Genomic DNA, 115,343 nt, shown 5'->3' with positions numbered 1-115,343 from the left:
CGATGGCTGTGTCGAACAGTTCGCGCAGGAGTTTTTGTGGATCGACCGACATGGCAGGCTCCCAGATTCTTGTTGTTCTGCAAAATCGAAAACGCCCCTGGAACTGCCTCCGTGCAGGCCGAACCAGGGGCGGGTGTTGCTCGGGGTCACCGCTGGACCTGTGGTTGCAGGTTCAGCGGTGTTGGATCTGGAATCGTGGGGGCGCTTTGCGCCCCTTTCGCTACACAAGGCCGCTCCTACAGGGGATTGCGTACCGCCTGTAGGAGCGGCCTTGTGTCGCGAAAGGGCTGCGCAGCAGCCCCCGGATTCAAATCACTTGTCGTCGCGGATCGAGAAGTTGGCCATGTGCTCCAGGCCCTTGATCAGCGCCGAGTGGTCCCAGTTGCCGCCGCCCAGCGCCACGCAGGTGCTGAACACTTGCTGGGCGTTGGAGGTGTTGGGCAGGTTGATGCCCAGCTCCTTGGCGCCTTGCAGGGCCAGGTTCAGGTCCTTCTGGTGCAGGTTGATGCGGAAGCCCGGATCGAAGGTGCCCTTGATCATGCGCTCGGCGTGCACTTCGAGGATCTTCGACGAGGCGAAGCCGCCCATCAGCGCTTCACGCACCTTGGCTGGGTCCGCGCCGTTCTTGGCGGCGAACAGCAGGGCTTCGCCGACGGCCTGGATGTTCAGGGCGACGATGATCTGGTTGGCGACCTTGGCGGTCTGGCCGTCACCGTTGCCACCGACGCGGGTGATGTTCTTGCCCATGGCCTCGAACAGCGGCAGGGTGCGCTCGAAGGCTTTCGGGCAGCCACCGACCATGATGCTCAGGGTGCCGGCCTTGGCGCCGACTTCGCCGCCGGACACCGGGGCGTCCAGGTAGGCGGCGCCGGTGGCCTTGATCTTCTCGGCGAAGGCCTTGGTGGCGGTAGGGGAGATCGAGCTCATGTCGATCACCACCTTGTTCGGGCCGACGCCTTCGGCGACGCCGTTCTCACCGAACAGCACGCTTTCGACCTGCGGGGTGTCCGGGACCATGACGATGATGAACTCGGCTTCCTGGGCAACCTCTTTCGGGTTGGCCAGGGCCACGGCGCCGGCGGCGATCAGGTCGGCCGGAGCGGCGTCGTGGTGGGTGGAAACGAAGATGCTGTGACCTGCTTTTTGCAGGTTCTGGGCCATGGGCTTGCCCATGATGCCGGTGCCGAGGAAACCGATTTTAGCCATGAGAGTTCTGCCTCTTTGTATTTGTATGAACAGGCGACCAGGTCCTTGTAGGAGCGGCCTTGTGTCGCGATTGGGGCGCGAAGCGGCCCCACGATTTCGGCCATTTCAGCGATTGCCGGGGGCTGCTGCGCAGCCCATCGCGACACAAGGCCGCTCCTACAGGGACCGTGTGCATCCTTAAATTGCGTTATGGGTCTTGAGCCAGCCCAGGCCCGCCTCGGTGGTGGTCTTGGGCTTGTACTCCGCGCCCACCCAGCCCTGGTAGCCGATGCGGTCCAGGTGCTCGAACAGGAAGCGGTAGTTGATCTCGCCGGTGCCCGGCTCGTGGCGACCTGGGTTGTCGGCCAGCTGCACGTGGTTGATCAGCTTCAGGTTGGTTTCCAGGGTGCGCGCCAGGTCACCTTCCATGATCTGCATGTGATAGATGTCGTACTGCAGGAACAGGTTGTCGCTGCCCACCTCGGCCTGGATTTCCAGGGCCTGTTTCGTGGTGTTCAGGTAGAAGCCGGGGATGTCGCGGGTGTTGATCATTTCCATGACCAGGCGGATCCCGGCGGCCTTGAGCTTGTCGGCGGCATAGCGCAGGTTTTCCACGAAGGTCTTGCGCACGGTGGCGCAGTCCAGGCCCTCGGGGCGGATGCCGGCCAGGGCGTTGACCTGGGTGTTGCCCAGCACCTTGGCGTACTCGATGGCCTTGTCGACGCCGGCGCGGAACTCTTCGATGCGCTCGGGATGGCAGGTGATGCCGCGCTCACCTTTCGACCAGTCGCCGGCAGGCAGGTTGAACAGCACCTGGGTCAGGCCGTGGGCGTCGAGCTGCTGCTTGATTTCGGCGGCGCTGAAATCGTACGGGAAGAGATATTCGACGCCGCTGAAACCGGCGTCGGCGGCGGCCTTGAAGCGGGCCAGGAAGTCCTGTTCGGTGAACAGCATGGACAGGTTGGCGGCGAAGCGAGGCATAAGTCGTCTCCTTGCGTTGAGTACCCCCGCGCGAGGCACGGGGGCGTCAGGCGATCAGTCCAGCAGCGAGATGGCGGTCGGCGCGTCGTTGCCGACCAGGGCGAGGTCTTCGAATTCGTTGACCGCGTTGATCTCGGTGCCCATGGAAATGTTGGTCACGCGCTCGAGAATCACTTCGACCACCACCGGCACGCGGAACTCTTCGGCCATCTTCTGCGCCTTGAGCAGGGCAGGGGCGATGTCGGCCGGTTCGAATACGCGGATGGCCTTGCAGCCCAGGCCCTCGACCACGGCGACGTGATCGACACCGTAGGTGGCGGCGTCGGTGGAATTGATGTTCTCGAACGCCAGTTGTACACAGTAATCCATGTCGAAACCACGCTGGGCCTGGCGGATCAGGCCGAGGTAGGCGTTGTTCACCAGCACGTGGACGTACGGCAGGTTGAACTGCGCGCCGACTGCCAGCTCTTCGATCATGAACTGGAAGTCGTAGTCACCGGACAGCGCGACGACCTTGCGCTTCGGATCGGCCTTGACCACGCCGAGGGCGGCAGGGATGGTCCAGCCCAGCGGGCCGGCCTGGCCGCAGTTGATCCAGTGGCGTGGCTTGTACACGTGCAGGAACTGCGCGCCGGCGATCTGCGAAAGACCAATGGTGCTGACGTAGCAGGTGTCCTTGCCGAACACCTGGTTCATCTCTTCGTACACGCGCTGCGGCTTGACCGGCACGTTGTCGAAGTGGGTCTTGCGCTGCAGGCTCGACTTGCGTTGCTGGCAGTCTTCCAGCCAGGCGCTGCGATCCTTGAGCTTGCCGGCGGCTTTCCATTCGCGGGCCACCTCGAGGAACACGTCCAGCGCTTTGCCGGCATCCGAGACGATACCCAGGTCAGGGGTGAACACGCGGCCGATCTGGGTCGGCTCGATGTCGACATGCACGAACTTGCGGCCTTCGGTGTAGACGTCGACCGAGCCGGTGTGGCGGTTGGCCCAGCGGTTGCCGATGCCGAATACCAGGTCGGACTTGAGCAGGGTGGCGTTGCCGTAGCGGTGCGAGGTCTGCAGGCCAACCATGCCGACCATCAGTGGGTGGTCGTCCGGGATGGAGCCCCAGCCCATCAGGGTCGGGATGACCGGCACGCCGGTCAGCTCGGCGAACTCGACCAGCTTGTCGCTGGCGTCGGCGTTGATGATGCCGCCACCGGCGACCAGCAGCGGGCGCTCGGCGTCATTGAGCAGGGTCAGGGCTTTTTCGGCCTGTACGCGGCTGGCTTGTGGCTTGTGTACTGGCAGCGGCTCGTAGGCATCGATGTCGAATTCGATCTCGGCCATCTGCACGTCGAACGGCAGATCGATCAGCACCGGGCCAGGGCGACCGGTGCGCATTTCGTAGAAGGCCTTCTGGAAGGCATAGGGCACCTGGCCCGGCTCCAGTACAGTAGTTGCCCACTTGGTCACCGGTTTGACGATGCTGGTGATGTCGACGGCCTGGAAGTCTTCCTTGTGCAGGCGCGCACGCGGGGCCTGGCCAGTGATGCAGAGAATCGGGATGGAGTCGGCCGAGGCGCTGTACAGGCCGGTGACCATGTCGGTGCCGGCGGGGCCGGAGGTGCCGATGCACACACCGATGTTGCCCGGGTTGGCGCGGGTGTAGCCCTCGGCCATGTGCGAGGCACCTTCGACGTGGCGAGCGAGGACGTGATCGATGCCACCGACTTTCTTCAGGGCCGAGTACAGCGGATTGATGGCAGCCCCTGGAATGCCGAACGCGGTATCTACACCTTCACGGCGCATGACCAGAACGGCTGCATCGATTGCTCTCATTTTGCTCATGGGTTGTGCCTCATCGATTTTGTAATTGTATACAACTTGCGTTGCGACAGAGTGTATTCATGCTCTGCGCAAAAGGTCAATCCATTTTCGTCGGCGGCGTTGACTGGGCAGTCATTGGGCGATGGGGCGGCATTTCGTCGCATCTGGCGAAACTGATCCAGATAATTGTATACAAATGGTGTCTTTGTTGTGTTCTATGCTGTCTACTGGTTTTCAACTGCCCTCAGGGCTTCTCACAACAAGAAGAGGACCTTTCCATGAACGCATTGACCCTCAAAGACGCTGTCGGTGTGGTAAACGCCGCGTTGGCCGCAGGGCGCAAGATCAACGCCGCGCCGCTGACCGTCGCGGTACTGGATGCCGGCGGGCACCTGCTGACGTTGCAGCGCGAGGATGGCGCCACCTTGCTGCGCCCGCAGGTGGCCATAGGCAAGGCCTGGGGGGCGGTGGCGCTGGGCAAGGGATCGCGCCTGCTGGCGCTGGATTCACAGCAGCGGCCGGCGTTCTATGCCGCGCTGAACGGGCTGGGTGAGCGACCGGTGGTGCCGGTGCCGGGTGGGGTGCTGATCCGTGATCAGGATGGCAAGGTGCTGGGGGCTGTCGGGATCAGCGGGGATACGTCGGATATCGACGAGCAGTGCGCGATCAGCGCGATCGAAGAGGTGGGGCTGACGGCGGATGCGGGGGTTGCTGCGTAAGGCTCGTCATTTTGGGGCCGCTCTGCGGCCCATCGCGACACAAGGCCGCTCCTACAGGGAAATGCGTAACCTCTGTAGGAGCGGCCTTGTGTCGCGAACGGGCTGCACAGCAGCCCCATTGGCCCTATCAGGCCGCCTCGGGCTCGCAGCCCTTCAACACCAGGCGGATGATCGTCTCCGCCGCCGCGTCATAGTCGCTGTCGGCCAGCTTGGTCTTGCCAGTCACCACGGCGATCTGCCAGTCGAAATCCGCATAGGTCTGCGTCGCCGCCCAGATGCTGAACATCAGGTGGTGCGCGTCGACGTTGGCGATCTGCCCACGCTCGATCCAGCGCTGGATGCATTCGATGTTGTGCCGCGCCTGCTCGTTGAGTTGCTCGACCTGGCGTGGTGAAAGGTGCGGCGCGCCGTGCATGATCTCGCTGGCGAACACCTTCGAGGCGTGGGGCAGGTCGCGGGAGATGCGGATCTTCGAGCGGATGTACGAACTCAGCACCTCCTTGGGGTCGCCGTCGGCGTTGAACGGCGTCGAGGCCTGCATGATCGGCGCGATGATGCTCTCGAGTACTTCGCGGTAGAGGTTTTCCTTCGACTTGAAGTAGTAGTAGACGTTCGGCTTGGGCAGCCCGGCCTTGGCCGCGATGTCGCTGGTCTTGGTGGCGGCGAAGCCCTTGTCGGCGAATTCTTCACTGGCCGCGCGCAGGATCAGTTCCTTGTTGCGCTCGCGAATGGTGCTCATTGTCGGGGATCTTCCTCGTGGTCTGACCGCCTCTGAGAGGGATCGGGCATGGTAGCACCGGCCCCGATGAGCGCTCAAGGCAGCCGCTTTCGGCTAGAATCGGTGCTTTGGACCCTTTGGATCGAAGAACATGGCAGGAAGCAGTCTGTTGGTGCTGATCGATGACATCGCCACGGTGCTGGACGATGTGTCGCTGATGACCAAGGTCGCGGCGAAGAAGACCGCCGGGGTGCTGGGCGATGACCTGGCGCTCAACGCTCAGCAGGTGACGGGCGTGCGCGCCGAGCGTGAACTCCCGGTGGTGTGGGCGGTGGCCAAGGGCTCGCTGCTGAACAAGGCGATTCTGGTGCCGGCGGCGCTGCTGATCAGCGCGTTCATTCCCTGGGCGGTGACGCCGTTGTTGATGGTCGGTGGTGCCTACCTGTGCTTCGAGGGCTTCGAGAAGCTGGCGCACAAGTTCCTGCACAGCAAGGCAGAGGACCAGGTTCAGCACGAGGCGCGCAAGGAAGCCGTGGCCGATGCCAACATCGACCTGGTGGCTTACGAGAAGACCAAGATCAAGGGCGCGGTGCGCACCGACTTCATTCTTTCCGCCGAGATCATCGCCATCACCCTGGGCACGGTGGCCGATGCGCCGCTGAGCCAGCAGATCATCGTGCTGTCGGGCATCGCGCTGGTCATGACCATTGGCGTCTATGGCCTGGTGGCGGGCATCGTCAAGCTCGACGACCTGGGGCTGTGGATGACGCAAAAGGCTTCGAGCCTGGCTCGGGCGGTGGGTAACGGCATCCTGCGCGCCGCGCCGTACATGATGAAGAGCCTGTCGGTGATCGGCACCGCGGCGATGTTCCTGGTCGGTGGCGGCATCTTGGTGCATGGCATCGCGCCGCTGCATCACGCCATCGAGGCGTTCAGCGCAGGGCGTGGCGGGGCGTTGACCGGGGCGTTGCTCAATGGTGTCGCGGGGATGATCGCCGGGGCGGTGGTGCTGGCGGTGGTTGCTGTCGCGGGCAAGGTGTGGCGGGCGGTTAAACCGGCAAGCTGAGGTGCCCGGCCGGGGCTTGCCTCGGATCTCCTGTAGGAGCGGCCTTGTGTCGCGAAAGGGCCGCGAAGCGGCCCCAGGATCTCGGCATCATGCAAAATCGTCGGGGCTGCTGCGCAGCCCTTTCGCGACGCAAGGCCGCTCCTACAGGCTTTACACTGGCATCAGATCAGAAGTGCACCTTGACCAGGAAGCTCATGGTGTTCTGATCGGTGGTGAAGGTGTCGCTGTCCTTGATGCCGTATTTGTTCTTCCAGTAGTCGTACTCGATACCCACGTACAACTGCTTCTCGCCCAGGTGCAGCGCCTTGCCCAGGTCGTACTTGACCTGCGGGTTGAAGTGCAGGTTCGCCTGGTAGGTGCCGCGACGGTTCTCGTCGTTGTCCACCACCCAGTCCATGAAACCGTCGATGAGAATGTCGGAGGAGCCCACCGGGATGGTGTACGACCACACCGGGGTGATCTGCCAGACATTGTCACCCGGGCGGCTGCCGTCGGTGGTGCGCTGGTAGAAGTTCAGCTGGAAGTAGTCGAAGCCTGGGATGTTCAGGTCGAAGCCGGGACCGATCAGGTAGGACTCGGTGTCACCCTCGCCGAACTCGTAGGTCATGGCCAGCAGCACGTCCTTCACCGGGCCGAACTCGAGCTTCTGGTCGAAGATCTTGCCGAACGACAGGCGCGGGCTGATTTCGCCGTAGTAGGTGTTCGGGCCGTTGCTGGCGTCTTTCTTGCCCTGGTAGAAGATCTTGTCGAAGAAGATGAAGTTGTCGCCGTACTTCCAGGCATCGGCGTGCTCGAAGGTCACGGTCTGCTGGATCTCGGGGTTGACCTTGAAGTTCTTGCCCCACAGGTAGGTGAGGCTGTTGTTCTGCCATTGCAGCAGGTCGCCGGCTTGGCTGGCGCCGCAGGCCAGCAGGCCACCGGCGAGGATCAGGCTATTGATGGTACGCATTGCGAGTGTCGCTCCCTTTATTGGATCTGTTGTCAGCGCTCGGGCGCTGTTCTTGTCTTTTGGGTCAGCTTTTTTCAATTGGCCACAGCTGTTTGGCAAGAGCTGCGCCAACTTTTCCGCGTTGGGCACAACCGTCCTGCTCGACGTCTTTCTGAACAGATGAAATGGGTATTTCTGGCTGGCAACACGTTGGCCAACCGCCCGAAATCATTGACTGAGCGGTCAGTAAACGCGGGCAGGGATCCTTCCTGCCCTGATCGAGGGGGCGCGCAGATTACTGGCTTGCGCGCCTGGCCTCAAGTGCTCCGTCCTGGAGCACGGTGCTACACGCTTGAGCGTTCGGTCAGATCTTCAGAAATGCACCTTGACCAGGGCGCTGGCGACGCTCTGGTTGCTGTCGACGTTGCCACGGCTGTCGATGCCGTACTTGTCCTTCCAGTAGCTGTATTCGAACCCGACGTAGAGCTGTTTGGCGCCCAGGTTCAGGGCCTTGCCGAGGTCGTACTTGACCTGCGGGTTGAACTGCAGGTTGGCGTGGTAGGTGCCGCGGCGGGTCTGGTCGTTGTCGACCACCCAGTCCATGTAGCCGTCGATCAGAATGTCGGATCTGCCCACGGGAATGGTGTAGGACCAGGCCGGGGTGATCTGCCAGACGTTGTCGCCGGGGCGGCTGCCTTCGGTGTTGCGCACGTAGAAGTTCAGGGTGAAGTAGTTGAAGCCGGGAACATTCAGGTCGAAGCCGGGGCCGATCAGGTAGGCCTCATTGTCGCCTTCGCCGCGTTCGTAGGTCATGGCCAGCAACACGTCCTTGACGGGACCGAAGGCGAACGAGCGGTCGAAGATCTTGCCGAGCGACAGGCGCGGGCTGAATTCGCCGTAGTAGGTGGTCACGCCTTTGCCGGGGTCGGCCTTGCCGTTGTAGAAGATCTTGTCGACGAACAGGAAGGTGTCGCCGTACTTCCACTTGTTGGCGTGCTCGAAGGTGATGGTCTGCTGGATGTCGGGATTGACCTTGAAATCCTTGCCATACAGGTACGTCAGGCTTTCGCCATGCCACTGCAGCCATTCGCCGGCCTGGACGGGGAGGGTGGCCAGCAGGCTGCTGCCCAGCAGAACGGACGTGGTGATGCGCTTCATGTTGTATTTCCCGGACTTATTGTTTTTGTTAGGGCTTTTTCGGCGCGCAAGCGCCCCGGACGGCCCATTCCGGCGGGCCGACGGTGCAACGGTTACTGCTTGGGTCGAGCAGGGCGGCAAGTGCTGCCGCCCCTCATCACTCAATGCTGGTGGCAGGCGTCGTTGTGCGCGGCGCGGTCGGCGCCACCGAGAATGTTGAACAGCAGGTTCAGCACCAGCGCGCTGAGCGTGGCCATGGCAATGCCACTGTGGGTGATCGGTTCCATCCACTGCGGCATCTGCGCGAAGAACTCCGGCCGCACCACCGGGATCAGGCCGAAGCCGACGCTGACCGCGACCAGCAGCTGGTTGCGCCGGTCGGCGATGTCCGCTTCCTGGAGAATCTTGATCCCGGTGGCGGTGACCATGCCGAACATGGCGATGGACGCGCCGCCCAGTACCGCGGGCGGGATCGAGGCGATCAGGAAGGCGGCCTTGGGCAGCAGGCTGAGCAGGATCAGTAGCACGCCGGCCATCACCGTGACATAGCGGCAGCGCACCCCGGTCATCTGCACCAGGCCGATGTTCTGGGCGAACGAGGAGTGGGTGAAGGTGTTGAAGAAGCCGGCGATGAACGACGCGCCGGCGTCGCACAGCAGGCCGCGCCGCAGCATGCCCGGCGTGACTTCACGGTCGGTCACCTTGCCCAGGGCGAGGAACATGCCCGTGGACTCGACGAAGATGATCACCACCACCAGGCACATCGACAGGATCGGCGCCAGGCTGAAGGTCGGCATGCCGAAGTGCAGGGGGGTGACCACCTGCAGCCACGGCGCCTCGCTCAGGCCCGACAGGTCGACCATGCCGATGGAGCCGGCGAGCACGTAGCCCAGGCCCATGCCGACCAGTACCGACACATTGACCCAGAAACCACGCATGAAGCGGTTGATCAGCAGGATCACCGCCAGCACCAGGCCGGCGACCATGAGGTAGATCGGTGCGCCGAAGGCTTGCGCCTCATGTCCCCCTCCGGCCCAGTTGACCGCCACCGGGAACAGTGACAGGCCGATGGAGGTGATGACCGTGCCGGTCACCAGCGGTGGGAAGAAGCGCACGACCTTGGACATGAACGGCGCGATCAGCATGCCGAAGAACCCGGCGGCGATGGTCGCGCCGAAGATCCCCTGCAGGCCGACGCCAGGCATGCCGGCCATGGCCACCATGCTGCCGACCGCGGCGAAGCTGGCGCCCATCATGACGGGCATGCGGATGCCCACGGGGCCGATGCCGAAGGATTGGATGATGGTGGCGACGCCGGCGACCAGCAGGTCGGCGTTGATCAGGAAGGCGACTTCTTCGCGGGACAGGCCCGCCGCCTGGCCGATGATCAGCGGCACGGCGATGGCGCCTCCGTACATCAGCAGAACGTGTTGCAGACCCACCAGGATCAGCTGGAACAAGGGCAGGGGCTGTCGTGGCGGCGCAACAGGGATGTACGCCTTGGGTGACTCGGACATGCAGCACCTCGAGTTTTGTTTTTATTCTCGGATCCAAGCCACAAGCTTCAAGCGGCAAGCTTCAAGTAGAAGCTTGTGGTATCCGCTCGAAGCCTGAGGCTCGATGCTTGCTTGTTGCCTGACGACTTACAGCTTGAGGCTTGCAGCTTGCGGCTGCTCTTTAGTTGACCTGCGCGCCTTTGGCGATCCAGTCGCCGACCAGCTTGCGCTCTTCGACGGTCATCTGGGTGATGTTGCCCAACGGCATGATCTGGCTGGCGACGGCCTGCGCCTGGATGCGCGCGGCTTGGGCCTGGATCTGCTGCGGGGTGTCGAACATCACGCCGCCAGGGGCAGCGCTGAACAGCGGGCTGGTCGGCTTGGCCGAGTGGCACACGGTGCAGCGTTCCTGGATGACGGTGTGGATCTTGTCGAAGTTGCCGGTGGCCGCCTGGGCCGTGGCCTGGGCAGGTTCCGCGGCCGGTGCCTGGGCAGGCTTGGCGGCCTCCTCCGCGCGCAGCTCAGCGGCGGTCTTGCCACCGACGGCAGTGGCCGGCAGCGGCTGGTATTCGACCTTGGCGGCAGCCTGCTCGGGGGCGGTCGGCAGCGGCTTGGGACCGGTCACGTAGGCCAGGCAGATCATCGCCAGGGCACCGGCGGGCAGGGTCCAGGCGTACTTGTTGCTGTCGTGGCGGGTGTTGAAGTAGTGACGGATCAGTACCGCGGCCACCGCGATCCCTGCCAGGATCAACCAGTTGTACTGGCTGCCGTAGGTGCTCGGGAAGTGGTTGCTGATCATGATGAACAGCACCGGCAGGGTGAAGTAGTTGTTGTGGCGTGAACGCAGCAGGCCCTTGGCCGGCAGCACCGGGTCGGGAGTCTCGTTCTTCTCGATCGCCGCCACCAGCTGGCGCTGGGCCGGCATGATGATGCGGAACACGTTGCCGACCATGATGGTGCCGATGATCGCGCCGGTGTGCAGGTAGGCGCCACGGCCGCTGAACACCAGGCTGAAGCCCCAGCAGGCGGCGATGATCAGCACGAACAGCACGGCGCCGAGCAGGGCCGGTTTCTTGCCCAGGGGCGAATCGCACAGGAAGTCGTAGATGAACCAGCCGGCGACCAGCGAACCGATACCGATGGCGACGCCCTCGGGACCGCTCAGGGTGCTGCCGGGGGCCAGCAGGTACAGGGTCGGGTTCCAGTAGAACACCACGCACAGCAGGGCGATACCGGACATCCAGGTGAAGTAGGCTTCCCATTTGAACCAGTGCAGGTTCTCGGGCATTTTCGGCGGCGCCAGCTTGTACTTCTCGAGGTGGTAGATACCACCGCCGTGGATGGCCCACAGGTCACCCGACAGCCCGTCGCGCGGATTGCTCCGGTTCAGGTTGTTTTCCAGCCAGACGAAGTAGAACGATGCACCGATCCAGGCCACGCCGGTGATCATGTGAACCCAGCGAATGCTCAGGTTCAGCCATTCGTGAAGGTGTGCTTCCACAGTATGTACCTCTTGCCAGTCACCTTTTAGATGACCGACCCTTTCTTATTGGTGGGGATTGAGGATCAACATCTGTTCCTCGGGGAAGTAATGCTCATCGCAGTTGTTGCCGGAACCACTGCGATCAACCACCAGGAAGTCATCCCGCTTTTCGATCGTCAGCACCGGGTGGTGCCAGACGCCGCGATGGTAATTGATGCCCTGCCTGCCATTGCTGCGGAAGGCTCGGACCAAGCCTGATACAGGTGCATCGCCAACGGGCGCGACCACGATCAGAAAGGGGTTGCCGAGCAGCGGGATGAAAGCCTGGCTGCCCAGCGGATGGCGTTCCAGCATGCGCACGGTCAGCGGCATCTCCAGTGCGTCGGCGCGGAAGATGCTGATGATCGCCTTGTCTTCGGGCTCGGCGGTTTCCACCGTGGCGAGCTTGTGGAAGCGCATGGTCGAGCCGTTGTTGATCATGAAGTGGTCGCTGCCGTCGGTTTCGATCACGTCACCGAAGGGGGCGAAGGCTTCTTTGGTCAGGGGCTCGATCATCAGGGTGCGCATGCGGTTATCTCTTCTATGTTCGTTGTTCTGAAATAAGGCTCAAGCGGCAGCGGTCACAGCTGCAGCAGGCGGAACAGGGCGATCAGGTTGATCTGCGCCAGGGCTTCCTTGAACTCGGCATCCGGCTCGTTGTGGATGCGCTTTTCGAAGGAGGCGAGGATCTGGTGCCGGTTGCTGCCCTTGACCGCCATGATGAACGGGAACTGGAACTTGGCCTTGTAGGCGTCGTTGAGTTCGGTGAAGCGGGCGAACTCTTCGGCGGTGCACTGGTGGATGCCGGCGCCGGCCTGTTCGTTGGTGCTCGATTCGGTCAGCTCGCCCTGGATGGCGGCCTTGCCGGCCAGGTCCGGGTGGGCGTTGATCAGCGCCAGTTGCTCGGCGTGGCTGGCGCTGAGCAGGATGTCGCTCATGCGCTGGTGCAGCGCCTCGATCTCGTCCAGCTCGGCCAGCTGGCCCAGGTCGTAGGCTTTCTCGGCGACCCACGGCGAGTGCTCGTAGATGTCGGCGAAGGCCTTGACGAAGGCGTCACGCTCCAGGGAGGAGGGTTTGAGGGTCTGGAAGGCGGTCATCAGGCGTTCTCTTTCTTGTACGGGTGGGTGGCGTGCCAGTGGCGGGCGATGTCCGCGCGACGGGCGAACCAGACCTGGTCGTGGCTCTTGGCGTAGTCGACGAAGCGCTTGAGCGCGGCCAGGCGCGCCGGACGGCCGACCAGGCGGCAGTGCAGGCCGATCGACAGCATCTTCGGTGCCTCGGCACCCTCGGCGTAGAGCACGTCGAAGGCGTCTTTCAAGTACTGGAAGAACTGCTCGCCGCAGTTGAAGCCCTGGACCTGGGTGAAGCGCATGTCGTTGGTGTCCAGGGTGTAGGGGATCACCAGGTGCGGCTTGTCGGTCGGGTTGTTCGGCTCCCAGTAGGGCAGGTCGTCGTCATAGGTGTCGCTGTCGTAGAGGAAGCCGCCTTCCTCCATCACCAGGCGCCGGGTGTTCGGGCCAGTGCGGCCGGTGTACCAGCCCACTGGGCGCTCGCCGGTGATCTCGGTGAGGATGCGGATGGCCTCGAGCATGTGCTCGCGCTCTTGCGCTTCATCCATGTACTGGTAGTCGATCCAGCGGTAGCCGTGGCTGCAGATCTCGTGGCCGGCTTCGGCCATGGCGCGGATCACGTCGGGGTGGCGCTGGGCGGCCATGGCCACGGCGAAGATGGTCAGCGGCACGCCGCTGTCCTTGAACAGCTTGAGCAGGCGCCACACGCCGGCGCGGCTGCCGTATTCGTACAGCGACTCCATGCTCATGTTGCGCACGCCCTGCAGTGGCTGGGCGGCGACCATTTCGGAAAGGAACGCTTCGGACTCCTTGTCGCCGTGCAGGATGTTGCGCTCGCCACCTTCTTCGTAGTTGAGCACGAAGGACAGCGCAATGCGGGCATTGCCCGGCCACTGCGGATGAGGTGGGTTGTTGCCGTAACCGATCAGGTCGCGAGGATAGTCAGCGCTCACTGCAGTCTTCCTTCTTGTTCGTTAATGCGGTGGGTGGGCGGGCCGCGTCGGGGTGTCGCACCACCGGATGGGCTGATTGTATACAAGTTCTTAATTCTTTTGTAAGCCTGTTTTTCCGCATTTCTTCCCATTTGTCGCTTGAGAATGGCTTGCAAGAAACCTGCCCGATTGGTCAGTTAATGCTGTGGGGTGCGTGATGGCGCGAGTCTTTGCGACTGGTGGCTTGTTCTGTGGGGATTGCGCGGGAGGGGATAAAAAATTGTGTACAATTTGTCGCCGAACTGTCTTAATGGCGTCATTCCCGCACGCCGAAGGCCTCGCGCCCGGTGCTTGCCGAGTATTTTTTGCCCACGCATACGACAAGAGGCGACAAGCAAATGGGACGTTTGACCACACACGTACTGGACGCCGCGCATGGCTGCCCGGGCAGCTCGATCAAGGTCGAGCTGTACCGCGTCGAAGGCCAGCAGCTGGAACTGGTGAACACTGCCCTGACCAACAGCGATGGTCGCGTCGACGCGCCGTTGCTGCAGGGTGACGACTACCGCACTGGCGTCTATCAATTGCAGTTCAGCGCCGGCGACTACTACCGTGGCAAAGGCGTCAAGCTGCCGGACACCGCGTTCCTCGACGTGGTCGTGCTGCGCTTTGGTATCGACGAGAAGCAGGAGCACTATCACGTGCCGCTGCTGATCTCGCCGTACAGCTATTCGACCTATCGTGGAAGCTAGTTGGTCGCTAGAAGAATCTTCGTAGGTCCTTGGCCCGCTCTCACACTGGCGGGCTTTTTTTCGTCTGTTGTTTTTACACCTTGGGTGCGACCTGCACTGTAGGAGCGGCCTTGTGTCGCGAAAGGGCCGCGCAGCGGCCCCGACAATATTGCATGATGCCGAGATCCTGGGGCCGCTGCGCAGCCCTTTCGCGACACAAGGCCGCTCCTACAGGGGATCGTCATTAGCAGGCAAAAAGATAGGGCGCCGAGGCGCCCTTGGTTGTTGCAGCGTGATCAGAGGAACACAAACTTGGCAATGAAGATCAGGCACAGCACCCACAGGCTCGCCGAGATCTCCTTGTACTTGCCGGTCCCGGCCTTGAGCGCCACATAGCTGATGAAGCCCAGGGCGATGCCATCGGCCACCGAGAAGGTCAGCGGCATCATGATCACCGTGACGATCGCCGGAATGCTGTCGGTGGCTTCGTCCCACTCGATATGCGCCATGCTGCCCATCATCAGCATCGCCACATAGATCAGCGCGCCGGCAGTGGCATAGGCCGGAATCATCCCGGCCAGTGGGGCGAAGAACATCGCTGCGACGAACAGCAGGCCAACCACCACAGCCGTCAGGCCGGTACGCCCACCCGCCGCCACGCCCGCGGCACTTTCCACATAGCTGGTCACCGGCGGCACGCCGACCACGGCGCCGAACACGCTGGAGGTACTGTCGGCCTTGAGCGCCCGCGACAGGTTCTCGATGCGCCCGTCCGGCGCCACCAGGTTGGCGCGCTGCGCCACGCCCATCAGCGTGCCGGCGGTGTCGAACATGTGCACGAACAGGAAGGCCAGCACCACGCTGATCATGCTGACGTTGAACACGCCGGCCACGTCCATGGCCATCCAGGTCGGCGCCAGGCTCGGAGGCATCGACATCACCCCGCCGAACTTCACCAGGCCCAGGCCCCAGCCGGCCATGGTGACGCCGATGATGCTGATCAAAATCGCGCCGAACACCCGCTTGTAGCTGAGGATGGCGATCAGCAGGAAGCACAGCGCCGCCAGCAGCGGGCCAGGCTCATGCAGTGAGCCCAGCTTGACCAGGGTGGCCGGGCTGTCGACGATGATGCCGGCGGTCTTCAGGCCGATCAGCCCGAGGAACAATCCGACGCCGGCCCCCATGGCATGGCGCAGGCTCACCGGGATGCTGTTGAGCAGCCACTCGCGCACGCGCGACACGGTCAGGAACATGAACAGCACGCCCGAGACGAACACCGCCCCCAGCGCGGTTTCCCAGCTGTAGCCCATGGTTCCGACCACGGTGTAGGTGAAGAAGGCATTGAGCCCCATGCCCGGTGCCAGTCCCACCGGCCAGTTGGCGTACAGGCCCATCAGCAGGCAGCCGAGCGCGGCGGCGATGCAGGTGGCGACGAATGCCGCGCCGTGGTCGATGCCGGCGTCGGCCATGATGTTGGGGTTGACGAAGATGATGTAGGCCATGGTGATGAAGGTAGTCACCCCGGCGATCAGTTCGGTCCTGACGGTAGTGCCGTGTCGCTTGAGTTTGAAAATCCGCTCCAGCCAGCCCGTTTCGAGCGGTGGGGCGAGATCCAGCGTAGGTGCTTCGGATTTGCGGCTTTCCACAGCGAGTACTCCTCAAGTCTTTCTTGTTGTTCGAAGCCTGGTCCTGAGCCTGCGCACTTGGGGGCTTCGCGAGGGAGGGTGTGGCAGACGTCCGACCATTTTGTTGACTTCTGGGTCAGGAAGTTGCTCGCAGGATTATGCGTTTGTGTACAAATAATGCAAATAATGTTTTATCTTTTGTGCGCGCAAACCGCCGTACAACGGCTATATAGGTAAAAGGCTATCTGCAGAAACGGGTCAGCCTGTGTACAATGGCGCCATACCTTGGCCCATCATCTTCTTCCCGGACTTGCCATCCCCCCGCTGACAGGTATTACAGTCACGGTCCGACTGGCAGATCCTTCGTGCTCGAGAGCCCATGAACGAACAGCTGCAACCCCTGAAAAAACCTGCGCGCACCGGCAAGGCCGGCCGCAGCGGTACCCAGGACGACATCGTCTACGCGCATATCTTCGAGGCGATCCTCGAGCAGCGCCTGGCTCCGGGCACCAAGTTGAGCGAGGAAGCGCTGGGCGAGATCTTCGGCGTCAGCCGTACCATCATTCGTCGTGCGCTGTCGCGCCTGGCCCACGAAAGCGTGGTGCTGCTGCGACCCAACCGCGGCGCCGTGGTGGCCAGCCCGACCGTCGAAGAGGCGCGCCAGGTGTTCTTCTCCCGGCGCATGGTCGAGCGCGCCATCACCGAACTGGCCGTGCAGCACGCCACCCTCGATCAACTCAACGAACTGCGCCAGATGGTCCGCGAGGAGCGCGACAGCTTCTCGCGCGGTGACCGGGGCGCCGGCATCCGCCTGTCCGGTGAGTTCCACCTCAAGCTGGCCGAAGCCGCAGGCAATGCGCCGCTGGTGAGCTTCCAGCGCAGCCTGGTATCACAGACCTCGCTAATCATCGCCCAGTACGAGAGCGGCAATCGCTCGCACTGCTCGTACGACGAGCACATGCAACTGATCGATGCCATCGAGGCGCGCGATGCCGAACAAGCGGTGAGCCTGATGATGCATCACATGGACCATATCGACAGCAAGCTCAACCTCGACGAGGAAAGCGCGTCGGACGACCTGCATGCGGTGTTCTCGCATTTGCTGAAAAAGCCCAAGGCCGCCGCCAAGGGTTGAACGTTTGCCTGAATGATCAAGGGGCTGCTTTGCAGCCCCTTGTCGTTTCTGGCCATTTGCCGGGTCCCTGATAGATTTACTAGTTGCAAACCCCTGTTCAATGTAGTTGGGCTTGCGCAGTCGTTGCGTCCAATTACTTGAGGAGAGGTCCATGACCATGTCTCTGGGTGTGCGCATGGGTGCCGAGCTGGTCGGCACCTTCTGGTTGGTTCTGGGGGGGTGTGGCAGCGCCGTGCTGGCCGCCAGCTCACCCGTCGGTATCGGTGTGCTCGGTGTCGCCTTTGCCTTTGGCCTGACGGTCCTGACCATGGCCTTCGCCATCGGCCATATCTCCGGTTGCCATCTCAATCCTGCCGTATCGTTCGGCCTAGTGGTGGGTGGGCGCTTTCCAGCCAGGGAGTTGTTGCCCTACGTCATCGCCCAAGTGATCGGTGCCATCCTTGCGGCTGGCGTGATCTACCTCATCGCCAGTGGCAAGGCGGGTTTCGAAGTGGCCAACGGCATGGCGTCCAATGGCTATGGCGAGCACTCGCCGGGGGGCTACACCCTGGCGGCTGGTTTCGTCAGCGAAGTGGTGATGACGGCGATGTTCCTGGTGATCATCATGGGCGCCACGGATACCCGGGCGCCGGCGGGGTTCGCGCCGATCGCCATCGGCCTGGGGCTGACCTTGATCCACCTGATCTCGATCCCGGTGACCAACACCTCGGTGAACCCGGCGCGTAGCACCGGGCCTGCGCTGTTCGTTGGCGGTTGGGCCTTGCAGCAGCTGTGGCTGTTCTGGCTGGCGCCGCTGATCGGGGCTGCGATCGGCGGCGCGCTGTACCGTGGCCTGGCGAAACAGCCTTAGCGCTGGTGCACGCAACGCCCGGCGGCGTAGGTCTCGCGCACGGTGCGGTCGTCGCCCAGGGTGGTGAGCACGAACAGGGTCTCCTCGATGTTCCTCGACTGCTGCAGGCGGTAGTCCAGCAGCGGGGTGGCCTTGTAGTCGAGCACCACGAAGTCGGCGTCGTTGCCGGGGCGCAGGCTGCCGATGCGATCGTCCAGGCGCAAGGCGCGGGCGCCGCCGAGGGTGGCCAGGTACAGCGACTTGTACGGGTGCAGGCGCGCGCCCTGCAGCTGCATCACCTTGTACGCCTCGTTCAGGGTATTGAGCAGCGAGAAGCTGGTGCCGGCGCCGACGTCGGTGCCCAGGCCGACGTTGACCTTGAAGCGCTCGGCCTGGGGCAGGTTGAACAGGCCGCTGCCGAGGAACAGGTTGGACGTCGGGCAGAAAGCGATGGCCGAACCGGTCTCGGCCAGGCGCTGGCACTCGTCGTCGCACAGGTGCACGCCGTGGGCGAACACCGAGCGCTCGCCGAGCAGCTCGAAGTGGTCGTAGACGTCGAGGTAGCCTTTTTGCTCGGGGAACAGCGACTTGACCCAGTCGATTTCCTTGAGGTTCTCCGACAGGTGGGTGTGCATGTACACGCCCGGGTGCTCCTTGAGCAACTGGCCGGCCACGCTCAACTGCTCCGGCGTGCTGGTCGGCGCGAAACGCGGGGTGACCGCGTAGTGCAGGCGGCCCTTGCCGTGCCAGCGCTCGATCAGCGCCTTGCTGTCGCGGTAGCTGGATTCGGCGGTGTCGGTCAGGTAGTCGGGGGCGTTGCGGTCCATCATCACCTTGCCGGCGATCATACGCAGGTCCAGGCGCTCGGCCTCCTCGAACAGGGCGTTGACCGACTCCGGGTGCACGCTGCCGAACACCAGCGCGGTGGTGGTGCCGTTGCGCAGCAGCTCCTTGAGGAAGATTTTCGCCACTTGGTCGGCATGAGCCTTGTCGGCGAATTGCTTCTCGCAGGGGAAGGTGTAGGTGTTGAGCCAGTCCAGCAGCTGCTCGCCGTACGAACCGATCATGCCGGTCTGCGGGAAGTGGATATGGGTGTCGATGAAGCCCGGGGTGATCAGGGCATCCTGGTAGTGTTCGACCGGGATGTCGGCAGCGAGGGTCGGCAGCAGCTCGCTGGCATGGCCCAGGGCGCTGATGCGACCGTCGTCGACCACCAGCAGGCCGTCTTCATAGTATTCGCAGGACGCCTCCAGGCCGACCTCGGCGGGGTCGGCGATGCTGTGCAGGATGGCGGCTCGGTAGGCTTTGCGGGTTGCGCTCATAGGGCTCTCGTCAAAGGGTCTGGCTGCGTCGCGAGGACGGCAGCAACTGGGCGATGGGGCCTGAATTGGCGGCAGCGTCGTGCTGGCCGAAGCAGGCGTTGTAGGTGGCAATGATCTCGGCGGCGATGGACACGGCGATCTCGATTGGCAGCTTGCCCTTGACCTCGGCCAGGCCCATCGGGCAGCGCATGCGCGCCATCAGCGCGTCGTCGAAACCGCGCTCGCGCAGGCGGTGCTCGAACTTGACCCGCTTGGTCTTCGAACCGATCAGGCCGAACCAGGTGAAATCGTTGCGCTTGAGGATCGCGGCGGTCAGTTCCAGGTCCAGCTGGTGGTTGTGGGTCATGACGATGCAGTAGCTGCCGGCGGGCAGGTCGGCGACTTCGTCGACCGGCTCTTCGCTGACGATCTTGCTCACCCCGTTGGCGATGACGTCGGGGAACTCCTGCTCGCGCGAATCGATCCAGCGCACCCGGCAGGGTAGCGCGGCGAGCAAGGGTACCAGAGCGCGGCCGACATGGCCCGCGCCGAACACGGCGATCTCGGCCTGCACGCCGGTCATCGGCTCGAACAGCAGCACGGTGGCGCCGCCGCAGCACTGGCCGAGGCTGGCGCCGAGACTGAAGCGCTCCAGGTGCGGGGTGCTGCGGTGTTGCTCGAGCATCTGCCGGGCGATGTGCAGGGCCTTGAACTCCAGGTGGCCACCGCCGATGGTGTCGTACAGCGCACTGGCGCTGACCACCATCTTCGAGCCGGCGTTGCGTGGCGTGGAGCCGCGTTCCTCGATGATGGTCACCAGGACGCAGGGTTCGCCGCGGGCTTGATGGTCGGCGAGGGCGTTGATCCATTGGTGCATGTCTTCAATCCTCCTCGTGCCCCTGTAGGAGCGGCCTTGTGTCGCGAAAGGGCTGCGTAGCAGCCCCAGAAATCTTGATTGCGGCACAGATCGTGGGGCCGCTGCGCGCCCCTTTCCGACCGGTCCGACGCCTCGGCAAGGCCGCTCCTACAGGGTCCCGCGTTGTCAGTGGGTGACGGTTTCCAATGCGGGCTCCACAGGCTGCGTAGCAGCCATCGCCTTGCGCATCTGCTCGCAGCCCCACAGCACTCGCTCCGGCGTCGACGGCGCGTCGATCTCGGGCTGCACGCGGTAGTCGGCGATGCTCGCCACGGCGTCCTTGATCGCGCACCAGGCGGCGATGCCGAGCATGAACGGTGGCTCGCCCACGGCCTTGGAATGGAACACCGTGTCCTCGGGGTTCTTGCGGTTCTCCACCAGCTTGACGCGCATGTCGATCGGCATGTCGGCCACCGCCGGGATCTTGTAGCTGGCCGGGCCGTTGGTCATCAGCTTGCCCTTGGCGTTCCACACCAGCTCCTCGGTGGTCAGCCAGCCCATGCCCTGGACGAAGCCGCCCTCGACCTGGCCAATATCGATGGCCGGGTTCAGCGAGTCGCCAACGTCGTGCAGGATATCGGCGCGCAGCATCTTGTACTCGCCGGTCAGGGTGTCGACGATCACTTCCACGCAGGCGGCGCCGAAGGCGTAGTAATAGAACGGCCGGCCACGGGCCTGGGCGCGGTCGTAGAAGATCTTCGGCGTGCGATAGAAGCCGGTGGTCGACAGCGACACCTGGGCGAAGTACGCCTGCTGCACCAGTTGCTCGAAGCTGACGATCTGGTCGCGCATGCGCACATGGCCATTGCGAAATTCGACGTCTTCCTCGGTCACGTTGTAATGCCGGGCGGCGAACTCGGTCAGGCGCTTCTTGAGGATTTCGGCGGCGTTCTGCGCGGCTTTGCCGTTCAGGTCGGCGCCGCTGGAGGCCGCGGTCGGAGAGGTGTTGGGTACTTTGTCGGTGTTGGTGGCGGTGATCTGGATGCGGTTGAAATCGACCTGGAACACCTGCGCCACCACCTGGGCGACCTTGGTGTTCAGGCCCTGGCCCATCTCGGTGCCGCCGTGGTTGAGGTGGATGCTGCCGTCGGTGTAGATGTGGATCAGGGCACCGGCCTGGTTGAGGAAGGTGGCGGTGAACGAGATGCCGAACTTCACCGGGGTCAGCGCCAGGCCTTTCTTCAGTACCGGACTGTTGGCGTTGAAGCGGCGGATCGACTCGCGGCGTTCATGGTAGTCGCTGCTCGCCTCGATCTCGGCGGTCATCTCCTCGAGCATGTTGTGCTCGACGGTCTGGTAGTAGTGGGTGACGTTGCGCTCGGTCTTGCCGTAGTAGTTGGCCTTGCGCACGGCCAGCGGGTCGAGGGCCAGGTGGCGGGCGATATGGTCCATCACCTGCTCGATGGCGACCATGCCCTGTGGTCCGCCGAAACCGCGGTAGGCGGTATTGGAGGCGGTGTTGGTCTTGCAGCGGTGGCCGTGCACCGTGGCGTCGCCCAGGTAGTAGGCGTTGTCGGAGTGGAACATGGCGCGGTCGACGATCGAGCCGGACAGGTCGGGTGAGTAGCCGCAGTTGCCGGCCAGGTCGAAGTTGATCCCGTGCAGGCGGCCAGTGTCGTCGAAGCCGACGTCGTACTCGACGTAGAACGGGTGGCGCTTGCCGGTCATCATCATGTCTTCGACGCGGGGCAGGCGCATCTTGGTCGGCTGGCCGGTCAGGCGCGCGATCACCGCGCACAGACAGGCGGGGCTTGCGGCCTGGGTCTCCTTGCCGCCGAAGCCACCGCCCATGCGGCGCATGTCGACGACGATCTTGTGCATCGGCACGTCGAGCACCTCGGCGACCAACTTCTGCACCTCGGTGGGGTTCTGCGTGGAGCAGTAGACGATCATGCCGCCGTCTTCGCCGGGCATCACCGAGCTGATCTGGGTTTCCAGGTAGAAGTGCTCCTGGCCGCCGATGTGCAGGCTGCCCTGGATACGGTGCGGGGCGCTGGCCAGGGCGGCGGCCGAGTCGCCGCGCTGGTGGGTGTGGCTGTCGAGCACGAAGTGCTTCTTGCGCAGGGCTTCGACCACGTCCAGCACCGGTTCCAGGTCCTCGTACTCGACGATGGCGGCCATGGCGGCGCGACGGGCGGTGTCGAGGTCGGCGGCGGCCACGGCGAGCACCGGCTGGCCGAAGAACTCGACCTTGTCGATGGCCAGCAGCGGGTCGCCGGCCACCACCGGGCCGATGTCCTTGAGCCCCGGGATGTCCTCGTGGGTGATGGCGATGCGCACCCCCTCGAACTGGTAGCAGGGCGTGGTGTCGATGCGCAGGATGCGCGCATGGGCGCGGTCCGCAGTGCGGGCATAGACGTGCAGCTGGTTGGGGAATTCCAGGCGGTCGTCGATGTACACCGCCTCGCCCGCCACATGCTTGTCGGCGCTGTCGTGCTTGAGGCTGCGACCGACCCCGGTGGTCAGGTCCTGGCTGAACAGTGCGGCCATCTCGGCCTGGCTCTTGACGGCGTGATGGTTAGACATAGGCGGTCACCCGGGTTTCGATGTGCGGCGATTGCAGTTCGATGAAGTACTTGCGCAGCAAATTCTGCGCGGTCAGCAGGCGGTACTCGCGGCTGGCGCGGAAGTCGCTGAGCGGGGTGAAGTCCTCGGCCAGGGCCTGGCAGGCACGCTCGATGCTGGCCTGGTTCCAGGCCTTGCCGCGTAGCGCGGCTTCGCAGGCGCGGGCGCGCTTGGGGATCGCCGCCATGCCGCCGAAGGCGATGCGCACGCCGCTGACCACGCCGTTCTCGATGCTCAGGTTGAAGGCCGCGCACACGGCGGAGATATCGTCGTCCAGGCGCTTGGACACCTTGTAGGCACGGAACGCCCAGTCGCTGCTGGCGCGCGGCACGATGATCTTCTCGATGAACTCGCTGTCCTGGCGCGCGGTGATGCGATAGTCGATGAAGTAGTCTTCCAGGGCCAGGGTACGCTGGCGCTCGCCCTGGCGCAGGACGATCTGCGCATCGAGGGCGATCAGCAGGGGGGGCGAGTCGCCGATCGGCGAGGCGTTGCCGATGTTGCCGCCCAGGGTGCCCTGGTTGCGGATCTGCAGCGAGGCGAAGCGGTGCAGCAGGTCGCCGAAGTCGGGGTAGTCCTCGTTGAGCGCGGTGTAGCAGTCGGTCAGCGGGGTGGCGGCGCCGATTTCCAGATGGGTGGCGGTTTTGTCGATACGCTTGAGCTCGGCGACATGGCCGACGTAGATCATCACCGGCAGGGTGCGGTGGAACTGGGTGACCTCCAGCGCCAGGTCGGTGCCGCCGGCCAGCAGGCGCGCCTCGGGGTGCGAGCTGTACAGGTCGGCCAGGTCGGCCACGGTCAGCGGCACCAGGCAGCGCTTGTCGCCGCTGTTGAGCTCGCCGGTCTGTTGCGGGGCGATGGCCTTGAGGCGAGCGATGGTCTGCGCCTGCTGGGCGTCGAACTGGTCGCGACAGGGTTGGGCGCAGCTCTGCTCGGCGGCGGCCAGGATCGGTCGGTAGCCGGTGCAGCGGCACAGGTTGCCGGCCAGGGCCTCCTGGGCCTGGTGCAGGTCGTGGCCCTGGCTGTTCTTCTGCAGGGCGAACAGCGACATGACGAAACCGGGGGTACAGAAACCGCACTGCGAACCATGGCAGTCGGCCATGGCTTTCTGCACGCTGTGCAGCTCGCCCTGGTGCTTGAGGCCCTCGACGCTGATCAGCTGCTTGCCGTGCAGCGAAGACACGAACGTCAGGCACGAATTGAGGCTTCGGTAGCGGATACCGTCGCCGCCGTTATCGTCCTGGACGAGTTCGCCGACGACCACGGTGCAGGCGCCGCAGTCGCCGCTGGCGCAGCCTTCCTTGGTGCCGGGTTTGCCCAGGTGCTCGCGCAGGTATTGCAGCACCGTCATGTTCGGGTCCAGGGCGTGCTCGCTGCGCAGCTCCTGGTTGACGAGAAACTGGATCACGGGGGAGGGCCTCGCAATGGTTTTATTGTTGTTCGGGCGGACTCTAAGCAACGCCTGACCTCGTGGTCAATAAATTTCTGACTCAAAGGTCAAGATTTTGCTCGAGCCCCTTCCGAACTGCCTCAAGGAGCCTTTTCAAAGCATAGTTCGCGCCGCGTGGGAAAGTTGACCCGGCAGTCGCACAAAGCACGTCGTCCTGCTGCGCGAGGGCCTGGCAAGTGCGCTACAATCGCGCCCTTGTGCACTGCCATCCAGATTTCGAAGGAAAACCATGACGTTCAAGGCGCCGGACAGCCTCTCCGAGCAAATTGCCCACTACCTGGCCGAGCGGATCATTCGCGGCGAACTCGCGCCCGGCGAGCGCATCCAGGAGCAGAAGGTCACCCAGGCCCTCAACGTCAGCCGCGGCTCGGTGCGCGAGGCGCTGCTCATCCTCGAACGTCGTCACCTGGTGGCGATTTTGCCGCGACGTGGCGCCCATGTGACCGAACTCGACGAGAACAGCGTGCGCAGCCTGTGCACGCTGATGGGCGAGTTCTATATCCTGCTGGGCAATTCCGTCGCCCAGCATTGGCGCACTGAAAGCGACCTGCGCCCGTTCCTGGACATCCAGCATCGCCTGGAACAGGCGCACGCCAGGCAGGACATCAAGACCTTCGTCGCCGACAGCTTCGCGGTGATGCGCGCGGCTTACCCGTTCGCGAACAATCCCTACTTGCAGGAAACCGTCGAGAACCTGCAGCCGGCCATGAGTCGTGCCTATTACCTCGCCCTCGATCAGCGCCAGGCCAACATGATCGATTACCTGGAGCTGTTCGCCCGCCTGCTCGAAGCCGTGGTCGCCCGTGACCTGCCGCGCATCCGCGAGGTGCTCGCCGCCTATTGCCAGCGCAGCTGCGAACTGGTGCTGGCGGCGCTGGCGCGGACCTGACCGATGCGCCTCAAGTGCATTCGCCTGGCTGGGTTCAAGTCGTTCGTCGACCCGACCACGGTCAATTTCCCCAGCAACATGGCCGCCGTGGTCGGCCCCAACGGCTGTGGCAAGTCCAATATCATCGATGCGGTGCGCTGGGTGATGGGCGAGAGTTCGGCGAAGAACCTGCGGGGCGAGTCGATGACCGATGTCATCTTCAACGGCTCCACCAGTCGCAAGCCGGTCAGCCAGGCCAGCATCGAACTGGTGTTCGACAACAGCGACAACTCCCTGGTCGGCGAGTACGCCGCCTACGCCGAGATCTCGATCCGGCGCAAGGTCACCCGCGACGGTCAGAACACTTACTACCTCAACGGCACCAAGTGCAGGCGCCGCGATATCACCGACATTTTCCTCGGGACCGGCCTGGGGCCGCGCAGTTATTCGATCATCGAGCAGGGCATGATCAGCAAGCTGATCGAGGCCAAGCCCGAGGAGTTGCGCAACTTCATCGAAGAGGCGGCGGGCATTTCCAAGTACAAGGAGCGCCGCCGCGAGACCGAGAACCGTATCCGTCGCACCCAGGAGAACCTGGCGCGCCTGACCGACCTGCGCGAAGAGCTGGAGCGCCAGCTCGAGCGCCTGCACCGCCAGGCCCAGGCCGCCGAGAAGTATCGCGAATACAAGGCCGAGGAGCGCCAGCTCAAGGCGCGTCTGGCAGCCTTGCGCTGGCGCGACCTGGATGAGCGCGTGCGCCAGCGCGAGACGGTGATCGGCGATCAGGAGATCGCCTTCGAGGCGCTGGTGGCCGAGCAGCGCAATGCCGACGCCAGCATCGAGCGGCTGCGCGATGGCCACCATGAACTGTCCGAGCGCTTCAACCAGGTGCAGGGCCGCTTCTACTCCGTGGCCGGTGATATCGCTCGGGTCGAGCAGAGCATTCAGCATGGCCAGCAGCGTCTGCGCCAGTTGCAAGATGATCTGAAAGAGGCCGAGCGCACCCGGCTGGAGACCGAGTCGCATCTGGGGCACGACCGCACCTTGCTGGCGACCCTCGGCGAAGAGCTGGCCATGCTCGAGCCGGAACAGGGCATGACCCTGGCGGCGGCCGAAGAGGCCGCGGCGACCCTGGAGGAAGCCGAGCAGGGCATGCACGCCTGGCAGGAGCAGTGGGACAGCTTCAACACTCGCTCCGCCGAGCCGCGCCGCCAGGCCGAAGTGCAGCAGGCGCGACTGGCGCAGCTCGAATCCAGCCTGGAGCGCCTGGCCGAGCGCCAGCGCAAGCTCGGCGAGGAGAGCGAGCAGCTAGGTGCCGATCCGCAGGACGTCGAGCTGCTCGACCTGGCCGAGCAGGTGGCCAGCAGCGAGCTGTCGCTCGAAGATTTGCAGGTGCAAGAGCAGCAGGTGGTCGAACGCCTCGAGGCCGTGCGCGAGCAGTTGCAGCACGCGACCCAGGCGCAGCAGCAACAGCAGGGGGACCTGCAGCGTCTGGGCGGTCGGCTGGCGTCGCTGGAGGCCCTGCAGCAAGCGGCCCTCGAACCCGGCGTTGGCGCCGCCCAATGGCTGCGCGCGCAAGGCCTGGAGCAGCGCCCGCGCCTGGCGCAAGGCCTGCGAGTCGAGCCGGGCTGGGAGTTGGCGGTGGAAACGGTGCTTGGCGCCGATCTGCAAGCGGTACTGCTCGAGGACTTCGACTCGCTCGACTTCGGCACGCTGGAGCAGGGCGAATTGCGCCTGCTGCTGGGTGGCGGTGACGGTGTCCGGATTGCCGGCAGCCTGCTCGACAAGGTCGAGGGGCATACCGATCTCTCGCCCTGGCTGGGGCAGGTCAAGCCGGTGGAAACCCTGGAACAGGCGCTGGCCCTGCGCTCGACACTGAGCGGCGGGCACAGCCTGGTCAGCCGCGACGGTTACTGGGTCGGGCGGCATTTTCTGCGGGTCAGTCGGGGCGGCGACTCTCAGGGCGGCGTGCTGGCCCGCGGCCAGGAAATCGAGCGCCTGGGACAGGAGCAGTTGGAGCACGAAGCCCTGCTGGAGCAGCAGGATGCGTTGCTCCAGCGCCTGCGCGAGCAGCAACTCGATCAGGAAGAGCAGCGCGAGCAATTGCGTCGGCGCAGCCAGGACGAGAGCCGCCATCACGGTGAGCTCAAGGCGCGCCTTTCCGCTGGCCAGGCACGGGCCGAGCAGGTCGAGCTGCGTCGGCGTCGGTTGCAGGAAGAACAGGCTGAATTGCAGGAACAGCGCGCTGTCGAGCACGAACAGCTAGGCGAGGCACGCCTGATGCTGCAGGAAGCCCTCGATCTGATGGCTCACGACACCGAGCAGCGCGAGGCCTTGATGGCGCGTCGCGACACCCTGCGCGAAGGACTCGACCGTATTCGCCAGGAGGCCCGCCAGCACAAGGATCATGCTCACCAGCTGGCCGTGCGCCAGGGCTCGTTGCGTGCCCAGCACGACTCCACCCGCCAGGCCCTCGAGCGCCTGGAGCAGCAGGCCGCGCGCCTGAGCGAGCGTCAGGAGCAACTGAACCTGAACCTGGAGGAGGGCGAAGCGCCGCTGGAGGAGCTGCGTCTGAAGCTCGAGGAGTTGCTCGAGCGGCGCATGAGCGTTGACGAGGAAATGCGCCAGGCCCGCCTGCACATGGACGAAGCCGATCGCGAACTGCGCGACGCCGAGCGCCGTCGTACCCAGGCCGAACAGCAGTCGATGCTGCTGCGCGGCCAGCTGGAGCAGCAGCGCCTTGAATCGCAGGGGTTGGACGTGCGTCGCAAGACCCTGCAGGAGCAATTGCACGCCGACGGCTACGATCTTCAGGGCGTGCTCGCCACGCTGGATGCCGATGCCAGCGAACAGGGCACCGAGCAGGCGCTCGAGCAGCTCGAGGCGCGCATCCAGCGCCTGGGCGCGATCAACCTGGCGGCGATCGAAGAGTACGAGCAGCAGTCCGAGCGCAAGCGCTACCTGGACGCCCAGGATGCCGACCTGGTCGAGGCGCTGGAGACCCTGGAAAACGTCATTCGCAAGATCGACAAGGAAACCCGTAACCGCTTCAAGGATACCTTTGATCAGATAAATGCCGGATTGCAGGCACTTTTCCCAAAAGTTTTCGGTGGCGGCAGCGCTTATCTGGAACTGACGGGCGAAGATCTACTCGATACAGGGGTGACGATCATGGCGCGTCCGCCGGGCAAGAAGAACAGCACCATCCATCTGCTGTCCGGTGGCGAGAAGGCATTGACCGCGCTCGCATTGGTGTTCGCCATCTTCAAGCTGAATCCGGCGCCGTTCTGCATGCTCGACGAGGTCGACGCACCGCTGGACGACGCCAACGTCGGGCGTTATGCCCGCCTGGTCAAGGAGATGAGTGAAACCGTGCAGTTCATCTACATCACTCACAACAAGATCGCCATGGAAATGGCCGATCAATTGATGGGGGTGACCATGCACGAGCCGGGCTGTTCACGTCTTGTTGCAGTTGATGTGGAGGAAGCTATGGCCATGGTCGACGCCTAAAAGGTAAAGAAAGGCATGATCATGTAGGTAAAAGCCCCAGGCAGGTGCGACAGACGGTGTAAAGTTGCCTTTGGTCGTGCTAGCTTTATGTCACTTGTTTTTTGCGTGGGTAAAACGCCTGTCAGAACATAGAGTTGGCGCCACGTGTTAAAGGCCTTTGAAGCCTTTGTTTTCAAGCATATTTTTATAGAGGCACGGGATTACATGGAAATCGGTCTGCGCGAGTGGCTGATCGTCATCGGCATCATTGTCATCGCCGGTATTCTTTTCGACGGCTGGCGCCGCATGCGCGGCGGCAAGGGCAAGTTGAAGTTCCGCCTGGACCGTAGCTACGCCAACGCCCCGGACGACGACGGCGGCGCCGAGGTGCTGGGCCCCTCGCGGGTGCTGGAAACCCATAAGGAGCCCGAGCTGGACGAAAGCGACCTGCCTTCGCTCAGCGCCCCGGTGCGTGAGCGCGAGCCCAAGCCGGCCAAGGCGTCCAAGCGCGGCAAGCGCAACAACAGCGAACCGCAGCAGGGCGATCTGAACCTGGCCGCGGAACCGCGTGAGCCGGATCTGTTCGATGGCAGCGACGACGACTTTGCCGCCGACAACAACCGCAACGCAGGTTTCAGTGCTTCCTCCGCGCCAGCCAAGGAGCTGCCGCCGGCCGAAGAAGTACTGGTGATCAGTGTCATCTCCCGTGACGAAGGCGGTTTCAAGGGCCCGGCCCTGCTGCAGAACATCCTGGAAAGCGGTCTGCGCTTCGGTGAGATGGATATCTTCCACCGTCACGAGAGCATGGCCGGTCACGGCGAAGTGCTGTTCTCCATGGCCAACGCCGTCAAGCCCGGCGTGTTCGACCTGGACGACATTGACCACTTCAGCACTCGTGCGGTGAGCTTCTTCCTCGGTCTGCCCGGCCCGCGTCATCCCAAGCAGGCCTTCGACGTGATGGTCGCCGCCGCCCGCAAGCTGGCCCATGAGCTCAACGGTGAGCTCAAGGACGACCAGCGCAGCGTGCTGACTGCCCAGACCATCGAGCACTATCGCCAGCGCATCGTCGAGTTCGAGCGCCGTGCCCTGACCCAGAAACGCTGATGTGTACGAGCGGGCGGATCCAGCCTCGATCCGCGCCGCGATGATTCAAGCAAAAGAGCAGCCAGGGGCTGCTCTTTTGCTTTGCAAGAGAAGACGACCCATGACCGCCGAATCCCGAATCCATGCCCTGCGCGCCGAACTCGACCAGCACAACTACCGCTACTACGTGCTCGACGAACCGAGTGTGCCCGATGCCGAATACGACCGCCTGTTCAACGAGCTCAAGGCGCTGGAGGCCGAGCACCCGCACCTGGTGACCCCGGACTCGCCGACCCAGCGCGTCGGTGGCGCGGCACTGGCGGCGTTCAGCCAGGTCCGTCACGAAGTGCCCATGCTCAGCCTGGGCAATGCCTTCGAGGAAGACGACCTGCGCGACTTTGCTCGCCGCGTGGTGGAAGGCCTGGATTTGCCCGGCGGCGATCAGGCAGCGGTGGACTACAGCTGCGAGCCGAAGCTCGACGGCCTGGCGGTCAGTCTGCTGTACCGCGATGGCCAGTTGGTGCAGGGCGCCACCCGGGGTGATGGCACCACTGGAGAGGACATCAGCACCAATGTGCGCACTGTGCGCAACATCCCGCTCAAGCTGCAGGGAGAGGGCTGGCCGGCGCTGCTCGAGGTGCGCGGCGAGGTGTACATGAGCAAGGCCGGTTTCGAAAAGCTCAACGCCGCCCAGGCCGATGCCGGTGGCAAGACCTTCGCCAACCCGCGTAACGCCGCGGCCGGCAGCCTGCGTCAGCTGGACTCGAAGATCACCGCCAGCCGCCCACTGGAATTCTGCTGCTACGGCGTCGGCCAGGTGTCCGAGCCCTTTGGCGACAGCCATATCGGTATTCTCGAGAAGCTCAAGACCTGGGGGCTGCCGATCAGTCGCGAGCTGCGCCATGCGGCCGGTATCGAAGAATGCCTGGCCTACTATCGTGATATCGGGGCCCGCCGCAACGAGTTGCCCTATGAGATCGACGGCGTGGTGTTCAAGGTCAACAGCCTGGCGTCGCAGCGTGAATTGGGCTTCCGTGCGCGCGAGCCGCGCTGGGCGATCGCCCACAAGTTCCCGGCCATGGAAGAGCTCACCGAGGTGCTCGATGTCGAGTTCCAGGTTGGGCGCACCGGCGCGGTCACGCCGGTGGCGCGTCTCAAGCCGGTCAAGGTAGCGGGTGTGACCGTCTCCAACGCTACCTTGCACAACATGGACGAGATCGCCCGCCTGGGCCTGCGTATCGGTGACACGGTGATCATCCGTCGTGCCGGTGACGTGATCCCGCAGGTGATGCAGGTGGTGCTCGAGCGCCGTCCTGAAGGTGCCCGCCCGGTCCAGGTGCCCAGTGAGTGTCCGGTGTGTGGCTCGCAGGTCGAGCGCACCCAGCTGGTCAAGCGCAGCAAGGGCAAGGAGACCACCAGCGAAGGCGCGGTGTATCGCTGCGTCGGGCGCCTGAGCTGCGCCGCCCAGCTCAAGCAGGCGATCATCCACTACGTGTCGCGCCGGGCCATGGACATCGACGGCCTGGGCGAGAAGAGCGTCGAGCAATTGGTCGACGAGAACCTGATCCGCTCGCCGGCCGATCTCTACCACCTGACCTTCGACCAGGTGGTAGCGCTGGAAGGCTTTGCCGAGGTGTCGAGCAACAAGCTGCTGGCGGCCATCGAAGCCAGCAAACGCCCGAGCCTGGCGCGTTTCATCTATGCATTGGGTATTCCCGATGTCGGCGAGGAGACCGCCAAGGTCCTGGCTCGATCCCTGGGTAGCCTGGCACGGGTGCAGGTGGCGTTGCCGCAGGTGCTGACCTACCTGCCGGATATCGGCCTTGAGGTTGCTCACGAGATTCACAACTTCTTCGAGGACGCGCACAACCGTGAGGTCATCGCGCAGTTGCTGGCCAGTGGCATGCAGTTGCAGGACGAGGGTGAGCTGGCCGCCGAGTTCGCCGCCAGCACCACGCTGGCCGGCATGCTCGCCAAGCTCGACATCCCCTCGGTCGGGCCGACCGGCGCCGAGAAGCTGGTGGACAAGCTGGGCACCTTGGAGCGGATCATCGCCGCCGACGGCATCGACCTGCGCCAGGCCCTGAACACCAAGCAGGCCGAAGGCGTGCGCGAGTTCTTCAAGGTCGAGGCCAACCAGCAGCTGGCACGCGCCATCGAAGCCCAATTGCTGGACTTCGGCATGCACTGGTCGTGCGAGAAGAAGTCTGCCGAAGGCTTGCCGCTGGCCGGCCAGACCTGGGTGCTGACCGGTACCCTGGAGCGCATGAGCCGCGACATCGCCAAGGAAAAGCTGGAAAGCCTGGGGGCCAAGGTGGCGGGCTCCGTGTCCGGCAAGACCCACTGCGTGGTCGCCGGGCCCGGCGCCGGTTCCAAGCTGGCCAAGGCCGGCGAGCTGGGCGTTGCGGTGATGGACGAGGAGGCCTTCGTGGGCTTCCTGGCGGAGCGTGGTATCAGCGTCTGAACCCACCGGCCTTATCGCGGGGCAAGCCCGCTCCCACGGGTGCTGATGCGTGGGAGCGGGCTTGCCCCGCGATAGATTTGCCACAAGTCCTTGAGAAATGATGGTTTTTTCACGATCAAAGGTTGTAACTTCGCCCCGGCGCTGTACAATGGCGCGGCTCGTCAGCTGACGAGCCGTCGTGGTGGCCCCATCGGTCCCCCCGCATTGATTACCCGTTAACCTGGTCAGGCCCGGAAGGGAGCAGCCATAGCGGGAACATCGAGTGCCGGGGTGTGGCTGGTGGGGCCGCCTCCATTTTGGGCGCAGGGATTTTCCGGCGTACCTGTCAGGCGTCGCCCTTCAGACGCGTTTCTTTACACCCTCGCACCGTTTTCCGCCTGCACGATCCCGCGCAGCGCCTTATCATGCATCCCATCGTGTCAGCCCATTCGGCCAGGAGATAGCGACCGTGGAACATGTCGACGACCTCACCCGCCAGAAGATCCGCGAGTGGCAGTTGCGCCGCCTGGAAATCAAGGACCAGATGGCTGCCAGCCCCGAGCGCGTGCTGGAGCTGTCGCAGGTCCTCGACCAGATGGAAGAAGAGCATGAGCGCATCCTCGAAGCAGCAACTGTGCCGGTGGCAGTGACGGCTGACGCGGCGGCCTTCGAGCTGCAGGTGCAGGTGTCGGCGCAGTCGGTGCGTGACTTGCGCAAGCTGCTGGAGCTGGCCCTGCATGAGCTCGATGGCGTGCTCGATGCACCGCAGGCGGGTGCCAGCTATCCCGGCGACATGGCGGGGTCGTTGGGGGCCTACCGCTTCGAGCTGGTGGTGGGGCAGGCCGCTGAATCCGACAAACCTTGAGTGATCCCCGGACCCGTACCGACATGCAGCCCGAGCACTTCGACTTTTCCCATCCGGTGTACCTGCCGGTCACCGCAGAGGTGTGCCAAGGCTTGCTGCAGGCCGAGGGCGCGCCTGCGCTCGACGCCCTGGGCGAGCCGGAGCTGGCGGCAGTGCTGGTGATCCAGAACCTGGCCCAGGCGCAGGGGCCGGTCGATGCGCGGGCGGCGGAGAAGGTGTTGGGCAAGCTGTTGGCGTGGGCGGTCGAGGGCGCGCACTCGCCTGGTGTAGGGTTGTTGTCCGAGGCCCGTCGACTGTTCGATGCGCGCAAGCTCTATTTCGGCCTCGAGGTGATCAAGGGCTCCAAACTGCGGCTGCTCGATGCCGAACAGGTGCAGGCGCGGGAGTACCTGCTGGCGGACGGCAAGTGGGATTTCGACTACCGCATTCGCCTGCATCACGGTGACAATCCATTCAGCCAGCGGGTGACCACCGGCTTCGATACCGAGCGTTGGCTGACCGTCGAGCAGGACAAGTTGCTCAAGGTCATCCAGGCCAATCTCGACGAGGACATCCATGTGCAGGGCTATGCCGGGATCGGCAAGAGCTACCTGCTCGGCGCGCTGATGGAATGCCTGCCCCGTGGCCGGGTACTGGCCCTGGCACGCACGCCGGCCAAGCTCGGTACCCTGCGTCGGCGCATGGGGCTGGATGTCCAGGCGAAGGTCGGCATGACCTTCGGCCAGTTCGCCCGGGCCCTGCTCAAGGATACCCGGCCGGTTTCCGCCCGAACGGCGCCGCGCGGTCCCGGCAAGCGCCGGCTGGCCGAAGAGCTGGGGATCGTCGGGCTGCGCGAGTACGACGCCGAGCATGCCCTGGATATCTGCCTGGAAGTGCTGCGCAACTATTGCGAGTCGCGGGACTACAGCCTGTCCAGCCGCCACCTGCCGCATTTTCGCCAGGCGCTGTCCGGCCTCGATGCCCAGGTGCTGCTCGAGTACGCCAGTCGCCTGTGGCGTTACCTGGAGGCGCAGCCGACCTGGGGCGCGCAGACCGGGTTCGAGGCGTTGCTGATGCTCAAGCGGGCCAGCCTGGGCGGCTGTAGCGTGCCCGGGCGTTTCAGCCACGTGATCATCGACGAGAGTCAGGACGTGCCGGCCTCGCTGCTGCAGCTCATCGAGCGTGGCCGCCAGGTGCTGATCACCCTGGGTGACGAATACCAGAAAGCCGCCGGCGAGGTGGTCAGGCGCGAGCGTCAGGTGCGGCAGAAGGACATGGCCTTCGCCGTGCGCTCCGGGCCCAGGGTGGAGCGCCTGATCAACCCGTTGATCGGTATGCACTCGAAGAAGTCCAAGGTCGCGTTCGAGGCGGCGCGGCATGTCGATGTCGGTATCGAGCACTTCCCCGAGGGTTTCATCCCGCCCGAGGGCTGCGTGGTGCTGACCGCCTCGCGCTGGGACACGATGCGCTGGGCCATGGAAATGGCCGAGTCCAACTGCCTGCTGAACTTCCCCGACTGGCCGGACATGCGCCGTTTCATGGTCACCGCGATCGGCCTGTTCAGGGCCGCGTTCTATGCGCCCGGACAGGACGCTGAAGGGCCGCATGCGTACTTCGCGCACCTGCTCGACTGGCAGCAGGTGCGTGAGTCCGAACGTTTCGATGCCGCGTTCCAATGGGTCGAGGCGCGGCTGGAGGCGGGGTTCAAACTCGCCGACCTGACTGGCCTGGATGCGCGCGTCGCCGCGCAGCCTGCCAGCCTCACGCTGTTGATGGCCGAGGAGGCCGGTGGCCTGGAGTTCGATCAGGTGTTGTTGACGCCGGAGCTGATGACCACCCAGCGCTTCAAGGACGCCTACGCCTTCGATGCGCGGATCTGCGCGGTGTACATCGCCCTGTCGCGGGCGCGTCGGCAGTTGTATCTGCCGTATGACGTGGAAGAGTGGATCAACTACCACAAGGGCCAGCCGTTCCGCGAGCTGCACGGCTACTGACCCCACCGTCGTATTCTGGTCTGGCGGGCCTTATCGCGGGGCAAGGCGACTGCCACGCTTGCCCTTGCTGGCTGACACCTGCATCAATCGCTGGAAAGTCGAGCACTGCAGGTGGTTTTCTTCGGGGCATACCGCCGCATGCCGCAGACCTTTGCTCATCGCCTGCAAGCGTTTGATCCGTCGGTCGATCTCGTCTGCCTTGGCCAGTAGCAACTGCCGATCGACCTGTTGTTCGTCCAGCATCGCCGCCACTTCGTCCAGCGAGAAGCCTGCTGCCTGACCCAGGGCGATCAGGGCCAGACGCTCGGGTGTATCCACTGGAAATTGCCGGCGCTGGCCATGGCCAGCGAGTGATTTCAGCAGCCCCTTGTTCGCGTAGTAACGCAGTGTCGACGCCGGCACTCCGGTGCGCCTGGCGACATCGGCAATGTCCATCGCGGCTCCCTTGACTTGAAGTTGACTTCAACTTGCATGCTGCTCGGCATCGACCTCTCCGTCAATCTGCCAAGGGCTTTCGACATGACTGTTTCTTCTCTCGTGCTTTCCATTCTGTTTATCGGCATCGGCGCCACTCTGGTCATGGACCTGTGGACCCTGCTGCTCAGGCGCGTGGGCGTCACCACCCTGAACTACGCAATGGTCGGGCGCTGGGCGGGCCACCTGTTCGCGGGGCGCTGGCGGCATGCCGCAATCGGCAAGGCTGCACCGGTCAGGTGGGAGCTGGCGTGGGGCTGGGTGCTCCACTACGCCACGGGGCTGGTGTTTGCGGCGCTGCTGGTGGCTGTTGCAGGGGAGGGGTGGTTGCAGGGGCCGACACTGTGGCCAGCCTTGCTGTTTGGAATCGTCTCGGTGCTTGTACCGTTGTGTGTGGTGCAGCCTGCGTTTGGGGCGGGGTATTTCGCCACCCGTACCCCGACGCCGCTCAAGAGCTGCCTGCGTAGCCTGGCCACGCATGGCGTGTTCGGTTTAGGCCTGTTCCTGAGTGCGGTAGTGTTGGCAGGCGTGCGGAGAGGGTTGACAGGTTGAACCGGAGTGTTTGGACCAATGGAGCCTGTCTCATGCTTGTCTTGGGTGAGGGCATCCAGGTGTCCGCCGCAATCCCTGCAGCGCCTATCAGATCGAGCGCCGCCCGCGCGGCGCATCGCGACGCAAGGCCGCTCCTACATTTGTTGCAACGTGCCGAACCTGTCAGGCCATGGTTGCCCGCCTTGGTGCATGTCTTGAGACAGGTGGAGCGGCAGTGGTGCCCACGCTGATACCGCGTCGTACCAACAAGGCGGACCCGGTAATGGCACAGGATTGACTGGCCCGAAACAGATGTAGGAGCGGCCTTGCGTCGCGATGCGCCGCGCGGGCGGCGCTCGATCTGATAGGCGCTGCAACGCTAATGTCGAGCACCTTGAAGGACCTGGCCGTCGGTATACCGCTCGACAATCCGCTCCTACATTTGTTGCAACGTGCCGAACCTGTCAGGCCATGGTTGCCCGCCTTGGTGCATGTCTTGAGACAGGTGGAGCGGCAGTGGTGCCCACGCTGATACCGCGTCGTACCAACAAGGCGGACCCGGTAATGGCACAGGATTGACTGGCCCGAAACAGATGTAGGAGCGGCCTTGCGTCGCGATGCGCCGCGCGGGCGGCGCTCGATCTGATAGGCGCTGCAACGCTAACGTCGAGCACCTTGAAGGACCTGGCCGTCGGTATACCGCTCGACAATCCGCTGCATCTCCCCGGACTCCTTGATCCGCACCAACGCCCTGAGCACACCTTGGGTCGGTAATTGGGGATCGTTGCGCACCATGCAGCCCAGCGCTTGCTCTTCCAGCACGGCCAAGGCTTGCAGGCGTTGCCCCGGCGGCAGGGAGCGGTTGTACCACTGCAATGACAGCTGGTTGCTGACTGCGTGGCGAAAGCGTCCAGCCTGGAGCTTTTGCAAGGCCAGCAACTGGTTACGGCTGTCCTCGCGCTGCAGACGTCCCTGGCTGAACAGGGGTTCCAGGGTGGGGTAGGTGTACCCAAGCACGGTGCCGATGGCCTGGGGCGGCAGTGCCTCCGGGTGGGTGGGACCGCTGTCGCCGGGGCGGCCGATCAACAGGTCGCGCTGTTCGATGATGGGGATGCTCCACAGGTAGTTGCCCGGTCGGTCGGTCAGCCACTGGGTGGAGACATAGCAGCGCACGTCGATTTCGCCGGCCTGCATGGCCTCCTGCAGGCGCAGGCGGGCCATCACGTGGTATTGCGGGCGGGCGTCGGTCTCCCGGGCAATGGCCTGCATCAGTTCGAAAAGGATCCCTTCCACCGGTTGCTGGTCCTCGGTGCGCATCAACGGCATGCTCCAGCTTTCGGCGACAGAAAAGCGCAGCACCGGCTGCTGCGCCAGGCTATGGGTGGTCCATAGCAACAGGATGACCAGGACTCGCCGCACGCTTCATCCTCCCTGATTCATCGTCCGTGTGCCCGTCAATGAGCTTAGACGAGATCGGCGGGGTGCAATTTCGGCCCCGCTCCGCTAGCATTAGCGCTCTTTCCGCCCGCTCCGGTCACGATGGTTTTTTGATGAGTTATCAGGTTCTTGCACGTAAATGGCGTCCGCGCTCGTTCCGCGAAATGGTCGGCCAGACCCATGTGCTCAAGGCTTTGATCAACGCCCTGGACAACCAGCGCCTGCACCACGCCTATCTGTTCACCGGTACCCGTGGCGTGGGCAAGACCACCATCGCGCGGATCATCGCCAAGTGCCTGAACTGCGAGACCGGCATCACCTCCACGCCGTGCGGCACCTGTTCGGTGTGCCGGGAGATCGACGAAGGCCGTTTCGTCGACCTGATCGAGATCGACGCCGCCAGCCGCACCAAGGTCGAGGACACCCGCGAGCTGCTCGACAATGTGCAGTACGCGCCGAGCCGCGGGCGCTTCAAGGTCTACCTGATCGACGAAGTGCACATGCTCTCCACCCACTCGTTCAACGCCTTGTTGAAGACGCTGGAAGAGCCGCCGCCCTACGTCAAGTTCATTCTCGCCACCACCGACCCGCAGAAGCTGCCGGCGACCATCCTGTCGCGCTGCCTGCAGTTCTCGCTGAAGAACATGAGCCCGGAACGGGTGGTCGAGCACCTGACCCATGTGCTGGGCGCCGAGAACGTGCCGTTCGAAGAGGACGCCCTGTGGCTGCTCGGTCGCGCCGCCGATGGCTCGATGCGCGACGCCATGAGCCTGACCGACCAGGCCATCGCCTTCGGCGAGGGCAAGGTGTTGGCCGCCGATGTGCGGGCGATGCTCGGCACCCTCGACCACGGCCAGGTGTACGGGGTGTTGCAGGCGTTGCTCGAAGGTGATGCCCGGGCGCTGCTGCAGGCGGTGCGCGACCTGGCCGAGCAAGGGCCGGACTGGAGCGGCGTGCTGTCGGAAATGCTCAATGTGCTGCACCGCGTGGCCATCGCCCAGGCCCTGCCGGAGGCGGTCGACAATGGCCAGGGCGATCGTGATCGCGTGCTGGCGCTGGCCCAGGCGCTGCCGGCTGAGGATGTGCAGTTCTACTACCAGATGGGCCTGATCGGTCGTCGCGACCTGCCGCTGGCGCCAGACCCGCGTGGTGGCTTCGAGATGGTCCTGCTGCGCATGCTGGCGTTCCGCCCGGCCGATACCGATGACGCGCCGAAGCCGGTACTAAAGCCGGTGGGGATCAGCCAGGCCACAGCTGATCCGGCCCAAGCGGTGGCAGCGGCGGCTGTGGCCGTGGCGCCGCCCGTTGCCGTCAGCCCTGTCGCTGAAACGGTCGCGCCAGTGCCCGTGGCTGAGCCACCCGTGCAGCCGGAGCCGCCAGTCGTCGACGCGCCGGCCGTTGCCGAGGTTGTCGAGGCGGCGCAATCGGAATCAGAACCAGAGCCCGAGCCGCAGCCCGTCGAAGAGGTCATCGACCTGCCGTGGGAGGAGCCGGTTGCCGCGCCGGTGCCAGTTGTGCCCGAGCAACCGTCCGAGCCGGCACCCGTGGTCGAAGCTGCCAGCCCGCAGCCGGATTATGACGAGCCGCCGTTCGATCCGTCGGCCTACAGCCCGGCGGGCATGGAGCGCGACGACGAGCCGCCGGCGGACGAGGACTACTACGCGCCCGACAGCGACCCGGCTGGCTTCAGCTACCTGGACGAACTGGCCGAGCACGTGCAGGAAGAGGCGCCCACCCAGGCGCCGGAGCCGCTGCCGGCGGCCATGCCCGCGACCGGGCTGGCCCTGCAATGGCTGGAATTATTCCCACAGTTGCCTGTCTCCGGTATGACAGGCAACATCGCCGCAAACTGTACGCTGATGGCCGCCGATGGCGATGATTGGCTGCTGCACCTGGACCCGGGGCAGGGCGCGCTGTTCAACTCGACGCAGCAGCGCCGGTTGAACGACGCGCTCAACCAGCACCTGGGCCGCGAGATCCGCCTGAAGATCGAGCTGATCCGCCCCGAGCAGGAGACTCCGGCCCAGGCCGCCTCGCGCAAGCGTGCCGAGCGCCAGCATGACGCCGTGGTGTCGATCGAGCAGGATCCGCTCATCCAGCAGATGATCCGGCAGTTCGGCGCGACGGTCAGGCAGGATACTATTGAGCCTGTAGACGCCCTGGCCAGCCAGGGCCAATGAACGGATAACCATGCGGCCCGCCTGTGCGGGGCCGCATCACATGACCCAATCGAGGTATACCCCCATGATGAAAGGTGGCATGGCCGGCCTGATGAAGCAGGCCCAGCAGATGCAGGAAAAGATGCAGAAGATGCAGGAAGAACTGGCCAACGCCGAAGTCACCGGCCAGTCCGGTGGCGGCCTGGTGAGCGTGGTGATGACCGGTCGTCACGACGTCAAGCGTGTCAGCATCGACCAGAGCCTGATGTCGACCGACGCGGACGACAAGGAAGTGCTCGAGGACCTGATCGCCGCCGCGCTGAACGACGCCGTGCGCAAGATCGAGCAGAACAGCCAGGACAAGATGGGCAGCATGACCGCCGGCATGCAACTGCCGCCTGGTTTCAAGATGCCGTTCTGATCGGCTGATCGCTTCACATCGGGGAGCAACGACCTGCGGGACGTTGCTCCCTTGTTCATTGTGTTTCCTGAAATTGGACGGCCTGCCGAGATGAGCTTCAGCCCCCTGATCCGCCAACTGATCGACGCCCTGCGCATCCTGCCCGGCGTCGGTCAGAAAACCGCCCAACGCATGGCCCTGCAGCTGCTCGAACGCGACCGCAGCGGCGGCACGCGCCTGGCCCAGGCGCTGAGCCAGGCCATGGAAGGCGTCGGCCACTGCCGCCAGTGCCGGACCCTGACCGAGCAGGAGCTGTGCCCGCAGTGCGCCGACCCGCGCCGCGACGACAGCCAGCTGTGCGTGGTGGAGGGGCCGATGGATGTGTATGCGGTGGAACAGACCGGCTATCGTGGCCGTTACTTCGTGCTCAAGGGGCACTTGTCGCCGCTCGATGGCCTGGGGCCTGAGGCCATCGGTATTCCGCAGTTGATGGCGCGGATCGAGGAGCAGGGCACCTTCAGTGAGGTGATCCTGGCGACCAACCCCACGGTGGAGGGGGAGGCGACTGCCCACTACATCGCCCAGCTGCTGGCCGAGAAGGGCCTGGCCGCCACGCGCATTGCCCATGGCGTGCCGTTGGGCGGGGAGCTGGAGCTGGTGGATGGCGGGACGCTGGCCCATGCTTTCGCGGGGCGTCGGCCGATTTCGCTGTAAGTCTATGTAAAGCATCGCGGGGCAAGCCCGCTCCCACGCCGATCCGTGTCGATCTCGTGGGAGCGGGCTTGCCCCGCGATCGTTCTGGACGCGAACTCAGTACTCGCTGAGGGAAAACTCGGTCAGGCAGAAGGTCGGCACCCCGGCCGCCTGCAGGCGGCGCGAACCTTCCAGCTCCGGTAGGTCGATGATCGCCGCCGCTTCGAACACCTGGGCACCGGTGCGGCGCACCAGGTTGGCCGCGGCCAGCAGAGTGCCGCCGGTGGCGATCAGGTCATCGAAGATCAATACCGAGTCGCCGTCGCAGAGGCTGTCGGCATGCACTTCCAGGAAGGCTTCGCCGTACTCCGTCTGGTAACCCTCGCTCAACACGTCGGCCGGCAGCTTGCCCTGCTTGCGGAACAGGATCAGCGGTTTGTTCAGCTGGTGGGCGATGATCGAACCGATCAGGAAGCCCCGCGCGTCCATGGCGCCGATATGGCTGAACTCGGCTTCGACATAGCGCTCGATGAACTGGTCGGCGACATAACGCAGCCCGCGCGGCGACTGGAACAGTGGGGTGATGTCGCGGAAGATCACGCCCGGCTTGGGGAAGTCCACTACCGGGCGGATCAGGGCTTTGAGGTCGAAGGTGTCGCTGTGCATGGCGGGTATCCTGGAAAAACTCGGCGCCAGTATACCCTGTTCACGGGGCGATCAGGTTTCGAGCGCACCACCGGCCAGCGCGCACAGCTGGATCGGGTCGAGGATATGCACTTCCTTGCCCTCGGCCTTGAGCAAGCCGTTCTGCTGGAAGCGGGTGAACACCCGGGACACGGTTTCTACGGCCAGACCCAGGTAGTTGCCGATCTCGTTGCGCGACATGCTCAGGCGGAACTGGTTGGCCGAGTAGCCGCGGGCGCGGAAGCGCGCCGACAGGTTGACCAGGAAGGTGGCGATGCGCTCGTCGGCGGTCTTCTTCGACAGCAGCAGCATCATTTGCTGGTCGTCGCGGATCTCGCGGCTCATCACCCGCATCAGCTGGCGGCGCAACTGCGGCAGCTGCACCGACAGTTCGTCGAGGCGCTCGAAGGGAATCTCGCACACCGAGGTGGTTTCCTGGGCCTGGGCCGACACCGGGTAGGCCTCGGTGTCCATGCCGGACAGGCCGACCAGCTCGCTGGGCAGATGGAAGCCAGTGATCTGTTCTTCGCCGGCATCGCTGAGGCTGAAGGTTTTCAGGGCGCCGGAGCGGACCGCATAGACCGAGCCGAAATTGTCACCTTGGCGGAACAGGAACTCGCCTTTCTTCAACGGGCGGCCGCGTTTGACGATTTCATCCAGTGCATCCATGTCCTCGAGGTTGAGGGACAGGGGCAGGCACAGGGGGGCCAGGCTGCAATCCTTGCAATGGGCCTGGCTGTGTGGGCGCAGTTTTACTGGCTCGGACATTTCTTTCGATCCTTGTGGGAAAGCACACATAAGCCGTAAGGATAACCTGCGGCATGGGCTATAGGCCAGTGTGCGCATTTTTGGTGCACGCTAGCGGCGGCAGGGAAGGGGTGTTCCGCTACCGTTCAACTGTCCATAGTGTGCCTCGAAAGGCGGGCTGTCCATGCGGTGAAACGCCTCAATCGCCTCAGATCACCCGGGAGAAACGCTGGCGATTCTGCTGCGCGAGGTAGGCGTCGAACACCATGCACACCGAGCGCGCCAGCAGGCGGCCGGCCGGCAGGATGCGGATGCCCTTGGCGTCCAGGCTGATCAGGCCGTCGCGCTGCATGGCCTGCAGTTGCGGCCACTGCTCCTTGAAATAGCCGCGAAAATCGAGGGTGAAGGCCTGCTCGATCGTCTCGAAATCCAGCTCGAAGTGGCAGATCAGTTGCTGGATCACCGCCCGGCGCAGGCGATCGTCCTGGTTGCACAGAAGGCCGCGGTGGGTTGCCAGCTGGGCGGTCGAGAGGGTGTCCTGGTAGGTGCTGAGGTCGCTGCTGTTCTGGCAGTACAGGTCGCCGATCTGGCTGATCGCCGACACGCCCAGGCCGATCAGGTCGCAATGGCCATGGGTGGTGTAGCCCTGGAAGTTGCGCTGCAGGGTGCCTTCCTCCTGGGCAATGGCCAGCTCGTCGTCGGGCAGGGCGAAGTGGTCCATGCCGATGTAGCGGTAGCCGGCGGCGGTCAGCTGGTCGATGGTGGCGTGGAGCATTTCCAGCTTGGCCGCCGGCGCCGGCAGGTCGGCGCTGTCGATGCGCCGCTGGGGCATGAAGCGCTCGGGTAGGTGCGCATAGTTGAATACCGACAGGCGGTCGGGCTGCAGGCGGATCACTTCCTCGACGGTGCGGGCGAAGCCTTCCGGGGTCTGCTTGGGCAGGCCGTAGATCAGGTCGAGGTTGATCGAGCGGAACTGCAGGGTACGTGCCGCCTCGATCAGTGTGCGGGTCTGCTCCAGGCTCTGCAGGCGGTTGACCGCGCGCTGCACGGCCGGATCGAGGTCCTGCACGCCGAGGCTGACGCGGTTGAAACCCAGCTCGCGAAGCAGGCCCATGGTCGACCAGTCGGCCTCGCGCGGGTCGATCTCGATGCCGTAGTCGCCGGAGTCGTCGTCCAGCAGGTGGAAGTGCTGACGCAGGGTGGCCATCAGTTGGCGCAGTTCCACATGGCTGAGGAAAGTCGGTGTGCCGCCGCCGAAGTGCAGTTGCTCGACCACCTGTTTCGGGTCGAGGTGGCAGGCGATCAGCTGGATCTCCTGCTCCAGGCGCTGCAGATACGGCGCGGCGCGGCCACGGTCCTTGGTGATGACCTTGTTGCAGGCGCAGTAGTAGCAGATGTTGGCGCAGAACGGCACGTGCACGTACAGCGACAGCGGGCGGGTTGCGCGGCGGCTCTCGCGCAGGGCGTGGAGCAGGTCGAACGAGCCCACTTCGCCATGCAGTTGCACGGCGGTCGGGTAGGAGGTGTAGCGTGGCCCGGCCAGATCGTAGCGACGGATCAGGTCGGCGTCCCAGCGTAGGTCGTCGAGCATGTGGGTGGTCCCCGGATAGAGCTGCAGTGTCCGGAGTCTAGGGGCGGATGTAAGAAGTCGTGTTGATTTGTATCAAGGTGAGTTGGCGACCGTCGCGGGGCTGGCGTGGGACGGGCTTGCCCTGCGATCAGTGTCCCATCAACCAGTGCTGATGCGGTCCAGGCAACGTCCATAAACCAAACAGGATAACCAGCAAGCCACCGGCCACACGCACGCCGCGCTTGCGCAGTAAGGCGCCCACGCGCTCCGCCGCGAGTCCCGTGGCCAGCAGCACCGGCCAGGTGCCGACGCCGAACGCCAGCATCAGCGCCGCGCTGTGCAGTGCATCGCCCTGGCTCGCCGCCCACAGCAAGGTGCTGTATACCAGCCCGCATGGCAACCAGCCCCACAGGGCGCCCAGCAGCAGGGCCCGAGGTAGGCTGGATACCGGCAGCAGGCGGGTGGCCACGGGTTGCACATGGCGCCACAGGCCGCGGCCGAGCGCCTCGATACGGGTCAGGCCGCTCCACCAGCCGGCCAGGTACAGGCCCATGGAGATCAGCAGCAGCGCCGCGATGACGCGCAAGCCGATGGCCAGCGGGCTGCTGGCCAGCGCCACGCCGGCAAGGCCTAGCAGCAGGCCCGCGGCGGCATAGCTGAGGATGCGCCCGAGGTTGTAGGCCAGCAGCAGGCGCAGGCGCCGGCCGCGCTGCTCGGGTGGGATGGCCAGGGTCAGGGCGCCCATCAGGCCGCCGCACATGCCCAGGCAGTGGCCGCCGCCGAGCAGGCCCAGGACCAGTGCCGAGCCCAGGAGCGGAATCAGTTCAGGCACGTGGCGCGGGGTCCTTGTCGTCGGGCTGTTCGTCCCCGGGCTTCACGGCGGCCTGGTGGCGCGGGTCCTGGTCATCGAACAGGATGCTGTGGGCCGGGCCTTCGAGGTCGTCGTACTGGCCGCTGTCCACCGCCCAGAAGAAGATGTACACGGCGACGCCGACCAGCAGCAGGGCGGCGGGGATCATCACGTAGAGGGCGGGCATAGCGGTTTCCTTTCGAGCGACGCCGGCTCGCGCGCGGCCGGCGCCGCATCGGCGGGCAGCCGGGTCAGGCGCAGGGCGTTGAGCACCACGATCAGCGAACTGACCGACATGCCGATCGCCGCCCACACCGGGGTGATCCAGCCGAGCGCGGCGAACGGCAGCATGAGGCCATTGTACAGCGTCGCCCAGAGCAGGTTCTCGACAATGTTGCGGCGGGTCCGGCGGGCCAGGTCGAAGGCCTGCACCAGCGCCTGCAGGCGGTTGGACAGCAGCACCGCGTCGGCGCTGGTCTTGGCAAGATCGGTGGCGCTGCCCATGGCGATGCTGATGTCGGCAGCAGCCAGCACCGGCACGTCGTTGACGCCGTCGCCGAGCATCAGCACCTTGCGTCCTTCGCCTTGCAGGACCTTGAGGCGGGCGAGCTTGTCGTCCGGGCGCAGGCCGCCGATCGCCTGGTCGATGCCCAGCTGCGCGGCCACTTCCGCGACCATCGGCGAACTGTCGCCGGACAGCAGCAGCGTTTGCCAGCCACGGGCCTTGCAGGCGGTCACCAGGTCCTGGGCGTCGTCGCGCAGACGGTCGTCCAGGGCGAACCAGGCCAGCGGCCCTTGCCGGTCGCCCAGCAGCAGCCACTGTCCGCGAGACTCAGGCACAGCGGGCACTTCGGCGCCGCTGAGGGCGCAGACGAAGGCGGCCTGGCCGATGCGCAGGCGCTGGCCGCCCAGCTCGCCTTCCAGGCCCAGTCCCGGCACCGCGCTGACGTGCTCGGCGGCCTGGGCGGCGCGGCCGAAGGCGCGGGCGATGGGGTGCTCGGAGCGGTTTTCCAGGGCGGCGGCCAGCGCCAGGCACTGGTCGCCGTCCAGTCGGCCCAGCGGGCGCACGCTGCGCAGGGCCAGGCGACCCTCGGTGAGGGTGCCGGTCTTGTCGAAGATCACCGTGTCGATCTGGTTCAGCCCCTCCAGCACATGCCCGCGGGTTATAAGCAGGCCGAGCTTGTGCAGGCTGCCGGTGGCCGCTGTGAGGGCGGTCGGCGTGGCCAGCGACAGGGCGCAGGGGCAGGTGGCGACCAGCATGGCGAGGACGATCCAGAACGCCCGGGGCGCATCCAGTTGCCACCAGACCACGCCGATCACGGCGGCGGCCACCAGGGTGAACAGCAGGAACCATTGCGAGGCGCGGTCGGCGATTTCCGCCAGGCGTGGCTTCTCGGACTGAGCGCGCTCCAGCAGGCGGACGATGGCCGACAGTCGCGAGTCCTGGCCCAGGGCCTGGACTTCGATGGTGAGGGTGCTTTCGACGTTGAGGGTGCCGCCGGTCACCCGGTCGCCGACGCGACGCGCCAGGGGCAGGTATTCGCCGGTCAGCAGCGATTCGTCGACGCTGGAGCGACCATCGACGATCAGCCCGTCGGCCGGGATCACCGCACCGGGCAGCACCTGCACCCGGTCGCCGCACTGCAGTTCGCCAAGCAGGATGCGCTCGCCCTGGCCGTTGGCGTCCAGGCGCAGGCACGAGGCCGGCAACAGGTTGACCAACTGCGCGGTGGCTGCCGCGGTGCGCTCTCGGGCGCGGCGTTCGAGGTAGCGGCCGGTGAGCAGGAACAGGGCGAACATGCCGACGGTGTCGAAATACAGCTCGCCACTGCCGGTGATCGCGGTCCAGATCCCGGCGCAGTAGGCCAGGGCGATGGCCAACGACACCGACACGTCCATCGTCAGGTGGCGGGTGCGCAGGTCGCGGGCCGCGCCCTTGAAGAACGGCGCGCAGCTGTAGAACACGATGGGGGTGGTGAGGAACAGCGCGACCCAGCGCAGGATGGTGTGCAGTTCGGGCGACAGGTCGATGTTGAATTCCGGCCAGGTGGCCATGGTCGCCATCATCGCCTGGAACCACAGCAGCCCGGCCACGCCCAGGCGGCGCAGGGCGCTGCGGTTTTCCCGGGCCAGCTGTTCGGCGGCCTGGTCGGGCTGGTAGGGGTGGGCGGCGTAGCCGATCTGGCGCAGCTCGGCCAGCAGCCTGGACAGCGGCAGTCGCTGGTCGTCCCAGGCGATCAGCAGGCGATGGTTGGACAGGTTCAGGCGGGCGTCGTCGACGCCGGGCAGGTTGCGCAGGTGCTTTTCGATCAACCAGCCGCAGGCGGCGCAGCTGATGCCTTCGACCATCAGGATGGTTTCAGCCAGTTCGCCGGCATGGCGCACGAAGGATTGCTGCACGTCGCTGCGGTCGTACAGCGCCAGTTCATCCTGGAGCTGGCGGGGCAGGGCTTCGGGGTTGGCGCTGGTGTCACTGCGGTGCTGGTAGTAGTGCTCCAGGCCACCGGCGACGATCGATTCGGCCACCGCTTGGCAACCGGGGCAGCAGAACTGTCGCGGCTCGCCGAGGACCACGGCGGTGAAGCGGCTGCCGGCGGGAACGGGCAGGGCGCAGTGGTAGCAGGGGGTGGGGTGGGTCATTTTGAGTCTATCTTTTGGCTTGGGATTGCCGGGGCCGCCTTGCGGCCCTTTCGCGACACAAGGCCGCTCCTACAGGGGAGCGCGTGCTCCTGTAGGAGCGGCCTTGTGTCGCGAAAGGGCTGCAAGGCAGCCCCCAGCGGTATCGCGTTCATTGCTGGTGCTCGGCACCTTGCAACGCTTCATCCCCCAGCTGCAAGGTCACCCCATGCTCGACCTTCTCCTCCTCGAACAGCCGCCACACATGTTCATCCTGGCTACCCAGCAACTCGACGAAGCGCCGCCCCTGGACCTTGTCGTCGAGCTGGCCGACATAGCGGCCCGGTTCGGCGCGGGTCAGCGGCACCTTGCGGTCCTTGTCCGGCTGGGTCGGCGAGATCAGGTTCAGCTCCAGCGTCTGCGGGTCGCTGTTGCCGGTCAGGCGCACGTCGACTTCACCGGTCAGCTCGTCCAGGTGCACGCTGGCCTTGAGGTTGAGCGTCTGGGCCAGCAGCTCGCGGTCCAGCGAGCGGTTGATGCCCTTGCCAGCCTCGTAGTAGTTGTCGTTGACCAGATTGTCCGGATTGCGCACGGCGATGCTGACCATGGTCAGGCTCAGGCACACCGAGGTGGTGAGGATGCCGATGATGATCCAGGGCCAGAGGTGCTTGTACCAAGGACTGGCGGCGGTGGCTGCAGGCATTGTTCGTCTTCTCTCTCAGCGGATCTGTGGGCCGATGAAACGGCTCTTGGCTTCAACCTGGGTGGCGCTGTCGTCGGCGTCCTTGAGGATGAAGGTGATTTCGTTGGTGGTCGAGGGCAGTTTTTCCGGGGCCACCGACAGTTGCACCGGCAAGCTGGCGATATCCCCGGCGGCGACGCGGATCTCGCGCTGGCCTTCGAGCCTGAGGTCGGGCAGGCCGGCGGCGTCGAGCACGTAAACGTGGTCGCGCTGGTCCTTGTTCATCACTTTCAGGCTGTAGACGTTCTCGATTCGGCCCTGGGCGTTCTCGCGGTACAGCACGCGGTCCTTGGCCACGTCGAAGCCCACCAGCGAGCGAGTGGCGAAGGCGGTGACCAGGGCGCCAATCATCACCAGCAGCACCAGGGCGTAGCCGATCAGGCGCGGGCGCAGCATGTGGGTCTTCTGCCCGGACAGGTTGTGCTCGGTGGTGTAGCTGATCAGGCCCTTGGGGTAGTTCATCTTGTCCATGATGCTGTCGCAGGCGTCGATGCAGGCGGCGCAGCCGATGCACTCGATCTGCAGGCCGTCGCGGATGTCGATGCCGGTGGGGCAGACCTGCACGCACATGGTGCAGTCGATGCAGTCGCCCAGGCCCTTGGCCTTGTAGTCGATGTCTTTCTTGCGCGGGCCGCGGGTCTCGCCGCGGCGCGGGTCGTAGGAGACGATCAGGGTGTCCTTGTCGAACATCACGCTCTGGAAGCGCGCGTATGGGCACATGTAGATGCACACCTGCTCGCGCAGCCAGCCGGCGTTGCCGTAGGTGGCCAAGGTGAAGAAGCCGACCCAGAAGTAGGCCCAGCCATCGGCTTCGCCGGTAAAGAACTCGATGGCCAGTTCGCGGATCGGCGCGAAGTAGCCGACGAAGGTCATGCCGGTGACGAAGCCGATCAGCAGCCACAGGCTGTGCTTGGCCAGCTTGCGCAGGAACTTGTTGGCGCTCATGGGCGCCTTGTCCAGCTTCATGCGTTGATTGCGATCGCCTTCGGTGACTTTCTCGCACCACATGAACACCCAGGTCCACACGCTCTGCGGGCAGGTGTAGCCGCACCAGACCCTCCCTGCATAGACCGTGATGAAGAACAGGCCGAAGGCGGCGACGATCAGGATGCCCGAGAGCAGGATGAAGTCCTGGGGCCAGATGGTGGCGCCGAAGATGTAGAACTTGCGTTCGGGCAGGTTCCACCAGACGGCCTGGTGGCCGCCCCAGTTCAGCCAGACGGTGCCGAAGTACAGCAGAAACAGTGCCGCGCCGCCGACCATCCGCAGCCTGCGGAAGATGCCGGTGAAGGCGCGGGTGTAGATTTTTTCGCGCGAGGCGTAGAGATCGACGGAATCCTTCCCTTTGCTGGCAGGCGGGGTGACGTCATGTACCGGAATTTGCTTGCTCATCATCAAGTCCCACGGCAGTGGAGAAACGCCGCGGCCAGTGCGTGCCGGCCGCAGTCTCGCGCGTTCTGCTAGCGCTCTGCGGCCCATGATACGCCTGAGATGGCATGCCTGGGGCGCACTGCGACACTTCGTCGCGTTGGGTTGTTGATAGGAATCGTGATATGGCGGCTGTCAATTGATCCAGGTCAGTCGTGGTTCGTTTTGGGCTCGCTGAAGCAATCGTGGGAGCGGGCTTGCCCCGCGATGGTCGCGAAGCTGACGACGCCATCGCGGGGCAAGCCCGCTCCCACGGTTCAACCTGTCACTCGGTCTTTGGTGACTGCTGCTCCTGGTGCGACAGGCTGTAGACGTAGGCCGCCAGCAGGTGGACCTTGTCGTTGCCCTGCATCTGCGCCTGTGCCGGCATCTGCCCCTGGCGGCCATAGCGGATGGTCTGCTGCAGCTGGGCGAAGCTCGAGCCGTAGATGAACGCCTGCGGATGGGTCAGGTTCGGCGCGCCCATGGCCGGGGTGCCCTTGCCTTCGGGGCCGTGGCAGGCCACGCAGTTGGTGGCGAAGAGCTGCTGGCCCTTGACCGGGTCGGCCTTGGCGTCCTCGGGCAGCTTGCGGCCGTCGAGGTTGGTCAGCACGAAGGCTGCTACATCCGCCACGCCCTGCTCGCCGATCACCGTGGCCCAGCCCGGCATCACGCCGTGGCGACCGTTCATGATGGTGGTCTTGATGGTCTCCGGCTCGCCGCCCCAGCGCCAGTCGTTGTCGGTCAGGTTGGGGAAGCCGTAGGCGCCGCGGGCGTCGGAGCCGTGGCACACCGAGCAGTTGGAGGCGAACAGGCGGGCGCCCATCTTCAGCGCCTGCGGGTCCTTGGCCACGTCTTCCAGCGGCATGGCGGCGAACTTGGCGAAGATCGGCCCGAAGCGGGCATCGGCCTTGGCCATTTCCTTTTCCCACTCGTGCACGCCGGTCCAGCCGGCCTGGCCGTTGGCGAACTCGGTCTTCTTGTCGTTGTCCAGGTACGCGTAGCCCGGCAGGATGCCTTTCCAGTTGCCAAGGCCCGGGTAGAGCACCAGGTAGCCGAGGGCGAAGATGACGGTGCCGACGAACAGCCAGAACCACCATTTCGGCAGCGGGTTGTCGTACTCCTCGATGCCGTCGAAGGCGTGGCCGACGACTTCGTCGGTGATTTCCTCGCGCTGGCCCTTGCGGGTCGACAGCAGCAGCCAGGTCAAGGCGAAGATGGTGCCCAGGGTCAGGACGGTGACGTACAGACTCCAGAAGGTTGTCATTGTTGTTTGCTCCTAGAAGCTTTTGCTTGCTCGACGTGCCGGGTGGCTTCTGGATCGTCCGCGAACGGCAATTGCGTCGCTTCGTCGAATTCCTGCTTGCGTCGCGGGCTGAATACCCACAACGCCAGGCCCACGAAGGCCACCAGCACCACGACGGTGCCCAGGCCGCGAATCATCCCGATATCCATCAGTTCACCGTTTGCTTTTGATGAGGGTGCCAAGGCCTTGCAGGTACGCCACGATGGCGTCCATCTCGGTCTTGCCCTTGACTGCGTCCTTGGCGCCGGCGATGTCTTCGTCGGTGTAGGGCACGCCCAGGGTGCGCAGCACTTCCATCTTCTTGGCGGTGTCCTTGCCGTCGAGCTTGTTCTCCACCAGCCACGGGTACGACGGCATCTTCGATTCCGGTACCACGTTGCGCGGGTTGTACAGGTGGGCGCGGTGCCAGTCGTCCGAGTAGCGGCCGCCGACGCGGGCAAGGTCGGGACCTGTGCGCTTGGAGCCCCACAGGAACGGGTGGTCCCACACGCTCTCGCCGGCCACCGAGTAGTGGCCGTAACGCTCGGTCTCGGCGCGGAATGGCCTGATCATCTGCGAGTGGCAGCCCACGCAGCCTTCGCGGATGTAGATGTCGCGCCCCTCGAGCTCCAGCGCGGTGCGCGGTTTCATGCCCTCGACCGGCTTGTTGGTGACGTCCTGGAAGAACAGCGGGACGATCTGCGTGAGGCCACCGACGCTGACGGCGATGACCATGAAGAAGGCCATCAGGCCAATGTTCTTCTCGACTGCTTCATGCTTCATCAGTGGGCTCCCACGACGACGATCTTGGCGGCTTCCTCAGCCTGAACCGGGTTGGCGGCGCGCACGGTACGGAACACGTTGTAGGCCATCAGCAGCATGCCGGAGGCGAAGAACGCACCGCCCAGGGCGCGGACGATGTAGCCCGGGTGGCTGGCCTGCAGGGCTTCGACGAAGGAGTAGGTGAGGGTGCCGTCGTCGTTGATGGCGCGCCACATCAGGCCCTGGGTGATGCCGTTGACCCACATCGAGGCGATGTACAGCACGGTGCCGATGGTGGCCAGCCAGAAGTGCGCGTTGATCAGGCCGATGCTGTGCATCTGCTCGCGGCCGTAGAGTTTCGGGATCATGTGGTAGACCGCGCCGATCGAGATCATCGCCACCCAGCCGAGGGCGCCGGCATGCACGTGGCCGATGGTCCAGTCGGTGTAGTGCGACAGCGAGTTGACGGTCTTGATGGCCATCATCGGGCCTTCGAAGGTGGACATGCCGTAGAACGCCAGGGACACCACCAAAAAGCGCAGGATCGGGTCGGTGCGCAGCTTATGCCAGGCCCCCGACAGGGTCATCATGCCGTTGATCATGCCGCCCCAGCTCGGCGCCAGGAGGATGATCGACATCACCATGCCCAGCGACTGCGCCCAGTCGGGCAACGCGGTGTAGTGCAGGTGGTGGGGGCCGGCCCAGATGTACAGGGTGATCAGTGCCCAGAAGTGCACGATGGACAGGCGATAGGAATAGATCGGCCGTTCGGCCTGCTTGGGCACGAAGTAGTACATCATGCCCAGGAAGCCGGTGGTGAGGAAAAAGCCCACGGCGTTGTGCCCGTACCACCACTGGATCATCGCGTCGGTGGCGCCGGCGTAGGCCGAGTATGACTTGAACAGGCTCACCGGCAGGGAGATGTGGTTGACGATGTGCAGCATCGCGGTGACCACGATGAAGGCGCCGTAGAACCAGTTGCCGACGTAGATGTGCTTGGTCTTGCGCTTGACGATGGTGCCGAAGAACACCAGGGCGTAGGTGACCCAGACGATGGCCAGCAGGATCGCCAGCGGCCACTCGAGCTCGGCGTATTCCTTGGTGGTGGTGTAGCCCATCGGCAGGGTGATCAGCGCGCCGACGATCACCGCCTGCCAGCCCCAGAAGGTGAAGGCGGCCATGCTGTCGGAAATCAGGCGGGTCTGGCAGGTTCGCTGCACCACGTAGTAGCTGGTGGCGAACAGGGCGCAGCCACCGAAGGCGAAGATCACCAGGTTGGTGTGCAGCGGGCGCAGGCGGCCGAAGCTCGTCCATGGCAGGTCCAGGTTCAGCTGGGGCCATACCAGTTGCGAGGCGATGAAGACGCCGAGCCCCATGCCAAGGATCCCCCAGACCACCGTCATGATGGCGAACTGGCGGACGACCTTATAGTTATAAGCAGTCGGACTGATTGCAGTGCTCATTCTAAGGTTCCACGGTTTGGGTGTTCTTGTTGGTTGGTAAATCGGCGCCAGTATCGATAACCACCAGGGTTATGGCAACGCAAGGAAACCTGCGCCGACCCGTGTCCAGACCCTTTCCACCGCCGTCCCGCGGCTTTTGGGCTGGATGATTGTACACAAATAAATATTTGTAATGTGTACCGTTTTCCATATTTTTCTGATCGTTCGGTCAAGCTTTTCAGGCGCCTGGACGGGCATGCAAGGCGCTGTCCGGAAACCGCAGGTTCGAACGTGGAGGCGGATGCGTGGCGTCAGGCTGTGCGCCACGTCTGTTCCGCCTGCTGCGAGCGAAGCCACTGTGGCAACAAGCTTAGTTGTGTTCGGAGGGGGTGCAAGGCGGGGAGGGGAGAGGGGGCGGTCTGTAGGAGATCACCAAACCCTTTGGGGCTGCACTCTCGCGCAGGGAGCGGAGTTGCAGGCTTTTACAGCGTGGGAGCGGGCTTGCCCCGCGATGGCGTCGGTTCCGGCGATGAGGTCGTCAGGTCTGGCGCCATCGCGGGGCAAGCCCGCTCCCACGAGTGTTACTTGGCAGTCACTGTTTCAGTGGCCTGCTCCTGCGACAGGCTGTACACATAGGCCGCCAGCAGGTGGACCTTGTCGTTGCCCTGGATGTCGTGCTGTGCCGGCATCTGGCCCTGGCGACCATAGCGGATGGTCTGCTGCAGCTGGGCGAAGCTCGAGCCGTAGATGAACGCCTGCGGATGGGTCAGGTTCGGCGCGCCCATGGCCGGGGTGCCCTTGCCTTCAGGCCCGTGGCAGGCCACGCAGTTGCTGGCGAACAGCTCCTGGCCCTTGACCGGGTCGGCCTTGACGCCTTCCGGCAGGCTGCGGCCATCGAGGTTGGTCAGCACGAAGGCCGCCACGTCGGCCACGCCCTGCTCGCCGATCACCGTGGACCAGCCAGGCATGATGCCGTGGCGGCCGTTCATGATCGAGGCCTTGATGGTCTCCGGCTCGCCGCCCCAGCGCCAGTCGCTGTCGGTCAGGTTGGGGAAGCCGTAGGAGCCCTTGGCGTCGGAGCCGTGGCACACCGAGCAGTTGGAGGCGAACAGCCGGCTGCCCATCTTCAGCGCCTGTGGATCCTTGGCCACTTCCTCCACCGGCATGGCGGCGTACTTGGCGAAGATCGGGCCGAACTTGGCGTCGGCCTTGTCCATTTCTTTCTGCCACTCGTCCACCTGGGTCCAGCCATTCTCGTAGCCGGGCAGGATGCCTTTCCAGTTACCCAGGCCCGGGTAGAGGATCAGGTAGCCGACCGAGAACACCAGGGTGCCGACGAACAGCCAGAACCACCATTTCGGCAGCGGGTTGTCGTACTCCTCGATGCCGTCGAAGCTGTGGCCCATGGTCTGGTCGGTGGTGTCGCTGCTCTGGCCCTTGCGGGTGGCGAGCAGCAGCCAGGTCAGGCCGATCAGGCTGCCGATGGTCAGTACGCTGATGTACGTACTCCAGAAGGTGGTCATTGCTGGGTACTCCTCAATGCGGCAGGTTCCTGCCCGGCGGGGGGCAGGCGGTCGTCGACGAAGGGCAGCAGGCGCGCTTCGGCGAAATCACGGTCGCGGCGACGGTTGAATACCCAGAGCGACAGGCCGATGAAGGCGATCATCACCACCAGGGTGCCCAGGCCGCGGATCATGCCGATGTCCATTTCCATCGCATTCACCTCTTGTTCTTGATCGCGGTGCCGAGCACCTGCAGGTAGGCGACCAGCGCGTCCATCTCGGTCTTGCCCTTGACTGCGTCCTTGGCGCCGGCGATGTCGTCGTCGGTGTAGGGCACGCCGAGGCTGCGCAGGACGCGCATCTTGACGTCGGTGTGGCTGTTGTCGACCTGCGCGGCCACCAGCCACGGGTACGACGGCATCTTCGATTCCGGTACCACGTTGCGTGGGTTGTACAGGTGGGCGCGGTGCCAGTCGTCCGAGTAGCGGCCGCCGACGCGGGCAAGGTCCGGACCGGTACGCTTGGAGCCCCACAGGAACGGGTGATCCCACACGCTCTCGCCGGCCACCGAGTAGTGGCCGTAGCGCTCGGTCTCGGCACGGAACGGCCGGACCATCTGCGAGTGGCAACCCACGCAGCCTTCGCGGATGTAGATGTCGCGGCCTTCGAGCTGCAGGGCGGTGTAGGGCTTCATGCCCTCGACCGGCTTGTTGGTGACGTCCTGGAAGAACAGCGGGACGATCTGGGTCAGGCCACCGATGCTGACGGCGAACACCATCAGCAGGGCCATCAGGCCTATGTTTTTCTCAACGACTTCATGGTTCATCAGGCTCTACTCCTCAAGCCAGCTGGGCGTTGGCGGTGGCTTGCTCGGCGGCCGGGGCGCGCACGGTGCGCCAGGTGTTCCAGGCCATCAGGAACATGCCGCTGAGGAAGATCGCGCCGCCGACGAAGCGCACGACGAAGCCGGGGTGGCTGGCCACCAGGGTTTCGACGAACGAGTAGGTCAGCGTGCCGTCGCTGTTGACCGCGCGCCACATCAGGCCCTGGGCGATGCCGTTGACCCACATCGAGGCGATGTAGAGCACGGTGCCGATGGTGGCCAGCCAGAAGTGCGCGTTGATCAGCCCGAGGCTGTACATGCGCTCCTTGCCGAACACTTTGGGGATGGTGTGGTACAGCGCGCCGATGGAGATCATCGCCACCCAGCCAAGGGCGCCGGCATGCACGTGGCCGATGGTCCAGTCGGTGTAGTGGGACAGGGCGTTGACCGTCTTGATGGCCATCATCGGGCCTTCGAAGGTGGACATGCCATAGAACGCCAGCGAGACGACCAAGAAGCGCAGGATCGGGTCGCTGCGCAGCTTATGCCAGGCGCCCGAGAGGGTCATCATGCCGTTGATCATGCCGCCCCAGCTCGGTGCCAGGAGGATCAGCGACATGATCATGCCCAGCGACTGCGCCCAGTCCGGCAGCGCGGTGTAGTGCAGGTGGTGCGGGCCCGCCCAGATGTACAGGGTGATCAGGGCCCAGAAGTGCACGATCGACAGGCGATACGAATACACCGGACGTTCGGCCTGCTTGGGCACGTAGTAGTACATCATCCCCAGGAAGCCGGCGGTCAGGAAGAAGCCCACGGCGTTATGGCCGTACCACCACTGCACCATGGCATCGGTAGCACCGGCATAGAGCGAGTAGGACTTGGTCAGGCTGACCGGTACTTCCAGGTTGTTGACCACATGCAAGATCGCCACGGTCAGGATGAAGGCGCCGAAGAACCAGTTGCCCACGTAGATGTGCTTGGTGTTGCGCTTCATCAGCGTGCCGAAGAACACCACGGCATAGGCCACCCAGACGATGGTGATCAGGATGTCGATCGGCCATTCCAGTTCGGCGTATTCCTTGGTGCTGGTGTAGCCCAGCGGCAGGCTGATCGCCGCCAGCAGGATCACCAGTTGCCAGCCCCAGAAGGTGAACGCGGCCAGGCCTGGCGCGAACAGGGTGGTCTGGCAGGTGCGTTGCACCGAATAATAGGAGGTGGCGAACAGGGCACAGCCGCCGAAGGCGAAGATCACCGCGTTGGTGTGCAAGGGTCGCAGGCGGCCGAAGCTGGTCCACGGCAGGTCGAGGTTGAAGGCGGGCCAGGCGAGCTGGGCGGCGATGAAGACGCCGAGCCCCATCCCGACGATGCCCCACACCACCGTCATGATGGCGAATTGGCGGACCACCTTGTAGTTGTAGGCGGTACTGCTGGTTGTGTTCATGTATGGGTTCCCATCCACGGTTATAGGCAGGCTAAACAGCGAGGCAAGCATGATTAATGGGCAAAGTGCCGGTATTGACGGGGATCAATGGGCGAAGATCGCAAATGTCCCAGGCTTGCGCTGCGATCCCCCTCGAATCGCGGAGGATCGCGGCAGTAGCGCTTGCCTGATCCTCGCCCATGGCGCCGGTGCGCCGATGGACAGCGGGTTCATGGAGGACATGGCGCAAAGGCTGGCGGGGCAAGGGGTCGGGGTGGTGCGCTTCGAGTTTCCCTACATGGCCGAGCGGCGTTTGAACGGTGGCAAGCGACCGCCCAATCCGCAGAAGGTGTTGCTCGAATGCTGGCGGGTTGTATACGAACAGGTGCGACCTTTGGTCGCGGGCAGGCTGGCCGTTGGCGGCAAGTCCATGGGCGGGCGCATGGCCAGCCTGCTGGCCGACGAACTGGGCGCCGATGCGCTGGTGTGCCTGGGGTATCCGTTCTATGCGGTGGGCAAGCCTGAGAAGCCGCGGGTGGAGCATCTGGCGGGGCTGCGCACGCGCACATTGATCGTGCAGGGCGAGCGGGATGCCCTGGGCAATCGTGAGGCGGTGGCGGGGTATGCGCTATCGCCGGCGATCGAGGTGAGCTGGCTGGTGGCGGCGGATCATGACCTCAAGCCGTTGAAGGCGTCGGGGTTCAGTCATGAGCAGCACATGCAGGCGGCGGCGGAGCGAGTGGCGGCTTTCCTGAAAGATTGATGCAGGCTTCTTCGCGGGTAAACCCGCTCTCACAGGGACGGTGCAATCCTCGATCCCTGTGGGAGCGGGTTTACCCGCGAAGAGGTTGGCGCAGGCTAGCGCTTAGTCGCGGTACTCGCACAGGTAGGCGCTATCGACGGCGACCTTCAGCTGGAACTTGCTGTCGGCGGGCACGTTGAACTGGCTGCCGGCGTCGAATTTTTCCCAGTTGTCGCTGCCCGGCAGCTTGACGGTCAGGGCGCCGGAGACCACGTGCATGATCTCGCGCTTGGCGGTGCCGAACTCGTATTCGCCCGGGGCCATCACGCCCACGGTGGCCGGACCTTCCTTGCCTTCGAAGGCGATCGACTTGACGGTGCCATCGAAGTACTCATTGACCTTGAACATCGGGCGACTCCTGAAAAGGGATGAAAAAAGGGTTGGCCAGTATGCCCAAGGCCCGCCCCTGCGTCATCTGTTTCAGGCCGTGCCCGGTGGCAGGCTCAGGGGCAGCAGGCGCGCGGTGTTGCGGGCGTCTTCCAGGGCCCGATGCTGTTGCCCGGCAAACTGCAGCCCGGCCAGCTGCAGGGCGCTGTTGAGCCCTGCCGGGCGTTGCAGGTGACGGGCCTTGGCGAAGCGTTGCTTGAGGTTCATGTGCGGCAGTTTCTGCATCAGGCTTTGCACTTGGTGCGCCTGCCACTCCTGGAGCAGCTGCTGGCGGTCGTAGTCGCCCCAGCTGACCCAGGCCTGCAGCTGTGCCTGGTGATGGCCCAGCCAGCGCTCGAACTGCGTCCAGACCTCGGGGAACGCTGCGGCATTGTCGATATCGGCCTGGCGGATATGGGTCAGCTCACGACAGAAGGGGGTCAGTTGCGGGCGCCGCTTGGGGCGCACGAAGCGTTGAAAGTGATCCACCTCGCGTCCTTCGCGGGTGACCAGGCTTGCGCCGATTTCTATGATTTCCATCTCCGTGACCGGCCAGCCGCCGTCGTCGGTGGTGGCTTCCAGGTCGATCACCAACCAGTGGCCCATGCCAGGCTCCCTATCAATGCACAGTGGCCTGCGCGCTCGTCGAACATGCAGGCCTGTAGAGCGTAGCCAAACTCGACGCGCACGGCATCCCCTGGCACTTTGGCATATTCGGCGGTTGTGCCTGTGTGGGAAAACGCCTAGCTTAGGCGCATCCAGGCCCCACCGTGATGAGTGTTTCCACTTGATCCCATTGTCCAGCCTCACGCCACTGTCCTTCCTGCTGTTGTTTGCCGCGCTGTCGCTGAGTACCGGGGCGCGGGCCGGGGAGGCCCTGGAGGTGAAGATCGGCGCGGCGCATTTTCCACCTTACACCGTGCGTCCGGAGCAGGGCGCAGACACCGGCCTGCTGCCGCAACTGGTGGATGCGTTGAACCGGTTGCAGAGCGATTACCGTTTCGTGTTGGTGCCCACTTCGATCCCGCGGCGGTTTGGCGATTTCCAGCAAGGCCGTACCGACATGGCGATCTTCGAAAATCCGCAATGGGGCTGGCAGGGCATCGAGCACAAGGCCGTGGACATGGGGCTGGAGGATGCCGAGATCTTCGTCGCCCGCCAGCAGGCGGGGCGTGACCAGCATTACTTCGACGACCTCGACGGCAAGCGCCTGGCGCTGTTCAACGGCTACCACTATGCCTTCGCCGACTTCAACCCCGACCCGGCCTACCTCAAGAAGCGCTACCGGGCGACCCTGACCTATTCCCACGACAGCAACCTGAGCATGGTCGAACGCGAGCGTGCCGACATCGCCCTGGTCACGCGTTCCTACCTCAGCGATTTCCTCAGGCGCAATCCCGAAAGCGACGCTCGGCTGATGCCCTCGCAGCGCGTCGACCAGGTGTACCACCACTACGCGTTACTGCGTCCTGGTGCGTCGATCAGCCCCGAGGCGTTCGCCGCGCTGCTGCGCCGGCTGCGTGAAAATGGCGAGCTGCTGCGTATTTTCCAGCCTTACCAGATCACCGTCGAAGCACCGCGCGACTAAATTCCGCGGGGGTGGCCACGTTCTCTGGTGTGAGCCTTTCTTACATTTCCCGTGAGCCATGACCATGCCGTTCGATGCCGCTTCGCAGCCCCTTTGCGCGCCACGCTGGCGCAGTCTGCAGGCCGACGAGGCCGATTGCCGCCTCAGCCTGACCCTTGAAGGGCGTCCCCTGATCCAGGCTCGCCTGGTACCGGCCGATGCCCTTGAAGTCCACCTCGAAGAAATCTGTCCGGAGCGTCCCGAACAGGCGCTGTGGGCGGCCTGCTACTGGCTGTTGTCGCGTGATCCGGGCTGCCAGCGATTGGTCTGGCTGTTGCCACGGCCGCTGCCTGGGGCGCTGGCCAGCGGTCTGCTGCTGCCGAGCGAGCAACCTGGTCAGTACCTGTGCGAACGCACCCTGTTCTGGCAATTGCCGCAACCCTGGCTGGGCGAGTCGGTCTCCGGGGGTTATCCGCAGCAGATGCTGATCAGCAACGGCAAGCGCCACCCGCGCCGGGCGCCCAAGCCCCGTGGCGAAGTGTACCGGCGCTTCGATGCGCGCCTGGGAGCCTGGGTGTCGTTGCGCACCCTGGAGATCGAACAGGACCTCGAACGCTTCAACCGCTGGCAGAACAACCCGCGTGTCGTGCAGTTCTGGCAGGAAGGTGGAACGCTGGCGCAGCACCGCGAGTACCTGGCCAAGCTGGACGCGGACCCGCACACCCTGACCTTGGTCGGTTGTTTCGATGACGAGCCCTTTGCCTACTTCGAAGCCTACTGGGCCAAGGAAGACCGCATCGCGCCGTTCTATCCTGCCGATGACTATGATCGCGGTGTTCACATGCTGGTCGGGGAGGAGGCGCACCGAGGCCCACACAAGGTGGCCAGCTGGCTGTCGGCGCTGGTGCACTACCTGTTCCTCGATGATCCGCGCACCCAGCGTGTGGTGGCCGAGCCGCGCGCCGACAACGGCAAGATGATCGGCTACATGCACGACCAGTGCTTCCACTGCGAGAAAGAGTTCGATTTCCCGCACAAGCGCGCGGCGTTGATGATCCTGGGGCGCGAGCAGTTCTTCGATCGCTGCAAGCTGGTCTGATAACGGGTGGGATTTTTCGCGGGCAAGCCCGCTCCCGCAGGTATCGGGGAGCGGGTGGAAGAGTCTCTCAGCCCTGGCGGCTGCTCTTGCGGCAATGGATCAGTGCATCGCGGATCATGAAGTTGACCAGCGTCGGCGATACACCCAGCTCCTTGGCGATGTCTTTTTGTGGCACGCCATGCAGGCGATACATCTCGAAGGCATAGCGGGTGCGCTGGGGCAGTTCGTTGAGCGCGTCGGCGATGTGCTCGAGGGTGGCGAGGTTGATGTGCGTGGCTTCGGGCGAAGCGTTCTGGATGACCACGTTGAGCCCTTCCTCTTCGCTGCCGGAGTACCTCAGTTCCATGGCCTGCTTGCGGTAGTGATCGATGGCCAGGTTGCGCACGATCTGGAACAGGTAACTGAGCTGGGCCTTGAACGACGAGGTGATCTGCGGGGCGGCGCTGAGCCGGAAGAACGCGTCCTGCACCACATCTTCCGCGCGGGACCGGCAGCCAGTGATACGGGCTGCGATCTTCACCAGAATGCTGCGATTGTCGACGAACGCCTGGAGTAATGGTGAATCGCACTTACTTGTGGATAGTTGTTCCGCCATGGAAATCACCTTGTCTCTGAGGGGAAAGGGAGCACATCCCAGAGGGAGGCTTCCTACGACGTGCGACAAACTATTCGTAATGATAATGATTGTCAAATACGAAAGTTAATGAGTTTCGATAGGTTTCAGTTCTAAGCGAATACCTGTGAAGCAGGTCAACTTTTCGCCTCTCGCCCGTCTGCTCCGGGCAGCCCGGCGGCCCTAATTTCTTCCGCTGTCCATCCGTTCCCCTGTGTACATCCAGCTGCCGAGCGCTGCCCGCCTGTCATGTGCGGGGCCAGCCAGGCACGACTCACCCAGACACTGGCAGGAACATTCCATGACGGACGCCTTCGAACTCCCGCACTCGCTGGTCCAGGCCCTGGCACAGCGCGCCGCCCAGACCCCGGAGCGGATCGCCTTGCGCTTTCTCGCCGATGCGCCCGGCGAACAGGCAGTGCTCAGCTATCGGGACCTCGACCAGCGCGCGCGGACCATTGCCGCGGCGCTGCAGGCCCGGGCCGGTTTCGGCGAGCGTGCCGTGCTGCTGTTTCCCAGTGGTCCGGACTATGTGGCGGCGTTTTTCGGGTGCCTGTATGCCGGAGTGATCGCGGTGCCGGCCTATCCGCCGGAATCCTCGCGCCAACACCATCAGGAGCGCCTGCTGTCGATCATCGCCGACGCCGAACCGCGTCTGCTGCTGACGGTAGAAGCGCTGTGTGACAGTTTGCAGGGCCTCGAAGCCCTGGCTGGGGACAACGCCCCGGCCCTGCTGGCCGTCGACCGCCTGGAGCCGCAACTGGCCGACCAGTGGCAGGCACCGAGCCTCGAAGGCCGCGACATCGCCTTCCTGCAGTACACCTCCGGCTCCACCGCGTTGCCCAAGGGGGTGCAGGTCAGTCATGGCAACCTGGTGGCCAACGAGCAACTGATCCGCCATGGCTTCGGCATCGACCTGAACCCGGACGACGTGATCGTCAGCTGGCTGCCGCTGTACCACGACATGGGCCTGATTGGCGGCTTGCTGCAACCGATCTTCAGCGGCGTGCCTTGCGTGCTGATGTCGCCGGGCTATTTCCTGGCCCGGCCGCTGCGCTGGCTGCAGGCGATCAGCGAGTACGGCGGCACCATCAGTGGCGGTCCGGATTTCGCCTACCGGCTGTGCAGCGAGCGGGTCAGCGAGGCGGCGCTCGCTGGCCTCGACCTGAGTCGCTGGCGCGTGGCCTATTCGGGTTCCGAGCCGATCCGCCAGGACAGCCTCGATACCTTCGCCGAAAAATTTTCCGCTTGCGGATTCTCCGCCGGCAGCTTCTTCGCCAGCTATGGCCTGGCCGAGGCCACCCTGTTCGTCAGCGGCAGCCGTCGTGGCCAGGGCATTGGCGCCCTGGAGCTGGATGCCGAGGCGTTCGCCGCCAACCGCGCCGAGCCGGGGGCGGGTAGCGTGCTGATGAGCTGCGGCTACCCGCAGCCGGACCATCCGGTACGCATCGTCGAGCCGCAGCGCCTGGAGGTGCTGGGCGACAATCAGGTCGGCGAGATCTGGGCCGGTGGCCCGAGCATCGCCCTGGGCTACTGGCGCAACCCCGAGGCCAGCGCGCGGACCTTCGTCGAGAAGGATGGCCAGACCTGGCTGCGTACCGGCGACCTGGGCTTCATGCGCGAGGGTGAAGTGTTCGTCACCGGTCGCCTGAAGGACATGCTCATCGTCCGTGGCCAGAACCTCTACCCGCAGGACCTGGAGAAGACCCTCGAGCGTGAGGTCGATGTGCTGCGCAAAGGGCGTGTGGCGGTGTTCGCCGTCGACGACCAAGGCGAGGAGGGGATCGGCGTGGCGGTCGAGATCAGCCGCAACGTGCAGAAGGCGCACACGCCCGAGGCACTGATCAACACCGTGCGCCGGGTCATCGCCGACGCCTGCCGTCAGGCGCCGGCGGTGGTGCTGTTGCTCAATCCGGGCGCGCTGCCCAAGACATCCAGCGGCAAGTTGCAACGTTCGGCCTGCCGCCTGCGCATGAATGACGGCAGCCTGGATATCTATGCCCGTTTCCCGGCTGCGGCGCCAGCCAAGGGCGAGACGGTGATGGGGGATGACCTGCAGGCACGCATCGCGGGCATCTGGCGTGAGCTGCTCAAGGTCGAGGCGGTGGCGGCGGACGATCATTTCCTGCTGCTGGGTGGCAACTCCATCGCCGCCACCCAGGTCTGCGCGCGCCTGGGTGACGAACTGGGCATCACGCTCGGCCTGCGTACCCTGTTCGAAGCGCCGACCCTGGCCGAATACACCGCCGCGGTGGCGGCGATCCTCGCCGACGGCGGCAGCGCCGTCGGGCCTGTCGCGACCCAGCGCCGTGACCAGGCTGTGCCGCAGTCGCTGGCGCAGAACCGGCTGTGGCTGCTGTGGCAGCTGGAGCCGCAGTCCGCGGCCTATAACATCCCGGCGGGCTTGCACCTGCGCGGCGAGCTGGACGAAGCCGCGCTCGAAGCCAGCTTCCAGGCCCTGGTGGCGCGTCATGAATCCCTGCGCACGCTGTTCGACGAAGTCGATGGCCAGGCGCTGCAACGCATCCTGCCGAGCCAGCCGTTCAGCCTGCGGCGCCTCGACCTGGAAGGTCTGGACAGCGCCGAAGTGACGGCGCGTCGCGAACACGAAGCCCGGCAGCCGTTCGACCTGCGCGGCGGGCCGTTGCTGCGGGTGACCCTGGCGCGCCTGGACGACGATCAGCACCAGTTGTGGGTGACCCTGCACCACATCGTCGCCGATGGCTGGTCGCTGAACATTCTGCTCGATGAGTTCGCTCGCCTGTACGCCGCCCAAGGGCAGGCCGTGAACCTGCCCGAGCTGCCTCTGGGCTACGCCGACTATGGCACCTGGCAGCGCCAGTGGCTGGCTGAAGGCGAGGCGGCGCGCCAGCTCGACTACTGGAAAGCCAGGCTCGGCGACGAGCTGCCGGTACTCGATCTGTGCACCGATCAGCCGCGTGCCAGCCTGCGTGACCAGCGTGCCGCGCGCTTGAGCGTGAAAGTGCCAGCCGCGCTGACCACGACCCTGAAAGACCTTGCCCGTGACCAGCAGGCCAGCCTGTTCATGGTCTTGCTGGCCGGCTGGCAGGCACTGCTGCACCGCTACACCGGCCAGGGCGACATTCGCGTCGGCGTGCCCAACGCCAACCGTCCACGTCTGGAAACCCAGGGCATGGTCGGCTTCTTCATCAACACCCAGGTACTGCGCGCCGAGCTCGATGGCCGCCTGCCGTTCGCGCAGCTGCTCGGCCAGGTGCGCCAAGCGACCCTGGAGGCCCAGGCCCATCAGGACCTGCCTTTCGAGCAATTACTCGAAGCCATGCCCGAGGCCCGCGAGCAGGGTCTGTTCCAGGTCATGTTCAACCACCAGCAACGCGACCTGTCGGCCTTGCGCCGTTTGCCCGGCCTGCTGGCCGAAGAGCTGTCGTGGCACAGCCGCGAAGCCAAGTTCGATTTGCAGCTGCACAGCGAGGAGGATCATCAAGGGCGCCTGACGCTGGCGCTCGACTACGCCGCCGAGCTGTTCGAAGCCAGCACCGTCAAGCGCCTGGCCAACCACTTGCTGGCATTGCTGGCGCAGGTTGCTGCCCAGCCGCAACTGGCCCTGGGCGAGGTGCAGCTGCTCGATGAGCAGAGCCGTGCGCAGCTGTCGGACTGGGGCCAGGCACCGGGCGCTCGCCCCCAGCATCTGCTGGTCGAGCAACTCAATGAACAGGCTCGCCTCACCCCCGAACGCGTTGCGCTGGTATGGGCGGGCGGCCAGCTCGACTATGCCACGCTGCACCAGCAAGCCAACCGCCTGGCGCACTACCTGCGCGACAAGGGCGTCGGCCCGGACACCCGCGTGGCCATCGCCCTGGAGCGTTCGCCACAGCTGCTGGTCGGCTTGCTGGCCATTCTCAAGGCCGGTGGCGCCTATGTGCCGCTGGACACCGACTATCCCGCCGAACGCCTGGCCTACATGCTCGGCGACTGCCAGGCCAGCCTGCTGCTCAGCCACAGCGCCCTGCTCGACAAGCTGCCGCAGGTCGATGGCGTCAGTGCCATCGCCCTCGACCAGTTGCACCTGGACAGCTGGCCGAGCCAGGCCCCGGGCCTGCACCTGCACGGCGACAACCTCGCCTATGTGATCTACACCTCCGGCTCCACCGGCCAACCCAAGGGCGTGGGCAATACCCACGCCGCGCTGGCCGAGCGTCTGCAATGGATGCAGGCCACCTACGCGCTGGACGCCAGCGACGTGCTGATGCAGAAGGCGCCGATCAGCTTCGACGTATCGGTCTGGGAATGCTTCTGGCCGCTGGTCACCGGCTGCCGGCTGGTGCTGGCCGGTCCCGGCGAGCACCGTGATCCGCAACGCATCGCCCAGTTGATCCAGCAGCATCAGGTGACCACCTTGCACTTCGTGCCGCCGCTGCTGCAGGTATTCGTGCAGGAGCCTTTGGCTGCCGGCTGCACCAGCCTGCGCCGGCTGTTCTCGGGGGGCGAGGCGTTGCCGGCGGCGCTGCGAGACCGCGCCCTGCAACTGTTGCCACAGGTGCGGCTGCACAACCGCTACGGCCCGACCGAAACCGCGATCAACGTCACCCACTGGCATTGCCAGGCCAGCGACGGCGAACGCTCGCCGATCGGTCGCCCACTGGGCAATGTGCTGTGCCGGGTGCTGGATGATGAATTCGAGCTGACCGTCCCCGGTGTGCCGGGCGAACTGTGCCTGGGTGGCGCAGGCCTGGCCCGCGGCTACCTGGGACGTCCCGGGCTCACCGCCGAGCGCTTCGTGCCCCAGCCGGACGGCGACGGTGAGCGCCTGTACCGCAGCGGCGACCGGGCGCGCTGGCATGTGCAAAGCGAGGCGTTGGAATACCTTGGCCGCCTCGACCAGCAGGTGAAGGTGCGTGGTTTCCGCGTCGAGCCCGAAGAGGTGCAGGCCGTGTTGCTGGCGCAGCCGGGCGTCGAGCAGGCGCTGGTGCTGATTCACCAGGACGCCGTGGGCGCCCAGCTGGTCGGCTATTACAGCGGTAGCGAACAGACCGCCGTGCTGTTGGCCACCCTGGCCGAGCGCCTGCCGGCCTACATGGTGCCGGCGCAATTGATCCACCTGGCGCAGATGCCCCTGGGGCCGAGCGGCAAGGTCGAGCGCAAGGCATTGCCGGCGCCTGTCTGGCAGCAGCGTGAGCATGTCGAACCGCAGGGTGCGTTGCAGTGCCAGGTCGCGGCGATCTGGCGCGAAGTGCTGAACCTGCCCCAGGTCGGCCTGCAGGATGACTTCTTCGCCCTCGGTGGCCACTCGTTGCTGGCTACCCAGATCGTTTCGCGCACCCGTCAGGCGCTGGATGTCGAACTGCCGCTCAAGGCCTTGTTCGAGGCCAGCGAGCTGGGCGCCTTCTGCGCCGAGATCGCCCGCCTGCAAGCCAGCGGCGAGCGTAACTTGCAGGGCGCGATCGCCCGGGTCGACCGTCGCCAGGCGGTGCCGTTGTCCTATTCGCAGCAGCGCATGTGGTTCCTCTGGCAGATGGAGCCGGACAGCCCCGCCTACAACGTCGGCGGCATGGCCCGCTTCAAGGGCGTGCTGCATGTGGACGCCTTCGAGCGTGCCCTGCAAGCGCTGATCGTGCGCCACGAGACCCTGCGCACCACGTTCCCGAGCATCGATGGCAAGCCTTACCAGTGCGTGGCCGACGACAGCGGCCTGCACCTGGATTGGCATGATTTCAGCAGCGACGCCGCCGAGGTTCGCCAGCAGCGGCTGCAACAACTGGCCGACGCCCAGGCGCACCAGCCGTTCGACCTGGAGCGTGGTCCGCTGCTGCGCGCCTGCCTGGTCAAGGCCGGCGAGCGCGAGCACTACTTCGTGCTGACCTTGCACCACATCGTCACCGAAGGCTGGGCCATGGACATCTTCGCCCGCGAGCTGGGCGAGCTCTACGAAGCCTTCGTCGACGAGCGTGAGTCGCCGCTGGCGCCGCTGCCGGTGCAGTACCTGGACTACAGCGTCTGGCAGCGCCAGTGGCTGGAGAGCGGCGAGGGCGAGCGTCAGCTGGCCTACTGGAAAGACCGTCTGGGTGACGAGCACCCGGTGCTGGCGCTGCCGGCCGACCGAGCGCGTCCGGCGGTGCAGAGCCACCGTGGCGAGCTGTACCGCTTCGACCTGGACCCGGCGCTGGTTCAGCGCGTGCACGCCTTCAACAGCCAACATGGCCTGACCTTGTTCATGACCATGACCGCCACCCTGGCCGCGCTGCTGCACCGCTACAGTGGCCAGCGCGACCTGCGCATCGGCGCGCCGGTGGCCAACCGCATCCGTCCTGAAAGCGAAGGGCTGATCGGCGCCTTCCTCAATACCCAGGTACTACGCTGCGAACTGGATGGGCAGATGAGCGCCCGCGCGCTGCTCGATCAGGTACGCCAGACCATCATCGATGGCCAGTCACACCAGGACCTGCCGTTCGAACAGCTGGTCGAAGCCCTGCAGCCGCCACGCTCGAGTGCCTACAACCCGCTGTTCCAGGTCATGTGCAACGTACAGCGCTGGGCCTTCCAGCAGAGCCGCGAGCTGGTGGGCATGCAGGTGGACTACCTGGTCAACGACGCCAGCGCCACCAAGTTCGACCTGTACCTGGAGGTCACCGACCTCGACGGCCGTCTGGGCTGCTGCTTCACCTACAGCCGCGACCTGTTCGATGAGCCGCGCATTGCGCGCATGGCCGAGCACTGGCAGCAGTTGCTGGTGGCGCTGCTGGACAATCCGCAGCAGCGTCTGTGTGAGTTGCCGATGCTGGCCGAGGCCGAGCAGCAGGTGCTGATCGGCCAACTGCAGGGCGAACAGGACTTCGAACTCGACCGTACCGTGCATGGGCTGTTCGCTGCCCAGGCCGAGCGCACCCCGCAAGCCCTGGCGCTGACCTTCGCCGGCAACCACCTGAGCTACGCCGAGCTGGACCAGCAGGCCAACCGCCTGGCGCGCGCCCTGCGTGAACGCGGAGTCGGCCCGCAAGTGCGCGTGGGCCTGGCGCTGGAGCGCTCGCTGGAAATGGTCATCGGCCTGCTGGCCATCCTCAAGGCCGGCGGCGCCTATGTGCCGCTGGACCCGGAGTACCCGCTCGACCGCCTGCGCTACATGATCGAAGACAGCCGCCTGGGCCTGCTGATCGGCCAGCGCGCCCTGCTCGACAGCCTGGGCGAGTTGCCCGATGGCGTGGCCCGCTGGAGCCTCGAGGACGATGCCGCGAGCCTGTCGGCATACAGCGACGCGCCCCTGGACAACTTGAATGTGCCGCAGCACCAGGCCTACCTGATCTACACCTCCGGCTCCACCGGCAAGCCCAAGGGCGTGGTGGTCAGCCATGGCGAGATCGCCATGCACTGCCAGGCGGTGATCGAGGCATTCGGCATGCGCAGCGACGATTGCGAGCTGCATTTCTATTCGATCAACTTCGACGCCGCCAGCGAGCGCCTGCTCACGCCATTGCTGTGCGGCGCCCGCGTGGTGCTGCGTGCCCAGGGACAATGGGGCGCGGAGGAAATCTGCCAGCTGGTGCGCGAGCAGCAGGTGAGCATCCTTGGCTTCACTCCGAGCTACGGCAGCCAGCTCGCCCAGTACCTGGCCGGGCAGGGCGAGCGCTTGCCGGTGCGCCTGGTGATCACCGGTGGCGAGGCGCTGACCGGCGAGCACCTGCAGCGCATTCGTCAGGCATTCGGCCCGCAGCAGTTCTTCAACGCCTACGGTCCGACCGAGACCGTGGTCATGCCGCTGGCGTGCCTGGCCCCCGAGACCTTGCCCGCCGACGCCGGCAGCGTGCCGATCGGCCGGGTGATCGGTGCCCGTACCGCCTATATCCTCGACGAAGACCTGGCCCTGCTGCCGCAAGGCGGCATCGGCGAGCTGTACGTCGGTGGCGCGGGCCTGGCCCAGGGCTATCACGATCGACCTGGCCTGAGCGCCGAGCGCTTCGTCGCTGACCCGTTCAGCCCTGACGGCGGTCGCCTGTACCGCACCGGCGACCTGGTGCGCCTGCGCGCCGATGGCCAGGTGGAGTACGTCGGCCGTGCCGACCAACAGGTGAAGATCCGCGGTTTCCGTATCGAACTGGGCGAGATCGAAAGCCGCCTGCAGGAGCACGCCGATGTTGACGAGGCGGTAGTCCTGGCCCTCGACCTGCCGGGTGGCAAGCAGCTGGTGGGCTACCTGGTCTGCCGACAGGCAGGCGCCGACAGCGAAGCCCAGGCCCGTCTGCGCGACGCGGTCAAGGCTGACGCCCGTCAGCACCTGCCGGACTACATGGTGCCGGCGCATCTTGTGCTGCTCGACAGCCTGCCCTTGATGGGCAATGGCAAGCTCGACCGTCGGGCGCTGCCGGCGCCGGACCTGGAACAGGCGCACCAGCACTACCAGGCGCCGGCCAACGCATTGGAAGAGCAACTGGCGCAGATCTGGCGCGAGGTGCTCAACCTGTCGCGCATCGGCGTGCAGGACAACTTCTTCGAACTGGGCGGCGACTCGATCCTGTCGATCCAGGTGGTCAGCCGCGCCCGCCAGCTGGGCTTGCAATTCACCCCGCGCGACCTGTTCCAGCACCAGACCATCCAGACCTTGGCGGCCGTGGTCACACGCAGCGAGGCGCCGAGCGCCATCGAGCAGGGCCCACGCCAGGGCCGCAGCGGCCTGACACCGATCCAGCATTGGTTCTTCGACAGCGAGGTGCCGCAGCCTCAGCACTGGAACCAGGCCGTGCTGCTCGAGGCGCGCCAGCCGCTGCAGGCCGAGGCCCTGGAGCGGGCCCTGGCGGCGCTGGTGACGCAGCATGACAGCCTGCGCCTGCGCTTCGCCCAGGCCAACGGTCGCTGGCAGGGCGAGTACGACCAGCCGGCCACCCAGCCACTGCTGTGGACGGCCACGGTGGCCGATTTCGACGACTGCCAGGCGCTTTACAGCGATGTGCAGCGCAGCCTCGACCTGACAGAGGGCCCGCTGCTGCGCGCCCTGCTGGTCACCGATGGCCAGGGCGGGCAACGTCTGCTGCTGGCGATCCATCACCTGGTGGTCGACGGCGTGTCCTGGCGCGTGCTGCTCGAAGACCTGCAGGCGCTGTACCGTGGCCAAGCGCTGGCGGCCAAGACCCATGCCATGAGCGACTGGGCCGCGCGCCTGGCCAGCTACGCCGGCAGCGATTCGCTGCGTGACGAATTGGCCTGGTGGGAGGCCCAGCTGGGCAGTGCTCGCCGCGAACTGCCGTGTGACCATCCGCAAGGTGGCAACCTGCACCGCCATGCCCGCAGCGTCGCCATCGAACTGGACGTGGAACAGACCCGCCAGCTGCTGCAACAGGCGCCTGCGGCCTACCACACCCAGGTCAACGACCTGTTGCTGACCGCCCTGGCGCGCACCCTGTGCCAGTGGAGCGGTGACGAGCAGGTGCTGGTGCAACTGGAGGGCCATGGCCGTGATGGTCTGTTCGAGGACATGGACCTGACCCGCAGCGTCGGTTGGTTCACCAGTGCCTATCCGTTGAGCCTGCGCCCGGCAACGGGCGCTGACGAAGCGGCCCGCGGCGCGTCGATCAAGGGCATCAAGGAGCAGTTGCGCCAGGTCCCGCACAAAGGCCTGGGCTACGGCGTGCTGCGCTACCTGGCCGACGAGGCTGGACGCGAACGCATGGCCGCGCTGGCGCAGGCGCGCATCACCTTCAACTACCTGGGCCAGTTCGACCAGCAGTTCGACGAGGCCGCGCTGTTCCAACCACTCGATGCGCCGGCAGGGCTGGCGCATGACCTGGACGCGCCCCTGCCCAACTGGCTGAGCGTCGATGGCCAGGTCTATGGCGGCGCCCTGCAGCTGCGCTGGAGCTTCAGCGCCGAGCGCTATGACGAGCAGACCATCGCCGCGCTGGCCGAGGCCTATCGCCAGGAGCTGCTGGCGCTGGTCGCGCACTGCCTGGCCGAGGACAACGGCAGCTTCACCCCGTCGGACTTCCCCCTGGCGCAACTGACCCAGGAGCAGATCGACGCACTGCCGGTCCCGGCCGCCGAGATCGAGGACGTATACCCGCTGACGCCGATGCAGGAGGGGCTGCTGCTGCACACCCTGCTGGAGCCGGGTACCGGCATCTACTACATGCAGGATCGCTACCGCATCAACAGCGCCCTGGACCCTGAGCGCTTCGCCCAGGCCTGGCAAGCCGTGGTGGCGCGCCATGAGGCCCTGCGTGCGTCGTTCAGCTGGAATGCCGGCGAAGCGATGCTGCAGATCATCCACAAGCCCGGCAAGACGGCGGTGGACTACCAGGACTGGCGTGGTCTCGACGAGCAGGCCCAGGAAGCGCGCCTGCAGGCGCTGCACAAGCAGGAGCGCGAAGCCGGCTTCGAACTGCTGCGCGAGGCGCCATTCCATCTGCGTCTGGTGCGCGTGGATGAGGCGCGTTACTGGTTCATGATGAGCAACCACCACATCCTCATCGATGCCTGGTGCCGCTCACTGCTGATGAACGACTTCTTCGAGATCTACCAGGCCCTCGGCGAGGGGCGCCTGGCCCGCTTGCCGGTGCCGCCGCGCTACCGCGACTACATCAGCTGGCTGCAGCGCCAGGATCTGGACGAGGCGCGTCAGTGGTGGCAGGCCAACCTGGCTGGTTTCGAGCGCGTCACGGCGATCCCCAGCGACCGTCCGCTGCGCCATGACCACGCCGGCGACGGCATGGTGGTAGGCGACTGCTACACCCGTCTGGAGGTCAGCGAGGGCGCGCGGTTGCGCGAGCTGGCTCAGGCCCATCAGCTGACCGTCAATACCTTCGCTCAGGCGGCCTGGGCCTTGACCCTGGCGCGCTACAGCGGCGAGCGCGATGTGCTGTTCGGCGTCACCGTGGCCGGGCGTCCGGTGAGCCTGCCGCAAATGCAGCGCACTGTCGGCTTGTTCATCAACAGCGTCGCCCTGCGTGTGCGCTTGCCGCAGCCGGGCGAGCGGGGCAGCGTGCGTGAATGGCTGCAAGGGCTGCTCGATCGCAATATGCAGCTGCGTGAATACGAGTATCTGCCGCTGGTGGCGATCCAGGAGTGCAGCGAGCTGCCCAAGGGCCAGCCGCTGTTCGACAGCCTGTTCGTGTTCGAGAACGCGCCAGTGGAAAGCGCCGTGCTCGACCATGCCCAGCACCTGAACGCCAGCTCGGATTCCGGCCGCACCCACACCAACTTCCCGCTGACTGCGGTGTGCTACCCGGGCGATGATCTGGGCCTGCACCTGTCCTTCGACCAGCGTTACTTCGACTACCCGACCGTCGAGCGCCTGCTCGCCGAGTTCAAGCGCCTGCTGCTGGCGCTGGTGCAAGGCTTCGACGGCGAAGTGGACGAACTGCCGCTGCTGGGTGCCGACGAGCAGCGCTTCCTGCTCGAGGACTGCAACCGCACCGAACACGCCTATGCCCTGGAGCAGAGCTATGTCGAGCTGTTCGAGGCGCGAGTCGCGGCGCATCCGCAGCGCATCGTCGCCCGCTGCCAGGAGGCCGCGTTCGACTACGCCGGGCTGAACCTTGCGGCCAACCGTCTGGGCCATGCCCTGGTCGGGGCGGGTGTCGCCATCGACCAGCCGGTAGCACTGCTGGCCGAGCGCGGCCTGGCCCTGCTGGGGATGATCGTCGGCAGCTTCAAGGCCGGCGCCGGTTACCTGCCGCTGGATCCGGGCCTGCCGTCGGCGCGCCTGCAACGCATCGTCGAGCTGAGCCGCACGCCGGTACTGGTGTGCAGCGCGGCGTGCGCCGAGCAGGCGCGCCAGTTGCTCGATGAAGTGGCGGGTGCGGTACGGCCGAAACTGCTGGTCTGGGAAGAGGTGCAGGCGAGCAACGTGGCCAGTCATAACCCGGGTATCCACAGCGCGCCGGACAACCTCGCCTATGTGATCTATACCTCGGGCTCCACCGGCCTGCCCAAGGGCGTGATGGTCGAGCAGCGCGGCATGCTCAACAACCAGTTGAGCAAGGTGCCGTACCTGGCTCTGGACGAGCAGGACGTGATCGCCCAGACCGCGTCACAGAGCTTCGATATCTCGGTCTGGCAGTTCCTCGCCGCGCCGTTGTTCGGCGCGGCAGTGGAGATCGTGCCGAACGCCATTGCCCATGATCCACAAGGCTTGCTGGCCCATGTGCAGGCCACCGGCATCACCGTGCTGGAAAGCGTGCCGTCGCTGATCCAGGGCATGCTCGCCAATGAACACCAGGCGCTGGACGGCCTGCGCTGGATGCTGCCGACCGGCGAGGCGATGCCGCCGGAGCTGGCCGCGCAGTGGTTGCAGCGCTATCCGCAGATCGGCCTGGTCAATGCCTACGGCCCGGCGGAGTGCTCGGACGACGTGGCGTTCTTCCGCGTCGACCTGGCGTCGACGCAGGGCAGCTACCTGCCGATCGGCACGCCGACCGACAACAACCGCCTGTACCTGCTCGGTGAGGACCAGACCCTGGTGCCGCTGGGCGCCGTGGGCGAGCTGTGTGTCGCCGGCACCGGCGTGGGCCGGGGCTATGTCGGCGATCCGCTGCGCACCGCGCAGGCGTTCATCCCGCATCCGTACGGTGCGCCGGGCGAGCGTCTGTACCGCACAGGCGACCTGGCCCGCCGCCGTCCGGATGGCGTGCTGGAGTACGTCGGTCGGATCGATCATCAGGTGAAGATCCGCGGCTACCGCATCGAACTGGGCGAGATCGAGGCACGCCTGCACGAGCAGCCGGAACTGCGCGATGCCGCGGTCGGGGTGCAGGAGGGCGTCAATGGCAAGCACCTGGTGGGCTACCTGGTGGCCCATCAGGGTGTGTCGGCCGATGCCGCGTTGCTCGACCAGCTCAAGCAGCGCCTGCGCGCCGAGCTGCCGGAGTACATGGTGCCGCTGCACTGGGGCTGGTTCGACAGCCTGCCGCACAACGCCAATGGCAAGCTCGACCGCAAGGCGCTGCCAGTCATCGAGATCGGCGGCCAGCATAGCCAGGACTACCTGGCGCCGCGCAACGAGCTCGAGCAGACCCTCGCCGGCATCTGGGCCGATGTGCTCAAGGCCGAGCGGGTAGGGGTGCGCGACAACTTCTTCGAACTGGGCGGGCATTCGCTGCTGGCCACGCAGATCGCCTCGCGGGTGCAGAAGGTCCTGCAGCTGAACGTGCCGCTGCGGGCAATGTTCGAGTGCAGCACGGTGGAGGAGTTGGCCGAGTACGTACAGGGGCTGCGCGACAGCGCGCTGGATGAGGACAAGGTCGATCGACTGAGCGACCTGATGGCGGAGCTGGAGGCGCTGTAAAGGCTTTCGCGGGGCAAGCCCGCTCCCACGCCACGAGATGCATGTGGTGGCGTGGGAGCGGGCTTGCCCCGCGATGGTTTTCAGCGCTTGCCGAGGATCTTGCCCAGCATCTCCGGGCGCGGCGCGCCTTGCTGGCTTTGCAGCTGCCCCTGCTCGTCCTGGTAGAAGATCGCTGGCGTCGCCGCCAGGCCCAGTTCCTCCATCAATGCCAGGTTCGCCTCGAGCTTTTTCTGCACCGCTTCCGGCACCTTGTCCAGCGCCTTGAGCTTGCTCGCCTTGCCGGCCTTCTCGTGCTCCTGCAACGCCTTGGCCGGGTCCTTCGCCGCCAGCAGCGCGGCGGACTTGCCCGGGCTGTCCTCGCGGATGATGCCGACCATGATATGGCGCAGCTGCACCTTGCCTGAATCGACCCAAGGCCGGGCCTGTTGCCAGAACATGTTGCAGTACGGACAGTTGGGGTCGCTGAACAGGTAGACGATACGTGGCGCATCGGCCTTGCCGTCCTGAATCCAGGCGGTCTTTTCCATCTTCGCCCACACCGCCTTGCTCATCGGCGCGTACACCAGCTTTTCCAGCGGCTCGGCACTGAGGTCCTTGCCTTGCTCGTCGAACAGGCTGCCGACCAGCACGTGCTTGCCATCGGCGGTCAGGTACAGGGCGATGCCGTTGTTGTGGTACTCGGCGGCATAGCCGCGCAGGCCGTCGGGGGCATCGAAGCTGCCCTTGATCACGGCGCCCTTGGCCTGCAGCTGCTGGATGGCCTTGGGCAATTCCTCGGCGTGCAGCAGGGGCGCGGCGAGCAGGGAGAAGGTCAGGGGCAGTAGCGCATTCAATCGCATGTCAGTTTCCTTGTGGGGCGGGCGCGTCGGCGCGTTCGAAGGGTTCCAGGGCGTGGCGCAGGCTGGCGCGCGACAGCTCGCCCAGGTGACTGCCGACCAGTCGCCCTTCGGCGTCGTAGAACAGGGTGGTGGGCAGGGCCATGGAGCCGACCTTGCGGGCCAGCTCGCCGGTGCCGTCGAACAGCACATTGGACAGGGTCAGGCCGGTGGTGGCCATGAAGGTGCTGACGTTCTCGGGGGTCTCGCCCTGGTTGACGAACAGGAAGGTCACATGGGGATAGTCGTCCTCGGCCTGTTGCAGCACCGGCATCTCGCGGCGGCACGGTGGGCACCAGGTGGCCCAGATGTTGATCACCAGCGGACGACCACGGTAGTCGTGCAGGGCCACCGCCTGCCCGCGGCTGTCGCGCAGGGCCATCTGCGGCAGCTCCGTGCCTTTGCTGTAGAGGTGACTGGCCATGCTGCCGAGGCCCCAGAACAGGGCGCCGCTGAACAGCGCCCAACCCAGCGGCCGGCGCAGGCCCGGGCGGCGCCAGCCTTGCCAGAGGGTGCCGAGCACGATGCCCAGCAGGCCACCCCAGAGCAGGAAGCCACCGTCACGGATATCGATGATCTGCAGCGGATCGTCACGGTACATCGGCCAGTAGGCCAGGACGAAGCCCAGGCGAGCGAACAGCAGGCCGAGCAGGAACAGGTTGAACAGGGCCGATTCCGGATTTTCGCCGCCGCGCCGGGCCGCCCACCAACCGACCAGGCAGGCGATACCCAGTGCCGCGAGCAGCAGCAGGTGGTTCAGGGCCATGGTCAATGGCCCGAGGGTGACGGTCAGCATCAGCCTTGGCTCCTGGTCTGCGCCCAGTGCTGCAGGAAACCGCCTGCGTCGATTTCGCCGGTGATGCGTCGGGCGCGGCGTTCCTCACCTTCCGGGCCTATCCAGATCAGGCTGGGCGGGCCGGGTACCTGATAGCGCTGCAGCAGCTCGCGGCTGGCCGGGGAGTCGGCCGTCACGTCCAGGCGCAGCAGGTGCACGCCGGCCAGGCTGGCCTGGACGTCGGCGCGGCCGAACACCTGCTTCTCCATGACCTTGCACGACACGCACCAGTCGGCATAGTAGTCCACCAGCACCCATTGGCCACGGGCCTTGGCGGCGTCGAGCTCGCGTTGCAGGTCGGCCGGGGCGCTGACGGTGACGAAGGCGTCATGGGTCGTGGCCGGGGCGCTGGCACCGCCAGCCTTGGCGGCGAAGGGTTGCAGCGGTTGCCACGGGTCGTTGCCGCCGGCGGCGGCACCCACCAGCAACAGGCCGCCCCACAAGGCACCCAGCAGCGGTACCGCGCGCAGGGCGGGCAGGCGCTGCAGGGCCGGCCAGGCGGCCCAGCCCAGGGCGATCAGCCAGGCACCGGCCAGGGCCAGCACCAGGGTTTCGGCCAGCAGGCCGCGCACGGTGTACAGGGCCATGGCCAGGAACACGAAGCCGAACAGCCCCTTGACCAGGTTCATCCAGGCGCCTGGGCGCGGCAGGTAGCGGTTGCCCAGGGTGACCAGCAGCAGCAGCGGCACACCCATGCCCAGCCCGAGGCTGAACAGCACCAGCGCGCCTTGCAGCACGTCGCCACTCTGCGCGATGTACAGCAACGCGCCGGCCAGCGGCGCGGTCATGCACGGCCCCAGCAGCAGCCCCGAGAGCGCGCCCAAGAGCGCCGCGCCATACAGGTTGCCGCCCCGGGTGCCTTGTCCGGCGCGGTCCAGGCGGTCGCGCAGGAAGGCTGGCAACTGCAGCTCGAAAGCGCCAAACATCGGCAGGGCGAGCAGCACGAACAGGCCGGCCAGGCTGCCCAGCAGCCAGGGTTGTTGCAGCCAGGCCTGCAGGCTGGCGCCCAGCAGCGCGGCGATCACCCCCAGCGCGGCGTAGACCAGCGCCATGCTCAGCACGTAGACCCCCGCCAGCCACCAGCCGCGGCGAGCGCTGGCGCCGTTGCCCATGACCAGTCCGGCAAGGATCGGCAGCATTGGCAGCGAGCAGGGGGTGAAGGCGAGCAGCAGGCCCAGGCCGAAGAATGCCAGCAGGCTCCAGCCCAGGCTGGCTTGCTGCAGGTTGCTGGCCAGGGCCTGGTCGCTGGCCTGGTCGGCAGTGGCGGCAGGCGCGGCGTTACCGCCCAGGGCGATCGGCGTGGTTTGCGGGGGGTAGCACAGGCCAGCGTCCGCGCAGCCTTGCCAGCCCAGGCGCAGTTCGCCGCTGGCGCTGGCCGGCAGTAGTAGTTCCAGCTCGGTGCGGTACACGGCACTGTCGCCGAAGAACTCGTCGTGATGGTTTTCAGCCTGGGGCAGGGTGGGGTGCTGCCCGTCGGGCAGCCCGTCGAATTTCAGGCGTTTCTGGTAGAGGTAGTAGCCGTCCTTGATCTGGAAGTGCAGGCGCATCTGGCCGTTTTCCAGACGGTCGTGGGTCAGGACGAAGGCTTCGTTCACCGGCAGGAAGTCTGGTTTTACCGCGAAGGGGTTGGCCTGGAGAGGGCCGGCGAGCAGGAATGTCAGGAAGAGCAGGAAAACACGCATGTCGACGCCTTGGCAGAGCTTTGAAGAGGGCCATGCTGGCCTTGGGTTATTAACTGAAGGTTAAGTTGGTTTTTTCAGGGCGTTCGGCGTTGGCCTTGCAGCGCCTGTGAGATCGAGCGCCGCCCGCGCGGCGCATCGCGACGCAAGGCCGCTCCTACATCTGTTTCGGGCCAATTATTCCTGTGAAAGTACCGCTGCCCGCCTTGGCGCATGTCTCGAGACTGGTGGGGCGGCAGTGGTGCCCACGCTGAAACCGCGTCGTGCCAACAAGGCGCACCAGGTAATGGCACAGGAGAGACTGGCCCGAAACAAATGTAGGAGCGGCCTTGCGTCGCGATGCGCCGCGCGGGCGGCGCTCGATCTCGAGAGCGCCGCAAGGCTGTCGTCAAACCCCTGTTCGCCCCAATGCTATCCCTTCGGCGAATTCTTCCAAACCCGTTCATAATCCCCCCTTAATCACCACCCTGTGCAATGCCTGCTTCCCCACCCAGGAGACCCCCCATGCACGTTCTGCTCTGCGAGGACGACGACCTGATCGCCAGCGGCATCTGCGCCGGCCTCTCGGCCCAGGGCCTGACCGTGGACCGGGTGGCCAGCGCCTCGCAGGCCCGGCAGATGCTGCAGACCGCGCAATTCGACGTGATGATTCTCGACCTCGGCCTGCCCGACGAGGACGGCCTGAAGCTGCTGCGCCGCCTGCGCCAGCAGGGCCTGACCCTGCCAGTGCTGGTGCTGACCGCGCGCGATGCGGTCACCGATCGGGTCGATGGCTTGCAGGCCGGCGCCGACGACTACCTGCTCAAGCCCTTCGACCTTCGCGAGCTGGCCGCGCGCCTGCACACGCTGTTGCGCCGGGTGGCGGGGCGAGCGGTCAATGCGATCGAGCATGGCCCACTGTGCTATGACCCGAGCAGTTGCATGGCGACGCTGGCGGGGCAGCCGGTCGACCTGTCGCGTCGCGAGCAGGCGTTGCTCCAGGCGCTGCTGCAGAATCCCGGGCGGGTGCTGTCCAGCGAGCAGCTCAAGGATTGTGTCTACGGTTTCAGCGACGAGGTCGAAAGCAACGCGTTGAACGTGCATATCCATCACCTGCGGCGCAAGCTCGGCAACAGCATCGTCGAGACCGTGCGCGGGTTGGGTTACCGCCTGGGGCCGGCACAGGCGCCGGAGGAGGCTGCGCCATGAGCCTGCGGGTACGGCTGTCGTTGATCCTCGGCAGCGCCTTCATCGTCATCTGGGTGCTGGCCGCCGCGTGGATGCTGCGCGACCTGCGCCAGCAGATGATGTTCTCCCTCGACCAGCGCCTGGTGGCGTCGGCGCGCATGGTCGCCGGGCTGATCGACCAGTTGCCGCAGCCTTTGACCGCCAAGGGCCAGGACGCGCATTTCTCCGCCGACCAGTTCAGCGTGCCGGACGGCATGGCCTGCCAGGTCAGTTCCCTGCGCGGTGAAATCCTTGCCAGCAACCACAAGCATGATGGCGGCATGGACGACCAGCGCAGCGGCTTTCGTGACCAGACCATCGACGGCGCCTCGTGGCGCACCTTCACCTACAACCATGGCGACGTGCGCATTACCACCGCCGATCGCCACCAGGAGCGCGAGGCGCTCAACCAGTCGATCCTGTTGGCGGCCTCGGCGCCGGTGCTGATGGCCCTGCTGGGCAGCCTGGGGCTGCTGTGGATCGGCCTGGGCAAGGGGCTGGAGCCGCTCAACCGCATGCGTGATGCCTTGCGCCGGCGTCGCGCCGACAGCGTCGAGCCGCTGCAGGTGGCCGGCCTGCCCAGCGAGCTGCAGCCGTTGCTCGCGACCCAGAACCAGCTGTTCCTGCGCATCGCCCAGACCATCGAGCGCGAACGCCGTCTGACCGACGATGCCGCCCATGAACTGCGCAGCCCGCTGACGGCGATCAAGACTCACCTGCAGGTAGCGCGCATGACCGATGGCGCCGTGCGCGAGCAGGCGCTGGAGCATGCCGAGCAGGGCGCCGATCGCATGCACCGCACGCTGGAGCAGCTGTTGATGCTGGCACGGGTCGAGGGCAGTCTGTCGTTCGACGATGGCGTGCAGTGCAGCGCCGAGCAGGTCGCCCTGCAGGCGATCCAGGATGCCGGTGACAACCGGCGTATCCTGCTGCGCCTGCCCGAGGATGCGGCCAAGATCTACCTGGGCATGCCGGCGCCACTGGCGGTGGCGGCCCTGCGCAACCTGCTGGACAACGCCCTGCGCCATGGCGGTGACGACGCCGTGGAGCTGGAAGTGCAGGCTCAGGGCGGTCAGGTGGGCTTCATGGTGCGTGACCATGGCCCGGGCATCGCCGAGCAAGACCTGGCGCACCTGACCGAACGCTTCTGGCGCCACGGCCAGAGTGGCGGCTGCGGCCTGGGGCTGGCGATCGTCCAGGCCATCGTCCAGCGCTGCTCTGGCACCTTGCGCTTCGACAGCCAGGCCGATGGCCTGCGGGTCTGGCTACAGGTGCCGGCGCGCTCGACGAACTGACCAGGCGGCGCGCCGCAACAAATCCCACGCCAAGCGCTAAATCCGCGCCTCGCCAAAGCGTTTTCCAAGCGATAACAACCCGACACACATCCAGTTACAGGAAGCGTGGCGGGCACATTCGCTTGCTTGCGAGGGATTTTCCGATGTCGACCGCTTCCAGCCTTGCCCAGGCGCTGCCGGCTTCCGCGCCGCGTGTCCTGTACGAATTCGCGGACTCACCGCTGCTGCTGCGCCAGCAACAGCAGGAGTCCAACGCCCGCAGTTACCCACGGCGCATTCCCCTGGCGCTCAAGCGTGCCCGTGGCATCTATGTCGAGGACGTCGAGGGCCGCCAGTTCATCGACTGCCTGGCCGGTGCCGGGACCCTCGCCCTGGGGCACAACCATCCGGTGGTGATCGACGCGATCCAGCGCGTGCTGGCCGACGAACTGCCGCTGCACACCCTGGACCTGACCACGCCGGTCAAGGACCAGTTCGTCCAGGACCTGTTCGCCCTGCTGCCCGAGGCCCTGCGCCGAGAGGCGAAGATCCAGTTCTGCGGACCGACCGGCACCGACGCGGTGGAGGCCGCGCTGAAGCTGGTGCGTACCGCCACCGGGCGCAGCACCGTGTTGGCCTTCCAGGGCGGCTACCACGGCATGACCCAGGGGGCGCTGAGCCTGATGGGCAGCCTGGGACCGAAAAAGCCGCTGGGCGCGCTGCTGAGCAATGGCGTGCAGTTCCTGCCGTATCCGTATGACTATCGATGCCCGTTCGGTCTGGGCGGCGAGGCCGGGGTGCGCGCCAATCTGCACCTGCTGGAAAACCTGCTGAACGATCCAGAGGCGGGCGTGGCATTGCCTGCGGCGGTGATCGTCGAGGTGGTGCAGGGCGAGGGCGGGGTGATCCCGGCGGATGTCGAGTGGCTGCGTGGGCTACGCCGGATCACCGAGCAGGCTGGCGTGGCGCTGATCGTCGACGAGATCCAGAGCGGTTTCGCCCGTACCGGGCGGATGTTCGCCTTCGAGCACGCCGGTATCGTGCCGGATGTGGTCACCCTGTCCAAGGCCATCGGCGGCAGCTTGCCGATGGCGGTGACGGTGTACCGCGACTGGCTCGATACCTGGTCACCGGGTGCCCATGCCGGCACCTTCCGTGGCAACCAGATGGCCATGGCCACCGGTTCGGCGGTGATGAAATACCTGGTCGAGCACCGTCTGTGCGAGCACGCCGAGGCCATGGGCCAGCGCCTGCGCGGGCATCTGCAGCGCCTGCAGCAGGCGTATCCGCAGTTGGGCGATGTCCGTGGGCGTGGCTTGATGCTGGGGGTTGAACTGGTGGACCCGACCGGCCAGGCAGACGCTTTGGGGCATCCGCCGGCACACCGCAGCCTTGCGCCGAAGGTGCAGCGCGAATGCCTGCGTCGCGGCCTGATCCTCGAGTTGGGTGGTCGGCATGGCGCGGTGGTGCGCTTCCTGCCACCGCTGATCATCAGTGCCGAGCAGATCGACGAGGTCGCTGCGCGCTTTGCCGAGGCGGTGCAGGCGGCGCTCGCCGGCTGAGGCATCCGGGGCTGCGAGGCAGCCCATTCATTTCGCGAGGCCGCTGTTGCAGGGGAGGCTTTTTTCCTGTGGCAGCGGCCTCGTGTCGCAGCCGCATGGCTAAATTTCCCCTTCCAGCTTACGTCCTAGCAGGGATAGAGGCCGCGGCACGCGGAGACGGATTGAGGCGCAATGACAATTTCTCGACGAGGATTCATCGCCGGCCTGGCAGTGGCAGGCGCCACCGGCACGGCGGCGTATTACGCGCACAAGCAACTGACTCACGATCCTGAAGACGACATCGTCACCCCTGGCGAGGCCAGCGTGGAGCTGGCTGACTACAGTGGTCAGGTCCTGGCGGACAAGCTGCGTGGTGTCTGGGACATCCGCTTCGAGGGCGCCGACGGTGGCCTTGAGGGCTTGCCTGGGCAAGGTATCGAGATGTTCCTCGATATCGCCACCAAAGGCCGTGGCCTGCGTGGTTTCGTCGATACCGGCGAGCGCCTGCGCGGGGCAGGCGAGCCGGCCTATCGGGTGCTCGGCGACCTGGTCGGCGCCAGTACCGGCGAGGTGCGCTGGCGCTTGATGAGTCAGCACGGCGGGGTGGGCTACGAGTGCGTGGCCAGTCTCGACGAGGTATGGGGCGAGTTCGCCAACGCCGGCAGCGGCACCCTCAGCGTGCGCGTGCAGCGCCTGGACCGCCCGTTGACCCTGCCGCTGCAGGACAATCGCTTCGTTGCGGTCAAGCGTCTGTTCCCCGAAGCGCGTGAGCGACTGCCCTACACCCCACAGATGCAGGACTGGGTGATCGGTGCCGAGCACCGTCTGTTCCATCAGCTCTGGCATGCCACCCGCGACCAATGGCACAAACTGCCGGAGAACAAGCACAATGCCCTGCGCGGACTGGGCTGGCAGCCCGGCCCTCGGGATCACGAGCGCGATGCCCGTGGCCCGCGCAAGCACCGCAATGGTTCAGGCATCGACTTTCTGTTCATGCATCGGCACATGCTGATGCATGCACGTACCCTGCAGGACCTGCCTTCGTGGCAGCGCTTCCCGCTGCCGCAACCCAGTGTCGAGTTCGACCGTGTCGGCTTCGCCCGCTATCACGACAACCACGATGGCTACTGTGTGCCGCCGGGTTGGCAAGCGCCGGGCGACGAGGCCTACGGCCAGTGGGTCGGGGCGATCAAGGCCGGCGAGACCTACTGCAGCAACTTCCAGGTATGGGAGTCGCAGTACCAGGACCCGCTGTACCTGTCGAAACTGTCGCTGGGCGCCTTCGGCTCGGAGCTGGAGATGAACCTGCACGACTGGCTGCACATGTGCTGGGCATCGGTGCCACGCGACCCGAGCAATGGCGCGCCGGTGCCGTTCGCCCGTGATTCGGCTGACTTTGCCGGACGTTGGTACGGACGCGAGAACGATTTTCTCGGCGACCCGTTCTCATCCCATGTCAACCCGGTGTTCTGGGGCTTCCATGGCTGGATCGACGATCGCATCGACGACTGGTTCCGCGCCCACGAGCGCTACCACCCCGGCCAGGTGCGGCGCCTGGAGGTCAATGGCGTGCCGTGGTTCGCGGCGGGGCGCTGGGTCGAGGTGGGCGATCCGTGGCTGGGGCCGGATACCCATGGTTGCAGCACCCAGCCGGGGATGCGCCCAGGCAAGTCGGTGGAGATGGATGTGGAGACCATGAAGCTGGCCTTGCGCATCACCTTCGGCGAGGACGACAAGATCGACCCGTTGCTGCGCAAGGTGCCGCAACGGCCCTGGTATGCGCGTCACCTGTCGATGAAGAACATCGTCTGACTGTATCGACACCCGCCTCGTGGCGCTTGTGAGGCCGAGCGCCGCTCGCCGACCTGTGGGAGGTTGGGGAGTTTGAACAAGTCAGTTACTCCCACAGGCTCTCGCTAGGCCATCAGCCGTCCTCGTTGACCGCCGCGCTCAGGACGGCGCCTGCCATCCCCCGCCCAACGCCTTGTACAACGCCACGCTCCCTTGCAATCGCGCCAGGCGCAGTTGCGCCTGCTGATCCTGCGCGGCATAGAGCGTGCGCTGGGTCTCCAGCACGGTCAGCAAGGTCTCGGCCCCGGCCGCATAGCGCTGCTGGGCCAGGTCGAAAGCGATCCGCGCCTGCTCCACCTCCTGGTCCTGCCACTGGCGCTGGCGCTCGACGCCGTCGATGGCGTTCAGCGCCTTCTCCACATCGGCGAAACCGGCCAGGATGCTGGCGCGGTAGCTCTCCAGCAGTTCCTGCTGCTGGGCCGTGGCCAGGTCTCGCGCGGCACTGAGGCGGCCGTTGTTGAAGATCGGTGCGGTGAGCCCTGCGGTCAGGGTGTAGTAGGGGCTGTCGAACAGGTTGGCGAACGTGCGGGCGCCGCTGCCCAGGTCGGCGCCCAGCACCAGGCGCGGCAGCATGGCGGCCCGGGCCACCTGGACATTGGCGCTGGCCGCGGCCAGGCGCGCTTCGGCGGCGGCGATGTCCGGGCGGCGGCCAAGCAGCTCGCTGGGCACGCCGCTGCCGATTCCTGGCCACTGCAGGGCCGCGATGGTTTCGTTGCTGGCGGGCAGTGCCTGCACCGGGTCGCCCAGCAGCGTGGCCAGGGTGACGCGGTTGTCTTGTCGGCGCTGTTCGAGCAGCGGTAGCTGGCGCTCCTGCGCGGCGACCAGGCTGCGTTGCTGGGCCAGCTCCAGGCGGGTAGCGGAGCCTGCGCGCTCGCGTGCCTCTACCAGGCCCAGCACGTCGCGGGCGTTGTCCAGGTTGAGTCGAGCGATGCGCAGTTGTTCTTCCAGGGCCAGACCTTGCAGGTAGCTGTCGGCGACGGCGCTGACCAGGGTCAGCTCCACGGTCTGGCGATCGAAGCGGCTGGCGTCGAGGCTGCGCAGGGCGCTGTCGCGGGTCGCGCGCAGGCCGCCCCAGAAGTCGATTTCGTAGCTGGCGCTCAGGCGCGTGCCGAAGGAGGTGCTGGTGCGCTCGCTGCTGTTGGCGTCGAGTTGGTCGTTACCGTCACCGCGCAGCAGGCGCTGGCGACTGCCGTTCAGGCCCAGTTGCACCTCGGGCAGCAGCGGCGCGCCGGCGATCACCGCGCTGGCCTGGGCCTGGCGAACGCGCGCCGCGGCGGCGGCCAGGTCGTGGCTGTTGCCCCGTGCGCGTTCCACCAGGCGGTCCAGTTCGGCGCTCGAGAAGGCTTGCCACCAGCGGCTGTCAGGCGCAGGCCGCGCCAGGTCGGCAGGTCCCTGCCAGGCGGCTGGCGCATCGATGTTCGCCGGCGGTGGCGGCGGGGTGCTGCAGGCGGCCAGGCAGAGGCTCAGGGTCAACAGGCTGAAACGGCTGGGGATCGTCATGGGTCATTCGCTGGTAAGGGCCTTGACCGGGTCAAGGCGGGCGGCCTTGCGGGCCGGCATGAAACCGAACACCACGCCGGTGATCACGGCGCAGGCAAAGGCGCCGAGGATGGCTGGCAGGGCAAAGGCCACGGCGATGCCGCTCAGCAGCAGGCTGCCGCCGATGCACAGGGCCAGGACGATGCCGGTCACGCCACCGACCATCGACAGCATCACCGCCTCGGTGAGGAACTGGCGCAGGATGTCGCGCTGGCGCGCGCCGGTGGCCATGCGGATGCCGATTTCGCGGGTGCGCTCGCGCACGGTCATGAGCATGATGTTCATCACGCCGATACCGCCCACCAGCAGAGAGATGGCGGCGATCGCCCCGAGCATCAGCGACAGGCTGTTCTGGGTGCGGGCCTCGGCCTGGATCAGGGCGGCGTCGTTGGTCAGTTCGAAGTCGTGCTTGCCCTGGTGGCGCTGGCGCAACAGACGGTCGATGGCCAGCTCGGTCTCGTGTACGCGACTGGAGTCCTGGGCGGCGATGGCGATGTACTCGGGGTCGCGACTGCCGAACAGGCGCACGGCCGCGGCGGAGTAGGGCACGGCGATGCGCTCGTCGGCATCCTGCTGGCCTGAGCTGGCGCCTTTGGCCACCAGCACGCCAACCACCTGGAAGGGCACGTTACCGATCAGCAGGTACTGGCCGAGCGGGTTGCTGCCATCGCCGAACATCTTTTCCTTCACCTTGGCGCCGATCACCGCCACCGCGGTACCGTTGGCTTCGTCGGCTTCGCTGTAGAAGCTGCCTTCGACCACCGGCCAGTTGAATACCTCGGGGAACCAGGTGTTGTTGCCGCCCACGTAGAACTGCTGGCTGTTGTTGCCCTGGCGCACCATCAGCTTGTCGCCGATTACCGGCATGACATGCTTGACCTGGGGCAGTTGGGCGATGGCGTCGACATCGTCGAGGGTGACGATGCCACCCGGTTCCCGCTCGGTGGCCTGCTTGCCATTGAGATAGAGGATATTGGAGCCGAACGCGGCCATCTGTGCCATCACCTGGCGCTTGCTGCCTTCGCCCACGGCCAGCATCACCACCACCGAGGCCACGCCGATGACGATGCCGAGCAAGGTCAGGGCGGTGCGAAAGCGGTTGATCCACATGACTCGCCACGCCGCCTGCAGTGCCTCGAGCAGTTCGCCCTTCCAGGCACCCTTGAGCGTGGCGCCGCGGTCCAGGCGTTGGCGCAGGTCATCGGCCTGCAGCTGCTCGCTGACGGCGGGAGTGGGCTGGTCGGCGGCCGAGTCGCTGACCACCTGGCCATCGCGGACCTCGATGATCCGCTGCGCGCGGGCGGCAACTTCACGATCATGGGTGATCAGGATGATCACGTGGCCCTGACTCGCCAGTTCGTCGAGCAGGGTCATGACCTCGGCGCCGCTGTGGCTGTCGAGCGCACCGGTGGGTTCGTCGGCGAGAATGATGTGCCCGCCGTTCATCAAGGCCCGGGCAATCGATACGCGCTGCTGCTGGCCACCGGACAGCTGGTGCGGGCGGTTGCCGGTACGGCTGGCCAGGCCCAGGCGCTCGAGCAGGGCGAGGGCGCGGGCGTGACGCTCGGCGGGCGGCGTGCCGGCATAGATGGCCGGCATCTCGACGTTTTCCTGGGCCGAACCCGAGGGGATCAGGTGATAACCCTGGAACACGAAGCCGAAGGCTTCGCGGCGCAACCAGGCCAGCTCGTCGCTGTCCAGCTCGGCGACATCCCGGCCGGCGAAGTGGTAGCTGCCGGCGCTGGGGCGGTCGAGGCAGCCGAGGATGTTCATCAGGGTCGACTTGCCGGAGCCGGAGGCGCCGACGATGGCGACGAACTCGCCGGGGTGGATGCTCAGGCTGACGCCGCGCAGCACCTCGACCTGCGGCGAGTCGATGCCGCCATAGACCTTGCGGATATCGCGCAGCTCGATCAGGGGGGCGGTCATGTCAACCTCCGCTGGCGGCGGGTGCGCCGATGACCAGGCGCTCGCCCTCGCTCAAGCCGTCGACGACCTCGATCCGCAGCCGGTCGCTCAGGCCCGTGCGTACCTTGCGTGCCTCGATCCTGCCCTTGCCGTCGACCACCTGGGCCAGGCGCAGGCCGTCATTGGAAGCGTCGCCCAGGGCCGCCAGTGGCACGCTCAGGACCTGGCTGGCGTTGCCCGCGACGAAGAACACCTGGGTGGTCATCTCGGCCATCAGGGCGCCGTCGGGGTTGTCCACGTCCAGCAGCACGGTGTACTGCACTACCTTGCTGCCGGTGGTGCCGGCCGTGGCGCTGGCCGGGCTGCCACCGCCCTGGCTGGTCTGGTCCAGGGGCTTGGGCGGTATCGGCAGGATCTGCCGCACGGTGCTGGTCCAGCGCCGCTTGCCGCCGGACAGGGTGGTGAAATAGGCGCTCATGCCCGGCCTGACCTTGCCGATGTCGGCTTCGGAGACCTGGGCCCAGACGGTCATCGGCGACAGCTTGGCGATACGCAGGATCAGCGGCGTCTGCTGCTGGGCATTGAGGGTCTGGCCTTCGCGGGCGTCCACCGCTACCACGGTGCCGCTCATCGGCGCGTAGATGCGCGTGTAGCCCAGCTCCGCCTCGTCGCTGCGCAGGCTGGCCTGGGCCTGGCGGATCTGCGCCTGATACATGTCGATGCGCGCCTGGGTCACTTTCAACTGGGCTTCGGCGGCCTGCAGGTCTTCCTGGCGGGTGGCGCCGGCAGCGGCCAGGCCACGCTGGCGCTGTTGCTGTTGCTGGGCAAGCAGATACTGGGCGCGCTGCTCGGCGAGCTGGGCCTTGAGGTTTTCGATCGAGTAGCGCCCGGCGTCGAGCTTGGCCTGCTGTGTCGAAGGGTCGATCTCCACCAGCAACTGGCCCTGGCGCACTTCGTCGCCAGACTCCACATGCAGCTTGCGGATCTGTCCGGAGGCCTGCGCGCCGACGTCGACGTAGCGGCGCGGTTGCAGGGTCCCCAGGGCGGTGACGCTGCTCTCGATATCGGCGCGGATCACCGGCACGGTGCTCACGGGGGCGGCGCCGAATGGCATGGTCTGCCAGGCCACCAGGCTACCGAGGCCGAGCAGGCCAAGGGCGCCGAGCAGCACTCGGCGGCGGGTGTTGGGTGTGCGTGTCATGCGGACTTCCAGCCGAAGGTTGTGGCCGAGTGCGGCAGCGGGCTGCGAGCTCGGGGCTCCCAGTTAAACGAACGCGAAGCATGATGATTTAGCGCCGAGCGCAGGGCGTACTTCGTGTTGCTGAGAATAATTATAATTTGTAAGATCGCACGCTGACATCATCCAGATCCGCAACTGATGCATGCCTGACGGCATGCAGAAAGGCGCCAGGTGCCATCGTGGAACATTATTATCGCGAATTGGTGAGCTTCCTCAGCGCCCGCCTTGGCAACCGCCAGGCTGCCGAAGACGTCGCCCATGATGCCTACCTGCGGGTGCTGGAGCGCTGCGACCTCGGGCAGATCGAGCATCCGCGCGCCTTTCTGTATCGCACCGCGTTGAACCTGGTGATCGATCGCCACCGACGTCACCAGGTGCGTCAGACCGAGCCCCTGGAAGTGCTCGACCACGACGAGCGCTGGCACGGCCCGGCGCCCATGCACCACATGCAACTGGACCAGCGCCTGGCCCTGATGCAACAGGCCCTGAACGAACTGAGCGCGCCCTGTCGCGACAGCTTCCTGCTGCGCAAGCTCGACGGGCTGTCGCACCTGCAGATCGCCGAGCGCCTGGGGATCTCCCGCAGCCTGGTGGAGAAGCACATCGTCAACGCCATGAAGCACTGTCGTGTGCGCATGCGTCAGTGGGAGTCCTGAGCGGGCGGCGCAGCACGTGAAAATTCCGTGAAGGCGCGACTTGATTTCTCGATGTTTCACGACAACTATCAAAGAAGACCCCGCCCGGGCATTCCGTCCGGCGGTGCCTTCACTGGCGCAGTACGGTCAAGGAGCCACCCTTATCACCCTGCTGCCCAGGTCCGGACGATGCCCAACAAATCCATGCGCATCCTCATCGCCGACGAGCACCTCGACCAGCGCTTGCAGCTGGAGAGGATGCTCAACAGCCTGGGCTATTATCGAATCGCCCCGGTCGAGAGCTTCGACGACCTGCAGCGCCTGGTACACAGTGCCTTGCAACCCTTCGACCTGCTGGTGGGCAACATCGAAATGGCCAGCCACGCCGGTGTCGACCTGGCGCGCTTCTGTCGGGTCAGCCCGCAGATCCAGCACGCCTTGCTGTATCACTCGCCGCACCTGAAAGTGCCGACGGTGCCGCCCGGCGAGCGCCATGCCGTGAGCATCAGCCTGCCGCATGCGCCCGACAGCGAGGCGCTCGAATCATTCATGGCGATCATCGACATGCCGGTGCTGGTCGGGCAACTGCCATTGCCACCTGGCCTGGCCGGCAGCGCGAGCCCTGCCTGGCGGCGCAGTGGGCTCGCCCAGACCGTGTTCTGCCGCAACGCCTGACCCCTGTCGGGCGCAGGCTTTTGCTATCCTCTTGGCCTTTTGCCGAGTTGCGGAACCTGTCATGACTGCCATCGATATCGCCAGCCCACCCCGGTTCAGCCGTGGCGACCACCGGACCCTGGGCCTGGCGGCGCTGGGCGGCGCCCTGGAAATCTACGACTTCATCATTTTCGTGTTCTTCGCGCTGACCCTCAGCCAGTTGTTCTTCCCGCCCGAGATGCCGGAGTGGCTGCGTCTGCTGCAGAGTTTCGGGATCTTCGTCACGGGATACCTGGCCCGGCCGCTGGGCGGCATCCTGATGGCGCATTTCGCCGATCATCTGGGGCGCAAGCGGGTGTTCAGCCTGAGCATCCTGATGATGGCCCTGCCATGCCTGCTGATCGGCGTGATGCCGACGTACGCCGACATTGGCTATGCCGCACCGTTGATCCTGTTGGCCCTGCGCATCCTGCAGGGGGCGGCGGTGGGTGGCGAAGTGCCCAGTGCCTGGACCTTCGTCGCCGAGCATGCGCCGCCTGGGCGGCGGGGCTATGCGCTAGGATTCCTGCAGGCGGGGCTGACTTTCGGCTATCTGCTTGGCGCCTTGACCGCCACCTTGCTGGCGCAGGTCTACACCCCTCAGGAAATTCTCGATCATGCCTGGCGCTATCCCTTCCTGCTGGGCGGAGTGTTCGGTGTGATCGGTGTCTGGCTGCGCCGTTGGCTCAGTGAAACTCCGGTGTTCCTGGCCCTGCGCGAGCGCCAGGAGCGTCCGGTGAAGTTTCCGTTGCGCAGTGTGCTGGGCGAGCATCGCCAGGCGTTGCTACCGGCTGCGTTGCTGACCTGCGTGCTGACCTCCGCCGTGGTGGTGCTGGTGGTGATCACGCCGACCGTGATGCAGCAGCGTTTCGGCATGACGGCAGGGCATACCTTCGCCCTGAGCAGCGTGGGCATCGTCTTTCTCAACATCGGCTGTGTGCTGGCCGGGCTGCTGGTGGATCGCATCGGCGCCTGGCGTGCGCTGATGCTCTACAGCCTGCTGCTGCCGCTGGGCATCGGTGCGCTCTACGCCAGCCTGGTAGGGCAGTGGGGCGCGACCTGGGCGGCCTATGCGCTGGCGGGGCTGTCCTGTGGCGTGGTGGGGGTGGTGCCATCGGTGATGGTTGGGCTGTTCCCGGCGCAGATCCGCGTGTCGGGTATCTCGTTCACCTACAACGTGGCCTACGCCCTGTGGGCCAGCACCACGCCGCTGGTGCTGATCGCGCTGATGCCCTGGAGTCCGTGGGTATGTGTCGGCTTTTGTCTGATCATGGGGGCCGTGGGGCTGCTGACGGCCTTTTACTTTGGGCGCCGTGAGCCCTTGGCGTTTGCCGCGGAGCCGATGCCGATCATGTGTGGTGACAAATGAGGTGGTAGCGGCTGGCGGGTGGTGAGGCAGACTTTCGGGTGGCGGCTATTGGAATAACCTATTAGCCAAATTTAACCTTAAAGGTTAATTTCTCATGGAAAAGAGAACGCCACACTGCCCTTTTGGAGCGGGTACATGTTCTGTTGCGTCAGGGGAAGGCAAGATCGACGCGAGCCGCAACTCAAGGCGCTCATGCGCTTGGCCTGCAACCTCGGCAGATTTTTGATGTTGTTCGCGCGCTTTCGCCCTCTGATTTTTATAAAAGCATGACCACCTATCATGATCACAGGCTTTGGCAGGATGTTTATCACGTTCATGCTCAGCCCGGCTGGATCTACGTGAAACTGACGGTGGTGGACGACGTACTGGTCGTGTCCTTCAAGGAGCTCTGAAATGAAATGTCCAATGTGTGGAGGCGCAGAGCTGGTTGCCCAGGCTCAGGACATGCCCTATCGCTATAAAGGCCAGGATACGATGATCCCCGATGTGTTCGGGGACTACTGCCCGGTCTGTGGCGAAGCGGTGCTGACCATTGCAGAGTCGGAGCGCATAAGCGATCTGATGCGGGCTTTCGACCGGCAAATCAATGCCGCCGCCGTCGATCCAGCCTTTATTGTCGCCGTACGCCGTAAGTTTGACCTCGACCAGCGTGAGGCAGGTGAAATCTTCGGCGGTGGCGTTAACGCCTTCTCCCGCTACGAAAACGGCAAGACCCAGCCACCGGTTGCGCTGATCAAGCTGTTCAAGCTGCTCGATCGTCACCCAGAGCTGTTCGAAGAAGTGCGCAGCGCCTGACACGAAAAAGCCCCCGGGTCGTGTGACCAGGGGGCTTGTTGTTGCCGCGAGGGCAGGGCTTACATGTTCGGGTAGTTCGGCCCGCCAGCGCCCTCAGGGGTGACCCAGGTGATGTTCTGGGCCGGATCCTTGATGTCGCAGGTCTTGCAGTGCACGCAGTTCTGCGCGTTGATCTGGAAGCGCTTGTTGCCGTCTTCCTGGGTGACCACTTCGTACACACCGGCCGGGCAGTAGCGCTGGGCTGGCTCGTCGTACAGCGGCAGGTTGCTGGCGATCGGGATGTTCGGGTCGGTCAGCTTCAGGTGGCAGGGTTGTTCCTCTTCATGGTTGGTGCTGGAGAGGAATACCGAGCTGAGCTTGTCGAAGCTGAGCTTGCCGTCTGGTTTCGGGTAGTCGATCTTCTGCGAGTCGGCGGCCAGCTTGAGGCAGGCGTAGTCCGGCTTGGTGTCGTGCAGGGTGAACGGCAGCTTGCCGCCGAACCAGTTCTGGTCGACATAGTTGAACGCGCCACCGAGCAGCGGGCCGAACTTGTGCAGGGCCGGGCCAAAGTTGCGGCTGGCGAACAGTTCCTCGTACAGCCAGCTGGCCTTGAAGGCGCTGACGTAGCCGTTCAACTGGTCACCGCCCTCACTGCCGGCGATCAGTGCATCGGCCACCGCATCGGCGGCGAGCATGCCCGATTTCATCGCGGTGTGGCTGCCCTTGATCTTGGAGAAGTTCAGGGTGCCCAGGTCGCAGCCGATCAGCGCGCCGCCATTGAAGACCATCTTCGGCAGCGAGTTCAGGCCGCCTTTGCAGATGGCGCGGGCGCCGTAGCTGATGCGTTTGCCGCCTTCGAGGTACTGGCTCATCACCGGGTGGTGCTTGAGGCGCTGGAACTCGTCGAACGGCGACAGGTACGGGTTGGAGTAGGACAGGTCGACGATCAGGCCGACCACTACCTGGTTGTTTTCCAGGTGATAGAGGAAGGAGCCGCCGGTGTTCTCGGCGCTCATCACGTCCAGCGGCCAGCCGGCGGTGTGCACCACCAGGCCCTGCTCGTGCTTGGCCGGGTCGATTTCCCATATTTCCTTGAGACCGATGCCGTAGTGCTGGACGTCGGATTCGTTGTCCAAGTCGAAGCGCTTGATCAGCTGCTTGCCGATGTGGCCACGGCAGCCTTCGGCGAACAGGGTGTACTTGGCGCGCAGCTCCATGCCCGGGGTGTAAAGGCCGTCCTTCGGATGGCCTTCGCGGTCGACGCCCAGATCGCCGGTGACGATGCCACGGACCACGCCGTTTTCATCGAACAGTGCCTCTTGCGCGGCGAAGCCTGGGTAGATCTCCACGCCCAGGTTCTCGGCCTGCTGGGCCAGCCAGCGGCACAGGTTGCCCAGGGAGATGATGTAGTTGCCGTGGTTGTGCATGGTCTTGGGCACGAACAGGTCGGGGACCTTGGTCGAGCTGTCGGCACTTTTCAGGACATAGATGTCGTCGCGTTTGACCTCGGTGTTCAGCGGCGCGCCGAGCTCTTTCCAATCGGGGAACAGTTCGTTCAGGGCGCGGGGTTCGAACACCGCGCCGGAGAGGATGTGGGCGCCGACTTCGGAGCCTTTCTCGACCACGCAGACGCTGATCTCGCTACCGGCTTCGGCGGCCTTCTGCTTCAGGCGGCAGGCGGCGGACAGGCCCGCCGGGCCGGCGCCGACGATGACCACGTCGAATTCCATGTATTCGCGTTCCACTGGTTCTCTCCTACTCAAGGCTCATCGCTGTTGCTTGTCTTTTATGGGTGCTTCACGGTCATGCACGGCGCGCGGTGGCTGTAGCTGCGTGGATGACGGACTACACCGTCTTGTCTTGGCCGCGCATTATATCTACACCACTTGGCGGGTCCAATACAAACGTTTGTTTGAATTTGCCGGAGGCCCGTAGAATCACAGGTAGGCGGCTGGAGGCTGGCCAATTTGCCGTATTGACCGGATTGGGTGTTACGGTCAAGATACGAGCGCTTTCGCGTTCGCCGTAGGCTGACCGTCGGGCGCAGGTGCACCCCTAAAGACCAGGCGTGGAGCAGGGTTTACGGGCCGAATCAGGTTTTGTAGTGGAGTCTACACGCCACGACAGAAAATGACCCGTGGGTTTTACCCGCGGTAGTCGAAACAGGACTGTTCGGTCAATTGAAGTTCGCCCGCTCCAGAACGTTTTTAGAGGTGCCCTTGTACCCACGCGCATTCGCCGGGCAGTCCCCAGGCGATCTTCTTTTCACCGGAGAGTAACGAGGAATCCATGAAGGTTCTTGTAGCTGTCAAACGAGTGGTCGACTACAACGTCAAGGTTCGCGTCAAGGCGGACAACTCCGGCGTCGACCTTGCAAACGTCAAGATGTCCATGAACCCCTTCTGCGAAATCGCCGTGGAAGAAGCCGTCCGCCTGAAAGAGAAGGGCGTGGCGAGCGAAATCGTCGTCGTCTCGATCGGCCCGACCGCTGCCCAGGAACAACTGCGCACCGCCCTGGCCCTGGGCGCCGACCGCGCCATCCTGGTGGAAGCCGCTGACGAGCTGAACTCCCTGGCCGTGGCCAAGGCGCTGAAGGCTGTTGTCGACAAGGAGCAGCCACAGCTGGTCATCCTCGGCAAGCAAGCCATCGACAGCGACAACAACCAGACCGGCCAGATGCTGGCCGCGCTGACCGGCTACGCCCAGGGCACCTTCGCCTCCAAGGTCGAGGTCGCCGGCGACAAGGTCAACGTCACCCGTGAAATCGATGGCGGCCTGCAGACCGTCGCGCTGCACCTGCCTGCCATCGTCACCACCGACCTGCGCCTGAACGAGCCACGCTACGCGTCGCTGCCGAACATCATGAAGGCCAAGAAGAAGCCGCTGGAGACCGTCACTCCGGACGCGCTGGGCGTATCTCTCGCCTCCACCAACAAGACCCTCAAGGTCGAAGCGCCTGCCGCCCGCAGCGCGGGTATCAAGGTCAAGTCGGTGGCCGAACTGGTCGAGAAGCTGAAGAACGAAGCGAAGGTAATCTAAATGACTATCCTGGTTGTCGCTGAACACGAGAACGGTGCCGTAGCCCCGGCCACCCTGAACACTGTCGCTGCCGCCGCCAAAATCGGTGGTGATATCCACGTGCTGGTCGCAGGCCAGAACGTCGGTGGCGTCGCCGAGTCCGCCGCCAAGATCGCTGGCGTGGCCAAGGTGCTGGTCGCCGATAACGCCGCCTACGCCCACGCCCTGCCGGAGAACGTCGCGCCGCTGGTGGTCGAGCTGGCCAAGGGTTACAGCCACGTGCTGGCCCCGGCCACCACCAATGGCAAGAACATCTTGCCGCGCGTCGCCGCGCTGCTGGACGTCGACCAGATCTCCGAGATCATCGCGGTCGAATCCGCCGACACCTTCAAGCGTCCGATCTACGCCGGCAACGCCATTGCCACCGTGCAATCGAGCGCCGCGGTCAAGGTCATCACCGTGCGTACCACCGGTTTCGACGCCGTGGCCGCCGAAGGTGGCTCGGCCGCCGTCGAGGCCGTCGCGGCTGCCCACGATGCCGGCAAGTCGGCCTTCGTCAATGAAGAGCTGGCCAAGTCGGACCGCCCTGAGCTGACCGCCGCCAAGATCGTCGTCTCCGGCGGCCGTGGCATGGGTAACGGTGACAACTTCAAGCACCTGTACGCCCTGGCCGACAAGCTCGGCGCCGCCGTCGGTGCCTCGCGCGCCGCCGTCGACGCAGGCTTCGTGCCGAACGACATGCAGGTCGGCCAGACCGGCAAGATCGTCGCGCCGCAGCTGTACATCGCCGTCGGTATCTCCGGCGCGATCCAGCACCTGGCCGGCATGAAAGACTCCAAGGTGATCGTCGCGATCAACAAGGACGAAGAAGCGCCGATCTTCCAGGTGGCCGATTACGGCCTGGTCGCCGACTTGTTCGAAGCGGTTCCGGAGCTGGAAAAGCTGGTCTGATCCGCCTGCTTCACTTATAAAGAACCCGGCCCGCCTTTGGCGGTCCGGGTTTTTTCATGAGTTTTTTCAGGGGTGGGGGAAGGGTGGCATGGTGTGTCGCAAAGGGATGAGGGGGCTGGCCTGGATGCTGGCATTGCTGTCGACGCAGGCGCTGGCGGCAGGCAAGTGCGAGCGCTTGGTGGCTACTGGCAGCCCGGATGCGCCGCCGTATTCCTGGCAGGATCCGCAGGACCCGAAACACCTGATAGGCGCCAATGTCGACTTGCTGCGCCAGGTGGCTGGCGAGTTGGGGTTGAGGGTCGAAGTACTGCATGCCGGCAAGCGCGAGCAGGCGCTGGAGGAGGTGCGTAGCGGGCGCATGGACCTATTGCTGGATACGCCGATGCAGGTGGATCAGCTCACCCGCCTGGACTACATCCACCCCGCCCTGCAGTTGAATGAATATCTGGTCTGGACCCGCCATGACGCCACCTTGGTGTTCGATGGTCCGGCCGATCTTGCCCGCTACCGTGGCGCATTATCGGAGAAGGCGCGCCTGACCCCGGCCTTCGACGCCTTCGCCAAGGCCCAGCTCAAGCCTGAGCCGGCGCAGAACCTGACGCAGGCCTTCCAGAAGCTGGTGCTCGGCCAGGTCGACTATGTGCTGGCCGGGCGCTACTCGGGCATGGCCATGGCCCAGAGCCTGGGCGTGGGCAGCGACCTCATCGCCCGGGGCTTGCCGGTGGACCGTCCGGGGCTGTACCTGGCGGTCTCGCACAACTCGGCCTGCAACGACAGCTGGTTGCGCGGACAACTGGCAAAAAAACTGACAGAATTGCCGATCTCCGGGGCGAGCGAAGCTGTGCTGCAGCGCAATGTCGAGCGTTGGAAGGCGCAGATGCAGGCGTCGCAGGGTGCCCCCAAACAGTAGGAAGCGTGAGTGAGAATTCAACCCTTGATGCTCGCCCTGGCCGTGCTTGGCCTGGCCGGCTGTGCCAACGACCCGGCACCTAATGAACAGCTGCGTCTTTCCGAGCAGGCGCTGGAGCAGGCCAAGGCGGTCGGCGCCAGTGACCAGGTGCCGGAGTTCAAGCTGGCCGAAGAAAAGCTGGCGCGGGCCAAGAGCAACATGCTCAGCGAGAGCTACCGCGACGCGCGCATGCGCGCCGAGCAAGCCGAACTGGATGCGCGCCTGGCCGAGGCGCGGGTATTGAACCAGAAAAGCGAGGAACAGCTGCAGGTGATGCAGTCGCGGGTCAAGCGTCTGCGTAAGCAGTTGGAGGTGCAGCCATGAGCCGTCTCAAGCCAATGGCCGTTCTGGCGTTGTTGGCGCTGGCCGGGCTGCAGGGCTGCGCCAGCCAGCGCAGCGAGTCGGCGTTGGATGAGGCCAGCGCTGCGTTCCAGAAGGTCAAGGACGACGCCGATGTGCTGCGCAGCGCGCCGCGCGACGTCATTCGTGCCGGTGAGTCGCTGGGGCGGGCCGAGCGGCTCTCGGGCTATGTCGGCACGGGCAGTGATGTGCGTCATTACGCCTACCTCAGCGAGCGCTACAGCGAGATCGCCAGTGAGCACGCCAAGCTGGCATTGAACCAGGAGCGCCTGACCAAGCTTGACCTGGAGCGTCAGCGCCTGCAGTTGGCCTTGCGCGAGGCCAAGCTGGCCAGCGTGCAGCAGCAGGGCAAGTTCGTCGAGGCGCAGATCGTGGCGCTGGCGTCGGAGCAGGCAGACCGTGGGTTGGTGATGACCCTGGGCGATGTGCTGTTCGACACTGGCCAGGCGGATCTGAAAAACTCGGCCAGTCGTACGGTGCTCAAGCTGGTGCAGTTCCTTCAGCTCAATCCGCGTCGGGTGGTGCGGATCGAGGGTTACACCGACAGTACCGGCGCGCCGGATGACAACTTGAAGTTGTCGCGCGATCGGGCGCAGGCCGTGGCGGATATGCTGGTCGATCTGGGGGTGAACGAGAAACGTATTCAGGTTGAGGGGTACGGTGATCAGTATCCGGTGGAAGCCAATGCCTCGGAGCGGGGTAGGGCGCAGAACCGCCGGGTCGAGATTGTCTTTTCCGATGACAAGGGCAAACTTGCGCCGGCGCGCTGAGCCCTGTTCCTTCATTCGCGGGTAAACCCGCTCCCACAGGCGTTGCATGCAATCTGTGGGAGCGGGTTTGCCCGCGAAAGTGTTTGTGTGGTCAATAAAAATAGTTCTGAAAGTTTTCTGGCCTAAGGCTGCAGTTTTGTTTTTTGTTTTTTGTTTTTTGTTTTTTGTTTTGCTCTTGCTTCTAAGTGCGCGATAGTTCAGGCGCCGCCAATTGCGACTTCAGGAGGCCGAGCGGAGTTCTTGCGGAGGGAGGTGACGGGCATGGATGCCCGTCAAGCGCTGCGCCCCAGGATGGGGCGTTCAGCGCGGTCCTCCCGGGAGCAAGAACGGAGCGAGGGAACCCCGGAGCGAAGCGTAGGGGCCGGATGATGGAGCGCAGCGTTTTTTGGTTACTTTTTGTCGCGTTTGACAAAAAGTGACCCGCCGTAAGGGCGGAAAGGTGACTATGCGTCGGCATCGCAAATGAATGCGAATATAACTTCCAAAACAAACTATTTAGAAGTCAAAGTCAAAGTCAAAGGCGATCGGCATCGGTTTTTATAGTTGTAAGCGCATTCATTTGCGATGTTGACGCATAGTCACCTTTCCGCCCTTACGGCGGGTCACTTTTTGTCAAACGCGACAAAAAGTAACCAAAAAACGCTGCGCTCCATTCATCCGGCCCTCCGCTTCGCTCCGGGTTCCCTCTCTCCGGCCTTGCTCCCGGGAGGACCGCGCTGCAGGGCCCATCCTGGGCCCCAGCGCTTGACGGGCATCCATGCCCGTCACCTCCCTCCGCAAGGCCTACGTTCGGCCTCCTGAAGTCGCGAAGTTGCGAGCGGCGCCTGGGCTAGCGCAGCTGTCGCTAGCGGCTGTGGGGGTAGACTTCTGATCGCCAAAGCCAAAGCCAAAGCCAAAGCCAAAGCCAAAGCCAAAGCCAAAGCCAAAGCCAAAGCCAAAGCCAAAGCCAAAGCCAAAGCCAAAGCCAGCTACGTTCTGGAGGAGATCTGGCGGTTGGATGTGTACGTTCGTCACCGCGTCGGCACGGTTGCCGATCTTTCCTCTGTCACGCAACTGTATTGTTGACTATTCTGCGATCTGTCCCAGTACACTTCGGAACTGTTACGGTATTCTGGCTCCTCTGTGAGTCGCACAAGAACAACGATCCCGTCCGCGCTTCGAGAACACGCCATGACCAACCTGCTGCTGTACCAGCGCATCGCCCAGCAACTGGCCGACGATATCCGGCGTGGTGTGTACCAGCCTGGCGAACGTGTGCCATCGGTGCGCAAGATGAGCGCCCAGCTCAATGTCAGCCACGCAACCGTGCTGCAGGCATATGCCAATCTCGAGGACCAGGGCCTGATCCGCGCCCGACCGCAGTCCGGCTACTATGTCCACCAGACCCCCGCGCTGACGGCGCAGACCCCAGACATCGCCCGGGTCGAGCGCCCAGGGCTGGTCACCCGGGCCAGCATTATCCAGCAGGTGCTCGTCGAGGCGCGACGCGACGGCGTTTTCCCGTTCGGCGCGGCGGTGCCGCACGTGGACTACCTGCCGGTGCGGGCCTTGCATCAGCAGTTGGCCAAGGTTACCCGCTTCCACAGCCCGCGAGCCTTCAGCTACATGTTCAGCCCCGGTTTCGAGCCCTTGCGCCGGCAGATCGCCATTCGCATGCGCGATGCCGGTGTGCTGGTAGATCCCCGTGAAGTGGTGGTGACCCACGGTTGCGTCGACGCCCTGCAGATGTCGCTGCGAGTACTGACCCGCCCAGGCGACCTGATCGCTGCGGAATCGCCGACTTACTATGGCTTGTTGCAGTTGGCCGACCTGCTCGGACTCAAGGTCATCGAGATCCCCAGTGATCCGTCCACCGGCATCAGTCTGGAAGCCTTGCAGTTGGCGGCCAATCAATGGTCGATCAAGGCTCTGGTGCTGACCACGCGCCTGAGCAATCCGCTGGGCGGCACCATGCCGGAGGAACGGCAGAAACAATTGCTGCGCCTGGCATCGGACTTCGACATCCAGGTCGTCGAAGACGACATCTATGGCGAACTGATGTTCGAGCAGGGGCGAACCAAAGCGCTCAAGGCATTCGATCGCCTGGACCGTGTCATCTACTGCTCGAGCTTCTCCAAGACATTGTCACCGGGTGTGCGGGTCGGCTGGATGATCGCCGGTCGCTACCAGGACGAGATTCAGCGCCTGCAGACGTTCACCACGCATTCGGCCTGCAGCGTGACGCAGATGGCGGTGGCGGCCTATCTGGAGAACGGTGGCTATGACCGTCATTTGCGCTATATCCGCCAGGAGTACCGCAAGAACCTCAGTGCCTACCAGCTGGCGGTGCAGCAACACTTCCCGGAAGGTACCCAGATGACCCGGCCTACCGGAGGTTTCATTCTCTGGGTCAGCTTGCCGGGGCGGGTGAATACTCAGGAATTGCACGTGCGTGCGCTGGAGCAGGGCATCAGCATCGCCCCCGGCCTGATCTTCAGCAATACCGAGCAGTTCAACCACTGCATTCGCCTCAATTGCGGCATTCCGTGGAACAAGGAGGCGGAGCGGGCGGTGATGACCCTGGGGCTGTTGGCCCAGCAACTATGCCGGGAATCGAGTGGCTCGCTTTTGTAGGCTTGTCAGATTGACGGGGAACAGGGAGCATACGCGCTTTGAAGCCTGTGCTCCCTGGTGTCCATGAACCTGTTTCGTCCTCTTGCCATCGTCCTGTGTCTCGCATTGCCCTGGCTGCCCGTCGGTGTGGGGCAGGCTGCCGAGCCAGTGAGCAAGACGCAGGGCGCGCAAAAATCGACCACCAAGGCCGCTGCCAAGCCTCAGTCCAAGCCGGCTGCCAAACCCAAACCGAAAGCCAAGCCCAGGCCTGTCAGCAAGGCAATCGCCAAACCCCTGCACAAACCGAAGATCGACTTGAGTCTGCCAAGCGAGCTGGTCAAGAACCTCGAGCCTGATCTCGGTGATGGTCCGGTGATTCGCAAACCTTTGCTGCCTTCCATGTTCCCCACCAAGCCCGAGTCCGATAGCAGTCCGTTCCAGCTCAATGGCCGGCTGATCAGCAATGAAATGCAGCTGCAGTTGCGCAATGACAGCCGGCATGACGTGGAAGGCGCGGCCATCGATTTTGAATTTCGAAACTGACTGCTGGGTCACGGGCGGTTTCATCCGCCTGTCAATTTCAAACGAATGTTTGAGCGGTTAGTATCCAGGGACGTTCGTCCCGTTTTGCTCCTGGGAGTCCTGTTGTCATGAAATGCCGCGAGGGCTGCGGTGCCTGCTGCATCGCCCCGTCCATCAGTTCGCCGATTCCGGGCATGCCGCAGGGCAAGCCGGCCGGCGAACGCTGCCTGCACTTGAATGTCGAAAACCTTTGTGCGCTGTTCGGCAAGCCCGAGCGGCCGCAGGTGTGTGGCGGCTTCAAGGCGGAAGCGGACATCTGTGGCAGCGATCGTGACGAGGCCATCCGGATCATTGGGTGGCTGGAGCGGATGACGGCGGCGTGACAGGTTGGATCTTCGACAACAAGGAACAAGAGATGAGATCGATCAAGGGTATTGCACTGCTGTGCGGCATGGGCGTCCTGCTGGCGCCGACGGCCTGGGCCGAGAACTGGCAGGTGGCCAAGGACGAGGAGGGCATCAAGGTCTCCCTCAGCGAAGTGGCGGGTTCGAAGTACAAGGCCTATCGCGGCGTGACCGTGATCAAGGCGCCACTGGCCAAGGTCAAGGCGCTGCAGGAAGACGTGGCGGGGGCCTGCGCCTGGATTCACGAGTGCAAGTCGCAGAAGCTGCTCAAGAGCGAGGGTGACCAGAGCTGGACCTACACCCAGTTCAATACGCCCTGGCCGGTGACGCCGCGGGATTCGATCTTGCATGTGACCACGGTCCAGGAGGCCGATGGCAGCCTGACCCGCAAGCTCCAGGAAGAGCCGAAGTATCTGCCGGAGGAAAAGGGCTTCGTGCGTGTCGCCCAGGTGGAAGGCTTCTGGAAGCTGGTGCCCAAAGGTGACAGCACCGAGGTGACCTACCAGGTGCACACCGAGCCGGGTGGCAGCGTGCCGTCGTGGCTGGCCAACAAGTTCGTGGTCGATGCGCCGTTCAATACCCTCAAGGGGCTGAAGGAACGCGCCGAGAAGAACTGAAGGCTGGCGCGCTCCCTGTGTAGGAGCGGCCTTGTGTCGCGAAAGGGCTGCGCAAGGCCGCTCCTACAGAGAAGCAGATCGTGTGCCGGAACAATAAAAAAGGCTGCCCGAGGGCAGCCTTTTTTACGTTCAGCCGAGAGGCTTACTTGCGGTTCTTCAGCTCGACGATGTCACGCTGCTCGTAACCGGTGTACAGCTGGCGCGGGCGGCCGATCTTGTACGGGCCGGAGAGCATCTCTTTCCAGTGCGAGATCCAGCCCACGGTACGTGCCAGGGCGAAGATCACGGTGAACATGCTGGTCGGAATGCCGATGGCCTTCAGGATGATGCCCGAGTAGAAGTCGACGTTCGGGTACAGCGAGCGCTCGATGAAGTACGGATCGGTCAGGGCGATCTCTTCCAGGCGCATGGCCAGTTCCAGCTGCGGATCGTTCTTGATGCCCAGCTCGCCCAGGACTTCGTCGCAGGTCTGCTTCATCACGGTGGCGCGCGGGTCGCGGTTCTTGTATACGCGGTGACCGAAGCCCATGAGCTTGAACGGATCGTTCTTGTCCTTGGCCTTGGCGATGAACTTGTCGATGTTCGAGACATCGCCGATTTCATCGAGCATGGTCAGCACGGCTTCGTTCGCGCCGCCGTGGGCAGGGCCCCACAGGGCGGCGATGCCGGCGGCGATGCAGGCGAACGGGTTGGCGCCCGAGGAACCCGCCAGGCGCACGGTGGAGGTGGAGGCGTTCTGCTCGTGATCGGCGTGGAGGATGAAGATCCGGTCCATCGCCTTGGCCAGCACCGGGCTGATCGGTTTGATCTCGCACGGGGTGTTGAACATCATGTGCAGGAAGTTTTCCGCGTACGACAGGTCGTTGCGCGGGTACATCATGGGCTGGCCCATGGAGTACTTGTAGACCATTGCCGCCAGGGTCGGCATCTTGGCGACCAGGCGAACCGCGGAGATCTCGCGGTGCTGCGGGTTATTGATGTCCAGCGAGTCGTGATAGAACGCCGACAGGGCGCCGACCACGCCGCACATCACCGCCATCGGGTGAGCGTCGCGGCGGAAGCCGTTGAAGAACGACTTCAGCTGCTCGTGAACCATGGTGTGGTTCTTCACGGTGCTGACGAACTGAGCCTTCTGCTCGGCGTTCGGCAGTTCGCCGTTGAGCAGCAGGTAGCAGGTTTCGAGGTAGTCCGATTTTTCGGCGAGTTGCTCGATCGGGTAGCCGCGGTGCAGCAGGACGCCCTTGTCGCCGTCGATATAGGTGATCTTCGACTCGCACGAGGCGGTCGCCATGAAACCAGGGTCGAAGGTGAAGTGGCCTGATGCCCCCAACCCGCGGACGTCGATAACATCGGGACCAACGGTGCCGGTTAAAATGGGCAGCTCGACGGGGGCAGCGCCCTCGATGATCAACTGCGCTTTTTTGTCAGCCATGTGGCCTCCTATTAATGCTTGAAATCATCAGACAGACCCCCCACGCAGGGCCCGCACCACTATAGAGGGATAAATTCGAATGTCAATTTGCCTAAAGGCTGGTTGAAACGCCCTCTGGGGCATGGTTTTTCACGAAATTCTCGCCCGTTTACGCCTTTTGTTCGCTAAAGGCAATGCGCTATTTGGGCTAGCCCCTCACGTTGTCATAAGCAGCCTAACTGTCTATACTCGGCAGCCGACTCCCAGGGGCTTTCAAGGCCCGTCCTGCTGGGTGTCGTCGCTCTCCTGGGTGGTGGGTACCTGACCAGTACACTTACCAACAACTTTGCCCTGTTAGCTAGGGGCTCTTCAGTGTGAAAAAAGCCGTGAAAAGCCAACGACCTGTAAACCTAGACCTAAGGACCATCAAACTCCCGATCACCGCGTACACGTCCATTCTTCACCGTATCTCCGGCGTCATCCTGTTCCTCGGCCTTGCCATCATGCTGTACGCATTGAGCAAGTCGCTGGGCGGCGAGGAAGGCTTTGCCGAGGTGAAGGCGTGTCTGACCAGTCCGCTGGCCAAACTGGTGACCTGGGGCCTGCTGTCCGGCCTGCTGTATCACCTCGTGGCAGGTGTGCGCCACCTGATCATGGACATGGGCATCGGTGAGACGCTGGAAGGCGGCAAGCTGGGCTCGAAAATCGTGATCGTCATCTCCGTGGTGCTGATCGTTCTGGCAGGAGTTTGGGTATGGTAACTAACGTCACGAACCTGTCGCGTTCGGGCCTCTACGACTGGATGGCGCAGCGCGTCTCGGCGGTCGTTCTCGCGGCTTACTTCATCTTCCTGATCGGCTACCTCGCTGCCCACCCGGGTATCGACTACGCCCAGTGGCACGCTCTGTTCTCCAACAACGCGATGCGCATCTTCAGTCTGCTGGCCCTCGTTGCCCTGGGCGCTCACGCCTGGGTCGGCATGTGGACCATTGCCACCGACTACCTGACGCCGATGTCCTTCGGCAAGTCGGCGACTGCGATTCGTTTCCTGTTCCAGGCGGTATGCGGTGTAGCGATGTTCGCTTACTTCGTCTGGGGTGTGCAGATTCTCTGGGGTATCTGATTCATGGCTAACATTCCAACGATTTCCTTCGACGCCATCATCATCGGTGGCGGCGGCGCTGGCATGCGCGCAGCGCTGCAACTGGCTCAAGGCGGCCACAAGACCGCCGTAGTCACCAAGGTGTTCCCGACCCGTTCGCACACCGTTTCCGCCCAGGGCGGCATTACCTGCGCCATCGCTTCGGCCGACCCGAACGACGACTGGCGCTGGCACATGTACGACACCGTCAAGGGTTCCGACTACATCGGTGACCAGGACGCGATCGAATACATGTGTCAGGAAGGCCCGGCCGCGGTCTTCGAACTGGACCACATGGGCCTGCCGTTCTCGCGTACCGAGACCGGTCGCATCTACCAGCGCCCGTTCGGTGGCCAGTCCAAGGACTTCGGTAAAGGTGGCCAGGCCGCCCGTACCTGCGCCGCTTCCGACCGTACCGGTCACGCGCTGCTGCACACTCTGTACCAGGGCAACCTGAAAGCAGGCACCACCTTCCTCAACGAGTACTACGCCGTCGACCTGGTGAAGAACCAGGACGGCGCTTTCGTCGGTGTGATCGCGATCTGCATCGAAACCGGCGAAACCATGTACATCAAGTCCAAGGCCACCGTTCTGGCCACTGGCGGTGCCGGTCGTATCTACGCCTCCACCACCAACGCCCTGATCAACACCGGTGACGGTGTCGGCATGGCCCTGCGTGCCGGCGTGCCGGTGCAGGACATCGAGATGTGGCAGTTCCACCCGACCGGCATCGCCGGCGCCGGTGTACTGGTCACCGAAGGTTGCCGCGGTGAGGGTGGCTACCTGATCAACGCCCACGGCGAGCGCTTCATGGAGCGTTACGCTCCTAACGCCAAAGACTTGGCGGGCCGCGACGTAGTGGCTCGTTCCATGGTCAAGGAAATCATCGCCGGCAACGGCGTGGGCCCGAACAAGGACCACGTGCTGCTGAAGCTGGACCACCTGGGCGAGGAAGTGCTGCACAGCCGCCTGCCAGGTATCTGCGAGCTGTCCAAGACCTTCGCCCATGTCGACCCTGTGGTCGCGCCGGTACCGGTCATCCCGACCTGCCACTACATGATGGGCGGCGTTGCCACCAACATTCATGGCCAGGCCATCACCATGGACGCCGATGGCAAGGATCACATTATCCCGGGCCTGTTCGCCGTAGGTGAAGTGGCGTGCGTATCGGTTCACGGTGCCAACCGCCTGGGCGGCAACTCGCTGCTCGACCTGGTGGTGTTCGGCCGTGCCGCCGGCCTGCACCTGGAGAAGGCGCTGAGCGACGGCGTCGAGTACCTGGATGCCAGCGATACCGACATCGACGTTGCCCTGAGCCGCCTGAACAAGCTCAACGAGCGCACCACCGGCGAAGACGTCGCCAGCCTCAAGCGCGAGCTGCAGAGCTGCATGCAGAACTACTTCGGTGTATTCCGTACCGGCGAATACATGCAGAAGGGTATCGAGCAGCTGGCTGGCCTGCGTGACCGTATCGCCAACGTCAAGATCAACGACAAGTCCCAGGCCTTCAACACCGCGCGTATCGAGGCGCTGGAGCTGCAGAACCTGCTGGAAGTTGCCGAGGCGACCGCCATCGCCGCTGAAGCCCGTAAAGAGTCCCGCGGCGCGCACGCCCGTGAAGACTTCGAAGACCGTGACGACGAGAACTGGCTGTGCCACACCCTGTACTACCCGGGTGAGAAGCGCGTCGCCAAGCGCGGCGTCAACTTTGCGCCGAAGACAGTTCCTGCCTTCGAACCGAAAGTCCGGACTTACTAAGGGTGGCCGCTATGTTGCAAGTCGAAGTTTATCGTTACAACCCGGACACCGATTCGGCGCCGAAGATGCAGACCTTCCAGGTCGACACCGGCGGCAAGGATCTGATGGTCCTGGACGTGCTGGCGCTGATCAAGGAGCAGGACGAGGGCTTCTCGTACCGTCGCTCCTGCCGTGAGGGCGTGTGCGGCTCCGATGGCATGAACATCAACGGCAAGAACGGCCTGGCGTGCATCACGCCGCTGTCCGCTGTCGTAAAAGGTAACAAGTTGGTCCTGCGTCCGCTGCCGGGTCTGCCGGTTATCCGTGACCTGGTCGTCGATATGAGCATCTTCTACAAGCAGTACGAGAAGGTGAAGCCGTTCCTGCAGAACGATACTCCGGCCCCGGCCATCGAGCGTCTGCAGTCGCCGGAAGATCGCGACAAGCTGGACGGTCTGTACGAGTGCATCCTGTGCGCCTGCTGCTCGACCTCCTGCCCGTCGTTCTGGTGGAACCCGGACAAGTTCCTGGGCCCCGCCGCGTTGCTGCAGGCCTACCGCTTCCTGGCCGACAGCCGCGACACCAAGACTCAGGAGCGCCTGGCGTCCCTGGATGACCCGTTCAGCGTATTCCGCTGCCGCGGGATCATGAACTGCGTGAACGTTTGCCCCAAGGGTCTGAACCCGACCAAGGCGATCGGCCACGTACGCAACATGCTGCTGCAAAGCGGCACCTGATTCAAAGCGTTGTACCTGCAGTAAGCCGAGGTGCGGGTGGTGAGCCCGCACCGAGGTAAAACCCGAGCAAGGGCCCACAAAGCCCGAGCTCATTACCTATGAAGATATGAGACCAGCAGGGGCTTCCGGGCTGGTACCCGGAAAATCAGCAGGATCCAAGTGGCGTGGTTCAGTCGCTGTGTTCGGACTTTTCCAGGTTTGCTGTGGCTCTCGCCGATCAGTCCCCTAACCGAGGGTGACCAAGCATGCAAGAAAGCGTGATGCAGCGCATGTGGGAAAGCGCCCACCTTTCAGGTGGTAACGCTGCATATGTGGAAGAGCTTTATGAGCTCTACCTGCACGACCCTAACGCTGTGCCAGAAGAGTGGCGCACCTACTTCCAGAAGTTGCCCGCCGACGGCAGCACCGCTACCGATGTATCGCACTCGACGATCCGCGACCATTTCGTACTGCTGGCGAAGAACCAGCGCCGCGCCCAACCGGTATCCGCCGGGAGCGTGAGCAGTGAACACGAGAAGAAGCAGGTTGAAGTGCTGCGACTGATCCAGGCCTATCGTATGCGCGGCCATCAGGCTGCCAAGCTCGACCCGTTGGGGTTGTGGCAGCGTCCTGCGCCCGTAGACCTGTCGATCAATCATTACGGCTTGACCAATGCCGATCTTGATACGACCTTCCGTGCCGGCGACCTGTTCATCGGCAAAGAGGAAGCGAGCCTACGCGAAATTTTCGAAGCGCTGCAGAAGACATATTGTCGCACCATTGGCGCCGAGTTCACCCACATCGTCGATTCCGAGCAGCGCAGCTGGTTCCAGCAGCGCCTGGAAAGCGTACGTGGCCGTCCGGATTTCTCCGCCGACGTGCAGGCTCACCTGCTCGAGCGCGTCACGGCCGGTGAGGGCCTGGAGAAGTACCTGGGCACCAAGTACCCGGGCACCAAGCGCTTCGGCCTGGAGGGTGGCGAAAGCCTGATCCCGATGCTGGACGAAATGATCCAGCGCTCCGGCTCCTACGGCACCAAGGAAGTCGTGATCGGCATGGCCCACCGTGGCCGCCTGAACGTGCTCGTCAACACCTTCGGCAAGAACCCGCGCGAGCTGTTCGACGAGTTCGAAGGCAAGAAGATGAACGAGCTGGGCTCCGGTGACGTGAAGTATCACCAGGGCTTCTCTTCCAACGTGATGACCCCCGGTGGCGAAGTCCACCTGGCCATGGCGTTCAACCCCTCCCACCTGGAAATCGTCTCGCCAGTGGTGGAAGGTTCGGTTCGCGCCCGCCAGGATCGCCGCAACGACACCGTTGGCGACAAGGTTCTGCCGATCTCCATCCACGGTGACGCAGCGTTCGCCGGCCAGGGTGTGGTCATGGAAACCTTCCAGATGTCGCAGACCCGCGGTTTCAAGACCGGCGGCACCGTGCACATCGTGATCAACAACCAGGTCGGTTTCACCATCAGCAACCCGCTGGACGCGCGCTCCACCGAGTACGCCACCGACGTTGCCAAGATGATCCAGGCGCCGATCCTGCACGTGAACGGCGACGATCCGGAAGCGGTGATGTTCGTCACCCAGCTGGCCATCGACTACCGCATGCAGTTCAAGCGTGACGTGGTCATCGACCTGGTCTGCTACCGTCGTCGCGGCCACAACGAGGCCGACGAGCCGAATGGCACCCAGCCGCTGATGTACCAGCAGATCAGCAAGCAGCGCACCACCCGTGAGCTGTACGCCGAGCAGCTGATCAGCGCCGGTCGCATCGACGCCGAGCGCGCCCAGGCCAAGGTCGACGAGTACCGCAACGCCCTGGACAACGGCTTGCACGTGGTCAAGAGCCTGGTCAAGGAGCCGAACCGCGAGCTGTTCGTCGACTGGCGTCCGTACCTGGGCCATGCCTGGACCGCGCGTCACGACACCCGCTTCGACCTCAAGACCCTGCAGGAGCTGTCGGCCAAGCTGCTCGAGCTGCCTGAAGGTTTCGTCGTCCAGCGCCAGGTCGCGAAGATCTACGAAGATCGCCAGAAGATGCAGGCCGGTGGCTTGCCGATCAACTGGGGTTATGCAGAGACCATGGCCTACGCCACCCTGCAGTTCGAAGGTCACCCGATCCGCATGACCGGCCAGGACATCGGCCGTGGCACCTTCTCGCACCGTCACGCGGTGCTGCACAACCAGAAGGACGCCAGCACCTACGTGCCGCTGAAGAACCTGTTCCCGGGCCAGCCGCGTTTCGACCTGTACGACTCCTTCCTGTCGGAAGAAGCGGTACTGGCCTTCGAATACGGCTACTCGACCACCACGCCGAACGCGCTGGTGATCTGGGAAGCCCAGTTCGGCGATTTCGCCAACGGTGCGCAAGTGGTGATCGACCAGTTCATCACCAGCGGCGAGCACAAGTGGGGCCGTCTGTGCGGTCTGACCATGCTGCTGCCACACGGTTACGAAGGGCAGGGTCCGGAGCACTCCTCCGCACGTCTGGAGCGCTACCTGCAGCTGTGCGCCGAGCACAACATCCAGGTCTGCGTGCCGACTACCCCGGCACAGATCTACCACCTGCTGCGTCGCCAGGTCATCCGTCCGCTGCGCAAGCCGCTGGTCGTGCTGACGCCGAAGTCGCTGCTGCGTCACAAGCTGGCCGTGTCGACCCTGGAAGACCTGGCCGATGGTTCGTTCCAGACCGTGATCCCGGAAATCGACAGCCTGGATCCTGCCAAGGTCGAGCGCCTGGTCCTGTGCGGTGGCAAGGTCTACTACGACCTGCTGGAAAAACGCCGTGCCGAAGGCCGCGAAGATATCGCCATCGTGCGTATCGAGCAGCTGTATCCGTTCCCTGAGGACGACCTGGTCGAGATCCTCGCGCCTTACACCAACCTCAAGCATGCAGTGTGGTGTCAGGAAGAACCGATGAACCAGGGCGCCTGGTACAGCAGCCAACACCACATGCGCCGTATCCTGGGCCGCCATAACAAGGCGCTGGTCCTGGAATACGCCGGTCGCGACGCTTCCGCCGCGCCAGCCTGTGGTTACGCATCGAAGCACGCCGAACAGCAGGAAAAACTGCTGCAAGACGCCTTCACTGTCTAACGCCTTCGCGCACCTGAAACCGAATTTAAGGAAACACAGATAATGGCTATCGAGATCAAAGCCCCAACCTTCCCGGAATCGGTTGCCGATGGCACCGTTGCCACCTGGCACAAGCAGCCGGGCGACGCCGTCAAGCGTGACGAGCTGATCGTCGACATCGAGACCGACAAGGTCGTCCTGGAAGTCCTGGCCACCGCCGACGGCGTGCTGGGCGCCATCGTCAAGGGCGAGGGCGACACCGTCCTGTCCGACGAAGTCCTGGGCTCGATCGTTGAAGGTGGCGCCGCCGCCGCAGCTCCAGCTGCCGCGCCTGCCGCCGCTGCTCCGGCCGCCGCTGCCGCCGACGCTGGCGAAGACGACCCGGTCGCCGCTCCAGCCGCGCGCAAGCTGGCTGAAGAGAACGGCATCGACCTGGCCACCGTTGCCGGCACCGGCAAGGGCGGTCGCATCACCAAGGAAGACGTCGTCGCCGCCGTCGCCAACAAGAAGTCGGCACCTGCCGCCGCTCCGGCTGCCAAGCCGGCCGCTGCTGCCGCTGCTCCGGTCGTGGTTGCCGCTGGCGACCGCACCGAGAAGCGCGTGCCGATGACCCGTCTGCGCGCCAAGATTGCCGAGCGTCTGGTCGAAGCCCAGTCGAGCATGGCCATGCTGACCACCTTCAACGAAGTCGACATGACCGAAGTCATGGCCCTGCGTTCGAAGTACAAGGACCTGTTCGAGAAGACCCACAACGGCGTGCGCCTGGGCTTCATGTCGTTCTTCGTCAAGGCGGCCACCGAGGCGCTGAAGCGCTTCCCGGCGGTCAACGCCTCGATCGACGGCAACGACATCGTCTACCACGGCTATGCCGACGTCGGCGTCGCTGTGTCCAGCGACCGTGGCCTGGTGGTACCGGTACTGCGCAACGCTGAGTCGATGTCGCTGGCCGAGATCGAGAACGGCATCGCCACCTTCGGCAAGAAGGCCCGTGACGGCAAGCTGGCCATCGAAGAGATGACCGGCGGTACCTTCACCATCACCAACGGTGGTACCTTCGGCTCGATGATGTCGACCCCGATCGTCAACCCGCCGCAGGCCGCGATCCTGGGTATGCACAACATCATCCAGCGCCCGATGGCCATCAATGGCCAAGTGGTGATCCGCCCGATGATGTACCTGGCGCTGTCCTATGACCACCGCCTGATCGACGGCAAGGAAGCGGTAACCTTCCTGGTAACCATCAAGAACCTGCTGGAAGATCCGTCTCGCCTGCTGCTGGACATCTAACGCTCAGCTGCAAGCTGCAAGCGGCAAGCTTCAAGTAGAAGCGTGCTCGTCTTGCAGCTTGCAGCTTGCCGCTTGAAGCTAAAAAGGAATCTTTTATGACCCAGAAATTCGACGTAGTGGTGATTGGCGCAGGTCCTGGCGGCTATGTTGCCGCCATCAAGGCTGCCCAGCTCGGTCTGAAGACTGCCTGTATCGAGAAGTACACCGACGCCGAGGGCAAGCTGGCCCTGGGCGGCACCTGCCTGAACGTCGGCTGCATTCCTTCCAAGGCGCTGCTGGACAGCTCCTGGAAGTACAAGGAAGCCAAAGAGAGCTTCAACGTTCACGGTATCTCCACTGGCGAAGTGAAGATGGACGTGGCCGCGATGGTTGGCCGCAAGGCTGGCATCGTCAAGAACCTGACCGGTGGCGTCGCCACCCTGTTCAAGGCCAACGGCGTCACTTCGATCCAGGGCCACGGCAAGCTGCTGGCCGGCAAGAAAGTCGAAGTCACCAAGGCTGACGGCACCACCGAAATCATCGAAGCCGAGAACGTGATCCTGGCCTCCGGCTCGCGCCCGATCGACATTCCGCCGGCTCCGGTCGACCAGAATGTCATCGTCGACTCCACCGGCGCCCTGGAATTCCAGAGCGTACCGAAGCGCCTGGGCGTCATCGGTGCAGGCGTGATCGGCCTGGAGCTGGGCTCGGTATGGGCTCGCCTGGGTGCCGAAGTCACCGTCCTGGAAGCCCTGGACACCTTCCTGATGGCTGCCGACACCGCCGTGTCGAAAGAAGCCCAGAAGACCCTGACCAAGCAAGGCCTGGACATCAAGCTGGGCGCTCGCGTCACCGGCTCGAAAGTCAACGGCAACGAAGTCGAAGTCACCTACACCAACGCCGAAGGCGAGCAGAAGATCACCTTCGACAAGCTGATCGTCGCGGTCGGCCGTCGTCCGGTGACCACCGACCTGCTGGCCGCCGACAGCGGCGTGACCATCGACGAGCGTGGCTACATCTTCGTCGACGATCACTGCGCCACCAGCGTTCCGGGCGTCTACGCCATCGGTGACGTGGTGCGCGGCATGATGCTGGCGCACAAGGCCTCGGAAGAGGGCATCATGGTCGTCGAGCGCATCAAGGGCCACAAGGCTCAGATGAACTACGACCTGATCCCGTCGGTCATCTACACCCACCCGGAAATCGCATGGGTCGGCAAGACCGAACAGGCGTTGAAAGCCGAAGGCGTTGAGGTTAACGTGGGCACCTTCCCGTTCGCGGCCAGCGGCCGTGCGATGGCGGCCAACGACACCGGTGGTTTCGTCAAGGTCATCGCCGATGCCAAGACCGACCGCGTACTGGGCGTTCACGTGATCGGCCCATCGGCTGCCGAACTGGTGCAGCAGGGCGCGATCGCAATGGAATTCGGCACCAGTGCCGAGGATCTGGGCATGATGGTCTTCAGCCATCCGACCCTGTCCGAAGCGTTGCATGAAGCAGCGCTGGCGGTGAATGGCGGTGCCATTCACGTCGCCAACCGTAAGAAGCGTTAATTATAAGAAACCACGGCGGGCTGCCCGTCGTGGGTCTTGCGTGCAAGACTCACCGCGGAACGTCCGCCGGACCGGATCACACGGGAAAACCCGGGGTCAACGGTCACAGGTGGTGCGGCGCCAGTGATGGCGCAGCGCCGAAGCGCAGTACCTAACGAAGACGGTAAAAAGCATGAATCTTCACGAGTATCAGGGTAAGCAGCTGTTCGCTGAATACGGCCTGCCAGTTTCCAAGGGTTTCGCTGTCGATACCCCTGAGCAAGCTGCAGAAGCCTGCGAAAAGATCGGTGGTTCCGAGTGGGTCGTCAAGGCCCAGGTTCACGCCGGTGGTCGCGGCAAGGCGGGCGGCGTCAAGCTGGTTCGCAGCAAGGAAGACGCCAAGGCGTTCGCTGCGCAGTGGCTGGGCAAGAACCTGGTCACCTACCAGACCGATGCCAATGGTCAGCCAGTTTCCAAGATCCTGGTCGAATCCTGCACTGACATCGCCAAAGAGCTGTACCTGGGCGCTGTAGTCGATCGCTCGAGCCGCCGCATCGTGTTCATGGCTTCCACCGAAGGTGGCGTGGACATCGAGAAGGTCGCTCACGAGACTCCTGAGAAGATCCTCAAGGCCACCATCGATCCGCTGGTCGGCGCTCAGCCGTTCCAGGGTCGTGAACTGGCGTTCCAGCTGGGTCTGGAAGGCAAGCAAGTCCAACAGTTCGCCAAGATCTTCGTAGGCCTGGCCAAGCTGTTCAAGGATCACGATCTGGCCCTGCTGGAAGTGAACCCGCTGGTGATCAAGGCCGACGGCGATCTGCACTGCCTCGATGCCAAGATCAACATCGACGCCAACGCCATGTACCGTCAGCCGAAGCTGAAGACCTTCCACGACCCGTCGCAGGACGACGCCCGTGAAGCCCACGCCGCCAAGTTCGAACTGAACTACGTTGCCCTCGAAGGCAACATCGGCTGCATGGTCAACGGCGCCGGCCTGGCCATGGGTACCATGGACATCGTCAACCTGCACGGCGGCAAGCCAGCCAACTTCCTCGACGTGGGCGGCGGCGCTACCAAAGAGCGCGTTACCGAAGCGTTCAAGATCATTCTGTCCGACAGCAATGTCGCGGCCGTCCTGGTCAACATCTTCGGCGGCATCGTTCGCTGCGACATGATTGCCGAAGGCATCATCGGCGCGGTGAAAGAAGTCGGCGTCAAAGTACCGGTCGTCGTTCGCCTCGAAGGCAACAACGCCGAACTGGGCGCTAAAGTACTGGCAGAAAGCGGTTTGAACATCATTGCGGCAACCAGCCTGACCGACGCTGCTCAACAAGTTGTCAAAGCTGCGGAGGGCAAGTAATGAGCGTCCTGATCAATAAAGACACCAAAGTCATCTGCCAGGGCTTCACCGGCTCGCAGGGTACTTTCCACTCCGAACAAGCCATCGCCTACGGCACCAAGATGGTCGGCGGCGTCACCCCAGGCAAGGGTGGCACCACCCACCTGGGCCTGCCGGTGTTCAACACCGTGAAAGAAGCCGTAGAAGCCACCGGCGCTGATGCGTCGGTCATCTACGTACCGGCTCCTTTCTGCAAGGACTCGATCCTGGAAGCCGCCTTCGGTGGCATCAAGCTGATCGTCTGCATCACCGAGGGTATTCCTACCCTCGACATGCTGGACGCCAAGGTCAAGTGCGACGAGCTGGGCGTGACCCTGATCGGCCCTAACTGCCCAGGCGTGATCACTCCGGGCGAGTGCAAGATCGGCATCATGCCGGGTCACATCCACCTGCCAGGCAAGGTCGGTATCGTTTCGCGTTCCGGCACCCTGACCTACGAAGCTGTGAAGCAGACCACCGACGCCGGCTTCGGCCAGTCGACCTGCGTCGGCATCGGCGGTGACCCGATCCCGGGCTCCAACTTCATCGACATCCTGAAGCTGTTCCAGGAAGACCCGAAGACCGAAGCGATCGTCATGATCGGTGAGATCGGCGGTTCCGCTGAAGAAGAAGCCGCGGCCTACATCAAGGCCAACGTGACCAAGCCTGTCGTTTCCTACATCGCCGGTGTTACCGCACCTGCGGGCAAGCGCATGGGCCACGCTGGCGCCATCATCTCCGGCGGCAAGGGCACTGCGGACGAGAAGTTCGCCGCCCTGCAGGACGCCGGCGTGAAAACCGTGCGTTCCCTGGCTGACATCGGCAAGGCCCTGGCCGAGCTGACTGGCTGGGAAGCCAAGAAGTAAGTAACACGCAGTACCCCCCACGCGCACAAAGGCCACCTTCGGGTGGCCTTTGTCGTTGTTGCGTCGAGCAAAGGTGATCTTGCTTGTTTTTTGTAGGAGCGGCCTTGTGTCGCGAAAGGGCCGCAGAGCGGCCCCAGGATTCCAGCTTCGATGCAAGTACCGCTGGGGCCGCTACGCGGCCCTTTCGCGACACAAGGCCGCTCCTACACCTGCTCAGTAAGGTCTAGGAAAATTCGATCCCTTCAATCAGGATTTTCAACCAGACATCTACCCAAATGAGCAATAAATTGTCGCCTAACACGTTCAACCAGACGACAAACACATACGCACATCGGACAAGCAGCACAGTGCCAGTGCGTTTGTCAGGTAAAACAGGTACCCTACGCGTTCACTCTGTGCCCGTACCCCAAAAGGGAACGACACGCTAAACGGGTCTGGCTCACCAAGCCGGGCAGCATTTCCCTTCATCCTGTGGGAAATCCCCTCCGACTCCCGATTTCAGCAGTGTGGTATTTCCTTAAATGAAAGTTTTAAAAGG

Annotated in this window: 93 protein-coding genes and 1 other RNA gene (2 of these 94 cut by a window edge); 48 read left to right on the top strand and 46 right to left on the bottom strand. The window is 64.6% G+C overall.

From position 1 onward, the window contains the following. The 4 genes from ACYUME_RS18265 to gcl form a co-directional block, all read right to left on the bottom strand. Positions 1-52, bottom strand: the beginning of a protein-coding gene (locus ACYUME_RS18265) for a glycerate kinase type-2 family protein (protein ID WP_279884164.1). 1,223 nt of this gene lie to the left of the window's left edge; only the first 52 of its 1,275 coding nucleotides appear in the window; the start codon lies at positions 50-52; its stop codon lies beyond the left edge, outside the window. A 260-nt stretch (positions 53-312) separates the two neighbouring features. Beyond that, entirely contained in the window at positions 313-1,206 is an 894-nt protein-coding gene (locus ACYUME_RS18260; RefSeq protein WP_460416166.1) for a 2-hydroxy-3-oxopropionate reductase, read from the bottom strand. 177 nt (positions 1,207-1,383) lie between these two features. Beyond that, the gene (gene hyi / locus ACYUME_RS18255) at positions 1,384-2,166 is read right to left on the bottom strand and encodes a hydroxypyruvate isomerase (RefSeq protein WP_460416164.1); all 783 of its coding nucleotides are present in this window, start codon (positions 2,164-2,166) and stop codon (positions 1,384-1,386) included. A 54-nt stretch (positions 2,167-2,220) separates the two neighbouring features. Continuing rightward, positions 2,221-3,996: a glyoxylate carboligase gene (gene gcl, locus ACYUME_RS18250; RefSeq protein WP_460416162.1), complete on the bottom strand. Its 1,776-nt coding sequence runs from the start codon at positions 3,994-3,996 to the stop codon at positions 2,221-2,223. A gap of 257 nt (positions 3,997-4,253) precedes the next feature. Here gcl and ACYUME_RS18245 point away from each other — a divergent pair, with 257 nt between their 5' ends. Beyond that, positions 4,254-4,694 (top strand): GlcG/HbpS family heme-binding protein, encoded by a 441-nt coding sequence (locus tag ACYUME_RS18245; protein WP_460416160.1) that lies wholly within the window; start codon positions 4,254-4,256, stop codon positions 4,692-4,694. Positions 4,695-4,821: 127 nt separating this feature from the next. Here the strand turns inward: ACYUME_RS18245 and ACYUME_RS18240 are convergent, their stop codons facing one another. Continuing rightward, positions 4,822-5,433, bottom strand: a complete 612-nt coding sequence (locus ACYUME_RS18240) for a TetR/AcrR family transcriptional regulator (protein WP_279884155.1) — start codon at positions 5,431-5,433, stop codon at positions 4,822-4,824. A 130-nt stretch (positions 5,434-5,563) separates the two neighbouring features. On the opposite strand from ACYUME_RS18240, the gene ACYUME_RS18235 reads away from it, so the two are divergent. Then, positions 5,564-6,478 (top strand): DUF808 domain-containing protein, encoded by a 915-nt coding sequence (locus ACYUME_RS18235; protein ID WP_460416158.1) that lies wholly within the window; start codon positions 5,564-5,566, stop codon positions 6,476-6,478. A gap of 166 nt (positions 6,479-6,644) precedes the next feature. Here the strand turns inward: ACYUME_RS18235 and ACYUME_RS18230 are convergent, their stop codons facing one another. From ACYUME_RS18230 to puuE, 7 genes are all read right to left on the bottom strand, one after another. Beyond that, positions 6,645-7,427: an outer membrane protein OmpK gene (locus ACYUME_RS18230; protein WP_279888761.1), complete on the bottom strand. Its 783-nt coding sequence runs from the start codon at positions 7,425-7,427 to the stop codon at positions 6,645-6,647. A gap of 351 nt (positions 7,428-7,778) precedes the next feature. Beyond that, positions 7,779-8,564, bottom strand: a complete 786-nt coding sequence (locus ACYUME_RS18225; RefSeq protein ID WP_460416156.1) for an outer membrane protein OmpK — start codon at positions 8,562-8,564, stop codon at positions 7,779-7,781. 140 nt (positions 8,565-8,704) lie between these two features. Further along, on the bottom strand, positions 8,705-10,060 hold the full coding sequence (locus tag ACYUME_RS18220) for a nucleobase:cation symporter-2 family protein (RefSeq protein WP_279888763.1): 1,356 nt from the start codon (positions 10,058-10,060) through the stop codon (positions 8,705-8,707). A 160-nt stretch (positions 10,061-10,220) separates the two neighbouring features. Then, positions 10,221-11,540 carry a urate hydroxylase PuuD gene (locus tag ACYUME_RS18215; protein WP_279888765.1) on the bottom strand — a complete coding sequence of 440 codons (1,320 nt, stop codon included), beginning with the start codon at positions 11,538-11,540 and terminating at the stop codon, positions 10,221-10,223. Positions 11,541-11,585: 45 nt separating this feature from the next. Then, positions 11,586-12,089, bottom strand: a complete 504-nt coding sequence (locus tag ACYUME_RS18210) for an ureidoglycolate lyase (RefSeq protein WP_046856488.1) — start codon at positions 12,087-12,089, stop codon at positions 11,586-11,588. Positions 12,090-12,142: 53 nt separating this feature from the next. Further along, on the bottom strand, positions 12,143-12,658 hold the full coding sequence (gene uraD, locus ACYUME_RS18205; RefSeq protein ID WP_279888768.1) for a 2-oxo-4-hydroxy-4-carboxy-5-ureidoimidazoline decarboxylase: 516 nt from the start codon (positions 12,656-12,658) through the stop codon (positions 12,143-12,145). Continuing rightward, the gene (gene puuE, locus ACYUME_RS18200) at positions 12,658-13,584 is read right to left on the bottom strand and encodes an allantoinase PuuE (protein ID WP_279888769.1); all 927 of its coding nucleotides are present in this window, start codon (positions 13,582-13,584) and stop codon (positions 12,658-12,660) included. The genes uraD and puuE overlap by 1 nt, the downstream gene beginning before the upstream one ends. Before the next feature lie 377 nt (positions 13,585-13,961). Here puuE and uraH point away from each other — a divergent pair, with 377 nt between their 5' ends. Then, positions 13,962-14,315 (top strand): hydroxyisourate hydrolase, encoded by a 354-nt coding sequence (uraH, locus tag ACYUME_RS18195; protein ID WP_279888770.1) that lies wholly within the window; start codon positions 13,962-13,964, stop codon positions 14,313-14,315. A gap of 275 nt (positions 14,316-14,590) precedes the next feature. Here uraH and ACYUME_RS18190 read toward each other — a convergent pair whose 3' ends face one another. Beyond that, positions 14,591-15,940, bottom strand: coding sequence for an NCS2 family permease (locus ACYUME_RS18190; protein WP_460416154.1), 1,350 nt, complete (start codon positions 15,938-15,940; stop codon positions 14,591-14,593). A gap of 358 nt (positions 15,941-16,298) precedes the next feature. Between ACYUME_RS18190 and ACYUME_RS18185 the strand changes: the two genes are divergently transcribed. Then, the gene (locus ACYUME_RS18185) at positions 16,299-17,054 is read left to right on the top strand and encodes a GntR family transcriptional regulator (RefSeq protein WP_279804568.1); all 756 of its coding nucleotides are present in this window, start codon (positions 16,299-16,301) and stop codon (positions 17,052-17,054) included. Positions 17,055-17,205: 151 nt separating this feature from the next. After that, positions 17,206-17,904, top strand: coding sequence for an aquaporin Z (aqpZ, locus tag ACYUME_RS18180; RefSeq protein ID WP_460416152.1), 699 nt, complete (start codon positions 17,206-17,208; stop codon positions 17,902-17,904). Here the strand turns inward: aqpZ and guaD are convergent. The 4 genes from guaD to xdhA form a co-directional block, all read right to left on the bottom strand. After that, a complete protein-coding gene (gene guaD, locus ACYUME_RS18175; RefSeq protein ID WP_460416150.1) occupies positions 17,901-19,205 on the bottom strand; it encodes a guanine deaminase in 1,305 nt (434 codons plus the stop codon). The two genes, aqpZ and guaD, sit on opposite strands and share 4 nt — an antisense overlap. 10 nt (positions 19,206-19,215) lie before the next feature. Then, complete coding sequence (gene xdhC, locus ACYUME_RS18170; protein WP_460416149.1) at positions 19,216-20,061, bottom strand: xanthine dehydrogenase accessory protein XdhC; 846 nt, start codon at positions 20,059-20,061, stop codon at positions 19,216-19,218. A gap of 165 nt (positions 20,062-20,226) precedes the next feature. Next, complete coding sequence (gene xdhB, locus ACYUME_RS18165) at positions 20,227-22,626, bottom strand: xanthine dehydrogenase molybdopterin binding subunit (protein WP_460416148.1); 2,400 nt, start codon at positions 22,624-22,626, stop codon at positions 20,227-20,229. Beyond that, positions 22,619-24,073 (bottom strand): xanthine dehydrogenase small subunit, encoded by a 1,455-nt coding sequence (gene xdhA, locus ACYUME_RS18160; protein WP_460416146.1) that lies wholly within the window; start codon positions 24,071-24,073, stop codon positions 22,619-22,621. Before xdhA ends, xdhB begins: the two co-directional genes overlap by 8 nt. A 271-nt stretch (positions 24,074-24,344) precedes the next feature. Between xdhA and ACYUME_RS18155 the strand changes: the two genes are divergently transcribed. The 7 genes from ACYUME_RS18155 to ACYUME_RS18125 all read left to right on the top strand — a co-directional run bounded on the left by ACYUME_RS18155 (position 24,345) and on the right by ACYUME_RS18125 (position 34,839). After that, positions 24,345-25,004, top strand: coding sequence for a GntR family transcriptional regulator (locus ACYUME_RS18155; RefSeq protein WP_279887570.1), 660 nt, complete (start codon positions 24,345-24,347; stop codon positions 25,002-25,004). 3 nt (positions 25,005-25,007) lie between these two features. Beyond that, positions 25,008-28,496, top strand: coding sequence for a chromosome segregation protein SMC (gene smc / locus ACYUME_RS18150; protein ID WP_460416144.1), 3,489 nt, complete (start codon positions 25,008-25,010; stop codon positions 28,494-28,496). A gap of 204 nt (positions 28,497-28,700) precedes the next feature. Next, positions 28,701-29,579: a cell division protein ZipA gene (zipA, locus tag ACYUME_RS18145; RefSeq protein ID WP_460416142.1), complete on the top strand. Its 879-nt coding sequence runs from the start codon at positions 28,701-28,703 to the stop codon at positions 29,577-29,579. Between the two features lie 100 nt (positions 29,580-29,679). Beyond that, on the top strand, positions 29,680-32,022 hold the full coding sequence (gene ligA / locus ACYUME_RS18140) for an NAD-dependent DNA ligase LigA (RefSeq protein ID WP_460416140.1): 2,343 nt from the start codon (positions 29,680-29,682) through the stop codon (positions 32,020-32,022). A 188-nt stretch (positions 32,023-32,210) separates the two neighbouring features. Continuing rightward, an RNA gene (gene ffs, locus ACYUME_RS18135) (signal recognition particle sRNA small type) lies at positions 32,211-32,307 on the top strand. Positions 32,308-32,470: 163 nt separating this feature from the next. Continuing rightward, positions 32,471-32,866, top strand: a complete 396-nt coding sequence (locus ACYUME_RS18130) for a hypothetical protein (protein WP_279887574.1) — start codon at positions 32,471-32,473, stop codon at positions 32,864-32,866. 23 nt (positions 32,867-32,889) lie between these two features. Further along, positions 32,890-34,839 carry a hypothetical protein gene (locus tag ACYUME_RS18125; protein ID WP_460419388.1) on the top strand — a complete coding sequence of 650 codons (1,950 nt, stop codon included), beginning with the start codon at positions 32,890-32,892 and terminating at the stop codon, positions 34,837-34,839. 30 nt (positions 34,840-34,869) lie between these two features. On the opposite strand, the gene ACYUME_RS18120 is transcribed toward ACYUME_RS18125, so the two are convergent. Next, on the bottom strand, positions 34,870-35,274 hold the full coding sequence (locus ACYUME_RS18120) for a helix-turn-helix domain-containing protein (RefSeq protein WP_460416138.1): 405 nt from the start codon (positions 35,272-35,274) through the stop codon (positions 34,870-34,872). Positions 35,275-35,358: 84 nt separating this feature from the next. Between ACYUME_RS18120 and ACYUME_RS18115 the strand changes: the two genes are divergently transcribed. After that, positions 35,359-35,865, top strand: a complete 507-nt coding sequence (locus ACYUME_RS18115) for a DUF2938 domain-containing protein (RefSeq protein ID WP_460419386.1) — start codon at positions 35,359-35,361, stop codon at positions 35,863-35,865. Between the two features lie 639 nt (positions 35,866-36,504). Here ACYUME_RS18115 and ACYUME_RS18110 read toward each other — a convergent pair. Beyond that, positions 36,505-37,263, bottom strand: a complete 759-nt coding sequence (locus tag ACYUME_RS18110) for a substrate-binding periplasmic protein (protein ID WP_460416136.1) — start codon at positions 37,261-37,263, stop codon at positions 36,505-36,507. 131 nt (positions 37,264-37,394) lie between these two features. Between ACYUME_RS18110 and dnaX the strand changes: the two genes are divergently transcribed. From dnaX to recR, 3 genes are all read left to right on the top strand, one after another. Next, positions 37,395-39,461 (top strand): DNA polymerase III subunit gamma/tau, encoded by a 2,067-nt coding sequence (dnaX, locus tag ACYUME_RS18105; protein ID WP_460416135.1) that lies wholly within the window; start codon positions 37,395-37,397, stop codon positions 39,459-39,461. Positions 39,462-39,525: 64 nt separating this feature from the next. Further along, positions 39,526-39,861, top strand: a complete 336-nt coding sequence (locus tag ACYUME_RS18100; RefSeq protein ID WP_011533041.1) for a YbaB/EbfC family nucleoid-associated protein — start codon at positions 39,526-39,528, stop codon at positions 39,859-39,861. Positions 39,862-39,951: 90 nt separating this feature from the next. Further along, positions 39,952-40,554 carry a recombination mediator RecR gene (gene recR, locus ACYUME_RS18095; protein ID WP_028692866.1) on the top strand — a complete coding sequence of 201 codons (603 nt, stop codon included), beginning with the start codon at positions 39,952-39,954 and terminating at the stop codon, positions 40,552-40,554. A gap of 96 nt (positions 40,555-40,650) precedes the next feature. On the opposite strand, the gene ACYUME_RS18090 is transcribed toward recR, so the two are convergent. From ACYUME_RS18090 to ccoN (ACYUME_RS18015), 16 genes are all read right to left on the bottom strand, one after another. Next, positions 40,651-41,199, bottom strand: a complete 549-nt coding sequence (locus ACYUME_RS18090; protein ID WP_038705708.1) for an adenine phosphoribosyltransferase — start codon at positions 41,197-41,199, stop codon at positions 40,651-40,653. A gap of 51 nt (positions 41,200-41,250) precedes the next feature. Beyond that, complete coding sequence (gene fnrA, locus ACYUME_RS18085; protein ID WP_279888617.1) at positions 41,251-41,985, bottom strand: Crp/Fnr family transcriptional regulator FnrA; 735 nt, start codon at positions 41,983-41,985, stop codon at positions 41,251-41,253. Positions 41,986-42,172: 187 nt separating this feature from the next. Then, the gene (hemN, locus tag ACYUME_RS18080) at positions 42,173-43,555 is read right to left on the bottom strand and encodes an oxygen-independent coproporphyrinogen III oxidase (RefSeq protein WP_279888616.1); all 1,383 of its coding nucleotides are present in this window, start codon (positions 43,553-43,555) and stop codon (positions 42,173-42,175) included. Positions 43,556-43,682: 127 nt separating this feature from the next. Further along, positions 43,683-44,366 (bottom strand): sulfite exporter TauE/SafE family protein, encoded by a 684-nt coding sequence (locus ACYUME_RS18075; RefSeq protein ID WP_279888615.1) that lies wholly within the window; start codon positions 44,364-44,366, stop codon positions 43,683-43,685. After that, positions 44,359-44,571, bottom strand: coding sequence for a cbb3-type cytochrome oxidase assembly protein CcoS (gene ccoS / locus ACYUME_RS18070; RefSeq protein WP_050706577.1), 213 nt, complete (start codon positions 44,569-44,571; stop codon positions 44,359-44,361). Before ccoS ends, ACYUME_RS18075 begins: the two co-directional genes overlap by 8 nt. Then, positions 44,553-47,024: a heavy metal translocating P-type ATPase gene (locus ACYUME_RS18065; protein WP_460416130.1), complete on the bottom strand. Its 2,472-nt coding sequence runs from the start codon at positions 47,022-47,024 to the stop codon at positions 44,553-44,555. Before ACYUME_RS18065 ends, ccoS begins: the two co-directional genes overlap by 19 nt. A 148-nt stretch (positions 47,025-47,172) precedes the next feature. After that, entirely contained in the window at positions 47,173-47,703 is a 531-nt protein-coding gene (locus tag ACYUME_RS18060; protein ID WP_279883993.1) for a FixH family protein, read from the bottom strand. A gap of 15 nt (positions 47,704-47,718) precedes the next feature. Next, entirely contained in the window at positions 47,719-49,134 is a 1,416-nt protein-coding gene (ccoG, locus tag ACYUME_RS18055) for a cytochrome c oxidase accessory protein CcoG (RefSeq protein ID WP_460416129.1), read from the bottom strand. Positions 49,135-49,435: 301 nt separating this feature from the next. Beyond that, on the bottom strand, positions 49,436-50,416 hold the full coding sequence (gene ccoP, locus ACYUME_RS18050; protein ID WP_460416128.1) for a cytochrome-c oxidase, cbb3-type subunit III: 981 nt from the start codon (positions 50,414-50,416) through the stop codon (positions 49,436-49,438). Continuing rightward, positions 50,413-50,604 (bottom strand): CcoQ/FixQ family Cbb3-type cytochrome c oxidase assembly chaperone, encoded by a 192-nt coding sequence (locus ACYUME_RS18045; RefSeq protein ID WP_028692875.1) that lies wholly within the window; start codon positions 50,602-50,604, stop codon positions 50,413-50,415. Before ACYUME_RS18045 ends, ccoP (ACYUME_RS18050) begins: the two co-directional genes overlap by 4 nt. Positions 50,605-50,608: 4 nt before the next feature. After that, positions 50,609-51,217, bottom strand: a complete 609-nt coding sequence (gene ccoO, locus ACYUME_RS18040; RefSeq protein WP_279883986.1) for a cytochrome-c oxidase, cbb3-type subunit II — start codon at positions 51,215-51,217, stop codon at positions 50,609-50,611. After that, positions 51,217-52,659, bottom strand: a complete 1,443-nt coding sequence (gene ccoN / locus ACYUME_RS18035) for a cytochrome-c oxidase, cbb3-type subunit I (protein ID WP_279883984.1) — start codon at positions 52,657-52,659, stop codon at positions 51,217-51,219. The genes ccoO (ACYUME_RS18040) and ccoN (ACYUME_RS18035) overlap by 1 nt, the downstream gene beginning before the upstream one ends. Positions 52,660-53,219: 560 nt before the next feature. Then, entirely contained in the window at positions 53,220-54,161 is a 942-nt protein-coding gene (gene ccoP, locus ACYUME_RS18030) for a cytochrome-c oxidase, cbb3-type subunit III (protein WP_460416126.1), read from the bottom strand. Next, positions 54,158-54,352, bottom strand: a complete 195-nt coding sequence (locus ACYUME_RS18025) for a cbb3-type cytochrome oxidase subunit 3 (RefSeq protein ID WP_279805088.1) — start codon at positions 54,350-54,352, stop codon at positions 54,158-54,160. Before ACYUME_RS18025 ends, ccoP (ACYUME_RS18030) begins: the two co-directional genes overlap by 4 nt. Positions 54,353-54,357: 5 nt before the next feature. After that, positions 54,358-54,966, bottom strand: a complete 609-nt coding sequence (gene ccoO / locus ACYUME_RS18020; protein ID WP_279883981.1) for a cytochrome-c oxidase, cbb3-type subunit II — start codon at positions 54,964-54,966, stop codon at positions 54,358-54,360. A gap of 13 nt (positions 54,967-54,979) precedes the next feature. Further along, positions 54,980-56,404 carry a cytochrome-c oxidase, cbb3-type subunit I gene (ccoN, locus tag ACYUME_RS18015; protein ID WP_279883979.1) on the bottom strand — a complete coding sequence of 475 codons (1,425 nt, stop codon included), beginning with the start codon at positions 56,402-56,404 and terminating at the stop codon, positions 54,980-54,982. Positions 56,405-56,453: 49 nt separating this feature from the next. Here ccoN (ACYUME_RS18015) and ACYUME_RS18010 point away from each other — a divergent pair, with 49 nt between their 5' ends. Beyond that, positions 56,454-57,146: an alpha/beta family hydrolase gene (locus ACYUME_RS18010; protein ID WP_460416125.1), complete on the top strand. Its 693-nt coding sequence runs from the start codon at positions 56,454-56,456 to the stop codon at positions 57,144-57,146. 102 nt (positions 57,147-57,248) lie between these two features. Here ACYUME_RS18010 and ppnP read toward each other — a convergent pair whose 3' ends face one another. Further along, on the bottom strand, positions 57,249-57,533 hold the full coding sequence (gene ppnP, locus ACYUME_RS18005; protein WP_279883975.1) for a pyrimidine/purine nucleoside phosphorylase: 285 nt from the start codon (positions 57,531-57,533) through the stop codon (positions 57,249-57,251). Positions 57,534-57,605: 72 nt separating this feature from the next. Beyond that, a complete protein-coding gene (locus tag ACYUME_RS18000; RefSeq protein WP_460416124.1) occupies positions 57,606-58,157 on the bottom strand; it encodes a 3'-5' exonuclease in 552 nt (183 codons plus the stop codon). 181 nt (positions 58,158-58,338) lie between these two features. Between ACYUME_RS18000 and ACYUME_RS17995 the strand changes: the two genes are divergently transcribed. Then, entirely contained in the window at positions 58,339-59,139 is an 801-nt protein-coding gene (locus ACYUME_RS17995; RefSeq protein ID WP_460416122.1) for a substrate-binding periplasmic protein, read from the top strand. A 64-nt stretch (positions 59,140-59,203) separates the two neighbouring features. Then, a complete protein-coding gene (locus ACYUME_RS17990; RefSeq protein ID WP_279883969.1) occupies positions 59,204-60,217 on the top strand; it encodes a GNAT family N-acetyltransferase in 1,014 nt (337 codons plus the stop codon). 67 nt (positions 60,218-60,284) lie between these two features. Here the strand turns inward: ACYUME_RS17990 and ACYUME_RS17985 are convergent, their stop codons facing one another. Then, positions 60,285-60,812 (bottom strand): RNA polymerase factor sigma-70, encoded by a 528-nt coding sequence (locus tag ACYUME_RS17985; protein WP_279804531.1) that lies wholly within the window; start codon positions 60,810-60,812, stop codon positions 60,285-60,287. 319 nt (positions 60,813-61,131) lie between these two features. Here ACYUME_RS17985 and ACYUME_RS17980 point away from each other — a divergent pair, with 319 nt between their 5' ends. Beyond that, positions 61,132-74,079 carry a non-ribosomal peptide synthetase gene (locus ACYUME_RS17980; RefSeq protein ID WP_460416121.1) on the top strand — a complete coding sequence of 4,316 codons (12,948 nt, stop codon included), beginning with the start codon at positions 61,132-61,134 and terminating at the stop codon, positions 74,077-74,079. An 80-nt stretch (positions 74,080-74,159) separates the two neighbouring features. Here the strand turns inward: ACYUME_RS17980 and dsbG are convergent, their stop codons facing one another. From dsbG to dsbD, 3 genes are read right to left on the bottom strand one after another with little or no spacing between them, the layout of a single operon-like run. Further along, on the bottom strand, positions 74,160-74,918 hold the full coding sequence (gene dsbG, locus ACYUME_RS17975; protein ID WP_460416119.1) for a thiol:disulfide interchange protein DsbG: 759 nt from the start codon (positions 74,916-74,918) through the stop codon (positions 74,160-74,162). A gap of 1 nt (position 74,919) precedes the next feature. Continuing rightward, on the bottom strand, positions 74,920-75,750 hold the full coding sequence (locus ACYUME_RS17970; RefSeq protein WP_460416117.1) for a TlpA family protein disulfide reductase: 831 nt from the start codon (positions 75,748-75,750) through the stop codon (positions 74,920-74,922). Then, a complete protein-coding gene (gene dsbD, locus ACYUME_RS17965) occupies positions 75,750-77,471 on the bottom strand; it encodes a protein-disulfide reductase DsbD (protein WP_460416115.1) in 1,722 nt (573 codons plus the stop codon). Before dsbD ends, ACYUME_RS17970 begins: the two co-directional genes overlap by 1 nt. A gap of 501 nt (positions 77,472-77,972) precedes the next feature. Here dsbD and ACYUME_RS17960 point away from each other — a divergent pair. The 4 genes from ACYUME_RS17960 to pvdP all read left to right on the top strand — a co-directional run bounded on the left by ACYUME_RS17960 (position 77,973) and on the right by pvdP (position 83,301). Further along, positions 77,973-78,656 (top strand): response regulator, encoded by a 684-nt coding sequence (locus ACYUME_RS17960; protein ID WP_460416114.1) that lies wholly within the window; start codon positions 77,973-77,975, stop codon positions 78,654-78,656. Beyond that, entirely contained in the window at positions 78,653-79,969 is a 1,317-nt protein-coding gene (locus ACYUME_RS17955; RefSeq protein ID WP_279883957.1) for an ATP-binding protein, read from the top strand. The genes ACYUME_RS17960 and ACYUME_RS17955 overlap by 4 nt, the downstream gene beginning before the upstream one ends. 143 nt (positions 79,970-80,112) lie before the next feature. Then, a complete protein-coding gene (locus tag ACYUME_RS17950; protein ID WP_460416112.1) occupies positions 80,113-81,510 on the top strand; it encodes a diaminobutyrate--2-oxoglutarate transaminase in 1,398 nt (465 codons plus the stop codon). Between the two features lie 171 nt (positions 81,511-81,681). Then, positions 81,682-83,301 carry a pyoverdine maturation tyrosinase PvdP gene (gene pvdP / locus ACYUME_RS17945; RefSeq protein WP_460416110.1) on the top strand — a complete coding sequence of 540 codons (1,620 nt, stop codon included), beginning with the start codon at positions 81,682-81,684 and terminating at the stop codon, positions 83,299-83,301. A gap of 138 nt (positions 83,302-83,439) precedes the next feature. Here the strand turns inward: pvdP and ACYUME_RS17940 are convergent, their stop codons facing one another. The 3 genes from ACYUME_RS17940 to ACYUME_RS17930 are packed head-to-tail and all read right to left on the bottom strand — an operon-like array spanning position 83,440 to position 87,988. After that, positions 83,440-84,840 (bottom strand): efflux transporter outer membrane subunit, encoded by a 1,401-nt coding sequence (locus tag ACYUME_RS17940; protein WP_460416108.1) that lies wholly within the window; start codon positions 84,838-84,840, stop codon positions 83,440-83,442. A gap of 3 nt (positions 84,841-84,843) precedes the next feature. Further along, the gene (locus ACYUME_RS17935) at positions 84,844-86,808 is read right to left on the bottom strand and encodes a MacB family efflux pump subunit (RefSeq protein WP_279883949.1); all 1,965 of its coding nucleotides are present in this window, start codon (positions 86,806-86,808) and stop codon (positions 84,844-84,846) included. Between the two features lies 1 nt (position 86,809). After that, a complete protein-coding gene (locus ACYUME_RS17930; RefSeq protein WP_460416107.1) occupies positions 86,810-87,988 on the bottom strand; it encodes an efflux RND transporter periplasmic adaptor subunit in 1,179 nt (392 codons plus the stop codon). A gap of 218 nt (positions 87,989-88,206) precedes the next feature. On the opposite strand from ACYUME_RS17930, the gene ACYUME_RS17925 reads away from it, so the two are divergent. The 5 genes from ACYUME_RS17925 to ACYUME_RS17905 all read left to right on the top strand — a co-directional run bounded on the left by ACYUME_RS17925 (position 88,207) and on the right by ACYUME_RS17905 (position 91,519). Continuing rightward, complete coding sequence (locus ACYUME_RS17925) at positions 88,207-88,683, top strand: sigma-70 family RNA polymerase sigma factor (RefSeq protein WP_460416105.1); 477 nt, start codon at positions 88,207-88,209, stop codon at positions 88,681-88,683. Positions 88,684-88,851: 168 nt separating this feature from the next. Next, the gene (locus tag ACYUME_RS17920) at positions 88,852-89,337 is read left to right on the top strand and encodes a histidine kinase (RefSeq protein WP_460416103.1); all 486 of its coding nucleotides are present in this window, start codon (positions 88,852-88,854) and stop codon (positions 89,335-89,337) included. Between the two features lie 61 nt (positions 89,338-89,398). Further along, the gene (locus tag ACYUME_RS17915; RefSeq protein ID WP_460416102.1) at positions 89,399-90,724 is read left to right on the top strand and encodes an MFS transporter; all 1,326 of its coding nucleotides are present in this window, start codon (positions 89,399-89,401) and stop codon (positions 90,722-90,724) included. 143 nt (positions 90,725-90,867) lie between these two features. Continuing rightward, a complete protein-coding gene (locus ACYUME_RS17910; RefSeq protein ID WP_460416101.1) occupies positions 90,868-91,116 on the top strand; it encodes a type II toxin-antitoxin system MqsR family toxin in 249 nt (82 codons plus the stop codon). A 1-nt stretch (position 91,117) separates the two neighbouring features. Next, positions 91,118-91,519: a type II toxin-antitoxin system MqsA family antitoxin gene (locus tag ACYUME_RS17905; RefSeq protein ID WP_279883938.1), complete on the top strand. Its 402-nt coding sequence runs from the start codon at positions 91,118-91,120 to the stop codon at positions 91,517-91,519. 59 nt (positions 91,520-91,578) lie between these two features. Here the strand turns inward: ACYUME_RS17905 and ACYUME_RS17900 are convergent, their stop codons facing one another. Next, complete coding sequence (locus ACYUME_RS17900; RefSeq protein ID WP_279883936.1) at positions 91,579-93,243, bottom strand: electron transfer flavoprotein-ubiquinone oxidoreductase; 1,665 nt, start codon at positions 93,241-93,243, stop codon at positions 91,579-91,581. 544 nt (positions 93,244-93,787) lie between these two features. On the opposite strand from ACYUME_RS17900, the gene ACYUME_RS17895 reads away from it, so the two are divergent. From ACYUME_RS17895 to ACYUME_RS17855, 9 genes are all read left to right on the top strand, one after another. Continuing rightward, positions 93,788-94,537, top strand: a complete 750-nt coding sequence (locus ACYUME_RS17895; protein ID WP_279883934.1) for an electron transfer flavoprotein subunit beta/FixA family protein — start codon at positions 93,788-93,790, stop codon at positions 94,535-94,537. Continuing rightward, positions 94,538-95,467, top strand: coding sequence for an electron transfer flavoprotein subunit alpha/FixB family protein (locus ACYUME_RS17890; protein WP_279883932.1), 930 nt, complete (start codon positions 94,538-94,540; stop codon positions 95,465-95,467). It begins immediately after the preceding gene. A gap of 88 nt (positions 95,468-95,555) precedes the next feature. Beyond that, entirely contained in the window at positions 95,556-96,377 is an 822-nt protein-coding gene (locus ACYUME_RS17885) for a substrate-binding periplasmic protein (protein WP_279883930.1), read from the top strand. A 9-nt stretch (positions 96,378-96,386) separates the two neighbouring features. Next, complete coding sequence (locus ACYUME_RS17880; RefSeq protein ID WP_279883928.1) at positions 96,387-96,740, top strand: DUF4398 domain-containing protein; 354 nt, start codon at positions 96,387-96,389, stop codon at positions 96,738-96,740. Then, the gene (locus tag ACYUME_RS17875; protein ID WP_460416099.1) at positions 96,737-97,546 is read left to right on the top strand and encodes an OmpA family protein; all 810 of its coding nucleotides are present in this window, start codon (positions 96,737-96,739) and stop codon (positions 97,544-97,546) included. Before ACYUME_RS17880 ends, ACYUME_RS17875 begins: the two co-directional genes overlap by 4 nt. A gap of 1,170 nt (positions 97,547-98,716) precedes the next feature. After that, complete coding sequence (locus tag ACYUME_RS17870; RefSeq protein ID WP_279888221.1) at positions 98,717-100,159, top strand: aminotransferase-like domain-containing protein; 1,443 nt, start codon at positions 98,717-98,719, stop codon at positions 100,157-100,159. Between the two features lie 63 nt (positions 100,160-100,222). Then, positions 100,223-100,681 (top strand): hypothetical protein, encoded by a 459-nt coding sequence (locus tag ACYUME_RS17865; RefSeq protein WP_460416098.1) that lies wholly within the window; start codon positions 100,223-100,225, stop codon positions 100,679-100,681. Between the two features lie 107 nt (positions 100,682-100,788). After that, positions 100,789-101,043, top strand: a complete 255-nt coding sequence (locus ACYUME_RS17860; RefSeq protein WP_460416097.1) for a YkgJ family cysteine cluster protein — start codon at positions 100,789-100,791, stop codon at positions 101,041-101,043. Between the two features lie 32 nt (positions 101,044-101,075). Beyond that, positions 101,076-101,681: an START domain-containing protein gene (locus tag ACYUME_RS17855; RefSeq protein WP_050706522.1), complete on the top strand. Its 606-nt coding sequence runs from the start codon at positions 101,076-101,078 to the stop codon at positions 101,679-101,681. A 142-nt stretch (positions 101,682-101,823) separates the two neighbouring features. Here the strand turns inward: ACYUME_RS17855 and gltA are convergent, their stop codons facing one another. Further along, positions 101,824-103,113 carry a citrate synthase gene (gene gltA / locus ACYUME_RS17850; protein WP_279888227.1) on the bottom strand — a complete coding sequence of 430 codons (1,290 nt, stop codon included), beginning with the start codon at positions 103,111-103,113 and terminating at the stop codon, positions 101,824-101,826. 353 nt (positions 103,114-103,466) lie between these two features. Here gltA and sdhC point away from each other — a divergent pair, with 353 nt between their 5' ends. From sdhC to brnQ, 10 genes are all read left to right on the top strand, one after another. Beyond that, on the top strand, positions 103,467-103,853 hold the full coding sequence (sdhC, locus tag ACYUME_RS17845; RefSeq protein ID WP_088852917.1) for a succinate dehydrogenase, cytochrome b556 subunit: 387 nt from the start codon (positions 103,467-103,469) through the stop codon (positions 103,851-103,853). After that, positions 103,847-104,215, top strand: coding sequence for a succinate dehydrogenase, hydrophobic membrane anchor protein (gene sdhD / locus ACYUME_RS17840; protein WP_028690455.1), 369 nt, complete (start codon positions 103,847-103,849; stop codon positions 104,213-104,215). The genes sdhC and sdhD overlap by 7 nt, the downstream gene beginning before the upstream one ends. 3 nt (positions 104,216-104,218) lie before the next feature. Beyond that, positions 104,219-105,991, top strand: a complete 1,773-nt coding sequence (sdhA, locus tag ACYUME_RS17835; RefSeq protein WP_279888232.1) for a succinate dehydrogenase flavoprotein subunit — start codon at positions 104,219-104,221, stop codon at positions 105,989-105,991. An 11-nt stretch (positions 105,992-106,002) separates the two neighbouring features. Continuing rightward, entirely contained in the window at positions 106,003-106,707 is a 705-nt protein-coding gene (locus ACYUME_RS17830) for a succinate dehydrogenase iron-sulfur subunit (protein ID WP_028690457.1), read from the top strand. Between the two features lie 245 nt (positions 106,708-106,952). Next, complete coding sequence (locus ACYUME_RS17825) at positions 106,953-109,784, top strand: 2-oxoglutarate dehydrogenase E1 component (protein ID WP_279888233.1); 2,832 nt, start codon at positions 106,953-106,955, stop codon at positions 109,782-109,784. Between the two features lie 42 nt (positions 109,785-109,826). Continuing rightward, positions 109,827-111,050 (top strand): 2-oxoglutarate dehydrogenase complex dihydrolipoyllysine-residue succinyltransferase, encoded by a 1,224-nt coding sequence (odhB, locus tag ACYUME_RS17820; RefSeq protein ID WP_144174210.1) that lies wholly within the window; start codon positions 109,827-109,829, stop codon positions 111,048-111,050. 95 nt (positions 111,051-111,145) lie between these two features. After that, positions 111,146-112,582 (top strand): dihydrolipoyl dehydrogenase, encoded by a 1,437-nt coding sequence (gene lpdA, locus ACYUME_RS17815; RefSeq protein WP_279888237.1) that lies wholly within the window; start codon positions 111,146-111,148, stop codon positions 112,580-112,582. Between the two features lie 172 nt (positions 112,583-112,754). Further along, positions 112,755-113,921 (top strand): ADP-forming succinate--CoA ligase subunit beta, encoded by a 1,167-nt coding sequence (gene sucC, locus ACYUME_RS17810; protein ID WP_194790987.1) that lies wholly within the window; start codon positions 112,755-112,757, stop codon positions 113,919-113,921. Continuing rightward, positions 113,921-114,805: a succinate--CoA ligase subunit alpha gene (gene sucD, locus ACYUME_RS17805; RefSeq protein ID WP_016393102.1), complete on the top strand. Its 885-nt coding sequence runs from the start codon at positions 113,921-113,923 to the stop codon at positions 114,803-114,805. The genes sucC and sucD overlap by 1 nt, the downstream gene beginning before the upstream one ends. A gap of 521 nt (positions 114,806-115,326) precedes the next feature. After that, a protein-coding gene (gene brnQ / locus ACYUME_RS17800) for a branched-chain amino acid transport system II carrier protein (protein ID WP_460416092.1) crosses the window boundary here: on the top strand, positions 115,327-115,343 show its start. It continues 1,297 nt past the right edge of the window; only the first 17 of its 1,314 coding nucleotides appear in the window; it begins with the start codon at positions 115,327-115,329; its stop codon lies beyond the right edge, outside the window.

This window comes from Pseudomonas sp. microsymbiont 2, assembly GCF_054788395.1.
This window is presented reverse-complemented; position numbering and strand designations above follow the sequence as displayed.

What these genes read in the sequence shown, in the direction of transcription:
- ccoS (WP_050706577.1), bottom strand. Translation starts at nt 44,571, where the DNA reads ATGCCCGCCCTCTACGTGATGATCCCCGCCGCCCTGCTGCTGGTCGGC.
- ACYUME_RS17950 (WP_460416112.1), top strand. Translation starts at nt 80,113, where the DNA reads ATGTCGACCGCTTCCAGCCTTGCCCAGGCGCTGCCGGCTTCCGCGCCG.
- smc (WP_460416144.1), top strand. Translation starts at nt 25,008, where the DNA reads ATGCGCCTCAAGTGCATTCGCCTGGCTGGGTTCAAGTCGTTCGTCGAC.
- ACYUME_RS18010 (WP_460416125.1), top strand. Translation starts at nt 56,454, where the DNA reads ATGATTAATGGGCAAAGTGCCGGTATTGACGGGGATCAATGGGCGAAG.
- fnrA (WP_279888617.1), bottom strand. Translation starts at nt 41,985, where the DNA reads ATGTCCGAGCCAGTAAAACTGCGCCCACACAGCCAGGCCCATTGCAAG.
- ccoO (WP_279883986.1), bottom strand. Translation starts at nt 51,217, where the DNA reads ATGAAGCATGAAGCAGTCGAGAAGAACATTGGCCTGATGGCCTTCTTC.
- dsbG (WP_460416119.1), bottom strand. Translation starts at nt 74,918, where the DNA reads ATGCGATTGAATGCGCTACTGCCCCTGACCTTCTCCCTGCTCGCCGCG.
- sucC (WP_194790987.1), top strand. Translation starts at nt 112,755, where the DNA reads ATGAATCTTCACGAGTATCAGGGTAAGCAGCTGTTCGCTGAATACGGC.
- ACYUME_RS17920 (WP_460416103.1), top strand. Translation starts at nt 88,852, where the DNA reads ATGCCCAACAAATCCATGCGCATCCTCATCGCCGACGAGCACCTCGAC.
- ACYUME_RS18045 (WP_028692875.1), bottom strand. Translation starts at nt 50,604, where the DNA reads ATGGATATCGGGATGATTCGCGGCCTGGGCACCGTCGTGGTGCTGGTG.
- xdhB (WP_460416148.1), bottom strand. Translation starts at nt 22,626, where the DNA reads ATGTCTAACCATCACGCCGTCAAGAGCCAGGCCGAGATGGCCGCACTG.
- ACYUME_RS18210 (WP_046856488.1), bottom strand. Translation starts at nt 12,089, where the DNA reads ATGCGCACCCTGATGATCGAGCCCCTGACCAAAGAAGCCTTCGCCCCC.
- pvdP (WP_460416110.1), top strand. Translation starts at nt 81,682, where the DNA reads ATGACAATTTCTCGACGAGGATTCATCGCCGGCCTGGCAGTGGCAGGC.
- ACYUME_RS17930 (WP_460416107.1), bottom strand. Translation starts at nt 87,988, where the DNA reads ATGACACGCACACCCAACACCCGCCGCCGAGTGCTGCTCGGCGCCCTT.
- guaD (WP_460416150.1), bottom strand. Translation starts at nt 19,205, where the DNA reads ATGAGCGCAACCCGCAAAGCCTACCGAGCCGCCATCCTGCACAGCATC.
- aqpZ (WP_460416152.1), top strand. Translation starts at nt 17,206, where the DNA reads ATGACCATGTCTCTGGGTGTGCGCATGGGTGCCGAGCTGGTCGGCACC.
- ACYUME_RS17915 (WP_460416102.1), top strand. Translation starts at nt 89,399, where the DNA reads ATGACTGCCATCGATATCGCCAGCCCACCCCGGTTCAGCCGTGGCGAC.
- uraH (WP_279888770.1), top strand. Translation starts at nt 13,962, where the DNA reads ATGGGACGTTTGACCACACACGTACTGGACGCCGCGCATGGCTGCCCG.
- ACYUME_RS18115 (WP_460419386.1), top strand. Translation starts at nt 35,359, where the DNA reads ATGACTGTTTCTTCTCTCGTGCTTTCCATTCTGTTTATCGGCATCGGC.
- uraD (WP_279888768.1), bottom strand. Translation starts at nt 12,658, where the DNA reads ATGACCGCCTTCCAGACCCTCAAACCCTCCTCCCTGGAGCGTGACGCC.
- ACYUME_RS18120 (WP_460416138.1), bottom strand. Translation starts at nt 35,274, where the DNA reads ATGGACATTGCCGATGTCGCCAGGCGCACCGGAGTGCCGGCGTCGACA.
- ACYUME_RS17895 (WP_279883934.1), top strand. Translation starts at nt 93,788, where the DNA reads ATGAAGGTTCTTGTAGCTGTCAAACGAGTGGTCGACTACAACGTCAAG.
- ACYUME_RS17865 (WP_460416098.1), top strand. Translation starts at nt 100,223, where the DNA reads ATGAACCTGTTTCGTCCTCTTGCCATCGTCCTGTGTCTCGCATTGCCC.
- ACYUME_RS18060 (WP_279883993.1), bottom strand. Translation starts at nt 47,703, where the DNA reads ATGCCTGCAGCCACCGCCGCCAGTCCTTGGTACAAGCACCTCTGGCCC.
- ligA (WP_460416140.1), top strand. Translation starts at nt 29,680, where the DNA reads ATGACCGCCGAATCCCGAATCCATGCCCTGCGCGCCGAACTCGACCAG.
- ACYUME_RS18065 (WP_460416130.1), bottom strand. Translation starts at nt 47,024, where the DNA reads ATGACCCACCCCACCCCCTGCTACCACTGCGCCCTGCCCGTTCCCGCC.
- ACYUME_RS17830 (WP_028690457.1), top strand. Translation starts at nt 106,003, where the DNA reads ATGTTGCAAGTCGAAGTTTATCGTTACAACCCGGACACCGATTCGGCG.
- ACYUME_RS18025 (WP_279805088.1), bottom strand. Translation starts at nt 54,352, where the DNA reads ATGGAAATGGACATCGGCATGATCCGCGGCCTGGGCACCCTGGTGGTG.
- ACYUME_RS18125 (WP_460419388.1), top strand. Translation starts at nt 32,890, where the DNA reads ATGCAGCCCGAGCACTTCGACTTTTCCCATCCGGTGTACCTGCCGGTC.
- ccoN (WP_279883979.1), bottom strand. Translation starts at nt 56,404, where the DNA reads ATGAACACAACCAGCAGTACCGCCTACAACTACAAGGTGGTCCGCCAA.
- xdhC (WP_460416149.1), bottom strand. Translation starts at nt 20,061, where the DNA reads ATGCACCAATGGATCAACGCCCTCGCCGACCATCAAGCCCGCGGCGAA.
- ccoP (WP_460416126.1), bottom strand. Translation starts at nt 54,161, where the DNA reads ATGACCACCTTCTGGAGTACGTACATCAGCGTACTGACCATCGGCAGC.
- ACYUME_RS18235 (WP_460416158.1), top strand. Translation starts at nt 5,564, where the DNA reads ATGGCAGGAAGCAGTCTGTTGGTGCTGATCGATGACATCGCCACGGTG.
- ccoO (WP_279883981.1), bottom strand. Translation starts at nt 54,966, where the DNA reads ATGAACCATGAAGTCGTTGAGAAAAACATAGGCCTGATGGCCCTGCTG.
- ACYUME_RS18225 (WP_460416156.1), bottom strand. Translation starts at nt 8,564, where the DNA reads ATGAAGCGCATCACCACGTCCGTTCTGCTGGGCAGCAGCCTGCTGGCC.
- lpdA (WP_279888237.1), top strand. Translation starts at nt 111,146, where the DNA reads ATGACCCAGAAATTCGACGTAGTGGTGATTGGCGCAGGTCCTGGCGGC.
- ACYUME_RS18100 (WP_011533041.1), top strand. Translation starts at nt 39,526, where the DNA reads ATGATGAAAGGTGGCATGGCCGGCCTGATGAAGCAGGCCCAGCAGATG.
- dnaX (WP_460416135.1), top strand. Translation starts at nt 37,395, where the DNA reads ATGAGTTATCAGGTTCTTGCACGTAAATGGCGTCCGCGCTCGTTCCGC.
- sdhD (WP_028690455.1), top strand. Translation starts at nt 103,847, where the DNA reads ATGGTAACTAACGTCACGAACCTGTCGCGTTCGGGCCTCTACGACTGG.
- odhB (WP_144174210.1), top strand. Translation starts at nt 109,827, where the DNA reads ATGGCTATCGAGATCAAAGCCCCAACCTTCCCGGAATCGGTTGCCGAT.
- ACYUME_RS18185 (WP_279804568.1), top strand. Translation starts at nt 16,299, where the DNA reads ATGAACGAACAGCTGCAACCCCTGAAAAAACCTGCGCGCACCGGCAAG.
- ACYUME_RS17905 (WP_279883938.1), top strand. Translation starts at nt 91,118, where the DNA reads ATGAAATGTCCAATGTGTGGAGGCGCAGAGCTGGTTGCCCAGGCTCAG.
- ACYUME_RS18240 (WP_279884155.1), bottom strand. Translation starts at nt 5,433, where the DNA reads ATGAGCACCATTCGCGAGCGCAACAAGGAACTGATCCTGCGCGCGGCC.
- ACYUME_RS18220 (WP_279888763.1), bottom strand. Translation starts at nt 10,060, where the DNA reads ATGTCCGAGTCACCCAAGGCGTACATCCCTGTTGCGCCGCCACGACAG.
- ACYUME_RS18260 (WP_460416166.1), bottom strand. Translation starts at nt 1,206, where the DNA reads ATGGCTAAAATCGGTTTCCTCGGCACCGGCATCATGGGCAAGCCCATG.
- ccoP (WP_460416128.1), bottom strand. Translation starts at nt 50,416, where the DNA reads ATGACAACCTTCTGGAGTCTGTACGTCACCGTCCTGACCCTGGGCACC.
- ppnP (WP_279883975.1), bottom strand. Translation starts at nt 57,533, where the DNA reads ATGTTCAAGGTCAATGAGTACTTCGATGGCACCGTCAAGTCGATCGCC.
- ACYUME_RS17980 (WP_460416121.1), top strand. Translation starts at nt 61,132, where the DNA reads ATGACGGACGCCTTCGAACTCCCGCACTCGCTGGTCCAGGCCCTGGCA.
- gcl (WP_460416162.1), bottom strand. Translation starts at nt 3,996, where the DNA reads ATGAGCAAAATGAGAGCAATCGATGCAGCCGTTCTGGTCATGCGCCGT.
- ACYUME_RS17890 (WP_279883932.1), top strand. Translation starts at nt 94,538, where the DNA reads ATGACTATCCTGGTTGTCGCTGAACACGAGAACGGTGCCGTAGCCCCG.
- hemN (WP_279888616.1), bottom strand. Translation starts at nt 43,555, where the DNA reads ATGCTCGACGACCTACGCTGGGACGCCGACCTGATCCGTCGCTACGAT.
- ACYUME_RS17955 (WP_279883957.1), top strand. Translation starts at nt 78,653, where the DNA reads ATGAGCCTGCGGGTACGGCTGTCGTTGATCCTCGGCAGCGCCTTCATC.
- sdhA (WP_279888232.1), top strand. Translation starts at nt 104,219, where the DNA reads ATGGCTAACATTCCAACGATTTCCTTCGACGCCATCATCATCGGTGGC.
- ACYUME_RS18090 (WP_038705708.1), bottom strand. Translation starts at nt 41,199, where the DNA reads ATGCACAGCGACACCTTCGACCTCAAAGCCCTGATCCGCCCGGTAGTG.
- ACYUME_RS18245 (WP_460416160.1), top strand. Translation starts at nt 4,254, where the DNA reads ATGAACGCATTGACCCTCAAAGACGCTGTCGGTGTGGTAAACGCCGCG.
- ACYUME_RS17960 (WP_460416114.1), top strand. Translation starts at nt 77,973, where the DNA reads ATGCACGTTCTGCTCTGCGAGGACGACGACCTGATCGCCAGCGGCATC.
- gltA (WP_279888227.1), bottom strand. Translation starts at nt 103,113, where the DNA reads ATGGCTGACAAAAAAGCGCAGTTGATCATCGAGGGCGCTGCCCCCGTC.
- ACYUME_RS18000 (WP_460416124.1), bottom strand. Translation starts at nt 58,157, where the DNA reads ATGGGCCACTGGTTGGTGATCGACCTGGAAGCCACCACCGACGACGGC.
- ACYUME_RS18230 (WP_279888761.1), bottom strand. Translation starts at nt 7,427, where the DNA reads ATGCGTACCATCAATAGCCTGATCCTCGCCGGTGGCCTGCTGGCCTGC.
- ACYUME_RS18155 (WP_279887570.1), top strand. Translation starts at nt 24,345, where the DNA reads ATGACGTTCAAGGCGCCGGACAGCCTCTCCGAGCAAATTGCCCACTAC.
- ACYUME_RS17935 (WP_279883949.1), bottom strand. Translation starts at nt 86,808, where the DNA reads ATGACCGCCCCCCTGATCGAGCTGCGCGATATCCGCAAGGTCTATGGC.
- ACYUME_RS17855 (WP_050706522.1), top strand. Translation starts at nt 101,076, where the DNA reads ATGAGATCGATCAAGGGTATTGCACTGCTGTGCGGCATGGGCGTCCTG.
- ACYUME_RS17985 (WP_279804531.1), bottom strand. Translation starts at nt 60,812, where the DNA reads ATGGCGGAACAACTATCCACAAGTAAGTGCGATTCACCATTACTCCAG.
- ACYUME_RS17970 (WP_460416117.1), bottom strand. Translation starts at nt 75,750, where the DNA reads ATGCTGACCGTCACCCTCGGGCCATTGACCATGGCCCTGAACCACCTG.
- zipA (WP_460416142.1), top strand. Translation starts at nt 28,701, where the DNA reads ATGGAAATCGGTCTGCGCGAGTGGCTGATCGTCATCGGCATCATTGTC.
- sucD (WP_016393102.1), top strand. Translation starts at nt 113,921, where the DNA reads ATGAGCGTCCTGATCAATAAAGACACCAAAGTCATCTGCCAGGGCTTC.
- ccoN (WP_279883984.1), bottom strand. Translation starts at nt 52,659, where the DNA reads ATGAGCACTGCAATCAGTCCGACTGCTTATAACTATAAGGTCGTCCGC.
- ACYUME_RS17940 (WP_460416108.1), bottom strand. Translation starts at nt 84,840, where the DNA reads ATGACGATCCCCAGCCGTTTCAGCCTGTTGACCCTGAGCCTCTGCCTG.
- dsbD (WP_460416115.1), bottom strand. Translation starts at nt 77,471, where the DNA reads ATGCGTGTTTTCCTGCTCTTCCTGACATTCCTGCTCGCCGGCCCTCTC.
- recR (WP_028692866.1), top strand. Translation starts at nt 39,952, where the DNA reads ATGAGCTTCAGCCCCCTGATCCGCCAACTGATCGACGCCCTGCGCATC.
- ACYUME_RS17875 (WP_460416099.1), top strand. Translation starts at nt 96,737, where the DNA reads ATGAGCCGTCTCAAGCCAATGGCCGTTCTGGCGTTGTTGGCGCTGGCC.
- ACYUME_RS17990 (WP_279883969.1), top strand. Translation starts at nt 59,204, where the DNA reads ATGCCGTTCGATGCCGCTTCGCAGCCCCTTTGCGCGCCACGCTGGCGC.
- ACYUME_RS17885 (WP_279883930.1), top strand. Translation starts at nt 95,556, where the DNA reads ATGGTGTGTCGCAAAGGGATGAGGGGGCTGGCCTGGATGCTGGCATTG.
- ACYUME_RS17870 (WP_279888221.1), top strand. Translation starts at nt 98,717, where the DNA reads ATGACCAACCTGCTGCTGTACCAGCGCATCGCCCAGCAACTGGCCGAC.
- hyi (WP_460416164.1), bottom strand. Translation starts at nt 2,166, where the DNA reads ATGCCTCGCTTCGCCGCCAACCTGTCCATGCTGTTCACCGAACAGGAC.
- ACYUME_RS17860 (WP_460416097.1), top strand. Translation starts at nt 100,789, where the DNA reads ATGAAATGCCGCGAGGGCTGCGGTGCCTGCTGCATCGCCCCGTCCATC.
- ccoG (WP_460416129.1), bottom strand. Translation starts at nt 49,134, where the DNA reads ATGAGCAAGCAAATTCCGGTACATGACGTCACCCCGCCTGCCAGCAAA.
- ACYUME_RS17825 (WP_279888233.1), top strand. Translation starts at nt 106,953, where the DNA reads ATGCAAGAAAGCGTGATGCAGCGCATGTGGGAAAGCGCCCACCTTTCA.